The sequence below is a fragment of the Amycolatopsis dendrobii genome (genome assembly GCF_014145675.1).
GTDB classification, from domain to species: Bacteria; Actinomycetota; Actinomycetes; order Mycobacteriales; family Pseudonocardiaceae; genus Amycolatopsis; species Amycolatopsis dendrobii.
The window spans coordinates 391270-503881 of record NZ_JACGZW010000009.1 but is presented as its reverse complement, the minus strand read 5'-3'; the positions used below and the strand labels follow the sequence as shown (position 1 = coordinate 503881).

Annotated in this window: 113 protein-coding genes, 4 tRNA genes and 1 pseudogene; 47 read left to right on the top strand and 71 right to left on the bottom strand. The window is 68.3% G+C overall.

Annotated elements, in window-relative coordinates; genetic code table 11:
• Positions 1-199 precede the first annotated feature (199 nt).
• From H4281_RS28220 to purU, 5 genes and pseudogenes are all read left to right on the top strand, one after another.
• On the top strand, positions 200-700 hold the full coding sequence (locus H4281_RS28220; protein ID WP_182893915.1) for a DUF2505 domain-containing protein: 501 nt from the start codon (positions 200-202) through the stop codon (positions 698-700).
• Positions 679-1479 carry a class I SAM-dependent methyltransferase gene (locus H4281_RS28215; protein WP_182893914.1) on the top strand — a complete coding sequence of 267 codons (801 nt, stop codon included), beginning with the start codon at positions 679-681 and terminating at the stop codon, positions 1477-1479. The genes H4281_RS28220 and H4281_RS28215 overlap by 22 nt, the downstream gene beginning before the upstream one ends.
• 69 nt (positions 1480-1548) lie before the next feature.
• Positions 1549-2346 (top strand): DedA family protein, encoded by a 798-nt coding sequence (locus tag H4281_RS28210; RefSeq protein WP_312872187.1) that lies wholly within the window; start codon positions 1549-1551, stop codon positions 2344-2346.
• Positions 2243-2854 (top strand): annotated as a pseudogene (locus tag H4281_RS28205) (maleylpyruvate isomerase family mycothiol-dependent enzyme); the annotation flags it as partial. The gene H4281_RS28210 and the pseudogene H4281_RS28205, both read left to right, overlap by 104 nt.
• A gap of 45 nt (positions 2855-2899) precedes the next feature.
• Complete coding sequence (gene purU, locus H4281_RS28200; RefSeq protein ID WP_182893946.1) at positions 2900-3751, top strand: formyltetrahydrofolate deformylase; 852 nt, start codon at positions 2900-2902, stop codon at positions 3749-3751.
• A 99-nt stretch (positions 3752-3850) separates the two neighbouring features.
• Here the strand turns inward: purU and H4281_RS28195 are convergent, their stop codons facing one another.
• Positions 3851-4897: an NAD(P)-dependent alcohol dehydrogenase gene (locus H4281_RS28195; RefSeq protein WP_182893912.1), complete on the bottom strand. Its 1047-nt coding sequence runs from the start codon at positions 4895-4897 to the stop codon at positions 3851-3853.
• 121 nt (positions 4898-5018) lie between these two features.
• Here H4281_RS28195 and H4281_RS28190 point away from each other — a divergent pair, with 121 nt between their 5' ends.
• Complete coding sequence (locus H4281_RS28190; protein ID WP_182893945.1) at positions 5019-5636, top strand: TetR/AcrR family transcriptional regulator; 618 nt, start codon at positions 5019-5021, stop codon at positions 5634-5636.
• Here the strand turns inward: H4281_RS28190 and H4281_RS28185 are convergent.
• Positions 5617-6561, bottom strand: a complete 945-nt coding sequence (locus H4281_RS28185) for a helix-turn-helix transcriptional regulator (protein WP_182893911.1) — start codon at positions 6559-6561, stop codon at positions 5617-5619. The genes H4281_RS28190 and H4281_RS28185 overlap by 20 nt on opposite strands.
• A gap of 62 nt (positions 6562-6623) precedes the next feature.
• On the opposite strand from H4281_RS28185, the gene H4281_RS28180 reads away from it, so the two are divergent.
• From H4281_RS28180 to H4281_RS28170, 3 genes are read left to right on the top strand one after another with little or no spacing between them, the layout of a single operon-like run.
• On the top strand, positions 6624-7016 hold the full coding sequence (locus tag H4281_RS28180) for a RidA family protein (RefSeq protein ID WP_182893910.1): 393 nt from the start codon (positions 6624-6626) through the stop codon (positions 7014-7016).
• Positions 7013-7417 (top strand): SRPBCC domain-containing protein, encoded by a 405-nt coding sequence (locus H4281_RS28175; RefSeq protein ID WP_182893909.1) that lies wholly within the window; start codon positions 7013-7015, stop codon positions 7415-7417. The genes H4281_RS28180 and H4281_RS28175 overlap by 4 nt, the downstream gene beginning before the upstream one ends.
• A 54-nt stretch (positions 7418-7471) precedes the next feature.
• Positions 7472-8131: a haloacid dehalogenase type II gene (locus H4281_RS28170; RefSeq protein ID WP_182893908.1), complete on the top strand. Its 660-nt coding sequence runs from the start codon at positions 7472-7474 to the stop codon at positions 8129-8131.
• Here the strand turns inward: H4281_RS28170 and H4281_RS28165 are convergent.
• From H4281_RS28165 to H4281_RS28155, 3 genes are all read right to left on the bottom strand, one after another.
• Complete coding sequence (locus H4281_RS28165) at positions 8121-9146, bottom strand: NADP-dependent oxidoreductase (RefSeq protein WP_182893907.1); 1026 nt, start codon at positions 9144-9146, stop codon at positions 8121-8123. The genes H4281_RS28170 and H4281_RS28165 overlap by 11 nt on opposite strands.
• A gap of 113 nt (positions 9147-9259) precedes the next feature.
• The gene (locus H4281_RS28160; RefSeq protein WP_182893906.1) at positions 9260-9694 is read right to left on the bottom strand and encodes an SRPBCC family protein; all 435 of its coding nucleotides are present in this window, start codon (positions 9692-9694) and stop codon (positions 9260-9262) included.
• Between the two features lie 94 nt (positions 9695-9788).
• The gene (locus tag H4281_RS28155) at positions 9789-10706 is read right to left on the bottom strand and encodes an ABC transporter substrate-binding protein (protein WP_182893905.1); all 918 of its coding nucleotides are present in this window, start codon (positions 10704-10706) and stop codon (positions 9789-9791) included.
• 140 nt (positions 10707-10846) lie between these two features.
• Here H4281_RS28155 and H4281_RS28150 point away from each other — a divergent pair, with 140 nt between their 5' ends.
• On the top strand, positions 10847-11539 hold the full coding sequence (locus tag H4281_RS28150; protein ID WP_182893904.1) for an ABC transporter permease: 693 nt from the start codon (positions 10847-10849) through the stop codon (positions 11537-11539).
• Positions 11536-12249, top strand: a complete 714-nt coding sequence (locus tag H4281_RS28145; RefSeq protein ID WP_182893903.1) for an ABC transporter permease — start codon at positions 11536-11538, stop codon at positions 12247-12249. Before H4281_RS28150 ends, H4281_RS28145 begins: the two co-directional genes overlap by 4 nt.
• Before the next feature lie 4 nt (positions 12250-12253).
• Here H4281_RS28145 and H4281_RS28140 read toward each other — a convergent pair whose 3' ends face one another.
• The 5 genes from H4281_RS28140 to H4281_RS28120 form a co-directional block, all read right to left on the bottom strand.
• Positions 12254-13564 carry an aromatic amino acid lyase gene (locus H4281_RS28140; RefSeq protein WP_246412389.1) on the bottom strand — a complete coding sequence of 437 codons (1311 nt, stop codon included), beginning with the start codon at positions 13562-13564 and terminating at the stop codon, positions 12254-12256.
• Between the two features lie 73 nt (positions 13565-13637).
• Positions 13638-14183 (bottom strand): YbaK/EbsC family protein, encoded by a 546-nt coding sequence (locus H4281_RS28135; protein WP_182893901.1) that lies wholly within the window; start codon positions 14181-14183, stop codon positions 13638-13640.
• Positions 14184-14214: 31 nt separating this feature from the next.
• Complete coding sequence (locus tag H4281_RS28130; protein ID WP_182893900.1) at positions 14215-14514, bottom strand: DUF2516 family protein; 300 nt, start codon at positions 14512-14514, stop codon at positions 14215-14217.
• 755 nt (positions 14515-15269) lie between these two features.
• On the bottom strand, positions 15270-15953 hold the full coding sequence (locus tag H4281_RS28125; RefSeq protein ID WP_182893899.1) for a hypothetical protein: 684 nt from the start codon (positions 15951-15953) through the stop codon (positions 15270-15272).
• Entirely contained in the window at positions 15950-16348 is a 399-nt protein-coding gene (locus tag H4281_RS28120; protein WP_043836265.1) for a helix-turn-helix domain-containing protein, read from the bottom strand. Before H4281_RS28120 ends, H4281_RS28125 begins: the two co-directional genes overlap by 4 nt.
• A gap of 140 nt (positions 16349-16488) precedes the next feature.
• Here H4281_RS28120 and tgmC point away from each other — a divergent pair, with 140 nt between their 5' ends.
• On the top strand, positions 16489-17628 hold the full coding sequence (tgmC, locus tag H4281_RS28115) for an ATP-grasp peptide maturase system methyltransferase (protein WP_182893898.1): 1140 nt from the start codon (positions 16489-16491) through the stop codon (positions 17626-17628).
• Between the two features lie 393 nt (positions 17629-18021).
• Here the strand turns inward: tgmC and H4281_RS28105 are convergent, their stop codons facing one another.
• The 3 genes from H4281_RS28105 to H4281_RS28095 are packed head-to-tail and all read right to left on the bottom strand — an operon-like array spanning position 18022 to position 19432.
• Entirely contained in the window at positions 18022-18663 is a 642-nt protein-coding gene (locus tag H4281_RS28105; RefSeq protein ID WP_182893897.1) for an AAA family ATPase, read from the bottom strand.
• Between the two features lies 1 nt (position 18664).
• On the bottom strand, positions 18665-19030 hold the full coding sequence (locus H4281_RS28100) for a TFIIB-type zinc ribbon-containing protein (RefSeq protein ID WP_182893896.1): 366 nt from the start codon (positions 19028-19030) through the stop codon (positions 18665-18667).
• Positions 19031-19063: 33 nt separating this feature from the next.
• Positions 19064-19432 (bottom strand): VOC family protein, encoded by a 369-nt coding sequence (locus H4281_RS28095; protein ID WP_182893895.1) that lies wholly within the window; start codon positions 19430-19432, stop codon positions 19064-19066.
• Between the two features lie 94 nt (positions 19433-19526).
• Here H4281_RS28095 and H4281_RS28090 point away from each other — a divergent pair, with 94 nt between their 5' ends.
• Entirely contained in the window at positions 19527-19994 is a 468-nt protein-coding gene (locus H4281_RS28090; protein ID WP_182893894.1) for a CGNR zinc finger domain-containing protein, read from the top strand.
• A gap of 789 nt (positions 19995-20783) precedes the next feature.
• On the opposite strand, the gene H4281_RS28085 is transcribed toward H4281_RS28090, so the two are convergent.
• Entirely contained in the window at positions 20784-22082 is a 1299-nt protein-coding gene (locus tag H4281_RS28085; RefSeq protein WP_182893893.1) for a DUF445 domain-containing protein, read from the bottom strand.
• Positions 22083-22111: 29 nt separating this feature from the next.
• On the opposite strand from H4281_RS28085, the gene H4281_RS28080 reads away from it, so the two are divergent.
• Both H4281_RS28080 and H4281_RS28075 read left to right on the top strand, forming a co-directional pair.
• Entirely contained in the window at positions 22112-23278 is a 1167-nt protein-coding gene (locus H4281_RS28080; RefSeq protein WP_182893892.1) for a pyridoxal phosphate-dependent aminotransferase, read from the top strand.
• Positions 23279-23594: 316 nt separating this feature from the next.
• Complete coding sequence (locus tag H4281_RS28075; RefSeq protein ID WP_182893891.1) at positions 23595-25208, top strand: hypothetical protein; 1614 nt, start codon at positions 23595-23597, stop codon at positions 25206-25208.
• A gap of 436 nt (positions 25209-25644) precedes the next feature.
• Here the strand turns inward: H4281_RS28075 and yczR are convergent, their stop codons facing one another.
• Positions 25645-27084, bottom strand: a complete 1440-nt coding sequence (gene yczR, locus H4281_RS28070) for a MocR-like transcription factor YczR (RefSeq protein WP_182893890.1) — start codon at positions 27082-27084, stop codon at positions 25645-25647.
• A 61-nt stretch (positions 27085-27145) separates the two neighbouring features.
• Here yczR and yczE point away from each other — a divergent pair, with 61 nt between their 5' ends.
• The gene (yczE, locus tag H4281_RS28065; protein ID WP_182893889.1) at positions 27146-27787 is read left to right on the top strand and encodes a membrane protein YczE; all 642 of its coding nucleotides are present in this window, start codon (positions 27146-27148) and stop codon (positions 27785-27787) included.
• Here yczE and H4281_RS28060 read toward each other — a convergent pair.
• Entirely contained in the window at positions 27784-28317 is a 534-nt protein-coding gene (locus tag H4281_RS28060) for a Clp protease N-terminal domain-containing protein (protein ID WP_182893888.1), read from the bottom strand. The genes yczE and H4281_RS28060 overlap by 4 nt on opposite strands.
• Complete coding sequence (locus H4281_RS28055; protein WP_009071860.1) at positions 28317-28526, bottom strand: hypothetical protein; 210 nt, start codon at positions 28524-28526, stop codon at positions 28317-28319. The genes H4281_RS28060 and H4281_RS28055 overlap by 1 nt, the downstream gene beginning before the upstream one ends.
• Positions 28527-29097: 571 nt before the next feature.
• Between H4281_RS28055 and H4281_RS28050 the strand changes: the two genes are divergently transcribed.
• Together H4281_RS28050 and H4281_RS28045 are read left to right on the top strand one after the other, a co-directional pair.
• On the top strand, positions 29098-29862 hold the full coding sequence (locus H4281_RS28050; protein WP_182893887.1) for a protein phosphatase 2C domain-containing protein: 765 nt from the start codon (positions 29098-29100) through the stop codon (positions 29860-29862).
• Positions 29863-29921: 59 nt separating this feature from the next.
• Positions 29922-30605 (top strand): DUF998 domain-containing protein, encoded by a 684-nt coding sequence (locus H4281_RS28045; protein ID WP_182893886.1) that lies wholly within the window; start codon positions 29922-29924, stop codon positions 30603-30605.
• On the opposite strand, the gene H4281_RS28040 is transcribed toward H4281_RS28045, so the two are convergent.
• Together H4281_RS28040 and H4281_RS28035 are read right to left on the bottom strand one after the other, a co-directional pair.
• Positions 30583-31611, bottom strand: coding sequence for a D-cysteine desulfhydrase family protein (locus H4281_RS28040; RefSeq protein ID WP_182893885.1), 1029 nt, complete (start codon positions 31609-31611; stop codon positions 30583-30585). The genes H4281_RS28045 and H4281_RS28040 overlap by 23 nt on opposite strands.
• A 48-nt stretch (positions 31612-31659) precedes the next feature.
• Entirely contained in the window at positions 31660-32265 is a 606-nt protein-coding gene (locus tag H4281_RS28035) for a DinB family protein (protein WP_182893884.1), read from the bottom strand.
• 90 nt (positions 32266-32355) lie between these two features.
• On the opposite strand from H4281_RS28035, the gene H4281_RS28030 reads away from it, so the two are divergent.
• From H4281_RS28030 to H4281_RS28020, 3 genes are read left to right on the top strand one after another with little or no spacing between them, the layout of a single operon-like run.
• Complete coding sequence (locus H4281_RS28030) at positions 32356-33732, top strand: amidase (RefSeq protein ID WP_182893883.1); 1377 nt, start codon at positions 32356-32358, stop codon at positions 33730-33732.
• Positions 33699-34277, top strand: coding sequence for a TetR/AcrR family transcriptional regulator (locus H4281_RS28025; RefSeq protein WP_067594867.1), 579 nt, complete (start codon positions 33699-33701; stop codon positions 34275-34277). The genes H4281_RS28030 and H4281_RS28025 overlap by 34 nt, the downstream gene beginning before the upstream one ends.
• Complete coding sequence (locus tag H4281_RS28020; protein WP_220507878.1) at positions 34261-35130, top strand: oxygenase MpaB family protein; 870 nt, start codon at positions 34261-34263, stop codon at positions 35128-35130. The genes H4281_RS28025 and H4281_RS28020 overlap by 17 nt, the downstream gene beginning before the upstream one ends.
• Here H4281_RS28020 and H4281_RS28015 read toward each other — a convergent pair.
• Positions 35106-35642, bottom strand: coding sequence for a CGNR zinc finger domain-containing protein (locus H4281_RS28015; protein ID WP_182893882.1), 537 nt, complete (start codon positions 35640-35642; stop codon positions 35106-35108). The genes H4281_RS28020 and H4281_RS28015 overlap by 25 nt on opposite strands.
• 54 nt (positions 35643-35696) lie before the next feature.
• Here H4281_RS28015 and H4281_RS28010 point away from each other — a divergent pair, with 54 nt between their 5' ends.
• Positions 35697-36554, top strand: coding sequence for an alpha/beta fold hydrolase (locus tag H4281_RS28010; protein ID WP_182893881.1), 858 nt, complete (start codon positions 35697-35699; stop codon positions 36552-36554).
• On the opposite strand, the gene H4281_RS28005 is transcribed toward H4281_RS28010, so the two are convergent.
• On the bottom strand, positions 36513-37952 hold the full coding sequence (locus H4281_RS28005) for an amidase (protein WP_182893880.1): 1440 nt from the start codon (positions 37950-37952) through the stop codon (positions 36513-36515). The two genes, H4281_RS28010 and H4281_RS28005, sit on opposite strands and share 42 nt — an antisense overlap.
• Before the next feature lie 169 nt (positions 37953-38121).
• A complete protein-coding gene (locus H4281_RS28000; RefSeq protein WP_037712143.1) occupies positions 38122-38382 on the bottom strand; it encodes a DUF397 domain-containing protein in 261 nt (86 codons plus the stop codon).
• 481 nt (positions 38383-38863) lie between these two features.
• On the opposite strand from H4281_RS28000, the gene H4281_RS27995 reads away from it, so the two are divergent.
• On the top strand, positions 38864-39100 hold the full coding sequence (locus tag H4281_RS27995) for a hypothetical protein (RefSeq protein WP_182893879.1): 237 nt from the start codon (positions 38864-38866) through the stop codon (positions 39098-39100).
• A gap of 236 nt (positions 39101-39336) precedes the next feature.
• Here the strand turns inward: H4281_RS27995 and H4281_RS27990 are convergent, their stop codons facing one another.
• Positions 39337-40185, bottom strand: a complete 849-nt coding sequence (locus H4281_RS27990; RefSeq protein ID WP_182893878.1) for an SAM-dependent methyltransferase — start codon at positions 40183-40185, stop codon at positions 39337-39339.
• A gap of 119 nt (positions 40186-40304) precedes the next feature.
• On the opposite strand from H4281_RS27990, the gene H4281_RS46330 reads away from it, so the two are divergent.
• Positions 40305-41459, top strand: coding sequence for a glycosyltransferase (locus H4281_RS46330; protein ID WP_182893877.1), 1155 nt, complete (start codon positions 40305-40307; stop codon positions 41457-41459).
• Here the strand turns inward: H4281_RS46330 and H4281_RS27980 are convergent.
• Positions 41419-42273: a helix-turn-helix domain-containing protein gene (locus H4281_RS27980; protein ID WP_093571970.1), complete on the bottom strand. Its 855-nt coding sequence runs from the start codon at positions 42271-42273 to the stop codon at positions 41419-41421. The genes H4281_RS46330 and H4281_RS27980 overlap by 41 nt on opposite strands.
• 283 nt (positions 42274-42556) lie before the next feature.
• On the opposite strand from H4281_RS27980, the gene H4281_RS27975 reads away from it, so the two are divergent.
• Positions 42557-43474, top strand: coding sequence for an MBL fold metallo-hydrolase (locus H4281_RS27975; RefSeq protein WP_182893876.1), 918 nt, complete (start codon positions 42557-42559; stop codon positions 43472-43474).
• A 56-nt stretch (positions 43475-43530) separates the two neighbouring features.
• Positions 43531-44967 (top strand): NADP-dependent phosphogluconate dehydrogenase, encoded by a 1437-nt coding sequence (gene gnd, locus H4281_RS27970; protein ID WP_182893875.1) that lies wholly within the window; start codon positions 43531-43533, stop codon positions 44965-44967.
• Positions 44968-45064: 97 nt separating this feature from the next.
• Here the strand turns inward: gnd and H4281_RS27965 are convergent, their stop codons facing one another.
• The 6 genes from H4281_RS27965 to H4281_RS27945 form a co-directional block, all read right to left on the bottom strand.
• Complete coding sequence (locus H4281_RS27965; RefSeq protein ID WP_182893874.1) at positions 45065-45787, bottom strand: Clp protease N-terminal domain-containing protein; 723 nt, start codon at positions 45785-45787, stop codon at positions 45065-45067.
• 60 nt (positions 45788-45847) lie between these two features.
• Entirely contained in the window at positions 45848-47413 is a 1566-nt protein-coding gene (locus H4281_RS27960; RefSeq protein ID WP_312872190.1) for an ATP-binding protein, read from the bottom strand.
• Positions 47413-47565, bottom strand: a complete 153-nt coding sequence (locus H4281_RS45740) for a hypothetical protein (RefSeq protein WP_246412352.1) — start codon at positions 47563-47565, stop codon at positions 47413-47415. Before H4281_RS45740 ends, H4281_RS27960 begins: the two co-directional genes overlap by 1 nt.
• 25 nt (positions 47566-47590) lie before the next feature.
• The gene (locus tag H4281_RS27955) at positions 47591-48763 is read right to left on the bottom strand and encodes a 4-hydroxybenzoate 3-monooxygenase (RefSeq protein WP_182893873.1); all 1173 of its coding nucleotides are present in this window, start codon (positions 48761-48763) and stop codon (positions 47591-47593) included.
• Between the two features lie 12 nt (positions 48764-48775).
• Positions 48776-49999, bottom strand: coding sequence for an NAD(P)/FAD-dependent oxidoreductase (locus H4281_RS27950; protein ID WP_182893872.1), 1224 nt, complete (start codon positions 49997-49999; stop codon positions 48776-48778).
• A gap of 67 nt (positions 50000-50066) precedes the next feature.
• Complete coding sequence (locus H4281_RS27945; protein WP_182893871.1) at positions 50067-51146, bottom strand: erythromycin esterase family protein; 1080 nt, start codon at positions 51144-51146, stop codon at positions 50067-50069.
• 89 nt (positions 51147-51235) lie between these two features.
• On the opposite strand from H4281_RS27945, the gene H4281_RS27940 reads away from it, so the two are divergent.
• Positions 51236-51907 (top strand): MerR family transcriptional regulator, encoded by a 672-nt coding sequence (locus tag H4281_RS27940; RefSeq protein ID WP_182893870.1) that lies wholly within the window; start codon positions 51236-51238, stop codon positions 51905-51907.
• Here the strand turns inward: H4281_RS27940 and H4281_RS27935 are convergent, their stop codons facing one another.
• Together H4281_RS27935 and H4281_RS27930 are read right to left on the bottom strand one after the other, a co-directional pair.
• Positions 51908-52216: an NIPSNAP family protein gene (locus H4281_RS27935; RefSeq protein WP_101436231.1), complete on the bottom strand. Its 309-nt coding sequence runs from the start codon at positions 52214-52216 to the stop codon at positions 51908-51910.
• Positions 52213-53334 carry a 5-methyltetrahydropteroyltriglutamate--homocysteine S-methyltransferase gene (locus H4281_RS27930; RefSeq protein ID WP_182893869.1) on the bottom strand — a complete coding sequence of 374 codons (1122 nt, stop codon included), beginning with the start codon at positions 53332-53334 and terminating at the stop codon, positions 52213-52215. The genes H4281_RS27935 and H4281_RS27930 overlap by 4 nt, the downstream gene beginning before the upstream one ends.
• 73 nt (positions 53335-53407) lie before the next feature.
• Between H4281_RS27930 and H4281_RS27925 the strand changes: the two genes are divergently transcribed.
• Entirely contained in the window at positions 53408-54748 is a 1341-nt protein-coding gene (locus H4281_RS27925) for a nucleobase:cation symporter-2 family protein (RefSeq protein ID WP_182893868.1), read from the top strand.
• Here the strand turns inward: H4281_RS27925 and H4281_RS27920 are convergent.
• Positions 54705-55274 (bottom strand): TetR-like C-terminal domain-containing protein, encoded by a 570-nt coding sequence (locus H4281_RS27920; RefSeq protein ID WP_182893867.1) that lies wholly within the window; start codon positions 55272-55274, stop codon positions 54705-54707. The genes H4281_RS27925 and H4281_RS27920 overlap by 44 nt on opposite strands.
• Before the next feature lie 90 nt (positions 55275-55364).
• Here H4281_RS27920 and H4281_RS27915 point away from each other — a divergent pair, with 90 nt between their 5' ends.
• Complete coding sequence (locus H4281_RS27915; protein ID WP_182893866.1) at positions 55365-55805, top strand: pyridoxamine 5'-phosphate oxidase family protein; 441 nt, start codon at positions 55365-55367, stop codon at positions 55803-55805.
• 222 nt (positions 55806-56027) lie between these two features.
• The gene (locus H4281_RS27910; protein ID WP_182893865.1) at positions 56028-57446 is read left to right on the top strand and encodes a pyridoxal phosphate-dependent decarboxylase family protein; all 1419 of its coding nucleotides are present in this window, start codon (positions 56028-56030) and stop codon (positions 57444-57446) included.
• 269 nt (positions 57447-57715) lie between these two features.
• Here the strand turns inward: H4281_RS27910 and H4281_RS27905 are convergent, their stop codons facing one another.
• Together H4281_RS27905 and H4281_RS27900 are read right to left on the bottom strand one after the other, a co-directional pair.
• Positions 57716-59650 (bottom strand): APC family permease, encoded by a 1935-nt coding sequence (locus H4281_RS27905; RefSeq protein ID WP_182893864.1) that lies wholly within the window; start codon positions 59648-59650, stop codon positions 57716-57718.
• A gap of 50 nt (positions 59651-59700) precedes the next feature.
• A complete protein-coding gene (locus H4281_RS27900) occupies positions 59701-60240 on the bottom strand; it encodes a hypothetical protein (RefSeq protein ID WP_182893863.1) in 540 nt (179 codons plus the stop codon).
• Positions 60241-60490: 250 nt separating this feature from the next.
• Here H4281_RS27900 and H4281_RS27895 point away from each other — a divergent pair, with 250 nt between their 5' ends.
• Positions 60491-61333: a rhomboid-like protein gene (locus H4281_RS27895; RefSeq protein ID WP_220507877.1), complete on the top strand. Its 843-nt coding sequence runs from the start codon at positions 60491-60493 to the stop codon at positions 61331-61333.
• A gap of 117 nt (positions 61334-61450) precedes the next feature.
• Positions 61451-64156 carry a sensor domain-containing protein gene (locus H4281_RS27890; protein WP_182893861.1) on the top strand — a complete coding sequence of 902 codons (2706 nt, stop codon included), beginning with the start codon at positions 61451-61453 and terminating at the stop codon, positions 64154-64156.
• Here the strand turns inward: H4281_RS27890 and H4281_RS27885 are convergent.
• Positions 64150-64950: an arylamine N-acetyltransferase family protein gene (locus H4281_RS27885; protein WP_182893860.1), complete on the bottom strand. Its 801-nt coding sequence runs from the start codon at positions 64948-64950 to the stop codon at positions 64150-64152. The genes H4281_RS27890 and H4281_RS27885 overlap by 7 nt on opposite strands.
• Before the next feature lie 155 nt (positions 64951-65105).
• On the opposite strand from H4281_RS27885, the gene H4281_RS27880 reads away from it, so the two are divergent.
• Positions 65106-65939, top strand: coding sequence for a serine protease (locus H4281_RS27880; RefSeq protein ID WP_182893859.1), 834 nt, complete (start codon positions 65106-65108; stop codon positions 65937-65939).
• 75 nt (positions 65940-66014) lie between these two features.
• Here H4281_RS27880 and H4281_RS27875 read toward each other — a convergent pair whose 3' ends face one another.
• From H4281_RS27875 to H4281_RS27855, 5 genes are all read right to left on the bottom strand, one after another.
• On the bottom strand, positions 66015-67754 hold the full coding sequence (locus tag H4281_RS27875) for a glycoside hydrolase family 9 protein (RefSeq protein ID WP_246412351.1): 1740 nt from the start codon (positions 67752-67754) through the stop codon (positions 66015-66017).
• A 250-nt stretch (positions 67755-68004) separates the two neighbouring features.
• Positions 68005-68078 (bottom strand) — tRNA-Phe (locus tag H4281_RS27870).
• A 31-nt stretch (positions 68079-68109) separates the two neighbouring features.
• Positions 68110-68183: transfer RNA gene (locus tag H4281_RS27865), tRNA-Asp, on the bottom strand.
• Positions 68184-68197: 14 nt separating this feature from the next.
• Positions 68198-68270: transfer RNA gene (locus tag H4281_RS27860), tRNA-Glu, on the bottom strand.
• 381 nt (positions 68271-68651) lie between these two features.
• The gene (locus H4281_RS27855) at positions 68652-68903 is read right to left on the bottom strand and encodes a hypothetical protein (RefSeq protein ID WP_182893857.1); all 252 of its coding nucleotides are present in this window, start codon (positions 68901-68903) and stop codon (positions 68652-68654) included.
• A 451-nt stretch (positions 68904-69354) separates the two neighbouring features.
• Between H4281_RS27855 and H4281_RS27850 the strand changes: the two genes are divergently transcribed.
• Positions 69355-69774: a hypothetical protein gene (locus H4281_RS27850; RefSeq protein ID WP_037807455.1), complete on the top strand. Its 420-nt coding sequence runs from the start codon at positions 69355-69357 to the stop codon at positions 69772-69774.
• Positions 69775-70464: 690 nt separating this feature from the next.
• On the opposite strand, the gene H4281_RS27845 is transcribed toward H4281_RS27850, so the two are convergent.
• Entirely contained in the window at positions 70465-70668 is a 204-nt protein-coding gene (locus tag H4281_RS27845; protein WP_003097368.1) for a cold-shock protein, read from the bottom strand.
• Between the two features lie 458 nt (positions 70669-71126).
• On the opposite strand from H4281_RS27845, the gene H4281_RS27840 reads away from it, so the two are divergent.
• From H4281_RS27840 to H4281_RS27825, 4 genes are all read left to right on the top strand, one after another.
• Positions 71127-72335, top strand: coding sequence for a L,D-transpeptidase (locus tag H4281_RS27840; protein ID WP_182893856.1), 1209 nt, complete (start codon positions 71127-71129; stop codon positions 72333-72335).
• A 171-nt stretch (positions 72336-72506) separates the two neighbouring features.
• Positions 72507-72809 carry a hypothetical protein gene (locus H4281_RS27835; RefSeq protein ID WP_182893855.1) on the top strand — a complete coding sequence of 101 codons (303 nt, stop codon included), beginning with the start codon at positions 72507-72509 and terminating at the stop codon, positions 72807-72809.
• A 7-nt stretch (positions 72810-72816) separates the two neighbouring features.
• Entirely contained in the window at positions 72817-73362 is a 546-nt protein-coding gene (locus H4281_RS27830) for a SigE family RNA polymerase sigma factor (protein ID WP_037807444.1), read from the top strand.
• Between the two features lie 5 nt (positions 73363-73367).
• Positions 73368-73865, top strand: coding sequence for a hypothetical protein (locus tag H4281_RS27825; protein WP_182893854.1), 498 nt, complete (start codon positions 73368-73370; stop codon positions 73863-73865).
• A gap of 351 nt (positions 73866-74216) precedes the next feature.
• Here H4281_RS27825 and H4281_RS27820 read toward each other — a convergent pair whose 3' ends face one another.
• Positions 74217-75575, bottom strand: a complete 1359-nt coding sequence (locus tag H4281_RS27820; RefSeq protein WP_182893853.1) for an MFS transporter — start codon at positions 75573-75575, stop codon at positions 74217-74219.
• A gap of 204 nt (positions 75576-75779) precedes the next feature.
• On the opposite strand from H4281_RS27820, the gene H4281_RS27815 reads away from it, so the two are divergent.
• Positions 75780-76358 (top strand): PaaI family thioesterase, encoded by a 579-nt coding sequence (locus H4281_RS27815; protein ID WP_182893852.1) that lies wholly within the window; start codon positions 75780-75782, stop codon positions 76356-76358.
• Positions 76359-76809: 451 nt separating this feature from the next.
• Here the strand turns inward: H4281_RS27815 and H4281_RS27810 are convergent, their stop codons facing one another.
• The 8 genes from H4281_RS27810 to H4281_RS27775 form a co-directional block, all read right to left on the bottom strand.
• Positions 76810-79275 (bottom strand): tetratricopeptide repeat protein, encoded by a 2466-nt coding sequence (locus H4281_RS27810; protein WP_182893943.1) that lies wholly within the window; start codon positions 79273-79275, stop codon positions 76810-76812.
• A 692-nt stretch (positions 79276-79967) separates the two neighbouring features.
• Positions 79968-80936 (bottom strand): glutamate ABC transporter substrate-binding protein, encoded by a 969-nt coding sequence (locus H4281_RS27805; protein WP_512698999.1) that lies wholly within the window; start codon positions 80934-80936, stop codon positions 79968-79970.
• A complete protein-coding gene (locus H4281_RS27800) occupies positions 80933-82321 on the bottom strand; it encodes a GlnX family signal transduction membrane protein (protein ID WP_182893851.1) in 1389 nt (462 codons plus the stop codon). Before H4281_RS27800 ends, H4281_RS27805 begins: the two co-directional genes overlap by 4 nt.
• A gap of 91 nt (positions 82322-82412) precedes the next feature.
• Complete coding sequence (locus H4281_RS27795; RefSeq protein ID WP_182893850.1) at positions 82413-83468, bottom strand: ATP-NAD kinase family protein; 1056 nt, start codon at positions 83466-83468, stop codon at positions 82413-82415.
• A 142-nt stretch (positions 83469-83610) separates the two neighbouring features.
• Positions 83611-83832, bottom strand: a complete 222-nt coding sequence (locus H4281_RS27790) for a heavy-metal-associated domain-containing protein (protein WP_009071751.1) — start codon at positions 83830-83832, stop codon at positions 83611-83613.
• A 182-nt stretch (positions 83833-84014) separates the two neighbouring features.
• The gene (locus tag H4281_RS27785; protein WP_037365521.1) at positions 84015-84218 is read right to left on the bottom strand and encodes a cold-shock protein; all 204 of its coding nucleotides are present in this window, start codon (positions 84216-84218) and stop codon (positions 84015-84017) included.
• A 211-nt stretch (positions 84219-84429) separates the two neighbouring features.
• Complete coding sequence (locus tag H4281_RS27780) at positions 84430-84771, bottom strand: hypothetical protein (RefSeq protein ID WP_037807433.1); 342 nt, start codon at positions 84769-84771, stop codon at positions 84430-84432.
• Between the two features lie 231 nt (positions 84772-85002).
• Entirely contained in the window at positions 85003-86646 is a 1644-nt protein-coding gene (locus H4281_RS27775; protein WP_182893849.1) for a thiamine pyrophosphate-binding protein, read from the bottom strand.
• 124 nt (positions 86647-86770) lie between these two features.
• Between H4281_RS27775 and H4281_RS27770 the strand changes: the two genes are divergently transcribed.
• Together H4281_RS27770 and H4281_RS27765 are read left to right on the top strand one after the other, a co-directional pair.
• On the top strand, positions 86771-88051 hold the full coding sequence (locus H4281_RS27770; RefSeq protein WP_182893848.1) for a hydroxyacid-oxoacid transhydrogenase: 1281 nt from the start codon (positions 86771-86773) through the stop codon (positions 88049-88051).
• Entirely contained in the window at positions 88045-88452 is a 408-nt protein-coding gene (locus tag H4281_RS27765) for an acyl-CoA thioesterase (protein WP_182893847.1), read from the top strand. Before H4281_RS27770 ends, H4281_RS27765 begins: the two co-directional genes overlap by 7 nt.
• Here the strand turns inward: H4281_RS27765 and H4281_RS27760 are convergent, their stop codons facing one another.
• Positions 88453-89406 (bottom strand): helix-turn-helix transcriptional regulator, encoded by a 954-nt coding sequence (locus H4281_RS27760; RefSeq protein ID WP_182893846.1) that lies wholly within the window; start codon positions 89404-89406, stop codon positions 88453-88455. It abuts the gene before it with no gap.
• Positions 89407-89452: 46 nt separating this feature from the next.
• Here H4281_RS27760 and H4281_RS27755 point away from each other — a divergent pair, with 46 nt between their 5' ends.
• Together H4281_RS27755 and H4281_RS27750 are read left to right on the top strand one after the other, a co-directional pair.
• On the top strand, positions 89453-90541 hold the full coding sequence (locus H4281_RS27755; RefSeq protein ID WP_182893845.1) for an epoxide hydrolase family protein: 1089 nt from the start codon (positions 89453-89455) through the stop codon (positions 90539-90541).
• A 60-nt stretch (positions 90542-90601) separates the two neighbouring features.
• A tRNA-Lys gene (locus H4281_RS27750) sits at positions 90602-90677 on the top strand.
• Positions 90678-90718: 41 nt separating this feature from the next.
• On the opposite strand, the gene H4281_RS27745 is transcribed toward H4281_RS27750, so the two are convergent.
• From H4281_RS27745 to H4281_RS27710, 8 genes are all read right to left on the bottom strand, one after another.
• Positions 90719-91912, bottom strand: a complete 1194-nt coding sequence (locus H4281_RS27745) for a site-specific integrase (protein WP_182893844.1) — start codon at positions 91910-91912, stop codon at positions 90719-90721.
• Positions 91912-92109 (bottom strand): helix-turn-helix transcriptional regulator, encoded by a 198-nt coding sequence (locus tag H4281_RS27740; RefSeq protein WP_182893843.1) that lies wholly within the window; start codon positions 92107-92109, stop codon positions 91912-91914. The genes H4281_RS27745 and H4281_RS27740 overlap by 1 nt, the downstream gene beginning before the upstream one ends.
• A gap of 18 nt (positions 92110-92127) precedes the next feature.
• On the bottom strand, positions 92128-93720 hold the full coding sequence (locus H4281_RS27735; RefSeq protein ID WP_182893842.1) for a replication initiator: 1593 nt from the start codon (positions 93718-93720) through the stop codon (positions 92128-92130).
• A complete protein-coding gene (locus H4281_RS27730) occupies positions 93720-94106 on the bottom strand; it encodes a hypothetical protein (protein ID WP_182893841.1) in 387 nt (128 codons plus the stop codon). Before H4281_RS27730 ends, H4281_RS27735 begins: the two co-directional genes overlap by 1 nt.
• Positions 94103-95659 carry an FtsK/SpoIIIE domain-containing protein gene (locus H4281_RS27725; protein WP_182893840.1) on the bottom strand — a complete coding sequence of 519 codons (1557 nt, stop codon included), beginning with the start codon at positions 95657-95659 and terminating at the stop codon, positions 94103-94105. The genes H4281_RS27730 and H4281_RS27725 overlap by 4 nt, the downstream gene beginning before the upstream one ends.
• A gap of 320 nt (positions 95660-95979) precedes the next feature.
• Entirely contained in the window at positions 95980-96933 is a 954-nt protein-coding gene (locus H4281_RS27720) for a Scr1 family TA system antitoxin-like transcriptional regulator (protein WP_182893839.1), read from the bottom strand.
• Between the two features lie 53 nt (positions 96934-96986).
• Positions 96987-97445, bottom strand: coding sequence for a hypothetical protein (locus H4281_RS27715; protein ID WP_182893838.1), 459 nt, complete (start codon positions 97443-97445; stop codon positions 96987-96989).
• Positions 97446-97470: 25 nt separating this feature from the next.
• On the bottom strand, positions 97471-97701 hold the full coding sequence (locus tag H4281_RS27710; RefSeq protein ID WP_067587137.1) for a hypothetical protein: 231 nt from the start codon (positions 97699-97701) through the stop codon (positions 97471-97473).
• A 248-nt stretch (positions 97702-97949) separates the two neighbouring features.
• Here H4281_RS27710 and H4281_RS27705 point away from each other — a divergent pair, with 248 nt between their 5' ends.
• Positions 97950-98693 (top strand): DUF5919 domain-containing protein, encoded by a 744-nt coding sequence (locus H4281_RS27705; protein WP_182893837.1) that lies wholly within the window; start codon positions 97950-97952, stop codon positions 98691-98693.
• A gap of 10 nt (positions 98694-98703) precedes the next feature.
• Positions 98704-99174 carry an NUDIX hydrolase gene (locus H4281_RS27700; protein ID WP_182893836.1) on the top strand — a complete coding sequence of 157 codons (471 nt, stop codon included), beginning with the start codon at positions 98704-98706 and terminating at the stop codon, positions 99172-99174.
• A gap of 603 nt (positions 99175-99777) precedes the next feature.
• Here H4281_RS27700 and H4281_RS46610 read toward each other — a convergent pair.
• The 5 genes from H4281_RS46610 to H4281_RS27675 all read right to left on the bottom strand — a co-directional run bounded on the left by H4281_RS46610 (position 99778) and on the right by H4281_RS27675 (position 105352).
• Positions 99778-101103 (bottom strand): AAA family ATPase, encoded by a 1326-nt coding sequence (locus H4281_RS46610; protein ID WP_182893835.1) that lies wholly within the window; start codon positions 101101-101103, stop codon positions 99778-99780.
• A gap of 834 nt (positions 101104-101937) precedes the next feature.
• Complete coding sequence (locus H4281_RS27690) at positions 101938-102669, bottom strand: FadR/GntR family transcriptional regulator (RefSeq protein WP_182893834.1); 732 nt, start codon at positions 102667-102669, stop codon at positions 101938-101940.
• 67 nt (positions 102670-102736) lie between these two features.
• On the bottom strand, positions 102737-103462 hold the full coding sequence (locus H4281_RS27685; protein ID WP_182893833.1) for an alpha/beta fold hydrolase: 726 nt from the start codon (positions 103460-103462) through the stop codon (positions 102737-102739).
• 10 nt (positions 103463-103472) lie between these two features.
• The gene (locus tag H4281_RS27680; protein WP_182893832.1) at positions 103473-104252 is read right to left on the bottom strand and encodes an enoyl-CoA hydratase/isomerase family protein; all 780 of its coding nucleotides are present in this window, start codon (positions 104250-104252) and stop codon (positions 103473-103475) included.
• Positions 104249-105352 carry an ABC transporter substrate-binding protein gene (locus H4281_RS27675; protein WP_182893831.1) on the bottom strand — a complete coding sequence of 368 codons (1104 nt, stop codon included), beginning with the start codon at positions 105350-105352 and terminating at the stop codon, positions 104249-104251. Before H4281_RS27675 ends, H4281_RS27680 begins: the two co-directional genes overlap by 4 nt.
• Before the next feature lie 98 nt (positions 105353-105450).
• Between H4281_RS27675 and H4281_RS27670 the strand changes: the two genes are divergently transcribed.
• On the top strand, positions 105451-107001 hold the full coding sequence (locus H4281_RS27670) for an AMP-binding protein (protein ID WP_182893830.1): 1551 nt from the start codon (positions 105451-105453) through the stop codon (positions 106999-107001).
• Positions 107002-107042: 41 nt separating this feature from the next.
• Here the strand turns inward: H4281_RS27670 and H4281_RS27665 are convergent, their stop codons facing one another.
• Positions 107043-108377: an MFS transporter gene (locus H4281_RS27665; protein ID WP_182893829.1), complete on the bottom strand. Its 1335-nt coding sequence runs from the start codon at positions 108375-108377 to the stop codon at positions 107043-107045.
• 10 nt (positions 108378-108387) lie between these two features.
• Complete coding sequence (locus tag H4281_RS27660; RefSeq protein ID WP_182893828.1) at positions 108388-108843, bottom strand: SRPBCC domain-containing protein; 456 nt, start codon at positions 108841-108843, stop codon at positions 108388-108390.
• 90 nt (positions 108844-108933) lie between these two features.
• Between H4281_RS27660 and H4281_RS27655 the strand changes: the two genes are divergently transcribed.
• Positions 108934-109239, top strand: a complete 306-nt coding sequence (locus H4281_RS27655; protein WP_182893827.1) for a DUF1330 domain-containing protein — start codon at positions 108934-108936, stop codon at positions 109237-109239.
• A 15-nt stretch (positions 109240-109254) separates the two neighbouring features.
• On the opposite strand, the gene H4281_RS27650 is transcribed toward H4281_RS27655, so the two are convergent.
• The 4 genes from H4281_RS27650 to H4281_RS27635 form a co-directional block, all read right to left on the bottom strand.
• Complete coding sequence (locus tag H4281_RS27650; RefSeq protein WP_182893826.1) at positions 109255-110118, bottom strand: SAM-dependent methyltransferase; 864 nt, start codon at positions 110116-110118, stop codon at positions 109255-109257.
• A gap of 98 nt (positions 110119-110216) precedes the next feature.
• Complete coding sequence (locus tag H4281_RS27645; protein WP_182893825.1) at positions 110217-110951, bottom strand: hypothetical protein; 735 nt, start codon at positions 110949-110951, stop codon at positions 110217-110219.
• Between the two features lie 228 nt (positions 110952-111179).
• A complete protein-coding gene (locus H4281_RS27640; protein WP_246412350.1) occupies positions 111180-112103 on the bottom strand; it encodes a helix-turn-helix transcriptional regulator in 924 nt (307 codons plus the stop codon).
• Positions 112104-112190: 87 nt separating this feature from the next.
• Positions 112191-112577, bottom strand: coding sequence for an STAS domain-containing protein (locus tag H4281_RS27635; RefSeq protein ID WP_182893823.1), 387 nt, complete (start codon positions 112575-112577; stop codon positions 112191-112193).
• Positions 112578-112612 lie beyond the last annotated feature (35 nt).

The window sequence follows — 112612 nt, the reverse complement described above, 5'->3', positions numbered from 1 at the left end:
CCCCCGATACGAAGCCTCCCTGCGGGCGGCGGGTGCTTGTCAAGGCATCTTTCCCGCCTTGACAAGCACCCGCCGCCCGTCAGCACAATCAACCTTCGGGGTGCCCCACGCAACCCAAGATCGGGCCGATGTCGCCACCAGGCGACGAGCCGAGAACTCCGGCACACCCACCCCCACCCACCCCGGTACTGTCCGTTTCATGGGATCCCGGATCGAACACCGCGGCGAGTTCGACGGCTCACTGGCGGACGTCTTCGCCGCAGTGGCCGGAGAGGAAGCACTCCGTGCCCGCCTCGAAGCGCTGGGCGGCGACGACGCCAAACTCCTCGCCTACACCGCCGAAGGCGACTCCGTCCGCTACGAGCTCCAGCACGGCATCAAGGCGGCCAAGCTCCCCCAAGCCGTCCGCGCCCTGCACAAGGGCGACATCATCGTCAATCGCGCCCAGACGTGGAAGCGGTCCGGCGACGAGTACACCGGCCGGTCCGACGTCAGCGTCGGCGGCGTACCCGGTGAGATCGGCGCTTCGACCTACCTCGCCCTGAAGGAAAGCAAGGTCCTCCTCCGCACCACCGGCGAGGTCGTCGTCCGCATCCCTCTCTTCGGCGGCCGGATCGAGGAGTTCGTCTCCGAGCAGGTGGTCAACCTGCTGCGGCACGAGGACGAGTTCACCGCGCAGTGGCTGGCCGAGCGCGCCTGACCCCGGTGGGGGCCCCGACCAGGGGCACCACCAATCCCAACCGGCTGCGCCGGGTCGACCGCTGGCTCGCGAGCGACCCGGCTGTCACGCGGCTGCTGCGGCGCGGCGAAAGTCCTCTTGTCGTCGATCTCGGCTACGGAGCGTCGCCGGTCACGACGGTGGAACTGGCCCGCTGGCTCGCGCGCGTGCGGCCGGACGTCCGGGTGCTCGGGCTCGAACTCGACCCGGAGCGCGTCGCCGCCGCCCTGCCCGCCGCTGATCCGCCCCGGCTGGATTTCCGGCGCGGCGGTTTCGAACTGGCCGGGACGCGGCCGGTCCTGGTGCGCGCGTTCAACGTGCTCCGCCAGTACGCCGAGGACGAGGTCCCTGGCGCGTGGCAGCTGATGCTCGACGCGATGCCGCCGGACGGTCTGCTCGTGGAGGGCACCTGCGACGAGATCGGCAGGCTGGTCACATGGGTCGTGGTCGGGGCCGACGGTCCGCGCACGCTGACCCTGTCGCTGCGCCTCGCCGAACTCGACCGTCCGTCCACAGTGGCCGAACGGCTGCCGAAGATCCTCATCCACCGCAACGTTCCCGGCGAACGCGTGCACGCCCTCATGTCCACTTTGGACGAATGCTGGGCGGCAGCGGCACCGCACCGTTCCTTCGGCGTGCGCGCCCGCTGGACCACCACCGTCGCCATGCTCGCCGACCGCGGCTGGCCGGTCTTCGGCAATCCGGACCGGCGCAGGCTCGGCGAGCTGACCGTGGCCTGGGAGAGCGTCGCGCCGCGCTGAACCCACCTGTTCACCACCCGCACCCCGCTGGGTCATCCCTTGGTGACCTTCAGTGCTGACGATGAGCGGGTGGAACTGCTGGAACACGTCACCGAACTGATCCGGGGCACGCTCGGCTCGCCCTGGCTGTGGGTGCTCGTGTTCGCGATCGCCGGACTGGACGCGCTGCTCCCGTTCATGCCGAGCGAGACGACCGTGGTGACCGTCGCCGTCCTGATCGGACCGGACCTGGGCAGGCTCGCGCTGCTGGTCGTCGTGTCCGCCGCCGGGGCGTGGGCGGGCGACTGTCTCGGCTACGCGGTCGGCCGCGCCGCCGGGCCGCGCGCCGTCGCCTGGCTGCAGCGCGGACCGTCCGGACGGCAACGCTACGAATGGGCCCGCGACCAGGTCCGCAGGCAAGCTCCGCTGCTGATCATCGCCGCGCGTTACCTGCCCGGCGGCCGCGTCGCGAGCGCGCTGGCCAACGGCAGTCTCGGCTACCCGCTGCGCCGGTTCGTGCCGCTCGACGCCGTGGGCGCGGCACTGTGGTCGGTGTACAGCGCGCTGATCGGGCTCGCCGGCGGGGCCGCGTTCGCCGACCGTCCGGTGTACGGCCTGCTGCTGTCGTTCCTGCTCGGGCTGCTGCTGGTCGTGCTCATCGAATTCGGCCGACGGGTACGCGTGCGCAGGCTACGGTCAGTGCATGGACGCGCCACGTCTGCTGGAAGCGATCGACATCCACGCCGACCGGATCAAAGCCGCGACGCTCGCCGCAGGTCCGGCCGCGCCCGTCCGCAACTGTCCGGAATGGACAGTGCAGGACCTGGTGACACACCTGACGACGGTGCTCTCGTACACGGTCGCTGCGATCACCGACCGGAAAGCTGAGCCACCGGCCGCGGTCACCTGGGAAGACTCGCTCGGCTGCTGGGACGGCGAACGGATGGCCGTCCGCGAAGCCCTGCGCCGTCCGGCGGACACCCCGCTGCGCTCGCCGTTCCCGCACGGCGGCCCGGTCACCGTCGGGGATTGGACGCGCCGGCTCGCGCACGAGTTCGCCATCCACCGGCTCGACGCGGAAAGCGCCCTGCCGACGCCGCCGGTCACCCGGTACCGCTCGGAATTCGCCGAGGACGGCATCGACGAGTTCCTCGCCTTCCTGACCCCGCGCCGCGCCCAGCCGAGCGGCCGCGAGGGGATCGTCCAGGTCAGCACCGACACGCGGACGTGGACCGTGCTGCTGCACGCCGACCAGCCGCCGACGCTGGGCGAAGGCATCCCGGACCTCACGCTCGCCGGACCCGCTGACGACGTCTACCGCGCGTTGTGGGGCCGCCCGAACCACGCCGAGAACGTCGGCGACGCCACCCTTCTGGAGCCCCTCGCAGCGCCCTGACCAGCGGGCGGCGAGAATGGACGGGTGTCAGATCCCCAGCGTTACGTGCTCACCTTCGGCTGTCCCGACCGCACCGGCATCATCGCCCGCATCTCGGGCTTCCTCGCCGACCACGGCGGAATGATCGTCGAGGCGGCGTATCACACCGATCCCGACTCGGGCTGGTTCTTCACCCGCCAGGTCGTCCGCGCCGATTCGCTGCCGTTCGACGCGGAGGGATTGCGCGAGCGGTTCGGCGAGGTCGCGAACGAACTGTCGGCGGAGTCGAGCTGGCAGGTGCGCGACACCGGCGAGCGCCCGCGCGCGGTGGTGCTGGTGTCGAAGGCCGGGCACTGCCTCTACGACCTGCTCGGCCGGGTCGCCTCCGGTGAGCTGGACGTCGACATCGCCGCGGTGATCGGCAACCACGATTCGCTCGCGGACATCACGCGCGCGCACGGGATCCCGTTCCACCACGTGCCGTTCCCGGCGGGCGACCCGGACGGCAAAGCAGCCGCGTTCGCCAAGGTCCGCGAACTGGTCGACGCGCACGACCCGCACGCGATCGTGCTCGCGCGGTTCATGCAGGTGCTGCCCGCGGAACTGTGCGCGGCGTGGACCGGGCGCGCGCTGAACATCCACCACAGCTTCCTGCCGTCGTTCATCGGTGCGAAGCCGTATCACCAGGCGCACACACGCGGCGTGAAGCTCGTCGGCGCGACCTGCCACTACGTCACCGCGGACCTGGACGCCGGGCCGATCATCGAACAGGACGTGATCCGGGTCGACCACGGCGATTCGGTGCAGGACCTGGTGCGCAAGGGCCGGGACATCGAGAAGGTGACGCTCGCGCGCGGGCTGCGCTGGCACCTTGAGGGGCGCGTCCTGGTGCACGGCAACCGCACAATGGTGCTCTGACGCGCCCCAATGTGGCATTGGGTGCGTTGAGCGCAACCAATGCCACATTGGGTGCGTCACATGCACCCAATGTGGCATTGGGGCGCGGTCGGCGAGGGGTCAGCCGATCGTCGAGGTGTCGATCACGAAGCGGTACCGCACGTCGCTGTTCTCGACCCGCGCGTACGCCTCGTTCACCTGGTCCGCGCTGATCGTCTCGATCTCCGCGCCGACGCCGTGCTCGGCGCAGAAGTCCAGCATCTCCTGGGTTTCCGCGATGCCGCCGATCATCGAACCGGCCAGCACGCGGTTGCCGCCGAGCAGGGAGAACACGTTGTACTCCAACGGTTCCCCGGGCGCGCCGACGTTCACCATCGCGCCGCCGACGCGCAGCAGGCTGAGGTAAGCGTCCACCGGCAGCTTCGCCGACACGGTGTTGAGGATGACGTCGAACCGGCCGGCGAGCGTCTCGAAGGTCGACTCGTCGCTGGTCGCGTAGTAGTCCTTCGCGCCGAGCCGAAGCCCGTCTTCCTGCTTCTTCAGGCTCTGGCTGAGCACGGTGACTTCCGCGCCCATCGCGACGGCCAGCTTGACCGCCATGTGCCCGAGCCCGCCGAGCCCGACGACGGCGACCTTCTTGCCCGGTCCCGCGCCCCACCGGCGCAGCGGCGAGTACGTGGTGATGCCCGCGCACAGCAGCGGCGCGGCGACGTCGAGGGAAATGCCTTCCGGGATGCGGCAGACGAAGGCGTCCTTCACGACGATCTGCTGGCTGTAGCCGCCGTAGGTGTTCTCGCCGTCGAAACCGACCCCGTTGTACGTCTGCACGTTGCCCTTGACGCAGAACTGCTCGGATCCGGCGCGGCAGTACTCGCACTCGCCGCAGGAATCGACCATGCAGCCGACTCCGACCCGGTCGCCGACCTGGTACTTCGTGACGTCCGAGCCGACCGCGGCGACGACGCCGGCGATCTCGTGGCCCGGCACCATCGGGAAGATCGCGGTTCCCCAGTCCTGGTGGACCTGGTGCAGGTCGCTGTGGCAGATGCCCGCGTAGGCGATGTCGATCAGCACGTCGTCCGGCCGCAGGTCGCGGCGCTCGATCGTCGTCGGGGCGAGCGGTCCGCCCGGCGCCGCGGCGGCGATGGCGGAGGTGGTCGTGGTCATGAAGCCCTCCTGGGTGTCCCGTCCGGTCCGGGACGAATTCGATGTAAGAACCCTCTTACATAGACTAGCGTGGGCCTCGGCTTATTCCTCGGTGCGACGACGATCGGGTGTGACACACGGCATGGCGGCGCAGTACCACCACCGCAATCTGCGCGCCGAGCTCGTGCGCGTCTCGCTCGACCTGATCGCGGAAAACGGGGTCACTGGCTTCTCGGTCGCCGAAGCCGCCCGACGGGCGAAGGTCTCCGCCGCCGCGCCGTACCGGCACTTCCCGGATCGCGCGGCGTTGCTGGCCGCGGTCGGGACGGTCGCGGCGCGCCAGCTTCGCGAACTCGCCGAGGAAGCAGCCGCCGCCGAGACGGACGACGGTGCCGCGCTGGCTGCCGTCGCCGCCGCGCACACCAAGTACCTGATGGAAACCCGGATCGGGCTGCATGTCTTCTTCGCCGCCGAACTCGCCGACGCGCAATACGTCGAGTTGCACGAGGCCCGCCGCGAGCTGATCGACGCGTCGCTGCTGCGTTGCCTCACGATCGCGCCGGACCCGCCGATCGCGCTGGAACTGATGGAGCAACTCCACACCCAGGCCTACGGCTACGGCGATTTCTACCTCAACGGCGTCTACCAATGGCTTGGCTATCCGACGGAGCAGGTCGTCGCCAAGTCCCGGCGGGCGGCGCGGATCGTGATCGAGGCTTATCGCGCGGGGACTCCGGCGATCAGTCCGGCGGAGTGGTGACGTAGCGGGCGGCCAGCCAGGAACCGAAGGCGTGCAAGCGATCGATGAGCACGGACGGTTCCAGGACGTCGAAATCCACGTCCAGGTAAGCCAGCCAGCGCGCGGCCCAGTCGAGATCGTCGGTGCCGAACCGGAGTTCGCACTCGTCGCCGTCCTCGACGACCGTGGCGACGCTCGGGTCAACGAGTTCCCGGACCAGGTCAGCGGACGTGTGCACCTGGACCCGGACGCGATACCGCCAGCCCGTGTCCGTGATCAGATCGGCCACAGTGGACGGTGGTTCCGGCGCGGGCAGCTTGATCCCGAGCGGCTGGACCGCCTCGATCCGGTCCACCGCGAAGGTTTTCCATTCACTGGTTCCACGCGGGCAAGCGACGAGGTACCACTGCCGCCGGACCGTGATGAGCCGATAGGGCTGCACATCAACGGGCTTCGCCGACGGAGCAGCCAAGGCGCGATGCCGGATCCGGACCGCCTCACCAGCCCGGCAAGCCAACGCGAGCGGCACCAGAATGTCGCGTGCTGCTTGCCGGAAGGGCTTGCCCGGCAACGATTCCACCTCCGCGAGCGCGGATAGCCGGGCCTGCCAGCGGGTTGGCACCACCTGGGTCAGCTTGGCCAGCGCCGTCACGGTGGCGGTTTCCAGTCCGTCTACCGCCACCGCCGTCTGCAGGCCGAGGGAAACCGCCGCGACCTCGTCGGCGTCCAGCAGCAGCGGCGGCATCGCGGTGCCGTGCGCGAGCCGATAGCCGCCGACCCGGCCCGGTTCGCCGTCGATGCGGTACCCGAGTTCGCGCAGCTGAGCGATGTCGCGCCGCGTCGTGCGCTCGGTGACGCCGAGCCGGGCCGCGAGGTCGGTGGCCGAGATGCCGGGACGCGCCTGCAGCAACGCCAGCGTCTCCAGGCGACGGCTCGTGGTGGTCATGGTCTCGATTCTCGCGCGAAACTAGGACAGTATCCGACCGGGTATCTGGTCATACTCGTTTCATGACTCAGCTGCTCCGCCCTGAAGGGCTCGTCCAGTCCCCCGCCTTCGCCCAGGTCGCCGTGGTCCCGCCGGGCGCGACGACGCTCTACGTCGGCGGCCAGAACGCGGTCGACGCGAACGGCGCGCTCGTCGGCGGATCCGACGTCGCCGCGCAGGTCGAGCGGGTGATGGCCAACCTGAAGACGGCGCTGGCCGCAGGCGGCGCGACCGTCCAGGATGTGGTGATGCTGAACATCCTGCTGGTCGCGGACGTCGAGCTCGCCAAGGCTTATCCGGCCGCCGCCGCGGCGCTGGCGGGAGCGACGCCGCCGGTGACCGTCCAGCGCGTGGCCGGGCTGGCCGTGCCGGGCGCGCTCGTCGAGGTCAGCGCGATCGCGGCGGTGGCCAAGTGAGCGTCGGAAAGACCAAGGACGCGGGCTGGCAGATCGGCGTCTCGAAAACGGTCGGCCGCTCCGCCGAGGACGTCTGGGATTTCATCACCTCCGCGGCGGGCGTGGCGATCTGGCTCGGCGAGGGTGTCACCGTCCAACCCGAACCCGGCGTCGGATACGAGACCGCCGACGGAATCCGCGGCGAGACGCGCAGTTTCCGCGAAATGGACCGGATCCGGCTCACCTGGCAGCCGGCCGGCTGGGCGCACGAAACGACCCTGCAACTCGCCGTGCGCGCCAGCGGCCCGGACAAAACAATGCTGCGCATTCACCAGGAACGGCTGGCCGATGCCGCCGAACGGGAGCAGCAGCGCCGCCATTGGCAGGGAGTTCTCGCCGAATTGATCACCGCGCTTGCCTAGCCCGCGGCTGACGGAGGACCCTGGTACGCAAGCGGTTCACCGGCAGGAGGCGCGATGCTGTGCGTGTTCGACGTCAACGAGACACTGCTCGACCTGACTGCGCTCGACCCGCTGTTCACCAAATTCACCGGAGATCCGCAAGCGCGGCAGGAATGGTTCACGCTCGCGATCCACACCGTGCTCACGGTGACCGCGGCAGGCCAGTACCGCGATTTCGCGCAGATCGCCGGGGAAGCCGCGGCCGCCGTGTGCGCACGGCACGGTCATGAACTGACCGACGCCGAACTGGTGAAGGTCGGCGACGGCCTGCGTGCCCTGCCCGCGCACGCCGACGTCGCACCCGGCCTGGACCGTTTGCGCCAGGCCGGGCACCAGGTAGTCGCGCTCACGAACTCGCCGCTCGCGACCGCCGAAGCACAGCTGCAGAACGCTGGCCTGGCAACGAAATTCGACCGGATCTTCTCCGCGCAGCAAGTCAGCAGGCTCAAGCCCGCACCGGAGCCGTACCTCCAGGTGCTGCGCGCCTTCGGCGTCGAGCCCGGCCAGGCGGTGATGGTCGCCGCGCACGGCTGGGACATCGCCGGGGCCCAAGCAGCAGGACTCCGGACCGCGCTGCTCGCGCGCCCCGGAGTCCATCCGCTGCCCGGCCTGCCCGCCGCGACCTACACCGCGGCGACCATGCCCGAACTGGCTGACGCGATCGTCAGGAGCTGAGGCTCACCAGCATCTTTCCGGTGTTCGCCCCGCTGAGCAGACCGAGGAAGGCATCCGGTGCGTTGCGGATACCGTCCACAAAGGTCTCGGAGTACTTGATCTCGCCGGACGCGACGAGCGGCGCGACCTCGGCCACGAACTCCTGCATCAGGTGCCAGTGGTCGAGCACGAGCAGGCCGCGCATGGTGATCCGCTTCGCGATGAGCTGCACCAGATTGCGCGGAGCAGGGGTCGGCTCGGTGGCGTTGTACTGCGAGATCATCCCGCAGATGGCGATCCGGCCGTGCAGGTTCATCGACGCGATCGCGGCTTCCAGGTGCTCGCCGCCGACGTTGTCGAAGTAGACGTCGATGCCCTCGGGCGCGGCCGCGGCGAGTTGCTCGGCGACCGGTCCGTCCTTGTAGTTGAAGGCGGCGTCGAAGCCGAGCTCCTCGGTGAGGTAGCGGACCTTCTCCGCCGAACCCGCGCTGCCGATCACCCGCTTGGCGCCCTTGAGCCGGGCCAGCTGCCCGACGAGCGAGCCGACCGCACCGGCCGCGCCGGAGACGAAAACCGTGTCGCCCGGCTTGAATTCCGCGCTCACCAGCAGTCCGGCGTACGCGGTCAGGCCCGGCATCCCGAGCACGCCGAGGTAGGTCGAGAGCGGCGCGACGGAATCGTCCACTTTGACCGCTCGCTTGGCGTCGAGCACCGCGTGCGTACGCCAGCCCGCCTGGTGCAGCACGTGGTCACCGACCGCGAACTCGTCCACAGTGGACTCGATGACCTCGCCGACCGCGCCGCCCTGCATGGCCTCGCCGACCACGAACGGCGGCGAGTAGGACTTCACGTCGTTCATCCGGCCGCGCATCGCCGGGTCGACGCTCATCACCAGGTTGCGCACCAGGATCTGCCCGGGACCTGGCTTCGGCACCTCGGTCTCGACGATGTCGAAATTGTCCATGGTCGGGACGCCGTGCGGACGGGCCGCGAGCCGGATCTCGGTCGCCTTGGCGGGCGTTGCGGGTGCGTTCACCGTCGAACTCCGTTTCGTTCAAGCTGGACTGAAGCGGGGCGCGCGCCCCGTCTACCCGGCCAACGGAGAAACCGGGGCGCGCATTCCGATTGTCCCCGGAGCTGTGGCAAGCGCTACACGATCTCCGCGAGCTTGCCGAGCACGCCGTCGTAGATCCTCTTCAACCCGCCGGGCGCGAAGGTCTTCTCGAAGAAGCCGCCGATGCCGCCCGCGCCGTCCCAGCTGGTCTCGATGCGGACGAGCGAACGCTCGCCGGAGGCGGTGACGGTCCAGGTGGTGACCATGCTGGAGTTCGCGTCGGTCTCGACGAAGGTGCCCGGCGACGGCTCGGTCACCGTGGCCGCGACGTCGCGCACGCGCTTGGACGTGGCCTGCAGCTTCCAGCTGGCCTTCGTGCCGGCGCCGACGCCGCCCTCGCTGACCTCGTAGTCGCGGTAGTGCTCGGTGAGCAGCTTCGGCCGGGTCTCGGCGTAGTCCGCGACCAGCTCACGCACGCGTTCCACCGGCGCGTCGATCGTGCGCTCCGCGGTGGCCGTGACCTTGCCCATGTCGTTTCCTCCTCAGGGGTTCGCCGAGGTCACCTTCGCACATGGGGTTGTGAGTGGCGATGCCGGTTCTAACCGGCATCGCCACTCACGACACTCAGCTGAGGCCCTGCTGCTTCAGCCAGTCCTTGGCCACGTCGGCGGCGGGCTCGCCGTCCGCGTCGACCCGCTTGTTCAGCTCGCGCATGCCGTCCGTGGTGAGCTTCGCGCTGACCGCGTTGACGACGGCCGCGAAGTCCGCGCCGCGCTCGTCGAGCACCTTCTTGTTCACCGCGGGCACCACGTTCTCGGTGGGCACGATGGTGAGGTCGTCCTTGAGCGCGACGTACTGCGAGTCGCCGACCAGCGGGCTGACCGAGTCGACTGGGATCACCGTGACCGCGCCGGAGTTGAGCTGCTGCACGCGCGGCCCGGCCTCCTGCACTGTCTGGAAGGTGGCGTTCGTCAGCTTGTAGACATCCTTGAAGCCCTTAAAGCACGGCAGCCGCTTCTCGCACTCCGGCGGACCGGCCATGACGACCTTGTCGAGCTTCTTCAGGTCGCTGATCGAGGAGATGCCCTTCGACTTCGCGAGGTCGGCCTTCACGATGTAGGTGTTCTTGTCCTCGGCGGCCGCGTAGTTCAGCAGCCCGACGCCCTCAGGCGCGAAAAGCTTCTCCAGCTGTTCGTGCTCGGCCTTGGCGTCCTTGGTCGCTTCCTTGCCGAAGCCGGTCGTGATCGCCGCGCCCTGGTACTCCGGCAGGAACTGCAGTTCTCCGGATTTGAGCGACGGGTAGACCAGCTCCCGCGAGCCGAGGTTCAGCTTCCGGGTGACCGGATAGCCCTTGGCCTCCAGCGCGCCCGCGTAGATCTCGGCAAGGATCTGGCTGTCGGTGAAGTTGAACGAGGCGACGACGATCGGAGCGCCGCCCTTGCTCGGCGCGGCCGGCTGGTCGCTTCCCCCACCGCACGCGGTCAAGCCGAGCGCGGCCGTCGCCACCAGCGCGGCCACTCGGATGTTCCGGGTCCAGCGCACGTGTCCCCACACTCCTCAGTTCACTCGTTAGTGGGAATGGACCCTAACCGCGACCCCCGACAGAAACCACTGGTTAGGAATCCTCGCCACGGAATCTCACGAGCCGGAATATTGTCGCTCGATCGGGGTAAGGTCGCGCCGTGCACGCGTCCGTGACCCCGCTGCTGGCCGACAGCAGCCGTCCCCTCTTCGAATGGCGGTGGGTCGAACGCAACGCCGACGCGATTCTGCAGCGGCTCGGCGAGCACATCGCCCTCACCGCGACCGCGCTCGGCGTCGGCCTCGTGCTTTCGCTCGCGCTCGCCACGCTGTGCCTGCGCTACCGCTGGTTCTATCCGTTCGTGATCGGCACGGCGGGCGCCCTCTACGTGATCCCGAGCCTGGGCGCGTTCGCGCTGCTGGTTCCGCTGCTCGGGTTCTCCTTCGCCACCTCGGTCATCCCGCTGGCGACGTACACGCTGCTGATCCTGATCCGCAACATCGTGACCGGCGTGCAGCAGGTGCCGACCGAGGTGCGTGAAGCGGCGATCGGGATGGGCTTCACACCGCGGCGGCTGCTGTGGCAGGTCGAACTGCCGCTCGCGCTGCCGGTGGTGATCGCCGGGCTGCGCGTGGCCGCGGTGACGACGATCGGCCTGGTCACCGTCACGTCGCTGCTCGGCATGGGCGGGCTCGGCTACTTCATCCGGGCAGGCATTCAGACGACGATCCCGAATCCGAGCCCGATCATCGTCGGCGTCGTGCTGTCGATCGCGCTGGCGGTGCTCGTCGATTTGCTGCTGTGGCTGAGCGAACGCGCGCTGGCCCCGTGGTCGCGGAGGGCGCTTCGATGAGTTTTTTCGAGCAGCTGAGCCACTGGCTCGCCGACCCGAACCGCTGGAGCTGGACCGATCCGGCCGGGATTCCGTTCCGGACCGTGCAGCATCTGTGGTTTTCCGCGCTGGCGCTGGTGCTCTCGATCCTCCTGACCGTCCCGCTCGCGCTGTGGCTCGGGCATTACCGGCGCGGCCAGTTCCTGGCGAGCAGCGCGGTGAACATCGGCCGCGCGATCCCGAGTTTCGGGCTGATCATCCTGTTCTGGTTCCTGGCCAGCAGGTGGGGCGCGAACACAGACTTCTGGCCGCTGCTGCTCGCGCTCGTCGCACTGGCGCTGCCGCCGCTGTTCACCAACACCTACGCGGGCGTGGTGCAGGTGGAACAGGACGTCGTCGACGCGGCGCGCGGCACCGGGTATCGCGAATGGCAGATCATGCTGCGCGTGGAACTGCCGCTGTCGTCGCCGGTGATCGTGGCCGCCGCGCGAGTGGCGTTCCTGCAACTGATCGCGACGGTCGCGATCGGCGCGATCGTCAACGACGGCGGCGGTCTCGGCCGCTACATCGTGGACGGTTTCGCCCTCGGCGAGCAGGGCCACGGCGAAATCTTCGGCGGCGGTCTGGCGGTGGTGATCCTGGCACTGGTGTGCGAGGGGCTGTTCGCGCTGCTGACGAAGCTGGCTACGCCTCGCGGGTTGGCGCTTCAACAGGCACGTCGGGACTCGTGAGTGTTCATGCCGGTTCTAACCGGCATGAACTCTCACGACACACCGCGGCCAGCCGGTCGATCTCCGGCCCCAGCGACCGGTCGACCACCACCGGCTCAACTCTCTCCGCGAGCCAGGCGTATGCGTCGGCCAGCCTCGGCGCGCCTTCTGCTTTGCGCAGATACCGAGCCTGCCGCCCAGCGATCAGCTCGCACGCGGTGATCGCGAAGAAGCGTTCGATGACTGTCTCCAGCTCGGCTCCGGCCTTGCTGGCAAACGCTTGCACATCCTCCTGACCAGCGGAAGTATCCAGCGACCCGAGCGTCGCCGGTGCGGCCAGCCGTCGCATCGCGTGCAGCTCGCCGGCCGCGCGTTTGTGCAACGGCGTAAGCCCGGCCTGCGGCCCCGGATCCACCGCAAGCTGCGGCGGCAAACCGCTGAACTGCGGGTCGAGGAGGCGGTGAAGGCGTTGTACCGACACCTCTGCCGCGTGGACGAGGGCGGCCTTGACCGCGTCCATCCTCAGCCCGAGCGCGGCGGCGTGATAGCCGGTTGCCGGGACGAACTCGCCGTTTACGAAGGCCGGTGAGTCCGCGGGAGTTTCCCAGGACTCTCGCAAGGTTTCCCGTAGCTCCTCGACAGTCCGGCCGACGTATTCGAGTACTTTCGGCCCGACTCGCACCGAGATCGGTGCCTGCACGACTCCCTTTTTCGCGGCGGCCCCTTCGATGAGCTTCTCGACGCGGGTGCCGCGGTAGATCGCTTGTGGCGCGCCAAGAACGTCCACGGTGATCGCCGCGCAGACCGTCTGCCATTCGAGCAGCCGACGCAGTCTCTCGCCGCACACCCACGCGTACGCCTCGGCCAGCGGCGAACCTTGAATCAGGCTCGCCCCTTCCTTCGGCCCGAGCACGAACGGACGCACCCCGCGCCGGTCCAGCGCTTCCGCCGCCGGGACTTCGGCGCCGTCCTCGATGACCGTGCCGAGTCCGACGAAGGTCTGGAACGCGTGCGCCAGCGGGATGATCTCGCCCGCGCTGCCGAGACTGTCGCGCGGGACGGCGGGGAGGAACCCGTCGTTGAGCCGGTCCGCGAGGAAGGTGACCAGCTCGGGACTGACCGCCGCGTCGCCCCGGAGAAACCCGCGCAGCCGCATGCGCAGCAACGCCCGAGTCAACTCCGGCGACAACCACGGCTTCCCCCCGACGGCCCGGCCGACCAGCAGATTGCGCTGGTGATCGGCCTGCTGCCCGGCGGTGAGCCGCGTTCCGGCGAGCCGTCCCATGCCGGTGTTGACGCCGTAGACCGGGCGGTCCTCGTCCAGCGCGGCCAGCATTGCTTCACGCTGCCGCCTAAGCGCTTCGAGGGCAGCCGGGCTGACTTCGACTGGTTCGTCCACTATGGACAGTTCAGCGCGCGAGCCCGTCGATGACCTCGGCGTTCGGCAGCCCCGCGAGCGCCGCACCGGAGATCAGGAGCTTGCTGCCGCGGATCCCGCTGCCGATCACCAGCTCCGGCGCGTCCGCGACGGCCTGGTCGATGAGGATCGGCCAGTCCGCGGGCAGCCCGACGGGCGTGATGCCGCCGTACTCCATGCCGGTGAGCGAAACGGCCTCGTCCATCGGAGCGAACGACGCCTTGCGCACATCGAGACGGCGCTTGATGACGCCGTTGACGTCGGCGCGGGTGGTCGCGAGCACGAGGGCCGCGGCGAACCGGACCTCGCCGGCCCGCTTGCCGGCGACCACAACGCAGTTCGCGGAGGCGGTCAACGGCGAGCCGTACGCCTCGCAGAACGCGGCGGTGTCGGCGAGCTCCGGATCGATCTCGGTGACGCCGAGCTCGTCCGGCGCGGGCATCGCGGCAAGCGCCTTGGCGACGGGTTCGGCAAGCAGGTCAGTACGGGTCGGCGCGGGAACGACGGTGAGGCTTCCGGCGATAGTCCAGGTGGTCACGGGCCCGAATGTAATCCGCCCGCCGCTCCGGTCACCAGTTGCGGTGGCCCCGCTGAACCTCGATGAGCTTCGGCCGCACGTCGACGATGTAGACGAGCGCCGCCGCCATCGCGGGAACCCAGAAGATGAACCCGACGCCGTTCCCCTGAAGCGGGAACAGCACCAGCGCGATCGTGGCCCCGCCGGTGATCAGCATCCAGATCGGCTTGGTCTTGCGATCGGCCGCCGAGTACGCGTCGGCTCGCTGGAGCAGCGCGTGAACGAAGGCGAAGAGCCCGACCAAGGCGCTGCCCCAGTGGATGACCCAGAGGATCCAATCGGCAACCAGCACGCAGCCAGCTTACGGCAAACCGCCCACGCCGCCCGCTCCCCCGAAACCCGGCACGGCGCTGTGACTGCTGGTCAGGCTCGGGTTGGCCAGGTTTGGCCGCAGTGAGCCGCAGGGAGCGAGCTTGGGGTGACAACGGTCACTCCGGCTCGGCTGTCTCGGCTTAGGCCGGACCCAGGCTGCTGCCGTGAGCCTAGGTCGGACCCAGCTCGTCGCCCGTGAATCTCGGTCCGGCCCAGCTCGCCGCTGGGAGCCTAGGTCGAGCCTAACGAAGCTCGCCCGAGTTAGGTTCGACCCAACATCGACTTCGCCGCGACACCCGCCGCCGCACACGACGGCCGGACCAACCGGCTCTCCGAACCGCTCACGGGAGCGGCGGCACCGTCCCCTGACTCAGCGGCACGCCGCCCAGTCCGCTATGCAGCAGCCCGGCACCACCGCCCCCGACACGGCAGACACCGCCCCGCCGAAACGCCCCAATCACAGCCGCACCCCGCACTCCCCCGGCACCGCCCGCCATGCAGCACGGCGGCACGACCCCCAACACAGCGAGACCGCCGCCAACCCCATGACCCGGCAGCACCCCGAAACATCCCCAACACAGCACACGGCGGCCGGGCCCATTTCTCGGCCCGGCCGCCGTGCGACCCCTCGATCTTCAATTCTCGCCCTCGGCGACCCGGCGCAAACCGTTCCGCCCCAACGGTTCCAGGTGCCTAAGCACCCGAACCGCAGTCACTGCGACAGCGACTCCGCCGTCACTTCTCCGTCTTCGGCGCGGCCGGCTTCTTCGCGTTCGCCGTCGTGCTGGTCGTCGTGCGACGGGCCGGGGTGGCGGTCTTCGGCGCGGTGCGGTTCGCGGCCTTGCGGGCCACCGAACGGGTCTCGTGCGCGACGTTCTCGCCGATTTCCTCAACCGCGTCCGCGGTCTCGCCTGCCACCTCGGTCACCTTGCGGGCGGCCTTCTCACCAGCGGAACGGGTGCGCTTGGTGACCTTCGCCAGCACGCCGTCGACGCGCTCGCGGGTCTCCTCGGTCAGGCCGTCGACGCGCTCCTGCGCGGCGGTCAGCGCGTCGTCCAGCTGCTCAAGGGCCTTCTTGACCTGCGGCTGCGCGGCGATCTTGTCCCACGCCTGCTCGCCGGACTCGGCCAGCTTGTTGTACAGCTTCAGCGCGGCCTCGGTGTACTCGTCGATGGCCTTGCGCAGTTCGGCCGGGTCGAGCTTCTCGCGGAGGCTCTCGACGTCGGTCGGCAGCTCCTCGAGGCCCTTGCGGGCGGCCTCAGTGTTCTTGGTGACGTTGGCGCGGGCCTTGGCGACCGCGTCGGTCACGGCCTGGCTGGCCAGGTTGCCCGCGCCGAGCGCGGCGAGCAGCGGGGTGCGGACCTGGTCGAGCGCAGTGTTGACAGCCTTGCGGACGTCCTCGGTCTTGGGCGTGGTCATGCCGACTCCTCAGTGGTCTCTTGGGTGGTCTTCGGTGCGGTGGTGCTCGCGGCGGCGTTTTCGCGCCGGAAGGACTCGTAGACGTCGAGCAGGACCTGCTTCTGCCGTTCGGTCAGCTCGGCGTCGGCGCGGATCGCGTCGCCGACCGGGCCGCCGGTCGGCAGGTCGAGAATCCCGGCCTGCACGTACAACGCTTCGGCCGAGATCCGCAGCCCTTTGGCGATCTGCTGGAGGATCTCCGCGCTGGGTTTGCGGACCCCGCGCTCGATCTGGCTCAGGTACGGATTGGACACTCCGGCGAGTTTCGACAGCTGGCGCAGCGAAATCTTCGCGGAACTGCGCTGCTGGCGGATGTACTCGCCGATGTCGGAGGCGATGTCCGCGACCTTGTCCATGGGGCGCTGTGCTCCGCCGGGTTCTGTCATCCGGTCACCTCCTCGCGACCTACTCGACAGTACGCTCGCGTGCTAGCTATTGCAAGCACCCTGCTTGCAACCATCGGGTGTGGTTCCGCTCACCCCGTTACCCTGGGCTTATGCGGGCACAACGGTTGCGTCGACGCCTGGTCCGGCACCTCGTCGAAGAGGACGTGCTGCACGACGAGGCCTGGATCGACGCCTTCGCGACCGTCCCCCGGCACGCGTTCCTGCCGCGCTTTTTCGTGCCATCGGGCAACGGCTGGGCGGCGGTCGACCGCGGCGATCCGGACTGGCTGGACCGCGTCTATTCACGCGACGTCCTGGTCACCCAGCTCGACGACGACCCGTCGCTCTGGGACCGCGCCCGCGCCCGCGGTCCGGTCCCCGGAGTGCCGACCAGTTCGTCCAGCATGCCCGCGATCATGGCGATCATGCTGGAAGAACTCCTGGTCCGCGACGGTGATCGAGTACTGGAGATCGGCACCGGAACCGGCTACAACGCGGGTTTGCTGTGCCACCGCTGCGGTTCCGGCCAAGTGTCCACAGTGGATATCGATCCGGCCATCGCGGCCGCCGCGCAGGAACGCCTCGCCTCCTGCGGCTACGCCCCCGCGTGCGCTACCGGCGACGGCGCACTCGGCTTCCCGGCCGGAGTGCTCTTCGACCGGGTCCTGTGCACCGCATCGGTCTCCCGCATTCCCCTTGCCTGGCTTGATCAAACACTCCCTGGCGGGCACATCGTCACCACCCTCAACCGCCCGCTCGGCGGCGGGCTCGTCCGCCTCACCGCAGGCGAAGGCGCGACCGCCGAGGGCCAGGTCCTGGCCCGCGACGGCCGCTTCATGCCCCTGCGCGCGCATCGCCTGCCACCACTCGCCGACGTGCCGCCCGCTACTGATGCGCAATGGCGGTCAACGGAACTGTCGATGACAGATGTGCTTAAACCACAACGACATTTCGAGTTCTTCGCGTCGCTGGAGCTACCGGAGGTGCGCCCCGTGCACGTCGACCCGAGCGGCGCCTTCGCACTGTCCCATCAGGACGGTTCCTGGGCCCGCACCCGTCGCACGGAATCCGGTTTCGAGGTAGCGCAAGGAGGTCCGCGCGCGTTATGGGATATCGCCGAGGACGCGCACCGTCGCTGGGAATCGCTCGGACGTCCCAGCCGGTCGCGCTTCGGTCTCACGGTCACCAGCGACGAACAGACCTTCTGGTTGGACGAGCCACAATCCGAGAATCGCTGGCCGTGCGGCTGATCAACCCGCCAGCTCGCGAAGCAGCCCTCCAGATCACGTTCGCCTGCCCGCGTTTGCGCGCCCCGCGCCAATCCACCGCGAATCAGCGCTTCCGCGGCGGGACGCGTGAACTGTCCCGCCCAAGCGTCGTGTTCCCGCTGAAATCCCGTGGCCAGATCATCCGGAACGACAGCTTGTTTCACCGCGGCGATCACTCCTACCGGCAACGCGGCGATGTTGCGCGCCAGCCGATCGACCACTTCTTCGAGTTCGTCAGCAGATCGTGCGGCGAGTGCTGCCGACGTCTCCTGCCGGAGTCGAGTACTCCCTTACCCCGCTTGGCGAATCCCAGCGGCATTACGACGAACGGCTCCGCGCGGAAGAATCGTGAAGGTTCGCTGGGTCGAACCCAGCTCACACACCGATTCCTGGGTCCGACCCAATTCTGGCCCGAACCCACTTCTCTACCGCGGTCACGACATCGTCGAGCGGAGCCTCCGTCGTGTCGATGCACTCGACCTGCCCACGTATCCACAGGTTGAACTCGAGCATCTCCTCGATCCGCGGCTCGTCCCATTCCCGCCACGCCGGCCGGGCGCGCAATCGCCGCCGGAGGGTCTCGTTGTCCGCGACCAGCGCCAGGTAGTGCACCCCCGAGAAGAAAACGCGCTCTGGCAACGGTTCCAGCTCCTGCGGCGCGACCGTCCCGCACAGCACGACCGGCCGTCCGTTCTGGTGCAACATCGCCGCCATCCGCAGCCAAGCCCCGCGGAACGCCGGATTCCCCGGGACGTCGTCGCGCAACGCGCCGGTCCACAGCACGTCCTGCTCCAGCACAACGGCCTCTCCTGCCAACCGCTGCGCCAGCTTCGGCCCGACCGTCGATTTGCCGCCCGCGCTCGGCCCGGTCAACGCGAACAACGGCAGCCGCCGAAACGGCCACCGGTGTCCGCACTCCGCGCACCACAAGAGGTTCCCGTCGGCCTGTGGACAACTCGCACGGTCGCCACAGGCCGGACAAATCCGCAGGTCGAGCGCTACCGGATCGGTGGACAACTCAGTCGAAGAGGTTCTCGAGGAAGCTGCGCTTGCGGCGTCCGCCGTACGGCCGCGGCGAATCCCCGTAGCCATCGCGGTACGGCCGCGGCGAGTCCGCGTGCCCGCCTCGGTACGGGCGCGGCGAATCCGAATGCCCTCCCCGATACGGCCGGGGCGAATCCGAGTACCCGCCTTGGTAAGGGCGCGGCGAATCTGGCCGGCCGTACGGCGGTGGCTGCTGCCGGTAGAAAGCGCTCTCCGCACCGGCGATCTGCTCCAGCTCGCCGCGGTCGAGGAAGATTCCGCGGCAGCCGTCGCACTGCTCGATGTGGACGCCGTTCTTGTCGACCGTGCGCATCATGTTCTGACACTTCGGACAAATCACCCCGCCGACCCTACGCGGATTCGGCGCGCCGTGTCAGCAGGCGCAGAGGCAGAACGGGTGGCCGGCCGGATCGGCGTACACGCGGAAGGTCTCCGGCGAATCGTCGAGCAACTTCGCGCCCAGCCCGAGAATGCGCTGGTGAGCGGCCTCGAGATCGGGGACGTCAAGGTCGAGATGCGCCTGCTGCGGCGTGTCCTGCGACGGCCATTCGGGCGCGCGGTAACCCGCCACCCGCTGGAATTCGAGCCGGACGCCGCCGCGCGGGTCGACGAGCGTGGCCCAGTGGTTGTCCGGAGCGATCTCGGGTTCGTCCCACTCAAGAAGGGAGCGATAGAAGCCGGCGAGTGCCCCTGGGTCCGGACAGTCGAACGCAACGCCGCCGAAAGTCGGAATCGCACCCATGTTTTGCCCATCCTCTCCTCGTCGCATAACCAGTAAAGCGATTATGTCGGTTAGGGAGCCAGGTCGCAACCGATATCGCCCGTACACTGGGCAGGTGCACACCGACGCTTCCCTGGTGGTCGCCTTTCTCAACACCGTCGACATCGAACGGGGCGACGACCTGCTGGACGATCCGGAGCTCTGGCGGCAGTGGGCCGCGGACCACGACGTGTCACCGAACGATCCCGCCGAAGCCCGCGTCGTAAGGAACAGCCTGCGCGCCGCCGTCGGCGATCCGCGGCTGCCCGCGACCACGCTGGACGTCCCGCTCCGCTTCGCCCTCACCGAATCCGGCCCGACGTTGCTCGCCCCGGACGCCGTCGCCGCGACCCTCGCCGCGGCCACCCGCCTCGCCATCCGGGGCGACTGGGTCCGCTTGAAGATCTGCCCCGCCGACGACTGCCTGTGGGCCTTTTTCGACGAATCCCGCAACCGCTCCCGCACCTGGTGCTCGATGCGCGTCTGCGGAAACCGCGAAAAGGCCCGCTCCTGGCGCGCCCGCACGGCGGCTGTGCACAACTGACCCCCTGTGGACAACTTGTCCACACACACCACATGTGCACGTGCAGATGCCCCGGATCCCCACAAGTTGTGGACAGCGATTAGGCCATCACCGTGAATTCCTGTGGATAACCCCGGGGATAACTCAGCTTCCTGTGGACAACTGGTTTGAGCACCCCGCGGCTGTGGTATAGGACGGCGCGCATACGGCCGACCACCCGCCGCAGCCGGTCGATGCCGGGGAAACCACGGTCGGCGCGGCGGCAGAGGCGCCGGGATACCAGCGCGTTCGAGCCGCGTCCTGCGGTAGTCGCGGTCAAGGTTCGGCGGTGGTCACGGGCCAGCAACCGGGCCCGGCCCTACTGGAGAATTCCGCTTAACCACAGCGAAATCCCGACTCGGCTGCCAGTCCGGGTCCGGTGGCCATTCCGAACCGCGCCGACCGGACCAGCACAGCCGGCCCCGGCGACCACGCCATTCCGAACCGCGCCAACTGGGCCAGTTCAGCCAGCCGCGCCATCCCGAGTCGCACCGGCTGGACCAGCTCAGCCAATGGCCGAGCGACAACAAGCCGCCCGGAACCTCACCGGCCGGGCCAACGCTGCCAACCGGCAACTACTTAATCCCGAGCCCCGACGGCCAGCGCACCCAAGCACGAGTGGCATGCGCCATCCCGAACCGGCGCCGGTCGGGCCAGCTCAACCAACCACCAACGGCAACCACCGGCCGCAATCAGGCGAATCCCCGCCCCGGACGACCTTCGCAACCCCGGCCGCCCTCACACACCCGGCCCCGCGACAGGCCAAACCCCTCAGAACAGCAACTGCGCCACCGCGTAAATCACCAGCCCAGCCAGCGCACCCACCACGGTCCCGTTGATCCGGATGAACTGCAGATCCCGCCCGACCTGCAGTTCGATCTTCCGCGACGTCTCCTCGGCGTCCCATCGCTCCACCGTGTCCGTGATGATCGTGGTGATCTCGCGGGAGTAGTGGGTCACCAGGTAGACCGCCGCGCCCTCGACCCAGCCGTCTACCTTCGAGGTCATCGACGGGTCGTCCACCAGGCGTTTGCCAAGCGATTCCAGTCCGCCGCGGACGCGTTGGCGCAGTTCGCTCGACGGGTCCTCCGCGGCGTTCAGCAGCATCTCCTTGGCCGTCGCCCACGCGCTGCCGATCAGCTTCTGCACTTCGCCGTGGTTCACGATCTGGCCCTTGACCTGCTCGGCCCGCTCCATGGTCTTCGGATCGGTCTGCAGGTCTTGCGCGAACTCGCCGAGGAACTTGTCCAGCGCCAGGCGCATCGGGTGGTTGACGTCGGTCTTGACCGCCCACGCGAACGTCAGGACCTCGCCGTACACCTTGTCCGCCAGCATTTCGTCGACGAACTTCGGCGACCAGCTCGGCGCGCGGTCCGAGACCACGCGCAGCATCGTCTGGTGGTTGTCCCGGACCCACTCGTAAGCCCGGTCGCACATCAGATCCACCAGCTTGTGGTGCGCGCCGTCCTCGAAAACGCCCGCCAGGATCTTGCCGAGCGGCGGGCCCCACGGCTTGTCGATCACGCGCTTGACCACGGCCTGCTCCATGATCGCCTGCACGTCCTCGTCGCGAAGCACCGTGACCGCGCCGCGTACGACGGTCGCCAGCTCCGACGTCACGCGCTCCGCGTTGTCGCGCTGCGAGAGCCAGGCGCCGAGCCTGCTCGCGACCTCGACGCGGCGGAGCTTGTCGCGGATGACGTCCGGCGACAGGAAGTTCGACCCGACGAACTCGCCGAGGCTGTTGCCGAGCGCGTCCTTCTTGTTCGGGATGATCGCGGTGTGCGGGATCCGCAGCCCGAGCGGATGCCGGAACAGCGCCGTCACCGCGAACCAGTCCGCGAGCGCGCCGACCATGCCCGCCTCGGCCGCGGCGCGCACGTAGCCGACCCAGCCCGCCCAGCCCGCCGACTCCGCCCAACTCGTCAGCAGGAACACGATCGTCGCGCCGAGCAGGAAGGACAGCGCGACCAGCTTCATCTTGCGCAGGCCGCGCCGTTTCGCCTCTTCGCCGGCGGTGCCGCCGGGCGGATCCGAGGGCGTGACCTTGGCAGGGGTGAGTTGCTCCACCCCGCCATTGTCCGTGAGGATGCGTTCTCGTGCGTGAACCAGCTCTCGTCCCCCGCCTCCGCCCGTTCACCTCGACGGTCTTCGCGGAGATGACCGCGCTCGCCGTCCGGCACGACGCGGTCAACCTCGGCCAGGGCTTCCCGGACACCGACGGGCCCGCCGGAATGCTCGAAACGGCGAAGAATTCGCTGTTCGGCGGCGACAACCAGTACCCGCCGGGACCGGGCCGTCCGGAGCTGCGCGCCGCGATCGGCAGGCACCGCCAGCGGTATGGAGCCAGCTACGACCCGGACACGGAGATCCTGGTCACCGCGGGTGCGACCGAGGCCATCGCGGCGTCGCTGATCGCGCTGACCGAGGCTGGCGACGAGGTGATCGTGGTCGAGCCGTACTACGACTCCTACGCCGCCGCGGTCGCGATGGCGGGCGCGCGGCGACGCGTCATCGGGCTGGTCGAAACCGGGAACGGACAGCTCGAACTCGACCTCGACGCCCTCCGCGACGCGATCAACCCGAAAACCCGCGCGGTGCTGCTGAATTCGCCGCACAACCCCACGGGCACGGTGTTTTCGCGCGGGCAACTGGAGGAAGTCGCGCGGCTGTGCGTCGAGCACGACCTCATCGCGGTCACCGACGAGGTCTACGAACACCTCGTCTTCGACGGTGCCGAGCACCTGCCGCTCGCGTCGTTCCCCGGGATGCGCGAGCGGACCGTCGCGATTTCGAGCGCGGGCAAAACCTTCAACTGCACCGGCTGGAAGATCGGCTGGATCTGCTCGACGCCGGAGCTGGTGGCCGCGGTGAAGGCGGCGAAGCAGTTCATCACGTTCGTCTCCGGCGGACCGCTGCAGCCGGCCGTCGCGTACGCGCTCGACAACGAGCTTGAGTGGGTCGAAAACCTGCGCGTGAGCCTGCAAGAGAAGCGAGATCGGCTTTCCGCCGGTCTCGCCGATGCGGGATTCGCAGTTCGGCCGAGCGCGGGGACGTACTTCGTGACGGCTGACGTTCGTCCGCTCGGTTTCGAGGACGCCGCCGAGCTCGCTTGGACGTTGCCGGAACGCGCCGGAGTCGCCGCGGTACCCGTCAAGGTGTTCACGGATCACCCGGACGAGTGGAAACATTTGCTGAGGTTCGCGTTCTGCAAGCGCAACGAGGTGATCGACGAAGCTGTCGAACGCCTGCGGAAACTCGTCTGACGACTGCCGTCCGATCCCGGTTTGTCCCTGCGGGAATGGAGATACCGAGAGTGTCGCGGTGGCCGAAACATCGGGTCAACGCCCGAATTCGCGCCGCGGACGGGCCGCCCGGATGGCCGCATCTGCCCCGGTTGAAGCGACGCAGGGTGATCGACTAGGGCGGATCGGACACCAGAGCCGGTGCGGACGTTCCGCCTTACGGGGTGGATCGAGCGCGGGAGAGATGAAACACTCGCGTCCGGTGCTAGAAAGAGGGCAGCCCCGGGGGACCTGCGACCTGGCCGGAAGACAGCCCCAGCAAGATCAGTCTCGTGCGGTGGCACGAGCTTCAGGCGCGGACGGTGGTGGTGGCGTGACCGGCATGGCGAATCCGCGCGGCCTCGCACATCCCGTGACGTCCGGCTCCAGTCCACTCGGGACCGCGGGTTCCGCGCTACTCGGAATGGCCGACCGCGCCGCGAACCGCGCCGAGCGGAACTCCTCTTTCGCGCGCGCGGGCGCGCGCCGGCGGCCGCGCGCCTGGGCGGCTCCAATCGCCCGGCCGGCCGCCCGGATCGCCGTCGCGGGCGGGCTCACCCTGGCCGGATGGCTGCTCGGGGCCGCGTTGTCGCAGGCGAACGCGGCGACGGACGACCACGCCGACCGCCCCGCCGCTTCGGCGCACGACACCGACCCGGAGCACCGATACGCCGGAACGGCCACGTCCGGCACCCTCACCTGGGCCATGCCCGGAGCGGCGACCAGCGCGAAGCGCGCCGCGCTCCACCGGTTCCAGGTCTCCGCCGACGACTACCGGCCGGACGTGAGCTTCCGTCCGGCCACGGTGCCCGGAAACGACCCGGGCCACCACACCAGCATCGCGGTGACGCGGCCCGCGACCAAGATCACCAAGCCCGCCAAGGCAAAAGTCCCGGGCAAAGCGAAGCACCACGCACCGGCGAGCGACCCCGCGCCCGCAGCGACCACGCAGCCTGGCCTGGTCGGCAGCACGGGCGGCGAGCCCGGTCAAAGTTCGCCCAGCAGCACCAATCCCGAATCCCAGCCCGGCCTGCTCAGCGGCACGAGCAACGCACCCAGCCAAGGCTCGCCCAACAGCAATCCCGAACGCGAGCCTGGACTGCTCAGCAGCGTCGGCAACGCGCCCAGCCAGGATTCGCCCAACAGCACCAATCCCGAGCCCCAGTCCGGTTTGCTCAGCAGCATCAGCAGCGCGCCCAGCCAGGATTCGTCCGACAGCACCACTCCCAGCAGCGAGCCTCGCCAAGGTCTCCTCGGCGGTCTTCTCGGCGGTTCCGGCCGCGATTCCGGCCCGGGCCTCCTGGGCGGGCTCCTCGGCAGCCCCGAATCCGGCCAGCCAGGGCTCCTCGACGGCATCCTCGGAACCGTTGACGACACCGTCGGCACGACCCTGCACACCACAGTCACCTCGGTCGACACGGTGATCGACACCGCGCCGGTCCGGGTCGTCGAGCCGCCGGTCCACCCGGTCGAACCCGCACCGGTCGCCAGCGGCTCGGTCAGCGCATCCGTCCCGGCGACCAAGCTGGCGAAAGAGCCTGAAGCGCCGGTTGTCGTGAAGGTCAGCAAGCAGGCGCCCGTCGCACACGCCGCCGCGCCCGCCCGCGTCCTCACCGCGCAGCCCGCCGCCAAGCAGGAGACCCTGCCCGCGTCGCCGGTCGAGGAACGCAGCCAGGCCGGAGGCGGCAGCAGCGGCGGCGGCGAAGGCCTTCCCGCGGCTCCGGCCGCTCCTGCCGCGCCCGCGTCGACTGTCTCACCGGGACACGACGGGCACGGCGGTCTGCGCCAGCTGTTCGCGCTGTCCGGCGACGGCGACACCGTCACTCAGCTCAAGCTCATCGGCGTCAGCCGCGACCACGAGGTCGACGGCGCCGGCAGGGACGCCGCCCTGCCGACCACCTCCCCGGACTGACCGCTCGACCGGTTACCCGGGGAGAGCTCCGTCCACTCAAGATCAACTTCTTGATCGCGCGCGCCCGTTCGCTGCGCCGGGCTCACCCCTTCGCACTAGTGCCACTTCGATCCAGGGGCTGAACCATGACCGCACTTCCCGACCGGCCGACCGCGCCCGGCCGGATCGGGTCCTGGTCCCGGCGCCGCGCTGCCCCCGCGGCGCCGGGACCCACCACGGGCGTGCTCCGGAGGCTTTCGCTCACCGCGCCGAGCGAAAGCCTGCGCCAACCGAAGCTCGCCTGAACCGAGGGCGCTTCCCGGCACTTCGAGGGGCTGTGCCGGGAAGCGCCTCGGACGATCGGCCGGTGCGCCGGACAGGTGACCGCCACCCTCCCTGGAGTGGCTGGATCCCATCCGGTGCACCGGCTGTTCACTTTTTCCGAGAGAAAACCGCGCTAGGTCACCGAAATCCGTTCCGCCGGCACGTCCGCGCAGCCGCGCACCGAGGCCGCCGCCGCGCTTACGCGCCGCACCGCTTCCGGCAACTGCTCGCGCGGCAGCCCGAACGGCAGCCGCAGCCAGCGTTCCAACCCGCCGTGCACCCCGAACCGCGACCCCGGCGCGATTTGCACCCCGTGGTTCGCCGCCGACACCGCCAGCCGGGTGCTCATCGGTTCCGGCAGCCGGCACCACAGCGACAGTCCGCCGGACGGCACCTGGAATGTCCACTCTGGACAGTACTTGCGCAGTGCCGCGACCGTGATGTCCCGCTGCTCCCGGAATTCCGCCCGGCGCCGGGCGAGCACCTGGTAGCCCTCCGGTTCGAGCAGCGCCGCCAGCACGAGCTGGTCGAACACCGGCGCGCCGAGGTCGACCGCGAACCGCGACGACTGCAGCCGGTCCAGCAGATCGGTCGACGCCCGGATCCAGCCCAGCCGCAACCCGCCCCACTGCGATTTCGCCGCCGATCCGACGCTCAGCACCAGATCCCCGCCGAACGCGGCCAGCGGCGGCGGACCGTCCACCGGATCGCCCTCGTAGTCCAGTTCCACCAACGATTCGTCGACCACCACCGGCGTCCGCGACCGGGCGAGCAGTCCGCCGAGCCGTTCCCTGCCCGCCGCGTCGAGGCGCAAGCCGGTCGGATTCTGGAAGTCCACCACGAGGTACCCGAACCGCGGCGCGGCCTGGCGCAGCGCGGCCTCGATCCCCGGCAAGTCCCAGCCGTGCACCGGGTCGAGCGCGACCGGCACCGGCAACGCATGCGTCGCGCGGACGGCGTCGATGGCGTTCGGATACGTCGGCTGCTCAAGCAGGACCCGGTCGCCGGGCCCGCTCAGCATCCGCAGGCAGAGCACGAACGCGGAGTACGCGCCGGAGGTCACCAGCACCTGGTCCGGCGACGTCGGCAGGCCACGCGCGGTGTAGCGCTCGGCGATCCGCTCGCGCAGCCGAGGAAGTCCGCCGGTGAGGTAGCCGTTTCCGCTGACGTACTCGACCAGATCACGCCGTGCGGTGTCGAACGCGGCCATCAGCCCAGGCACAGCGGGCGGCGCGGCCCGCGCGAGGTCGAGGAGGTCGTCGCGAACCGCCTCGGCCTCGTCGCGGTTGCCCACGCCAGCCACCCACGACCCGGCTCCGCGACGGCTGGCGACGAGACCGTCCGCGCGGAGCCGGTCGAGCGCCGCCCCGATCAGCGTGCGGCTGACGCCGAGCGCGTCGGCGAGTTCGCGCTCGGCGGGCAGCCGGGTGCCGATCGGCAACTGCCCGTCGAGCACGTGCAACTCGACCGCCGCGGCGAGGTCGGTCGCACCCTGCCGGGAGCCACGCTGCCGCCATTCGCCTAGCAATATGGCCAATCGCCGTCCCGAGATGCGGCCGCCCAGAGGTTCCATAAGGCCAATTATCGCGCATTGGCCATGGCATACCAGGCCAGTTGGCGCCAATAGTGGAGAAGTGGCAGTTACCGACCTCAGTCCCCTCAGCCTTCGCCGAGCCCCTGCGCGCCGGGGCGTCCAGTTGCTCGCCGGCCTCGCGCTCTACGGCGCGAGCATGGCCATGCTCACCCGCGCCCGCCTCGGCCTCGACCCGTGGGACGTGCTGAACGACGGCCTGACCAAGATCACCGGGCTGACATTCGGCACGATCAGCGCCGTCGTGGCGGTGTTCGTCCTGCTGCTGTGGATCCCGCTGCGGCAGCGCCCCGGCATCGGCACCGTCGCGAACATCGCGGTGATCGCAGTGGCGGTCGACGCCGTGCGCGCCGTGCTACCCGACCAGCACGTGCTCGTGTGGCAGATCCTGATGCTGGTGGGCGGCGTAGTCCTGAACGCCGTCGCGACCGCGGTGTACGTCGGCACCCGCCTCGGCCCCGGCCCCCGCGACGGCCTGATGACCGGCCTGCACGCCCGGACCGGCTGGTCCGTCCGCCTGGTCCGGACCGGCATCGAGGTACTCGTCCTGGCCGCGGGCTGGCTGCTCGGCGGCGCGGTCGGCGTCGGAACCGTGCTGTACGCCCTCAGCATCGGCCCGCTGACCCAGGCCCTGCTCCCCCTGGTCACTTGGCGCACCCGGGCGTACGAGCAAGAACAGCATTAGCGCTTGCCGACGGCCTGCCGGACCGCCGGATAGTCGATCCCGCGCGCCGCGAGGAAATCAGCGACCGGACCGCGCTGCTTCACGAGCGCGAGCAGCAAATGCTCCTGTCCCAGGTGTTTGTCGCCAAGCTCATGCGCCTCCCGCACGCTTGCCTGCAACGCGTTCTTCGCGTCCTCGGTGAACGGCAAGTGATTCCGCCGCGTGGGCCGGCTCGCCTGAGCGAGCGCGCCCGGCCCATGCGTCTGCTCGACCCGTTCGACAATCTGATCAACATCGATGCCGAACTCAGTGAGCGCTTCGGCATCGGCGTCGCTGATCCCGCCGCGTCGGCGCACCCGGGCAAGCTCAGCGAAGACGTCCTCGCGCGACACCCCGAGGTTCCGCAGCAACCGCACGGCCTCGCCGTTCTCGATCCGCGCCAGCCCAGCGAAAACCGCCTGCGCGGAAATCTCGCGAGCCCCCGCCTCATGCGCCGCGGCCTGCGCCTCGACCACCGCTCTCCGGGCGTCATGGGTGAACTTCTCGAACATCAATGCCTCCCGTACTTCTTGTGGACGGCCTGCCGGCTGACCCCCAACTCGGCCGCGATGTCCTGCCAAGACCAGCCGTGCATCCGCGCACTGCGCACCTGCACCGCCTCCAACTGCTCAAGCAACCGCCTTAGCGCCGCCACCGCCCGAAGCCCCACCCGGGGATCCCGGTCACCGGCGCGAGCGGCCAAATCCGTCGCTTCCGTCATGATGTCAATCTAGGTTGACATGCCGCCCCTGTCAACCCGAGTTGACACCCCAGTCCTCGAGTGGCCCCTTCACTGCTTTCGCGTGCGCGAGGGCCACCCTTCCCTCAGGATTCCCCTCACGCCCTCCTCCGCCCACTGCCGGGATGCCCCCCCCCAATGCCACATTGGGTGCGTTCCACGCACCGAACGCCACATTGGGTGCATCCCACGCACCGAACGCCACATTGGGTGCATCCCACGCACCCAACGCCACATTGGGTGCATCCCACGCACCGAACGCCACATTGGGTGCATCCCACGCACCCAACGCCACATTGGGGCGCAAGCCCCAGCCACCGCGAACCGCGCCGGTGCACCCAACCAACGAGGCACCCAGCCCTTCCCCCAACCCCGATACGAAGCCTCCCTGCGGGCGGCGGGTGCTTGTCAAGGCATCTTTCCCGCCTTGACAAGCACCCGCCGCCCGTCAGCACAATCAAACTTCGGGGTGCCCCACGCAACCCAAGATCGGGCCGATGTCGCCGCCAGGCGACGAGCCCCCGCCCAACACAACCCGAGCTACAGTCACCAAGTGCCCGAGATCTCGACCGCCGAGCGAGCCGGAGTCGGTTCCGACGGCCACCCCCGCCCTACCGAAGACCACGTCGCCCTCCTGGACCAAGCCATCCTGGTCCTCGACGGAGCCACCTCCCCGAGCCCGGACCTCCCCCCGGGCGGCTGGTACGCCCACCTCCTCCGCGACCAACTGGCCCAAGAACTACGCACAGCCCCCCACCAAGACCTCAGCGACGCCCTGGCGACCGCGATCGCCGCAGTAGCCAAAAACAACGCCCTAACGCCAGGAAACTCCCCCTCCAGCACCGTCTCCATCCTCCGCTGGAGCGACCAGGAAATCGAAGCACTGGTCCTGGCCGACAGCCCCATCGTCGCTTTTGGACACTTCGGCGCCGACGTAGTGTCCGATGACCGCCTGATCTCCCTGCGCAACAACGGCCTCCTGCAAACCGGCAAGGACGTCCGCCGCCGGCGCAACGCCGAAGACGGCTTCTGGGTAGCCGAAGCCGACCCCTCCGCGGCCCGCAAAGCAGTCCGCCGCAGCTGGCCCCGCAAGGACGTCAACGCCGTCCTCATCGCTACCGACGGCGTCGCGATCGGAGTCGACGAGTACGGCATCTTCACCTGGCCGGAAGTCCTGCAGCTAGCCAAAAACAAAGGCCCCGAAGCAGTACTGGACGCAGTGCGCGCCGCGGAGAACGACGACCCGCACGCCGTCCGCTGGCCGCGCGCCAAACGGCACGACGACCAGGTGCTCGTCCTCGCCGACTTCGCGGGGTAGGGGCTGAATCAGGGGTTTTCCCTGATCACGAAACGCCGCGGAGCGGCCAATCTGGCTACATGGGGTACTCACGAGGCGTCCGGGGATGGCGCCTGACCGCGCTCGCTGCGATCGCCTGGGGGCTGTTCACGATCACGGTGCTGCACATCATCAGCTCGCACGACCCGATCTACGACACGCTTTCGAGCTACACGATCACCGACCGCGGGGAGGGCATGCTCGGGGCGAGCGTGCTGTCGGTGGCCGTCGGATCGCTCGCGGTGCTCGGCGCGCTGATCGCCGGCGGCGTGCCGATGACGTTCAGCACCAAGGCTTTGCTCATGCTGTGGGCGCTCGGGTTGGCGGTCGCCGCGGTTTTTCCGGCCAGTTACCCGCAAAGCCCGAATCCGCTCAGCGGCGACATCCACCTGTACTCGTGCCTGATCGCGTTCGCGAGCCTGCCCGGCGCGGCGATCACGATGCTGGAACCGTTGCGCGGCACGGCGGAGCGCGTGTTCGTGGTGCGCTGGCTGAAGTTCGGGCTCGCCGCGGTCGGGCTGTTCGCGGTGAGTTTCCTGTTCGTCCGCCTCGACGAAGCCGGGGTGCAGCCGTTCCATGTGCTCACCGAGGTGCTGCCGGTGGGCGCGACGCAGCGGCTCACGCTGATCGCGAATGTCGCCCTGTTGCTGGTCCTGCTCCGGATCGCGGTGCGGACCGAAACCGCTCGTGCCGCGGTGCTCGTTACTTCCGCGCCTCGGCCATGAATTCGGGCGCGTAACCGAATAATCCGGGCAGCCCGCCGGTGTGCAGGAACACGACGGTCTCCTCGGGCGAATACCGGCCCGCCGCCGCCCATTCCACCAGGGCGGCGGCGGCTTTTCCGGTGTAGACCGGGTCGAGCACCACGCCTTCCGTGCGGCCGAACAACCGGATCGCTTCCCAGGTCCCCGACGCCGGGATGCCGTAGCCCTCGCCGATCGTCGTGTCGTTGAGCCACACGTGCTCCAGCTTCGGTGGTTCGATCCCAAGCAACTCCGCGGCCCCGGCGGTGAGCTGGGACAAGTTGTCCACAGCCTCGTTCAGCGGGTGGCTGACGCAGGCGATGTCCAGGTCGAGCGAACCGAGCGACTCCGTACCGAGTGCCAGTCCGGCCGCCGTTGCCCCGCTGGCGTGCGGGCCGACGATCCGGGCCTGGTCCAGGCCCAGCTCCACCAGCTGGACAGCCAGCTCGCGAGTGGCATCCACATAGCCAAGAACGCCGAGCGGGTCGGACCCACCGACTGGGACCGTCCTAACGCTCCGGCCCTCGTCCGCTGCTTCGGCGAGCAGCCGTTCGTACGTCGCGGCTGCTTCCGCGTCGGACGCGCAGATGTGCACCCGCGCGCCGAAGAGCAGGTCGAGCGGGACGTTGCCGGACCGCTCGTACGCGTCGCCGGAGCGCGGCACCTCAGCGATCAGCACCAGTTCGCAGCGCAAGCCAAGCCGGGCGCACGCCGCGGCGGTCTGCCGGCCGTGGTTGGTCTGCAGCGCACCGAAGGTGATCACCGTGTCGACGCCGTCGGCGAGCGCCGCGCCGAGGTGGAAGTCGAGTTTGCGCAGCTTGTTGCCGCCGACGCCGAGCGGATGGACGTCGTCGCGCTTGAGCAGCAGCCGGGGGATGCCGAGCGCTTCGCCGAGCCGCGGAGCCGGGACCAGCGGCGTCGGTCCGTGGTGGAGACCGGCGCGCGGAAAGGCGTCGAAGGCGGGGAACCGGGCGAAGTCGAACGTCATCGATCCTCCGTGCGCTGGCCGGGCTGGTGACGTGCAGTTTAGGTGGCTTTATCCAGCCGTGGCCGGGTCCGCGGCCTTGGCTGCCCGTTCGATTTCGGCTCGCCGGGCCTGCCAGAACGCCGCGTCCCGACCGATTTTGGCCATGGCATCCGCGTCCATCTCGACCGTGCCGTCCAGCTGCTCGCGCAGGATGTCGGCGTGCCCGGCGTGCCGGCTGGTCTCGGTCAGCAGGTGGACGAGGACGTTGAACAACAGCACGTCCGGCCGCGGCCACCACGGCACGTGGCCGGGCGAGTCGATGGCGAGAGCGGCGATGGTCGCGTCGGAGTGTTCGCAGACGCGCTGGTAGCGGCTGGTGATCTCCTCGCGGCTTTCGTACTCGGTCGCCCACAGGTCGCGGCCGCGCTGTTCGAGGTCGTCCCACCGCGGAACCGGCTCGGGACACGGACGTCCGAAAACCTCGCCGAAGTACCGGGCCTCGGCGACCGCCAGGTGCTTGACCAGGCCGAGCAGGTTGGTTCCGGTCGAGGTCAGCGGGCGGCGAATCGCGTACTCGGACAATCCGTCGAGTTTGCGGAGCATCGTCTGCCGGACCTCTTTCAGGTCGCTGTGCAGGTACTCCTTCGCGAAGTCATCGATCACGACTACGAGCATGCCCGAACTTCGCGGCCGAGGTCAGGGGTGCTTTCCCGGCTCGCGCCATGCTACGTTCGTTCGAGCGAACGAGAGGACGGGGAGCCGCTGATGCCTTCCGCGACGACAGAGTTCACGCCCCTTGCCGCCCAGGCCGCCGCGCTCGAAGCAGGCGAAATCACGGCCGTGGAGCTGACCGAACTCGCGCTCAAGCGGGCGCACGCGAGCCAGCCCGTGCTCAACGCGTTCCGTGTGCTGCGCGACGAAGCCGCGCTCGCCGAGGCCGCCGACGCTGATCAGCGCCGCGCCGACGGTGATCGCGCGCCATTGCTCGGGGTGCCAGTCGCGATCAAGGACGACGTGGACATCGTCGGCCTGCCCACCGCGTTCGGCTGCCCCGGCGAGTTCCCGGCGGCGACGGAGGACGCGCCCGCGGTCGCGAAGCTCAAGCAGGCCGGCGCGGTCATCATCGGCAAAACCAACACGCCTGAGCTGGGCCAATGGCCGTTCACCGAGGGAACCGCCTTCGGCGCGACGCGCAACCCGTGGCAGCCCGGGCACACGCCGGGCGGGTCGTCCGGCGGATCCGCCGCGGCGGTGGCGGCCGGGATCGTGGCCGCCGCGCTCGGGTCGGACGGCGCGGGTTCGGTGCGCATCCCGGCTGCGTGGACCGGGCTGGTGGGCATCAAAACCCAGCGCGGCCGGATCCCGACCGGCAGCGAACTCTTCCACGGCCTCACCGTGCTCGGCCCGCTCGCCCGGACTGTCGCCGACGCGGCGACCCTGCTCGACGTCACCGCGGGCGCCGGCACCTCGTTCCAGGCCGCCGCCCAACGCGAACCAGGACGGCTGCGGATCGGCCTTTCCACCCGGATTCCCTTCACCGCCACCAAAACCAGGCTCGACCCAGTCGTCGAGTCGGCGGTGCGGGAAACCGCCGAGACGCTCGCCGGGCTGGGGCATGAAATCGTTCCGGTCGAACCTGGATACGGCCTGATCGGCCTCACCTTCCTGCCCCGCTCGCTCACCGGCGTGCGGGATTGGGCCCGGCGCGTGCCGGAGCCGTCCGCGCTCGATCCGCGCACTCGCAGCAACGCCCAGCAAGGCGGCCTGCTCGCCGGGCCCGCGCTGAAACTCGCCCGCGCGCTCGAACCCGTGCTGCGCCGCCGGATCGGCGGGATGTTCGGCGACATCGACGTCCTGCTCACGCCGACCACTGCCACCCCGCCGCCCCCGATCGGTTCCTTCGACGGGCTTTCCGGCTGGCAGACCGACCAGTCGATGATCGCCGCGTGCCCGTACGCTTGGCCGTGGAACGTGCTGGGCTGGCCCGGGGTGAACGTGCCCGCCGGGCTGACCGCGGACGGGTTGCCGCTCGGCGCCCAGCTGCTCGGCCCGTCGCATTCCGAGGAGCGGCTGATTTCCGTTGCCGCGCAACTGGAAGAGGAGCTGCGATGGCCGGACCGACGTCCCGAGCCGGGGTGGTGACCACTCGCGACGCGATCCTTCGCGCGACCCTGAAAGTGGTCGGCGAACAGGGCGTCGGCGGGCTCACCAACCGGCGCATCGTCGCCGCGGCCGGGGTTTCGCTCGGCACACTGACTTATCACTTCCCGAGCCAGACCGAACTGCTGCGCGAGGCGATGCTGCTGTTCGCCGAGGAGGAAACGGCGAAACTGGCGGGGATCGTCGAGGCGTACCGGGAACAGGGCTTGAGCCTCGAACAAGCGGCGACCGTCGTGGAGCACGTGATCAAGCAGCTGCCGTTCGGCACGGACGAACTCGCGCCGCACGAGCTGTACCTGCAAGCCGCGCGCGACCCCGGATTGCACGAAGCGTCCGCGAAATGCTTTGCCGCGTATGACGAATTGGCCATCACGATCCTCACCGCACTCGGCCTGCCGGATCCGGAACGGGTGGCCGGTCCGGTGGTCGCGCTGATCGCCGGGCTGCAGTTGCGTCGGCTCGCGACTGGCACGGACGTTCCGGCCGCCGAACCGTTGATGATGCTGTTGCATGGTGCGCGAGGCTGACGTGGCCCCGCCGGTCGTCCGCGGTACCGCGGCTTGGCGCTATTTCGGCGACTTCCGCGACGCGCTGCTCGCGGGACAAGTGCTCGTACTGCAGGTCGCGCATCCGATCGTCGCGGCCGGGGTGCGGGATCATTCGGACTACCGCGAAGACCCGTGGACCCGGTTGATGCGCACCGTCGCTTCGCTGTCGATTTACGTTTACGGCGGGACAAAGGGCGCTCAAGTCGAGGCCGAACGGTTGCGGAACCTGCACCGCTCATTCACCGGCACCGCCGATGGCCGTCGATACAGCGCGCTCGATCCCGGCGCGTACGCGTGGGTGCACGCGACGCTGGTAATGGCTCCCGTTGACGCACAACGGTTCTTCGGCCGCCCACTGTCTGCTTCGGAGCTTGACGAGTACTACGCGCAGATGTGCGGCATCGGCCGGATCCTCGGTGTGCGCGAGCGCGATCTGCCGCCGACCTGGCCGGATTTCGAGCGGTACTACCGGGAGACGATCGCCGGGTTCGGTCCGAACGAGACGATCAGCACGCTGTTCGAGACCATCGACACGGTGCGTAAACCGTTCTCCCGCATGTCCGATCGGCGGTGGTCGAGACTCCAAAAAGGATACTCAAGCGCACAGATGTTCCTGATCCGCGCGACACTGCCACCAGAGCTGCGCGCCCTACTCGGTCTGCAATGGACGGAGGAGGACGCACGCGAGTTTTCCCGATTCTGCCGCGTGACCAGAATTCTCGGCACCTTGGTACCGCCGCCGCTGCGGACCGTCCTCATGAGATCGGTCGGCAAGCTGAACGTGTGGCTGCGCGCGCACCCGTGGGCTTACCGGTTCTTCGTCCGCTCGTAATGCGCTCGGGCCTTCGCCCGGTTCCCGCAGCGGGACATCGAGCACCACTGGCGCGTCCGCCGAGGCGATGTGTCGACAAACCGCAGGCCACAGTCGTCTGCCGAGCAGATGCGGATGTCTTCTACCCCGGTAGCGAGGTCGACGGCGTCAGCGGCCAGCACGGCGAACGCCGTCGCTACCGGGTCCGCCGGAGGGGGCACTTCCCGCCGCAGCACACCGTCCTTCACCAGCAGCCGGTCCGGTGCCGGGGCGGCCGCGAGCGCGTCGTTGACCAGCCGGACGTCGGCGGCCAGCGGTTTGTCGGTCAGCAGCCGGTTCACCGCCTCGCGCAGGCCCTTCGCAGCAGCCAACTGGGCAGCGGTCACCCGTAAGCGGCCGAATCCGGCCAGGTCAAGCCATTCCGCCAGTGCGTCCGGGCCCGTCAGCAGCTCGATGCCCTCGGGGAGATGCCGGGAGCGCAGCGTGTTCACCAGGTGCAGACACGGCCGTCCAGCGTCGAACACCCAATCCATGCCACTCATTCTAACCATTGAAACCGGTGAGAACGCGCGCTACCGTCTAACCCCATGAGCCGGTTAGAAGAAGCCATGGCCCAAGCAGGCGACCTGCGCATGCACTACCTCCGCGGTGGTGACGGTCCACCGCTGTTCCTCCTGCACGGCTGGCCGCAGACGTCGCACTGCTGGCATCGCGTCGCCGGGCCGCTGGCCGAGACATACACCGTGATCGCCCCTGACCTGCGCGGATACGGGCGCACCGACAAGCCCCGCACCGGCTACGACAAGCGCACGATGGCCGCCGACATCGCGAAGCTGGCCGAGCAGCTCGGATTCGACCGGGTCGCAGTCGCGGGGCACGACCGCGGCGGGCGGGTCGCGCATCGGTGGGCGCTCGACCGTCCGGACCAGGTCGAACGGCTGGCCGTACTGGACATCGCGCCGACCCGGGAGATGTGGCGTCGCCTCGACAAAGACCTCGCGAAGGCCTACTGGCACTGGCTTTTCCATCTTCAGCCGGACCTGCCGGAACTGCTGGCGGGCCAGAACATCGCCGCCTACCTCGGATACTTCTTCGAGCACTGGACCTTCCAACGCCACGGGCTGCCCGCCGAGGACGTCGCCGAGTACGTGCGCGCCTTCGAAGCACCCGGCGCGCTCCGAGCCGGCTTCGACGACTACCGCGCTTCCTTTCCGGACGACGCCGAACTAGACGACGCCGACTACGCCGCCGGGAAGCGCCTCACCCAGCCAGTACTGGCGATGTGGGGCAAGGCCGGACTGCTCGGCAGCCTTCCCACGCTCGACATCTGGCGCGACTACGCGGACAACGTGACCGGCATCGGCCTCGAAGACTGCGGACACTTCCTCCCCGAGGAACAACCCTCACAAGTCGTGGCGCATCTGCGGAAATTCCTGTCCAGCTAACGGAATCCGCACGAACCCGGCACCCACCGTCTGCTCGATCGCCGCGCCGACGCGGAACGCCGTGCCGTCGTCGTACTTGCCCGCGACGACCTGAACCCCGGTCGGCACGCCATTGCTTGCCCAGCCGGACGGGACGGCGAGCACCGGATGTGCACTGCCGACGTTGAACGCCGGGGTGAGCGAAGCGTCCGAGAAGTGTTCCAGCGCAACACCATCGACCACGACCTGCTCGGCAAGGTAATCCTCGCCAGCAGCGAAAGCAGTCGCACCGAGGGTCGGCACGATGAGTGCGTCGAAGCGCTCGAAGACGGCGTCGAGGCGCTCGCGAATCGCCGCTTCGACGGCGCGGCCGGTTTCCGCGTCCACAATGTTCTCGACGCCTTTGCGCGCGAAAGCCTGGCAGTACGGGGTAATGACACCCGGGTTCTGCCGGTCCAGCTCCAAGACCTCGGCGGCCAAACCCGTCCCGAAATGCGCCCACAAGGCCTGTTTGACCATGTCGAGCGTCCAGTCGAGCTCGATCTCGGTCACCGCCGCACCGGCAGACGCCAGCGCGTGCGCGACAGCGCGGGTGTTGGCGGCGACTTCCGCGGCCACCGGGAAATCGCCCGGCATCGGACAGCACGCGACGCGGAGCCCACGCACGTCGCCCAGCTCAATCCGCGCCGCGGGAAGCCTCGAGTGCGGGTCACGGGGATCTTCGCCCGCCATGACGTTCTGCAGGAGCGCGCAATCGGCAACGGTCCGGGCCATCGGGCCATGGTGGTAATAAGTATCCAATCCGGCGGGCGGCAAGACCGGGTTGCGCCCATGCGGCGGTTTGAAGCCCACGACGCCGGTGAAGGACGCGGGCGCGCGAAGCGAACCGCCGATGTCCGATCCGGTGGCGAGGAAGGCAGTTCCAGCCGCGAGCGCCGCCCCCGAACCGCCGGACGAGCCGCCCGCCGCGGTCTCGAGGTGCCACGGATTGCGCGTGGTTCCCCAGCGCCGCGTGTGGGACAGCGGCATGCAGCAGAACTCGGACGTCGTCGTGCGAGCGTGCAGGATCCCGCCGGCCGCCTGGATCCGGCTGAGTCCGATCGCGGTCTCCCCCGCCGCCTGGGGCGGGCGCAAGAGGGTCCCGTCAGTGACGGGATGCCCGGCCAGGGGCTGTTCTTCCTTCGCCGCGACAGGCAGCCCTTCGAGCGGCCTCGGCTGACCGCCGGACGCGTACTCCTTCTCCGCGACGGCCGCTGCCCGCAGCGCCTGCTCGAACATCTGCTCGGCGAACGCGTTGACGTCCGGCTCGACCCGCTCCGCCCGCTCCACGACCGCGCGCATCAACTCCACCGGCGACAGCTGCCGGGTCCGGAAGAGGCGCAGTGCTTCGCCGGCCGAGAGGTAGTGGAGTGGGGTCATGGCGCGCTCCGTGGGGTCGGGCCGCTCAACCTACTCAGCCGGCGACCCTCGCCAAACCGACATTGAGCCCACAATGCCCGGCACCCACGGTGACCAGAGCCCATCCACACACCACTCGATCGAGTGACTGTTTGCGAATTGCTCTCAGTCGAGACCTCGTCGTGGTGGACTACTCGCTCGGCGGCAGGTCGAACTGACCAGCCTTGACCGCGACGAGGAAGGCGTCCCACTCGCCACGGTCGAACACCAGCACCGGGCTCGCGGCGAGCTTCGTGTCGCGCACGCCGATCAGGCCGGGACGGGAGAGGTTGACCTCGACACAGTTCCCGCCGTTGGGCTCGCTCGCGAACGACTTCGCCCAGGCTGCGGCCGCGAACAGCGACTCAGCCGTGTCCGGGTCGTAATCCTGGGGCGACGGATAATCCGCCATGGGTCGTCCACCTCCGAGCCTTGTGCAGGGCGTGCGTTCTGATGCACGTCCCCGGCTTCTTTGCGTCACTACGGAGCAAACCGCAGGGCCAAGCGGGTGATCAACTCGACCCGATCTCGACATGAAGATTATTCCAGGAGTAGGATTAATCGCAGCGATCGGGGCGTCAGTGGTGGGTGAATGCCTTGCGACATTCAGCCCAACACCGGCAGCACCGGCCCGGGCACCCGGCCCGGGCGGCGGAACAGCCGCGAGATATCGGGAGGAGTGCGGATGCGAGCCGACCCGGGCGGACCGGCGAGCCCCTCCGCCAGCCTCGCCGGAATCGGCACTGGTCCAGGTGCTGCGACGACCCTGCGGAGACGCCGCAACGGAGCGGTTTCCCTGGTGCCCGGCGTTGACCCGCCGAGCACGAACCACCCCGATCCGGCCGGCGCCGACCCGCGCCGGTTCCCGTTATCCGAACTGGGGGTGTGATCCCATGGCCGTCCGGCTCACCACGCTTTTCCGCCGTGAGGACGAACACACTCGCGGCCGGCGTGGGATCAATCACGAATTGCGCAACCGGTTCGGGTTCAGCCTGATCCAGGCCCCGCTGCGCAGCCCGATGGTTGTGGACACCGAGATCGAAGTACCGGCTCCGCGCCAAGCGGACACCGTCCACTCCACCCGCCACCGTCGCGAGACACGAGTACCGATTCTCCACGGGCTCGGCTGAGCCGAAACCCGCATCGTCCACGCTCCCCGGAATTCCTTGCCCGGGGAGCGTTTTCGTATCCGGAACCATCCGGGACCCAGTGCCGCACGCAGGTCCAGACCACTACCTCCGGTCTAGACCATGCCGCGCACGATCGGGTGCCGCATCGGCGCGACAGAGGCACCCGATGTGGCTTCGTTCCCGGCGAAGGCATCGTGCGCCCGCAGCTCACAGCGAAGCGAGCGGGAACAGCAGCGTCAGGGCTTGCGGCCCAGAGCGCAAATCCCGCCGCTGAACGAAGGATCGTCCGCCATCCGCGCGCCCGCCGTCGTGTCGCCCGCCTCCGGATGCCAGTCCGACACCCACGAGATGCCCGGCTCCACCAGTTCCAGCCCGGAGAAGAACTCGCCGAACTCCGCGCGCGAGCGGTAGTGGAACGGCGTGCTCGACTGCTGGTACTGCTTGTGGATCGCGTCGCGGCGTTCGCCGTCGTTCGTCGGCACGCCGTCGTCGGTCAGGTGCGAGGACAGGAAGTACGAGCCGGACGGCAGCAGCGACAGGTACTTCTGCACGATCTCCAGCGCAGGCTCGTCGCGGCCGATGAAGTACAGCACTCCGACCATGATCAGCCCGATCGGGCGCTTCGGGTCGAGTACGCCGGTGTCGAGCGCGCGCGGCCAGACGTCGGCCGGGTTGCGCAGGTCGCCCTGCAGCACCGCGTGGCGGTCGGCGACGCCCTCGCGTTCCAGCAGGATCTGCGAATGCGCGACGGCCACCGGCTCGTTGTCGACATAGACACAGCGCGCGTTCGGGTTCACCGACGTGGCGATCTCGTGCACGTTGCCGACCGTGGGCACGCCGGAGCCGATGTCGAGGAACTGGTCGACGCCCTGTTCGGCCATGTACCGCACGCCGCGGCCGAGGAACTCGCGGCCCGCCCTGGCGATGGTCTTGATCATCGGAAAGGTCTGGACCGCCCGTTCGCCGAACTCGCGGTCGATCGCCCAGTTCGCGGTGCCGCCGAGGAACCAGTCGTAAATCCGCGCCGCGTTCGGCCGATCGAGGTCGACGCCCTCCGGGGCTTCCGGATCCGGTGCCTGAGTCATCAGCTTCCCCTTCCGTGCGGGTACCAGTGTGCCCACTCGCCGCGGCCGCGCGCCGCCGCCCCCGGCAACCGCCCGAAAATGCCACGACTGAAGTACATCCGGCCACTAGGTTGCGGTGGATGCGCATTCTTTTCTCGTTCGTCGGCGGTCGCGGTCACTGGGATCCGATGGCACCGGTCGCGCGGGCGCTTGCCGCGCGCGGCCACACCGTAGCCGTCGCGGGCGGCGGTTCGCACGTGCCCGCGCTCGCCAAAGCCGGATTCGCGACCTTCGCGGTCAACAAGCCACGCGAAGCCGAGGTGACGCGTCAGCCGATGCCGCCGGTCGATCCGGCGCGCGACGACTGGGAAATCCGGGAGCTGTTCGCCCGCCGCGCGACGCGCGAACACGTGCCGGTGCTGCTGGAGCTGGCTCGGGAATGGCGGCCGGACCTGATCGTCCGGGACGAGGTGGATTTCTCCGGCGCGATCGCCGCCGAGGCGCTGGGATTGCCGTGCGCCACCGTCCTGGTGCTCGCTGCGGGAACTTTGCTGCGCAAGGAACTCCTCGCCGAACCGCTCGCTGAGGCCCGCGCCGCGCACGGTCTGCCGGACGACCCGGAGCTCGAAATGCTGACCCGCGGCCAGGTGCTTTCGCCGCTCCCGCCGTCCTTCCGCGACCCCAGTTCGCCGCTGCCGCCCGGCACTTTCTCGTTCCGCCAAGGAGATCCGGTCGCGCCCCGGCAGCCCGCCGGAAAGCCGCGCGTGTACTTCACGCTCGGCACCAACTTCAACCTCGAGTCCGGCGACCTCATCGAGCGCACCCTCGCCGGGCTGGGCCAGTTGGACGCCGAGGTGACCGCCACCGTCGGCACCCAGATCGACCCCGCCGAGTTCGGACCGCAACCGGCGCACGTCCGGGTGGAACGGTTCGTCCCGCAGGCCGAACTGTTGCCGCGCCTCGATTTGATGATCTCGCACGCCGGGTCCGGCAGCGTGATCGGCGCGCTCTCGCACGGGCTGCCGTCGCTGCTCTTCCCGATGGGCGCCGACCAGCCCGGCAACGCCCGGCGCTGCACCGCGCTGAACGTCGGCCGCGCACTCGACCCGGAAACGTCCACTCCGGACGAAATCGGCCAAGCCGCCGCGGAGATGCTCGCCGATCCCGGCTACCGCGAGGCCGCGCGACGCGTACAGACGGAGATCAACGCCCTGCCCGCCGCCGAAGCCACCGTGCCCGTGCTCGAAGCACTGGTCACATCATCTGCGAACGGTAGCTTTCCGCCAGCTCCTTGAGGAACTGCCGCGTCTCGCCCCGCTCCAAGGCAGCGCCGCGCAGCCGGTCCCACGAGTCCACGAAGATGTTGAAGTCCTTCACGTCGTCGAGGTACAGCCCGCCCGCGGAGTGTTCGATGTAGACGAAGTCGCGGGTGCGGTCCGGGAACCGCATGATCGTGAAGTCGTTGGGCACCGCGGCGAGCTTCGCGCCGAACGGCAGCACGTGCACGTAGACGCGCGGGTGCCGGTCGAGCGCGAGCAGGTGCTCCACCTGGTCCAGCATCACCGCGGGCGCGAAACCGCCGGGCGCGCGGCGCAGCGCGCCCTCGCTGATGATGAACCGGTAGTACGGCGGCTGCTGCTGGTCGAACACCGCCTTGCGGTCGAGCCGGTTGCGCACCAGCGACGTGACGTCGGTGGCTCCCGCCTCGGTGAACTGCTTGAGCATGTAGTGCTCGGACTGCAGCGGCCCCGGCACCCGCTCGCCGTGCCAGGTAAGGATCTCCGCGGCGGCGGGCTCGAGGTCGGTGAAGGTGCGGAACCAGTGCGGCACCACCGACCGGTAGCCCGACCAATGGCCGCGCTGCCCGGCCGCGGCCCGGGCCAGGTTCATCAGAGTGTCGGCTTCTTCGCCGTTGATCCCGAACGCGTTCAGCATGGTCCGCACATCTCCGAGCTTGACCCCCACCGCACCGGACTCGATCTTGTTGACCTTGCCCTGGGTGCAGCCGAGTACCTCGGCGACTTGCTGCTGCGTCATCTTCGCGGCGTTTCGAGCATGCCTGAGCTCATTGCCGAGCTGCTTGCGGCGCGAGGTGACGGTGCTCGCCATCTCCCCTTGCTCTCCTGGACCACTACTGCCGACGGACTCTCCGCCGGACCGCGAACTACGAACCACCCAGGCCACTGCGACCCAACGGAGTTCGATGATGACACCCGGCAGCGTTTCAGGAAATGCGCGAGAACGCCAGTCACCCGGCATGTCACCCTGCCGGAGCAGTGGATTCCGGGCGCCCCGGACATCTCGGCTACTCCATTCGGACTAAGAGGAGACTTCCGGGCACAGCTGAGCCGCGAACACCCCGCACCGGCGGCCCTGGCGGCATAGTGTCGGCGTGATCGATCGATCCCCCGGCGCGGCGAGCGTCAAACAGCTGGCAGACGGCGCGTTCGGCTACGTCCAGCCCGACGGTTCCTGGTTCATCAACAATTGCGGCTTCGTCGACGCCGACGGGCACGCTGTGCTTATCGACACATGCGCGACCGAACGGCGGACGCGCGCCCTGCTTTCGGCCGTCGGCGACACCGCCGGCCCGGTCACGACGCTCGTCAACACGCATCACCACGGCGACCACACCAACGGCAACTATCTGGTCGGCGGCGCCACCGTCGTCGGCCACCGCAAGACCCGCGAGACGCTGCTGGCCGACGGAATCCAGCGGTATGAGGGCGTCTTCACCGACAGCGAGTGGGGCAACCTCGAACTGCGCGTGCCCGACCTGGTCTTCGACGACACGGTCACCATCTACGCCGGGCAGACCCGGATCGACCTCATCCATCCCGGGCACGCCGCGCACACCACCAACGACGTCCTGGTCTGGCTTCCCGAACAGCGGCTGCTGTACTCCGGCGACCTGGTGTTCAACGGCGGGAGCCCGTTCGCGCTGATGGGGTCGGTGGCGGGCTGGCGGGCCGCGCTGAACGTGATCCGCGAACTCGATCCGGCGGTCATCCTGCCCGGCCACGGTCCGGTGTGCGGCCTCGAAGCGGTGGACGCGGTCGACGACTACCTCGAACTCGTCCAGCGCGCGGCGGAGACCGGCAAGGCGGCCGGACGCTCGCCGCTGGAACAGGCGAAGGCGACCGACCTCGGCCGGTTCGCCGAGTTGACCGAGCAGGAGCGGCTCGCCGGGAACCTGCACCGGGCGTACGCCGAACTCGACGGCGAAGGGTGGGGTGCGCCACTCGATCTGGTGGCTCCGCTGAAGGACATGCTGGCCTGGAACGGGGGCCCGATCCGCTGCTTCTCGTGAGCACCGGTTTTGTGGCTAGGCTCGGAATCCGGCAGAGGTTTTCGGAAAGGTTTCGGATGAGCAAGAAGGCGAGCATCGGGGTTACCGGCCTCGCGGTCATGGGCCGCAACCTGGCGCGGAACCTGGCCCGGCACGGGCACACCGTCGCCCTGCACAACCGCTCCGAGGAGCGGACGCGCTCGCTCGTCGAGCAGTTCGGCGACGAGGGCGACTTCATCCCGGCGTACTCCGCGCAGGAGTTCGTCGACGCGCTGGAGCGGCCGCGGCAGATCGTGATCATGGTGAAGGCGGGCGGCCCGACCGACGCCGTCATCGAGGAGTTCGCGCCGCTGCTGGAGCCGGGCGACGTGATCGTGGACGCGGGCAACGCGCACTTCGCGGACACTCGCCGCCGCGAGCAGGCGCTGCGCGAACGCGGCCTGCACTTCGTCGGCACCGGCGTGTCCGGCGGCGAGGAAGGCGCGCTGCACGGGCCGAGCATCATGCCCGGCGGGTCGAAGGAGTCCTACGAGTCGCTCGGGCCGCTGTTCGAGGACATCTCGGCGAAGGTCGACGGCGAACCGTGCTGCACGCACGTCGGCGCCGACGGGGCCGGGCATTTCGTCAAAATGGTGCACAACGGCATCGAGTACGCCGACATGCAGCTGATCGCCGAGTCGTTCGACCTGCTGCGCGGCGCGGCGGGCTACTCCCCGGCGGAGATCGCCGACGTGTTCGGCACCTGGAACACCGGGCGGCTCGACTCGTACTTGATCGAGATCACCGCCCAGGTGCTCAAGCACGTCGATGGCGCGTCCGGCAAGCCGTTCGTCGACGTCGTCGAGGACGCGGCGGAGCAGAAGGGCACCGGCCGCTGGACCGTGCAGATCGGGCTCGACCTCGGCGTGCCGATCAGCGGCATCGCGGAAGCCGTGTTCGCACGGTCGCTCTCCGGGTCCACGGGCTTGCGTTCGGCCGCACGCGGCCTGGGCGGCCCGGCGCGCATGCCGCTGACCGGGTCCGCGCTGGAGACCTTCGCGGACGACGTCGAGCAGGCGCTGTACGCGTCGAAGGTCGTCGCGTATGCGCAGGGCTTCAACCAGATCCAGGCCGGTGCCGCGGAGTACAACTGGGACATCGACCTCGGCCGCGTCGCCTCGATCTGGCGCGGCGGCTGCATCATCCGGGCGAAGTTCCTGAACGACATCACGTCCGCCTACGCCGCGGAACCGGGCCTCCCGACGCTCCTCACGTCCGGCGGCTTCCGGGCGGCGGTGGAAAACGCGCAGGACTCGTGGCGTTCGGTCATCTCGACGGCGGTCCGCCTCGGCATTCCGACGCCCGGCTTCTCGACCGCACTGGCGTACTACGACGGCCTGCGCGCGGACCGGTTGCCGGCCGCGCTGGTGCAGGGACAACGCGACTTCTTCGGCGCGCACACCTACCGGCGGGTCGACCGTCCCGGCTCGTTCCACACGCTGTGGGCCGGGGACCAGTCCGAGGTCGAAGCCTGATTTTCTCTTGCTGAAGACGGGCTCTCCCCTTTGTCCTCGGGGAGAGCCCGTCTCTATATCAGGGTCAAGATGAACAGCACCGCGAGCGCGATGGCGATCATTTTTGCAAGGTGCTGAGAATTTCCGCGAGGTATTCCTTGATCTTCGTTTCGGACTTTTCCTTGTCGACCCCCAGTGCGGCGAGGACTTCGTAGCCCGCGCCCTCGCCCTGTTCCAGCAAGGCGAGGAGAATGTGCTCGGTGCCGATGTAGTTGTGCCCGAGCCGCAGCCCCTCGCGCAGGGTGAGTTCGAGAGTCTTCTTGCCCGCGGGCGCGAACGGCACCTTCTCGGGAGCCTCGTCGACTGGCTCCGGCAGCCTCGCTTCGGCCGCTTCCTTGACCGCTTCGAGGGTGATCCCTTGAGCGACAATCGCGCCCGCCGCCAGCGCGTCCGGCTCGGAGAGCAGGCCGAGCAGCAGGTGCACGGTGTCGATTTCGGGGCTCTTGCCGTCGATGGCCGCCTGCTGAGCCGCGACGATGACGTGCCGCGCCCGGTCGGTGTAGCGGCCGAACATCCGTTGTATTCCGCCGGACGAATCGTCGGTCTTCGGAACGAATCTCTTCTGGGCGGCCTGTTTGGACACGCCCATGCTGGCCCCGATGTCGGTCCAGGAGGCCCCGCTGCGCCGGGCCTGGTCGACGAAGTGGCCGATCAGGTGGTCAGCGACGTCGCCGAGGTGCTGGCCGACGTACACGGCGTCGGTGAGCTGGGCGAGGGCGTCTTTTTCGTTGTTGGCCTTGATGGCGCTGATGAGGTCGTCGAGCTTCACTGAGTCGGTCATGTCGTCAACTGTAGGTTGACGATTGGATTGCGTCAACCTTGGGTTGACCAGGTGTGTGGGTTATTCGCCGAGCATGACCTTGCCGGTGCGCCGGTAGCGCGCGTTCGGGCTGCGCGGGGACTCGCCGATCAGCTCGACCAGCTCCTCGTCTCGAAGCACGCGCAACCATCGGGACACCGTCTTGTCCGGCATGTCCAGCAGCACCGCCAGTTCGGCCCGAGCCAGTTCGGCAGAGCCCAAGGCATCCAGCACCTCTCGCCGCCGGTCCCGCCTGCCGCTCGACCGAAGACCGGTGCCGGCCGAAGCGACGAGTTCGTAGCGCGCCCACCGTCGGCTTCCGGTCTGCCGCAGCAGGCCGCGCGCCACCAGGTCGCCGAGTTCGGCAGTCGCGCGCCGCGAGTCCACCCCGGTCGCATTGCGGTAGGAATGGTTGTCCAGGACGTCTCCGGCTTTGCTCATGGCCGGCCCGAGGCACTGGCTGTCGGTGAGCCCGTATTCCCCCAGCGCTCGAATCCAGGCGACAACCTCGTCGCTGATCAACGCGTGATTCGGAAAATCGACCCGGAAAAAGGAGATCTTGTCGACGAACCGCGGCGGACTCAGCGAGGCGTCCCGCAACGCCATGAGCATCGTGCGGATTCCCGAGCCGCGGTTCTCGCACACGGTGCGCGCCGTGCCCGGCAGCGGCACGTCCTCGAGCAGCTTGAGCAAAGTGGCGTTCCGCGCCGAAGAAACACCTTCCTCCCCCAAGGTGTCTTCGGTAACCGGCCCGTATAGGCCGCCGGGATTACGAATGACGAGCCGGTCCGGGTACATCTCGATCTGCACCTGGGCACCACGAGATTCTGGCGAATAGTCGCGATGGGCCAACGCATTGACCACGGCCTCGCGCAGCGCTGGTTCTGGGTACTCCCAGCTGTCGATGCGCCCGGCGCCGCGCACCGTCGCCCGGCGTGACATGTTCGCCCGAAGCACAGCCAGCGCGTCGCGGACCATCGTGGGGATCGCCCCTTCGAGAACCCGGTTGTCGAGGAATCTGTCTCCAGTGCGGAGGTCTGCCCCTTCCAGCGTCGGGTAGTGCACGAAGGAAATCATCAGCTGAGGAAAGAAGTGCTGCGGATAGCGCCCGAGTGCCAGCAACCCCGCGACAGTCACCCGGTCATCGACGAGAACCTTGACCCTGCGCAGAACATCCTCTCGCGAAAGGTCCGCGAACGCGTAGGGCCGCTGCTGTTTAAGCCGCCCGACGAACGTCGAGACGAGTTCGGAGTCCAAGTCGGCAAGACTTGCTTCAGAAACCGGCTCCTCGTCGTCTCGCGGCTGACCCCGGGTGGCCACCATGAGATGGACCTCGTACCCGCTGAGCCGCCGGTCCCCGTCCCAGACCCGGACGTAGCTGCCCTGCGCCATTCCGAGCCGCTTGGCGAAACAGGGCCTGCTGCGGCTGTCGAGCGCGGGGACCTCGGCCACGACGAGGTCAGCACCCTCGAAACGATGCGTCCTGATCAAGGGCCGCAGCGGCGGCTCCATCTCGTCGGCGCAGACCGCGGACAGGTCGGCAGTCATTTTCGCCGGGTCGCGCACGCCGTTCGCGCTGAACCCCGAGGCCTCGTCGAGCCCGAGAATCAGCGCTCCACTACGCGTATTGGCGAACGCGGAGACCGTGTGCGAACCGATTCAGGCAGGCGGTCCTCGGCGCGCTTGGCTTCGACGTCGGCATCGTCGCCACCGAGTCGACGAAGGTTCCCGACGATGTCGGCCAGTTCGTCGTCCAGCATCCCGCCCCCGCTTATCGCTACGCACTCAGGCGAACGGCAACCCCACGTAGTTCTCCGCCAAACTGGCAGCCGCCGCCCTAGACGAAGCCGTGTACCGCAACTGCGACAGCTGCAACCGCTGGGCAAACGCATCCGCCCCCGGGTCCACGTGCAGCATCGTCGTCATGAACCACGAGAAGTGCTCCGCCCGCCACACCCGGCGCAGGCAAGTGTCCGAATAGGACTCCGCCAGCGACGGATCCCCCTGCAGCAAAGCCACCAAAGCCCGCGACAGCACCACGACGTCCGCGACCGCCAGGTTCATTCCCTTGGCCCCGGTCGGCGGCACGATGTGCGCCGCGTCGCCCGCCAGGAACAACCGGCCGTGGCGCATGGGTTCGGTGACGAAGCTCCGCATCGGCGTGATGCCCTTGTCCAGGATCGGCCCCTCTTGCAGGGTGAACTCCCCGTCGACCGCCAGGCGCGTCGACAGTTCCGTCCAGATCCGGTCATCCGACCAGGCAGCCAGATCTTCCGTCGGGGCAACCTGGAGGTACAACCGCGTGACATCCGGGGAACGCATGCTGTGCAAGGCGAAGCCCCGCGGATGATGGGTGTAGATCAGCTCCTCATGCGACGGCGGCGTCCGCGCCAGCACCCCGAGCCAAGCAAAGGGGTACTCCCGTTCGAAGGTCGCCAGCACACCGTCCGGAATGGACGGACGCGAGACGCCGTGGAAACCGTCGCAGCCTGCCACGGCGTCGCATTCCAGGGTTTGCAGGGCACCAGAGGAATCGCGGTAGCGCACCACGGGGCGCGAAGTGTCCAATGCGGACAGAGCGACTTCCGAAACCTCGAAGTGCAGCGGCAGGTCCGCGGCCTCGTGCGCATCCACGAGGTCTTTCACAATCTCCTGCTGCCCGTACACCGTGATCGCCTTGCCGGTCAGCTCGGTGAGCGCGATGCGGTGGTCGGCACCGTCGAATCGAAGCGAGAACCCCTCGTGCGGCAAGCCTTCCGCGGCCAACCGGCCGCCGAGGCCGATCTCCGTGAGCAGGTCGACCGTCGGTTGTTCGCAGACCCCGGCGCGCACGCGTTGCCGCACGTACTCGCGGTCGCGGGCTTCGAGCACAACAGCCTCGACACCCGCTTGGTGCAGCAGATACGACAGCAGCAACCCGGCCGGGCCGGCACCGATCACGGCGACCTGCGTGCGCAACGGAACCTCCGATCAAGCCGCGGTGCGCGACTTCAGGTGTGCTTTCAGATCAAACGAGCTGGCTTCCAGATCCGCGTACGCCGGATGCGGTTCCGCCGCGAAAAGCCGGCGCGCGGCGATGTGGTCCGGCGCGCGGTTGACCGATTCGACGGCGATCAGCACGTCGTCGCGGAAGGACAACACCGAGAACTTCCCGGCAGACCGGTCACCAGTGACCACAGTCCGGTCGGCGGCGTCGAGGATGCCCGCGATCTGCAGTTTCGCACCGGTCTGGTCGGTCCAGAACCACGGCAGGCTGTCGTAGCGCGCCGGTTCCCCGGCGATCGCCGCGGCCACCGAACGGGCCTGGTCGACGGCGTTCTGCACGGATTCCAACCGGGTCGCGGCGCCGGCCTGGACGCACGGGAAGCACGCGCAGTCGCCGATCGCGAAAATCTTCGGGTCCTCGGTGCGCAAGTGTTCGTCCACGACCACGCCGTTGCGCACTTCAAGACCAGCCGCCTCGGCCAGCGTCGTCTCCGGCAACACGCCGACCGCGACGACCACGAGGTCCGCGGGCAGCCGTCGTCCGTCGGAGAGCTCAACCGACTCCACGCGACCGGACCCGTGCAGTGCGGTGACCCCGGCGCCCAGCAGCAGCGTGTGCCCAGCCGCCCGGTGATGGTCGGCGAAAAACTCCGAGATCTCCGGCGACGCGACCCGCGCCAGCAGCCGGTCCTGCGCCTCCACCACGGTGACCGGACGGCCGGCGTGCGAGGCGAACTCCAGCCCGATGAACCCGCCGCCGATCACCACGACGTCGCCCGCCGCTTCGAGCGAGGTCCGCAGCCGGTCGGCGTCCTCGCGGGTGCGCAGCATCAGGACGCCTTCGAGGTCGGCACCGGGCACCGGCAGCGCACGGTTGCGCGCGCCAGTGGCCAGCACCACATGGTCGTACCCCAGCTCCGTACCGTCCTCGAGCCGGACTTTCGCCGCGTCCCGGTCGATCGCGGCGACCCGGCCGCGGACCAGCTCGATGTCCTTCTCGGCGAAGTAGTCCTCCGGCCGCAGCACCAGCTGCTCGGCGCCCGCGCTGCCCGCCAGGTACGCCTTCGACAGCGGCGGCCGCTGATACGGCACCCCCGGCTCGTCCCCGATCAGAACCACGCGGCCGGCGAACCCCTTGTCCCGCAAGGACGCCGCGGCCTGGAAGCCGCTTTGCCCGCTGCCCACGACGAGAACGGTCTCGGTGCTCATCTCGCTCCTCCCGACATCCCGGGCTCCATCTGAGCACACCTCGGCCAAGATCGTCGAGGAGCAGCGGTCACACCCGGTGCAGGAACGCGATCGCGTCCGCCGCCTCGACCGCGTCGAACGGGAGATACCCGCGTCCGTCGCCGGTCCGCGCGGGCAGTCCGGGGTCGATTCCGGCGGTTTCGACCAGTTCACGGTCCTGGACCGTCGCGGCGAGATACGCCTGCAGCGTCCCCGGTGCGGGTGCCGCTACCCCATCGGACGAGCCGAAATCGGTGGCAATGAACACATACCGGTCACCAAGCCGGTGCGCGACCTGCGCGCCCGCGCTCCACCACCGCGCACCCATCATCGAGGCCGCACGCCGCTGAAGATGCTGGTTGTGCGCGGAGACGAAGGCACCCGGCAACGCGAGCAGGTTGTCCGCCATCATCGCATCGCGCTGCGCCCCTAGCCGACCCATCCGTTCCGGCGCCGTGTCGGCCATCAGCGAGTGGTAGCGACAGAGCCCGACCGCGGTCCGGGCGAGCAGATCGCCACCCTCGGGCAACGCCGGGCGGGCCCGTTCGAAGTGGCCCGCGAGGTCGTCGGCGACTAACCGCAGCTCACGTGCGTCCGGACTGTCCCCTTTGGACTGAGAACCGTCCCACATCGCCGCTTCGTCCGCCCAAGCCGCGTCGTCGCCGGCCAGCCGCTCGATGGTCGCGACGTCGTGCGGCACGTCGTCAAGGTGCTCGGACAAGAAGCCGTGCAGTTCGGCGAGCACCGCGCGCGGGCTGGGTGCGCTCGCCATCTCCAGCGGGGCGTCGAAGCCGTGGAAGCGGACCTGGTCTTCGAGCGCGCGACCGGCGTTGTGGTCGCGCAGCCACTCGACCAGCGCACGGTTCGACGGGAACGCTCCGAAGCCATGGCTGAACCCGGTGGCCAGCACCTTGTCGAGGTCGCCTTCGCCGGTGGTCACGTAGCGGTCGACCAACCGTCCGGCCAGGCAGTCGCTCTCCAGCGCGATCGAGCGATAGCCGTGTTCGAGGACGAGGTGCTGGAAGATTTCGTTGCGGAACAACGGGAACGCCTCGGTCCAGTGCGTGGGCTCGCCGAGTCCGAGCAGGGTCGGCGAACGGTGGGCGAGGAAGTCGTCGAAGGTCTTCATTGCTTTGACCGTATCGTTGAACTCTCTATTGGCACTTTGCCGCGAACCACCTGGTTGAATAGCGGATAAACCCTCAAATCGGAGGTGACATGCGTCCGAAGGACCTAGCCCGCGAGCACGGCTTGTCGACCCAGGCCGTCCGCAACTACGAGGAGGACGGCATCCTCCCGCCCTCCGAACGCGGACCGCAGGGCTACCGGACGTACACCGAACACCACGCGCAAGCGTTGCGCGCCTTCCTCGCCCTGCGCCCCGGCTTCGGCCACGCCCGCGCGGCAGCGATCCTCCGCGCGGTCAACGAGCGTTCGGAAGACACCGCGTTCCAGCTGATCGACGAGGGGCACGCCGAACTGCTGCGCGACCGCGGCACCCTCACCGAGGTCGAGCACGCCCTGCGCAACCTGACCCAAGAACCGGACGTACGCCAGACCGTGCCGTCGATCGGCGCGCTCGCGCACCAGCTGTCCGTGCACCCCGCCACGCTGCGCAAATGGGAGGCCGCCGGGATCCTCCAGCCGGAGCGAGACCACGCCGGAAACCGCCGCTACCCGCCGGCCGTGGTCCGCGACGCCCGCCTCGCCCATCAACTACGCCGCGGCGGCTACCCGCTGGCCCGCATCGCGGCAGTACTGGAACAGGTCCGGCACGCGGGCGGGGTCGCGCCGCTGGAAGAAGCCTTGCGCACCTGGCGTTCCCGGCTCACCGCCCGGGCGCACGCGATGCTGGACGGATCCGCCCAGCTGTCGCGCTACCTCGCGTGATCATTCCGGCAGCAGCGGCCGCATGAACGTCCGCCGGTACCGGATCACGCACCCGCTCTCGTCTCGGATCCGATCCGCCGCCACGAACTCCGGGTCCACTCCGAACAGGGTCCGGTACCGCTCGTAGGCGGCCAGGCTTTCGAAGCTGAACAACGCCCTCGCCTCGTCGCTGGCCCCTTCTGCGGGCAGGAAATACCCGTGGTGCACGCCGCCCTCGCGGCGCACCAGGCGCATCCATTCGGCGGCGAAGCGTTCGAAGTCCGCGATCTTCTCCGGGTCGATCACGTAGTCGACAACGCAGGTGATCACGAGCGGCCCCAGACCCTCTCCGCCGTCGACACGATCAGCTCCAGCTTCCGCAGCTGCTCAGTGGCGGTCAGGTCGTTTCCCTCCTCAGTGGACGAGAACCCGCATTGCGGCGACAAGCACAGCTGGTCCACGTCCACGTACCGCGACGCCTCCTCGATCCGCCGCACCAGCGCGTCCGGGTCTTCCAGCTCCGGCCGTTTGCTGGTCACGAGCCCGAGCACGACCCGCTTTCCCTTCGGCACGAACCGCAACGGCTCGAACCCGCCGGAGCGCTCGTCGTCGTACTCCAGGAAGAACCCGTCCACCGCCAGTTCGCCGAACAGCGCCTCGGCGACGAACTCGTAGCTCCCGGACGCCACCCACGAGGAGCGGAAATTGCCGCGGCACAGGTGCGTCGTCACGGTCAGGTCGTCCGGTTTCCCGGCGAGCGCGGCGTTGATCGTCGAGATGTTGCGCAGGTGCATGGTGTCCGGGTCGCTGCCCATGCGCGCGACGAGTTCGCGCTGCTTCGGGTCGTTGAGATACGCCAGGCTCGTGTCGTCCAGCTGCAGATACGTGCAGCCCAGCGCACTCATCGCGCGCAACTGCTCCGCGTACGCCGCGCTGAGGTCGGCGAAGAACTCGTCCAGTTCCGGGTACACGGTTTCGCTCACCGCCGCCCGGCCGCCGCGGTAATAGACCATGCTCGGCGACGGGATGGTCAGCTTCGGCGTGATGCCCGGGTCGGTGTGCGCCTTCAGGAACTCGAAGTGGTCGGCGAAGATCGGTTCGTCGAGGCGCACCTTGCCGTCGACCTGCAGCCCCGGCGGGCTGAACTCCAGGTCACCGGCCAGATTGTGGAATTTCACGTGCAGCCGCTCGTCGCTGCGCGAGACGCCGCCGAGCGCGTAGATGAAGTCCATGTGCCACGAGGACCGGCGGAACTCGCCGTCGGTCGCCGATTCGAGCCCGGCCGCCTTCTGCATCTTCACGACGTCGCGGATCGCGTCGTCCTCGACGGCTCGCAGTTGTTCGGCGGAGATCTCCCCCGCCGCGTGGTCGCGCCGCGCTTCGCGCAGCACCGCCGGCCGCAGCAGGCTCCCTACATGATCGGCACGGAACGGAGGTCGTGCAGTCATGCTGGCATGGTCACACACAAACCGGCGGTATGTGCAGCGATAATCCGGCGGGACCACACAGAAGGAGCCGCTCATGACCAACGCCGCGCACCCGGTCGACCGGGGCCTTCCCGCCGGACGGCTGCTTCTGCTCGGACTGCAGCACATGGCGATCATGTACACCGGCTGTATCGCCGTGCCGCTGGTCATCGGCAGCGCGCTGCACCTGGACAACGCGTCGATCGCGCTGCTGGTGAACGCCGACCTGTTCGTCGCCGGACTGGCCACTTTGGTCCAGTCGGTCGGCATCGGGCGGCTGTTCGGCGTCCGGCTTCCGGTCGTCGCGGGCGCGACGTTCACCGTGGTCAACCCGATGATCCTGATCGCCGCGCAGTACGGGATCACCGCGGTGTACGGCGCGATGATCGCCTCCGGCGTGTTCGGGCTGCTGATCGCCCGGCCGTTCGCCGCGCTGATCCGGTTCTTCCCGCCGCTGGTGTCCGGGACGCTGCTGCTGGTCATCGGGATCTCGCTGCTCGGCCCCGGCACGGCGATGATCGGCGGCCACGACACCGGCGACCCGTCTTACGGCGATCCGGCGAACCTCGGACTGGCGTTCGGCGTGATCGCGCTGGTGGTGCTGTTCACCCGGGTGCTGCGCGGGTTCCTCGGCCAGATCGGCCCGCTGGTCGCGCTGATCGCCGGCGTCCTGATCGCGATTCCGCTCGGCCGCACGCACTTCTCCGGCGTCGGCGACGCGAGCTGGTTCGGGCTGGCCTCGCCATTCCACTTCGGAGCACCGACGTTCCCGGTCGCCGCCGTGGTGTCGATGTGCGTGGTGATGCTGGTGTCGTTCACCGAAACGACCGCTGACCTGATCGCGGTCGGCGAGATCACCGGCCGCCCGGTCACTCCTGCCGACCTCTCGCGCGGCCTGGCGACCGACGGGCTGTCCGCGATCTTCGGCGGATTCATGAACTCCTTCCCGGACACCGCGTTCGCGCAGAACGTCGGGCTGGTGCAGATGACCGGCGTGCGCAGCCGCTGGGTGGTCGCGACGACCGGCGGCATGCTCGTCGTGATGGGCCTGGTGCCGAAGATCGGCGCGTTCATCGCCGCGATCCCGGAACCGGTCGTCGGCGGCGTCGCGGTGGTGATGTTCGCGATGGTCGGGGTCGTCGGCGTGCAGACGCTCAAGAAGGTCGACTTCTCCGGCAACCACAACGCTTTCGTGGTCTCAGTCGCCCTCGGCGTCGGACTGCTCCCCGCGTTCGGCCTCGACCGGTTCGGCAACTCGGTGTTCTTCCAGCATTTCCCCGCCTGGCTGCGGACGATCTGCGGCAGCCCGATCACCGTCGCCGCGGTGCTGGCCTTCGTGCTGAACCTGCTGTTCAACCACCTTGGCCGGAAGCGGGAGGAAGACCTGCTGCCGTAAGCAGCCGATCCGCGAGCTTCACGCCGAGGCCCGGCTCGATCGGCCTGCTCAGCAGCACCCGCAGGTACATCGGAGCGAGCACGTAATCCAGCAGGTCCTGAAGGTTCGGCGCGGGCTCTCCCCGGCTCGCGGCTGCCGTCAGCATCTGCTCCAGGTCTTCCCCGCGCGACAGCAGACGCTCGATCGGATCGGCGCTGGTCCCGATGAACGTGATCAACGCCCGGACCAGCACCGCGCCATCTGGATCAGCGAGCGCGCGCTCGACCGCTGTCGCCCACTGCTCGACGTCGCCGCGCAGCGACCCCGTGTCCGGCACCGGCGACGTCAGGCTCAACCGCGCGACCGCGGCGTCGAGCAGCACACTCGCGCAGCTGCCCCAACGACGGTAAACGCTGGTCGGATTGACCCCAGCCCGCTCAGCGATCTGCGGGACCCCCGCGGTCGTCTCCCCCTCCGCGAGCAGCTCGATCACCGCACGGTGCACCGCTTCGCGCACCCGCGCGCTGCGTCCGCCCGGCCGAGTCACCCCACCATTCTAAAGCAAAGAGGTTGGCCTTAACGGCCGGAGTGCGCGTACGCTAAAGGCAAATCGATTGGCCTTAAGGAGCCCTCTGAGATGGTCAGCAAGATCCCGCCCGCCGAGCGCGAAGCCCTGCTCGCCGAACCGATCATCAGCGTCCTGAGCGTGACCGCCGAGCCCGGTCGCGCACCGCTCACCACCCCGATCTGGCACCAGTACACGCCCGGCGGCGAGGTCACCGTCCTCACCTCGCCGGGTGCCCGCAAAACGAAACTGATCGAAGCCGCCGGCCGCTTCTCGCTGTGTGTGCAAGACCCGAAGACCATCCGCTACGCGACCGTGGAAGGCCCGGTCACCGGCATCCGCGCGGTCACCGACGAAGACCGGATCGCGATGGCGCGCCGATACCTGCCCGAGGAAGCGGCGATCGCCTATGTCAAAGCCACTCCGCAGCAGAGCGAGAACATCGTGATCTCGATGCGCCCGGAACGCTGGAACACCGCGGACTTCAGCGACCTGACCGACGAACTCTCCTGACCCTTCCCCGGTCGGCTCCGCCCTCTTCCGGATCGCGGAGCCGACCGAACCCTTTGTCCCCCAACCCTTTCCCCGGTACCGCCGTTCGGCCGCAGACCATGATCGTGTCCGGCCGCCCTCGGTTCTCCGGCCGTTCGGGGTCTTCTTTCCCGCCCCTATTCGCACGCCATCACAATCATGGCAGCTTGTGCCCCGAAAAGACCTTCGGACAGAAGAGGGCGCATGGACGGATCTTCCCTCATTCTCAATTCCGCCGAACGGACCAGAGCGGCCGAACTTCTGGCCCGGTTCACCGACGGATACGAAAATTCACTCACCAGTCGCCCGATCGCCCCAGACGCGGACCGGGAAACCCTGACCAAACTGCTGACGGAACCATTCCCGGAAGAAGGCCTTGGCGTAGAAGCGTTCTTCGCCGACGTCGTAGACCGCATCGTGCCCTACACCACCACGATCGCACACCCGAGGTTCCTCGCCTACGTACAAGGCCCGTCCAACGGCATCGGCGCATACGCGGAAGCGATCGCCGCGGTGTTGAACCAGAACTGCAACCTGTGGCAAATCTCCCCAGCCGCCAACGTGATCGAACGCTCCGTCATGGACTGGCTAGCCAGCCTCTTCGCCCTAGGCCCGGCCTCCGGAGGCATCCTCACCAGCGGCGGTTCCGGAGCCACGAAGGACGCGATCACCACCGCCATCGCCGACCGCAGACCGGACTTCCGCGAACGCGGCCTCCAAGAAAACCGCGCCCCCCTAGTGCTTTACACCTCCGACGAAGCACACCGCAGCGTTGTCAAAGCCGCCGCCCTGCTGGGAATCGGCTTGGACAACGTTCGCACAATCCCCACCGACGCCCATTTCCAACTACGCGTCGACCTGTTGGCCCGAGCGATCGCCGAAGACCGCGCCGCCGGAAAAGAACCATTCTGCGTAGTAGCCACCGCAGGCACCGTCACCACCGGCTCGATAGACCCTATTACCCCCATCGCAGACCTCTGCGAAAAAGAAAACCTCTGGCTACACGTAGACGGCGCATACGGCGCCCTTTTCATCCTGGCCGATTCACCCCGCGACGCCCTGCTCCCGCTGTCCCGAGCAGACTCCGTCACCCTGGACCCGCACAAGCTGCTGTTCGCCCCGCTGGAAGCGGGAGCCCTGCTGGTCAAGGACATGGCAAAACTACGCGCCGCCTTCGCCTTCTCCAAGTCGTCGTCCTACCTCACCGCGATCGACGACGCCCACCTACTCGACTACATGGATCACGGACCGCAACTTTCCCGCAGCTTCAAGGCTTTGAAGGTCTGGGCCGCCCTGCGCACCTTCGGCGTAGGCGCCTTCCGAACAGTCACCGAACGCTGCCTTACCCTGGCCGCCCGCCTAGGCACACACATCTCCGCCGCTCCCGGCCTTGAGCTGATGAACCCAGTCACGCTCACCGCCGTCTGCATCCGAATGCCCGGCCGCAACGCCGAAGCACACGCAAACCTTCTCGCCAGACTCCACGAAGAAGGCACCGCGATGCTGGGCCCAGCCAAAGTCAACGGACACCCCTGCGTCCGCGCCTGCGTCACCAACCACCGCACGACAGAAGCAGACATCGACCTACTGGCCAACCGCCTAACCGCCCTAGCCGCACTCTGACCCGTTCCGTGAGGGCCACCCTCATTGACTCTGATTCCCTCAAGGAGCCCTTCACAGACCGCCGCCCAACGCCCGCCCGCCGACCGCCCGGATGCACCCCGCCCGCCGCACGCACCCACACACCCAAGCCGCGCGACAAACCGCAGCCGACGCACCCAACCACCGAGGCACCCAGCCCTCCCCCAACCCCGATACAAAGCCGCCCTGCGGTTCGGGGGTGCCCCACGCAACCCAAGACCGGGCCGATGTCGCCACCAGGCGACGAGCAGTCACCCCACATGCACCAACGGCCGCAGATGCGGATCCGGCTCCGCCCGCCGCAACACCTCCCGGGTAACCGGCGGCACATCCCCATCCCCCGAAAACAAATACCGAACCAAAAACTTAAACGGATTCCCCTCAGTCCAAGCAAAGTAAATATGCGGCCGCATCCCAGTCTCATCCCGCAGATGCAACAACACCGCAGCAATAGCATTAGCGATAGACGGACTCTTCATCCGCAAAATCCGATACCCGGCCCGCTTCTCCCCATGCACCCGCAAGGTCGTCTCAAAATCGGACGCATCCGAAATAGTAACCTCAAGAAAGAACAACGCGCTGTCCCGAGGAATATGATTGTCCTCCCGGGCCTCCTGCTCCTTCTCCCGATACTCCTCCGCGTCCCGGGCATCCGGCTCATTGGCGATGATCCGAACCGCCCCGGACCGCACCGCCTTGTCCACGATCCGCTGGGCCGCCGCGTCGAACTCGACCTTCTCGACCCGCAGCTCCAACGACCGGGTAGCCCGGGAGATCAACGAGGTCACCACGATCGCCCCGATGAAGAACCCCGCGATCTTCACCCCCTCGGGCCGCTCCACGATGTTCGCGACTGTCGTGTACAAGAACACCAGCGTGATCACCAGATAAGCCCAGAACGCCCGTTGCTTGAGCCGTCGGGCAGACAAGGCGACCGCGACCGAGGCCGACGAGATCAGCACCAGCACACCAGTCGCATACGCTCCGCCTTGCGCCTCAACGTCAGCGTCAAAGATCAGCGTGATCACGAACGCGATGACCGAAACCACGATCACCAACGGCCGCGTAGCCCGAGCCCAATCCGGAGCCATCCCGTACCGCGGCAAATACCGAGGCACGATATTCAGCAACCCGGCCATCGCCGACGCCCCGGCAAACCACAGGATCGCGATCGTGCTGACGTCGTACACCGTGCCGAAGCCGTCGCCGAGATAGCTGTGCGCCAGGTAGGCCAGCGCACGCCCGCTGGCCTTGCCGCCAGCCTGGAACTCCTGCTGCGGAATCAACACCGCAGTAGCGAAACTCGACGTAATCAAGAACGCGCTCATGATCAGCGCCGCAGTAAGCAGCAACCGCCTTGTGTTCCGGATCCGTCCGACCGGATCCGCCTCCGTGTCCCCGCTGGCCCCGCGGACCAGCGGCATCACCGAAACCCCAGTCTCAAACCCGGACAACCCCAGCGCCAGCTTCGGAAACACCACCAACGCCACCCCCACCATCAACCAAGGGTTGGGATGCTCGCTGATCAACAGGTTCTGCCAGTCCACAATCAACTGCGGCGCCCCGAAAACATGTGCCAACGCGGTAACCACCACCACGACGTTCAGCGCGAGATAGACCCCGACGAGCACCACCGCGACCCCGATCGCCTCGGCGAACCCCTTGAGAAACACCGCCCCCAGCAACGCGATGAGCACCAACGTGATCCAGACCTGCCCGCCATGCAGCGCAGCCGGGACAAACGGATTCTCGATAACGTGCGCGGTCGCGTCGGCCGCGGACAGCGTGACCGTGATGACGAAGTCCGTGGCAGCGAATCCGAGCAACGCCAGCACCAGCAACTTGCCGCCCCACCGGGACAGCAACTTCTCCAGCATCGCGATCGATCCCTGGCCGTGCGGGCTTTCCCGCGCGACCCGGCGGTAAATCGGCAGCGCGCCGGCGAGCGTCAGCACCACCAGCACCACAGTGGCCAGCGGCGACAGCACTCCGGCCGCGAGCGCGGCGATGCCCGGCTGATATCCCAGGGTGGAGAAGTAGTCGACACCGGTGAGGCACATGACCTTCCACCACGGCTGTTCGGCCTTTTTGGTCTCCCGTTTGCCACCGGTCATCTGCTGGGCGCGCTTGTGCTCGCCTTCGAGAAGCCAGGCGCGCAGCTTTGTATTCGGCACGCGGCCGATCATGCCGAGTTCCGCCGGAGCGCGCGTGCCGCGCTCAGCGGGCGCTCAGGGTTCTAAAGGCAAATGATGTTCAGGACGCACGGCGGCTCGTGGCTGCTCGGCGACGACGGCTGGCTGGAGCTCGACGGCCCCGACGTGCTCGACGACGACGGTGCCGGTCCAGTCGGCCCGGTCGGGCCGGTGGTTTCCGGCTGCTCGCTCGACGACGGACGCGGCGGAGCGGAATCAGCCGGGTGTTCCGAGGTGCTGTGCTCGCCGAACGGATTGACGTTCGCCCGGCTGGAAGGCGCGTCCCCGACGCCGGCAGTGCCCTCTTCGGTCTCCTCGCCGGTGGGCGTCGGCGGGTTCGTCTCGTCGACGCCGCCTGCGCCGCCGGTGCGGTCCGGCATCTCGATCACGCGCATCTCGGTGATCCGAGCGGCCCCGTCGTTCGCCGTGGTCCCGTACGAGACGAGCATGGCCGCCGCGCCGCAGCCGACGATCACCGCGAGCATCACCGAAACCATGCGCCACCGGGACCGGGACGGCGGCGGAATCCGTCGTTCGTGTCCTTCGCGCACCAACAGCTCGGCGACCGAAACCTCGTCGTTCACCAGCGAGACCTTTCACCAGGAGTGGCCTATTCCTACCGGATGCGGCCACCGAACGGGTGACAAAGAGCGAAACCTTCTACCCAGAGTGCTCACTCTAGCGGGTGTGAATCACAGCGCATTCACAGCTGCGCTTAGCCAAAATCCCAGCATGCCCAGCCACTCTGGACGCATGTCGCTGCGCGAGCCGGACCCGGCGCCCCGCCCGGCACGCAGTGCTGCCACCACGGGAACCCCCCGGAAGTGGCGATCCTTGAGCTGGCTGTGCACCCCGGCTTCGGACCCGACGGCGCCGATCCTCGAACCGGCCGCGAGCACGGCCACGACCCAGGCAGGCGGAACCCCTTTGGCCGACGTCCTCGGCTCCCCGGCGGCAACGGCCGTGCTGACGGAGGACGACCTCGTCCAGCCGACGCCAAGGCCCGCCTTCCTGGCCGCCGTCCCCGTGAGCTGGCGGCCGAAGCGGGCCTGGCTGAACCTCGTCCCGAGCCCGCGGTCCACGCCGTTCACCTTCGGCTACCTCGTCCTGCTCCTCGGCACCTCGCTGCTCATCCGGTTCGGCAGTTCGAAGCTCACCGGCAAACTCCTCGCGGTCTCCAGCACCGACGCGCACAACATGGCGCGCCACCCCCTCACCGCACTCCTGACCAGCGCGTTCTGGATCGCTGACGGCGGCTGGCTGCCGTACGCGGTGATCTTCGCGATCGCCGTAGCCCCGTTCGAACGTCGATTCGGCGGGCTCCGGACGGCTCTGGTCTTCTTCAGCGGGCACGTGCTCGCCACGATCGCCACCGAACTGCCGGTCATGGCCCTGATCCACACCGACGTCCTGCCGCATTCCGCGGGCCGCTGGCTCGACATCGGCGTCAGCTACGGCTTCCTCACCACCGCCGGCGTGCTCGTCGCGCTGCTTCGCGGGAGGGCTCGGATCGCCGGGATCGTGGCCCTTGAGCTATTCGTTATCGGCGTCTACGTGACCGACGATCCGGCCAGTCTGGCCTCCGTCGTGACCGTCCTCGGACATGCCTGTGCGGCCCACTTCGGCCTGCTCGTGTGGGGTCCGCGACTGCGCAGCGTGCCCCGCATCGCCCGTTAGCACCCGCCGTCTGCGTCCGGACGAGTGACGCAAGCAGCTCCCCGTGCGGATATACACAGGCTTCACTCGGTGGTGTAATCGACGGGCCATACGCCGACAAGGGGGATCGGAAGCACCATGGAGGCTGACGCCCTGGCCGGTGAACCGGGTGGAATCACCCGGCGCGCCCAGCTCGCGGGCCTGCGGCCGGACGCGGGCGCGGGGGTCCTGTTCTCCCTGCATGCCTCCGAACCGGCGACCCTCACCTGGCTGCCCGGCCTCGACGCGGTGCTCGGCCTCCCCGGCGCGACCGGCAAGGAGCTGTGCGACCGGCTCACCGAGTTGCTCCGCCCGCTCACCGCGAACCTCCGCCGCACCCCGCCCGGCCGCGATTTCGAACTCGAACAGCCGCAGGACGGTCCCGACGGCACCCCGCGCCGCATCCGGCTGCGTGCCCGGACCGTCGGCGAACAGGACCACACGACCGGCCTGCTCGGCGTCGCCTCGGCGGTCGCGGAAACGGCGGAGGAGAAGTCCGACCTCGCGGAACTGTCCGACCGGTACCAGCTGCTGATGGAGCAGAGCCCGGACGCGATCTGCGTGTACTCGGGCGGCGTCGTCACCTACGCCAACCAGGCCGCGCTCGACCTGTTCGCGGCGCGGGCGGCGCACGAGGTCGTCAGCCGCGAGTTCGCGGACTTCGTGGCTGCCGAATCCACGCAGCTGCTCGAGGATCCCAGTGCGGAACCCCGCGAAGCGGTGCTGAAACGGTTGGACGGGAGCAAATTCGTGGCGGAAACCGTTTCGATGCGCACGAGCGACTCGAATCCGCCGTCGTACCAGGTGGTGATCCGCGACAGCACCGTCAAACACGCCGCCGCGGCTGCCGTCCGCGCGCAGGAAGCGCTGGTCACACACGTCAGCGACGCCATCGTCACGATCACCGCCGAGGGCATCGTCACCGGCTGGAACCCGGCCGCCGAGACCGTCTACGGCTGGCCGGCCCCGGAAGCGCTCGGCAGGCGAGTGCACGAGGTGCTCGGCATCGACCCGGAACCGGCGTCGATCCGCGACGGGATCGCCGAGCAAACCCACCGCGGCCGGGACGGCTCGCCGCGGCAGGTCCGGGTGTCCGCGACCGAGACCGTCGACGGCTTCCTCCTGGTCTGCACGGACGAAACCGCACGTCGTCGCGTCGAACAGCACTACGCGACGGTCGTCGCCGCGCTCGACGAGGGCGTGCTGGTGATCGGCCCGACCGGACTCATCCAGTCAGCGAACCCGTCCGCCTGCCGCATCCTCGGCGTCCCCGAAGCGGACCTGCTCGGCGTGCCGTGCACGACGCTCGTGCTGTTCGACGAGGACGGCAACCGGATCCCGGACGACGAGCTGCCGTCCATGCACACGCGCCGCACCGGGGTCACGCACAACGGACTGGTCGTGCGCCTGCGCCGCCCGGACGGCCGCGACGTGTGGGTGTCGCTGACCTCGCGGTTGCTCGATTCGGACGATCCGAAGGGCGTCTCGGTGGTCACGTCCTTCACCGACATCACCGAACGCCGCGCGATCAGCGCCCGGCTGGCCCACGAGGCGACGCACGACCCGCTGACCCGGCTCGCCAACCGCACCCTGGTCCTTGACCGGCTCGACCGCCGCGACAGCGCCGAGGCGGCCGCCGTGCTGTTCCTCGACCTGGACAAGTTCAAGCTGATCAACGATTCCCTCGGCCACCCGGTCGGCGACCAGGTCCTGCGCATCGCGGGCGAACGGCTGCGCCGGGCCACCGGCCCCGACGACGTCGTCGGCAGGCTGGGCGGCGACGAGTTCGTGGTCGTCACGTCCGCGACGACCGGTCCGGCGCAGGTCGGCGTGTTCGCCGCGCACCTGCGGTCGGTGCTGGCGGAACCGGTTTCGGTGCACGGCAGGCAGCTGCATCTGGACGCGAGCATGGGCATCGTGCTCGTGGAGCCGGGCGACCGCCGCAGCGCGGAGGATCTGTTGCGCGACGCGGATGTCGCGATGTACCAAGCGAAAGCCCGCGGCCGCGGCCGGTTCGAGTTCTTCGACGTCGCTCTGCGGAGGCGCATGCAGCGTCGGCTGCGGATGGAACAGGACCTTCGCGACGCTGTCCACAGTGGACAGCTATGGCCCGCTTACCAGCCGGTGGTCGACCTGCGCACCGGCGAAATGGTCGGCGTCGAGGCCTTGCTGCGCTGGACCCATCCGAAACACGGCGCGATCTCGCCCGCGGAATTCATCCCGCTGGCCGAGGAAAGCGAACTGATCAACGTGCTGGGCAAGTACGTCCTGCGCGACACCACGCGCGAACTGGCCGCCCTGCGCTCCGGCCGGGGCCTTGACCTCAGCCTGAAGGTCAACCTCTCGGTCCGGCAGCTGGACGACCCGCACCTGGTGCCCGCGGTCCGCGACGCACTGGCCACCACCGGCCTGCCGCCCGGTTCGCTGACGCTGGAAGTCACCGAAAGCGCCCTCATGCGCGATACGTCGGCGGCCGCGGAAGTGTTGTCCGCCTTGCGTTCCCTCGGCGTTTTGCTGGCCATCGACGACTTCGGCACTGGCTATTCTTCGCTGGCCCAGCTGCGTCGGCTGACGCTGGACACGCTCAAGATCGACCGATCCTTCATCACCGGAATAGCAGACTCCCGCGACGCGGCCGCGATCGTCACGAGCATCATCGCGATGGCGCACGCGGTGGATCTGACGGTGGTGGCGGAAGGCGTCGAGACGGCGGAGGAACTGGCGCTGCTGCGGGAACTTGGCTGCGACCAGGCCCAGGGCTACCACCTGGGCCGGCCGCTGGCCGCCGCGGAGTTGTTTCAGTAGGTCTCGAGCAGTGCCGCCAATTCGTCTTCGGCAAGGAAAACGTCGAGGTCCTCGAGCGTCTTGCCGAGATCGACCGGTTCGATCGTGCGCGTCTCGACCGTGCCGTCCGGGTGGCTTTCCTGGTACTCGCGCCCGAGCAGCCTGCGGAACCGTCCCGGTTCGAGCCGCATCACCACGACCCGCCCGGTGAACGGGGACTTCGGGTGCGTGGACGTGTAGTGGTGGAACACCTGGTAGTCGATCGGGCGGCTGTGCACCAGCGGCAGCACCTCGTGCAGGTCGTCCCAGCCGTCGCCGTCCTGTTTCTGCAGCACCCACCAGCCGTCGCGCAGGGTCATCCGGTGGGTCCACCCGGCTTGGTCCACTTCGGCCCCGTCAATCAACGGCATCGGAGCCAGGATCCCGGCTCCGAAGCCGACGTCCACGAGAAACTGTTGCCCCTCAACGGTAATCACGAGCGTCATGTGCGTATACGGCCCGCTCTTCCGCGGCTGGACCCGCGCGACCGTGCGCTGGACCTGGTAACCCAGCTGCTCCGCGACGGCCGCGAACAACCCGGCCTGCTCGTAGCAGTACCCGCCCCGCCGCCGCCCGACGAGCTTCTCGCTGACGACCTCCAGTTCGATCCCGCGATGCCGGCCGATCACCACGTCGACGTTCTCGAACGGGATCGCCTCGACGTGCGCCCGCGCCAACCGCTCCAGCGCCGCGACGGACGGTTCCTCCCGGCGCTGCCCTACGCGCGCTAGGTAGGCGTCGACGTCTGCTGCCTCGATGTTCCATTCCCCAGCCATGCGGCCAGTCTGCAACCTCTAGCTAGCTCTAGGTCAATAGTCACCCAGGGTCACAACGGTTGTGACTGGCACCACTCTCTGGTGTGATGTACCGGCGATGCCTACCAGTCAGTAGCACACGTCCGAGTGAGTGCTGGCTTTTCGAAGGGAGCCCGATGAAGACCCCTCGACCACTGGCCCGAGCCAGTGCGGTGACGGCACTGGCCACCGCCGCCGCGTTGCTGCCCGCGACTGCTTGGGCCGCGACCCCGAGCTGGGCCCCCGTGGACACCGCCGCCGTGCACCCCGGGGTGCAGACGCACACCAACGGTGCGCAATGCACCTCGAACTTCGTGTACAGCAACGGAACCGACGTCTTCCTCGGACAGGCCGCGCACTGCTCCGGCACCGGCGGTTCGACCGAAACGAACGGCTGCTCCGCCGGTTCGCTCCCGATCGGCACCCCAGTCGAGATCACCGGGGCGAGCAAGCCGGGAACGCTCGTCTACAACTCGTGGCTGACCATGCAATCCCGCCACGAAGCGGACGCGAACACCTGCCAGTACAACGACCTCGCCCTCGTGAAGGTCGACCCCGCGGACGTGTCGAAGGTCAACCCGAGCCTGCCGTTCTGGGGCGGGCCGACCGGAGTGAACACGACCGGCACGAAACAACTGGGCACCGTGCTCAGCTACGGCAATTCGGAGTTGCGCGGCGGAATCACCCAGTTGTCCCCCAAACAGGGCACCAGCCTGGGCGACACCGGCGGCGGCTGGAGCCACACGGTGCTCACGGTGACCCCCGGCATCCCCGGCGACTCCGGCAGCGGCTTCCTCGACCGCGACGGCAATGCGCTCGGAGTGCTGAGCACGCTGAACCTGCTGCCACAGCCGGGTACGAACGGGGTTGGGGATCTTTCGCGGGAGCTGGCGTACGCGAACGCGCACGGCGGGTTGGGGACTGTTCAGCTTGTCCCGGGGACTGCCAAGTTCCGGGGGCCGTTGATCTAGCTTCGGCCTTGCGGTTACCGGCGTGCCCGGCACGATTCACCTCGTGCCGGGCACGATCCGGTTCAGTGGCCTAGTTCAATCCCCTGCCGCGACCGCGTACAGGTACCACGTCGAGTGGGGCAGCCACTGTTCATCCCATCGCCAGTCGTCGTCCTTGCCGGTGACCACGTAGCCGCGGTCCCAGGCGATTCCGCTGCCGTCCTCGTTCAAGCCGGTGATGCCGTTGACGATCCCGCCCGCTGTCGGCAGGAACTGCCACGAACCGAGCCAGCTGTACTGCGGGTTGGCGTGACCGCTGCCGTCCAGCATGCACACGCCGTACGGGTTGCTGCCGCAGATCCAGTTCAGCTGATCAGCCGCGTACGACCGCAGGCGCGCCGCGAACTCGCCGGAAAACCGCGGCGCGGCAAGGCGAGCGGCGGTCGCCAGCGAAGCGATCCGCGCGTTCTCTCCCTGCCACCACTGGTCTTTGACTCGCGGAGTGACGTTGTGCGGGAAGAAGAATGAGCTATACCTCTTACCCTCCCCATCTTGCACAAGATTCCGCGCATACCCAAACGGGTTAGGCACCTCGGCGGTCACGGTGAGTTCGAACTCCAGCGACCGCCGCACCACCTTCAACGCTTCGGAAACCGTTGCGGTGTCGGCAATATCGGCGTACGCGAGGAGACTGATCACCGGGAGGCCCGCGTCCGAGGGATGGAAGTACGGCCGGTCGCCGTCGTCGGCGCGCCAGTAATCTCGGTAAGACTTCCAGGAAACCAAGCGCTGCAACAGATTGTGCGCCCGGCGATCCGCGGCTTCGCGGTACACCGGCTTCTTGGTCACCTGGTACAACTCGACCGCCGCCAGCAACGCACCGTAGTCGTCCTGGATGTTTTCCTTGCCGTCATTGGTCATCTCGACGTTGTGCTGCTCCAGGAATTCGAACGCGGCTTCGGCCGTCGCCAGATACTCCTCGTGCGCGTAGTCGCCCGACGCGTCCAACGTGGTCGCCGCGGCCAGCGCCGCGATCGCGACCCCGCCGCCTTCGCGGTAATTCACCTGGACGGGTTCGCCGTCGCTGTTCGCCAGGACGTACCGCAGCTTCGGATCCTTCGGCGGTCCGGGCTGGATCACCGAGGTGACGAAGGTGCCGCCGTCAAGTTTGACCCGGCGCAGGTAGTCGGCGCCGTACAGCGCTTCGTCGGCCAGCCAGGTCCGCAATTGGGTGAAGTTGCTGTCGCCGCGCGCGGTGAGCCGCTGGTACGCCTTGGCCAACACCCAGGCGGTGAGCGGGATCTGGAGAGTGTTGAAGTAGCTGCGGTCCGACAGCTGCGTGAAGTGCTTGCCGAAGTCGCCGGTCGCGTCGTACCAGGCACCGTGCGCGTCCATGACCTGCGTGCCCTTGGGGCCGATCGGCGCTTGCCGATCCTGGCGATCGAACCGGTCCGAGCTGCGGGTGCCCTTGAAGTAGTGCACGACGTGGGAGAGCGTGTAGCGCTCAAGCACCAGCTGATCGACGCGAAACGGCTGCGACCGCCCGTCCGCGGCGAGCAGGACGTACTCGCCTTCGGTCTTCAGTGCGGAGAAGTCCGCGGTCCAGTAATGCCGGTCGTCCCACCCCGGAACCTGAGCCGCCGGTCGCGGGCTCCCGGTGAAGACGACCTTTCCGGTGGCGACGTCCGCGACGGTGAACCTCGGAATCGCTCGCGGGGACTCGGTCGCGAGCACCGCCCGCTTGGGCGCGCCGGGTGCGTAGCCGACGTTGTTCGCGTAAACCGCCACCCCGGACCGCACCTCGACGGCCTCGGCCTCAGCTCCGAACGGAGTCATCGCCCCCACTGCCCCGACCCCCACCGCCGCCGACCCGGCAAGAAAACTCCGACGTCCCACATCTCCCGGCATCCTCGACCTCCAGTGGTCCAGACCTTTGAGATGTTATTGAGGCTAAGTAGCGATCCTGAGGTTTGGCAAGACTGCTTCCGAATGGCAGCGCCACCGTTCGACGGTGACCCGCCGGCGGATCGAGGCGACGAAAAAGCCCCCATCCGCTCGGATGGGGGCTGCTTCACCAAATTCGCTGTGGCCAGGGCCGGGGTCGAACCGGCGACCTTCCGCTTTTCAGGCGGACGCTCGTACCAACTGAGCTACCTGGCCGGGAACGCCGGCTAGGAGCCGAACGATCTTGCGACCCTGACGGGACTCGAACCCGCGACCTTCGCCGTGACAGGGCGACGCGCTAACCAACTGCGCCACAGGGCCTTACTGGTACTGCGTACTCCCAACGGGATTCGAACCCGCGTTGCCGCCTTGAAAGGGCGGAGTCCTAGGCCACTGAACGATGGGAGCCCGATCGGTTTCGGTGGACCGACCGACCGCGCTCTCAGGTGTTCCCCTGGGAGCGATTACAAGCATAGGGCACGTTCCAAGGGGTTTGCACGGGGGGTTCGTTAAGCGATCGACGAGCCTCCGACCTGCGGTAACGCCAGCGCCAGCGACCCAGCCACGCCGCTTCCCGCCGATCGGCCGCTTCGAACCGGAGCCGGACGATCGGTGTGCGCCACGCCACTCTACGCCGGGAGACGGGCACGCACGCCGGAACTCCGGGGCTTCCCGACCAGCGAGACACGAGTTCGGGCAGTTCTTCACCAGGCAAGCCCTCAGGCGCGCCGGCAGCCGAACCTCGGCAGGCCCGGACCCGCGGCAGCCCGCGAACCCAGCGCCAATGCCTCAGCGCTGCACAGGTGCCTGACCGTCGTCACCCGGACTCAGCCCGAGCATCTCCAGCAACTGCGCGCAGTCCTCCACGTCGAGCGCGCCGGCCGCGACGGCGAGGCGGGCTCGGCGGACCTGGTCGTCGGAGACCCGTTGCCCTTCCGACGACGCGCGCTGCGCCGGCACGCCGCCGGACAGTGACGTGCTACCCCCGTCGGCACCTTCGTACCGAAGGAGGAACTGACGAACTTCGACCGATCCGCTCATGGCCCCTCCATGCGGTTCGCAACAACTGGCCGCGAGGCTAACCAGCGGCGAGCAGCACCGGCAGCCCCCCGGAGAGTGAACCTGTGAACACTCTCCGAAGCTTCCCTGGTAACGCATTCCAAGATCGCGCAGAACGATTTCTCCCGGCTTCCCCTCGCCGATCCCCGGAACTCGTGCAACAATCGGTGTTGCTGACACACCCCCGGTCAGCGCCTGTGGAGATCCCCTCCGACCCCCGCGTTCCTCCCCCTGGCGCGGGGGTCTCTCCATTTCTGCACACCGGCGCTGACCTGCGGATCTACTCTCCGTACCACTGATCAACAGACAGTCGCGAAATGCGTTTACCGACTGGGCTGAACAGGTGATCGAATTAGGCTTGCCGAGCACGGAAATGCGTGTGTCGTGGCTCACAGTGGTTTCTTTGCCGAGACCCAACCGTTATCGTGACCGCGTGCCTCTTCCCTCCCTCGGCCGCCTCAGCAGCCGCACGAATCTCAAAGCCGTCTCGAGCGGGCGGCATCGCAATGCCGCCAAAGCCGCCGGCGACGAAGTCGTCGAGGACAAGGAGCTCACCAGCTACCTCGCCGCGCTCGCCCCGGACTCCGACCCGGAGAGCACCGGAACCGGCAGCCGCTTCGGCGACGCGCAGGTCTACCAGCTGCGCATGAACCTCATCGCCAGCCAGCAGCTCAAGGACATCGCCGTCGCCAGGAACCTGACCCCGCAGGCACTGGCGCAGGAATGGATCCTGGAGCGCCTCTCGTGGGAGGGCCAGGCCGCCTCCGCCCAGGAGCGCCGCCACTCCGACGCGATGACCGACGAGTTCCACTTCCCGGCGGAGACGTTCGAACAGCCCCTCGTCGGACGCTGATCCCCGCCCCCCGAACGAAAACCCCCGGCTTCCCCCGACGGCCGGGGGTTTTCCCTTTTCCAGGGTCGCCGGACGACCGGGGTCCCGATGAGTGGGACGGTCCAGGATTCCGCTGCCGCCGGGCGCGAAACGGACGGCTCGGCGGATAGTCGCGGCCCGCGCGCAGCGGGCGGCGAGACGAGGCCGGGAGTCAGCAGTGGCACGACCGTCACTGCCGCGAGGCAGCAAGGCGACGTACGCGGCGGCATCGGGCAGGTGCGACGCAGCACAGCGCAGGCGGGTCGTGAGTGGCGATCGCGGCAAGAACCGTGATCGCCGCGCACGAGGCTCCGGCTCACCCGCCACAGCAGCCGACGCCACTCGATCGGGTCGAACCACGCGCGCCCACCCACAGTCGAGCAACCATCCGATCCGGCGTCGCCCGTACGTGCCGGAGCCATCGGCGAAAACCCGCCGAAACCGGCCCGCAACCGCGACCCGGAGCCGGGCAGTCCCAACCACCCCGTCCGGCCCCGGTCAAGCCGCGGCGCAGCCCGCCCCGGCCCCTGCCGGACCCAACCCGCCCGGATCAACCCGCGGTAACCGTCGCTCCAAACATTCCCCACAACGGAACCCGCAATGAAAAAAGGCCCCGACGGGAAATCCCGTCGGGGCCCTTCTTTCAGGCCTGAGAAAACGCGCGGGCCTGACTCAGATCGCGCGGACCTTCTGGGCCTGCGGGCCCTTCTGCCCCTGGCCGACCTCGAACTCCACTCGCTGGTTCTCCTCGAGGGTGCGGAAGCCGCGTCCCTCGATCTCCGAGTAGTGCACGAAAACGTCGCCTTCGCCGCCGTCCTGCGCGATGAAGCCGAAGCCCTTCTCCGCGTTGAACCACTTCACAGTGCCTTGCGCCACCGCTGTACTCCTCGTAACAGATCCGCTTCGAATGCCACCGAAGCGGCACCCAGGCCGTCCCGGGCGGTTCCAACGAGACGAGCGAAGAGCTTTTCGGCCCCACGGCTCGCGTCAGAAGTTCCGCGAGTGTGAAGCCACGAACACGCAAAACGACGGCCTGGTCAGCAGCCTACCGGGATCTCACCAAATCTGAACCCCGTTGATCGCAAGGATCGGTTCCGACGTGCGCGCATCACCGGAACGTCGTATCGCCGCCTACGCACCGCTGTCGGGCCCCGCGGCTACTCTGATCCAGTACACCCAGCGCACTTCGGGGATACACAGTGCGCGGTCGGTCGAGCCGGTTCCGTAATGGTCACTCGGTGCAGTGTGATGCTGGTCACCCCGTTTCCGGTGAACGTGAAGCCGTCTCGGGACGTCTGGGTGTTCGGGGTACCAAGGGGAGATTGGGGATCGGTGTGACAATCCGACACTTCGCACGCCGCCGGGCCGGCGTCGCGGTGCTGGGCTTGATCGCCGCGCTGACGCTCGGGGCGTGCAGCAGCGGCGGTTCGAGCGTGAACGCGGGCGGGACCGCGGGCGGCGGGCCTACCGAGGCGCCTGCCACGCCGGTGAAACCGGCGGCCGTGGCGCTCACGCCCGCTTCCGGCGCGGGCGACGTCGCGCCGGGCGAACCGGCGAAGGTGACCGTCGCGAACGGCACCATCGGAGCCGTCACGCTCACGAACGCCGACGGCAAACAGGTGCAGGGACAGCAGTCCCCGGACAAGAAGAGCTGGAGCAGCACCGAAGACCTCGGCTACGGCAAGACCTACACCTGGTCCGGGCAGGCCACCGGCGAGGACGGCAAGCAGGTCCAGATCGCCGGCTCGTTCACCACGGTCAAACCGCGCCGCCAGATGCAGGGCAGTCTGAACGTCGGCGACGGCCAGACCTACGGCATCGCGATGCCGATCGCGCTCACGTTCCCGAGCGCGGTCAAGGACAAGGCATCCGTCGAGCGCGCGCTGTCGGTGGAGACCACGCCGAAGACCGAGGGCGCGTGGGCGTGGCTCAACGGCGACACTTCGGTGCACTGGCGGCCGAAGGAGTACTTCAAGCCGAACACGAAGGTCGTCGTCTCGGCCAACATCTACGGCGTTTCGATGGGCGACGGCGTCTACGGCAAGCAGGACGTCTCCGCGAGCTTCACCATCGGCCGCTCGCAGATCGTCAAGGGCAACACCCAGGAACACACCATGCAGGTCATCCGCGACGGACAGCAGGTCATGGACTTCCCGGTGAGCTACGGCCTCGATTCCGACCCTGGCCGCGTCACGCACAGCGGCACGCACGTGGTCATGTCGAAGCACTCGACGTACTCGATGAGCAACCCGCGCTACAACTACACCGACGTGAACGTGCCGTGGGCGGTCCGGATCTCCAACAACGGCGAGTTCATCCACGGTCTCGCGGGGTCGATCTGGGCGCAGGGCAAGAAGAACATCTCGCACGGCTGCCTCAACCTGTCGCCGGCGAACGCGAAGATCTACTTCGACAGCGTCCTTCCCGGCGACCCGGTGGAGATCTCCGGCAGCACCCAGCAGCTGGGCGCGAAGGACGGCGACTACAGCGACTGGACCTACGACTGGGCGTCGTGGACCAAACTGTCGGCGCTCGCCGCCTGACCGCGAACCGAACAAGCGCCAACCAGACGGCCGGGAGCTCTCGAACGCTCCCGGCCGTTCGCCTGTCCCGGCGGGAAAAAGAAAAAACCCGATGCAACCCCGGCGAACTCCGACCGCATGACTAGAGCAGAGAAGCGCCACCCGGCGCTCGCCTGAACCAGGAGGAAACTCGTGCGTGTTCGCTTCGCTCTCGCCATCGGTTCGCTGCTGCTCGCCGGAGGCGCGCTGACCGGCGGCGCGGTCGCTTTCGCCGCGGACGCACCGCCGGCGGCGCAGCCGGCCCCGACGCAGACCGCCCCGGCCGAGCGGCCCACCGCCGCGCCCGCCCCGGCGCCCACTGACCGGCAGACCACCGCCGCCCCGGCCGCGCCGAAGGTCGCCGCGCCGGGTCAGCCCGCGAAGTCCAAGCGCGTCCCGACCGCCGTGCCCGCCGGCCCGACCGGCGACCTGCACCTGCCCTCGGTCTGGGGCTGATCGCCCGGTGCCCTCCCGCTCCCGTCCGGCGTCCGGGCAGAGCTCGCCGTGGGACGGCGAGTTCGCCCGGTACTTCGGCGAGCGCGCGCACAGCCTGCGGTCCACGGCCTACCTGCTTTGCGGGGACTGGCACCGGGCCGAGGATCTCGCACAGGCGGCGCTGCTCAAGCTGTACCTCGCCTGGCCGCGGCTGGCCCGGCACGACGCGCTCGACGCCTACGCGCGCAAAATCGTGCTGCGCACTTTCCTCGCGGAGAACCGCCGCAGCCGCTGGAAACGGGAGCGGCTCACCGACGCACCACCCGACGTCCCGGCTCCTGCCGCCGAGACTGAGCACGACCAGCTGATCCAGCAGGCACTCGCCGCGTTGGCCCCGCGCCAGCGCGCGGTGCTGGTGCTGCGGTACTTCGAGGACCTGTCCGTCGAGGAGACCGCCGCGGCGCTCGGCTGCCGGACCGGCACGGTGAAAAGCCAGGCCGCGCGCGGGCTGGCCACCCTGCGGACCCGGCTGGGCCCGCATTTCGAGGCACTGCCCGTTCCTGGAGGGAGGTGAACGAGATGGTCTCCGAAGACGACGAGAACACTGAGGCCGTGCGCGCCTTGTTCGCGCAGGCGCCGGACGGCCCGCCCATGCGGGTCGACGCCGCCGACGTGATCGTCCGCGGTGCCGCCATCCGCCGGAAGCGCAAGCGCTGGGCGGTCGCGGGAAGCTCGGCCGCGACAATCGCGGTGCTCGTGGCGGCCGGTCTCGCGGTGGGCAGCCGCGCGACCGAGCAGCCGCCGGTCATGCCCGCCGGGCCGGGGCTCGCCACCGTCTCGCCCGCCCCGTCCAGTCCGGCCGGGCCGATGAAGACTCCGGCGGATCCGGCACCCGGCCCGGCGGTGAGCCCGGGCTCGCCGGACAAGCAACCGCCGACGGAGCCGGCTGCTCAGCGGACGGGAACGGCGCGGCCCGCGCAACCGCCGCGGGCGCATCCGACCACCAGCGAACGGGCGCCCGCATCCATGCGTTCACCTGCGGGAACCGCGTCGTTACCCAGCCCGACCTCCGGCTGAAACGCATTCGCGGCAAGAGTGGCCGACGTCACCAGATCAAGTGGGTTTTCGACGAAATATCCCAGGCTTCCGGGGCGATGTTCTCAGTGGCGGCCGGAGCGGCCGTCGAACCAGTCGCTCAGCCGGCACAGGATTGGCCGGCCCGACAACCTGAGGAGGAAGCACCATGGTGCTCGTTGCACTGATGATCGAAACCGTTGTTGCCGTCGTGGTCGCCGGTGGCCTGGCAGCTTGGGCCCGCAAGCGCTTCGCTCCGCAGGCGGTCGAGGCGACGCAGAACAGCTGACTTTAAACGAAAACCGCCCTCTGTCCTTAATGGACGGAGGGCGGTTTTCTTGTGAGTTCAGACGCTCACTTGCTGGCGCCGGCGAGCTTGCCGCCGGTGTCCGCGGTGTCGATCTCCTCGATCGGCACCCGTGCCGTTTCCGGGATCTTGATGATCGGGACCAGCGCGATGAGGGCCGCGATGATCAAGTAGTACGCCGGCCAGTCCGCGTTGCCGGTGCTGCCGATCAACGCCGTGACGATCACGCCGCAGGTGCCGCCGAACAGCGACGTCGAGATGTTGTAGCCGATCGCGAACGAGCCGTACCGCACGCGCGTCGGGAACATCGCCGGGAACGTCGAGCCGATCACCGCCAGCATCAGCGCCAGCAGGATCGCCACGACCAGGAAACCGACGATCAGCCACAGCAGGCTGCCGCTCTGCATCAGCTTGATGCTGGGCCAGCTCAGCACGATGAATCCGATGGCCGCGGTGAGCAGCAAGGGTTTCCGGCCGATCCGGTCCGACAGCGCGCCCAGCGGGATCAGCAGCGCGAACTGCACGATTTCCACCCCGATGATGATCAGGCTGGACTCGGTGTCGCCGATGTGCAGAGTGTCGGTGAAATACGTCGGCATCGTCGTGAGCAGCATGTAGTCGGCGATGTTCAGCAGCAGCACGATCCCGATCAGGTTCAGGATCATCCGCCAGTTGCGCTGGATGGTCTCCTTGAGCGGAGCCTTCTCCGACTTTTCGCCCGCCGCCTCGAGCCTGCGGAACTCCGGCGTGTCCTCGAGCTTCGACCGCAGGTACAGCCCGATCGCACCGATCGGAAGCGCGATGAAGAACGGAATCCGCCAGCCCCACGAGTCGAACTGCTCGGTCGAGAGCGACAGGTAAGTGATCAGCACGACCGAGTTGCCGAGCACGTAGCCGGCCAGCGTGCCCATCTCCAGGAACGAACCGAAGAAACCGCGCCGTTTCGTCGGCGCGTATTCCGCGATGAACGTCGCCGCACCGCCGTACTCGCCACCGGTGGAGAAGCCCTGAATGAGGCGCAGCAGCAAGATCGCGATCGGCGCCGCGATGCCCATGCTGTAGCCGCCTGAGTACGTCGGCAGCACGCCGACCAGGAAGGTGCAGCCGGACATCAGCAGAATGGTGAGCGCGAGAACCTTCTGCCTGCCGAGCTTGTCCCCCAACGGGCCGAAGAACGCTCCGCCGAACGGTCGTACGATGAAGCCGACTGCCAGCAGGGCAAGCGATTTCAGCACCGCGTTGCCCTCGCCGGGGAAGAACAGTGTCCCGATACTCGTCGCGATCGCGCCCGAGGTGAATACGCCGTAGTCGTACCACTCGGTCGCATTACCCATCGCGGACGCGATCACCGCGCGTTTGACTGTTCTCTGATCGACCTCGGGTTTCCCCGTCTTTGGCTCACTCATCCCGGCGGTGACCTCCTCCTGCACACGTCCCGGTCCATCCGTTGGAGCACATTTCCCCAGTCTTGACCCGTTGAACCAAGCTGGCAGGGTGAGTCGCGAAATTTCTACCGTGCGGAATTTTCCGACTACCCTGCGCTCAGGAAATGCGGCCGCGCCGGTCAGGGCGGGTGCCGGCGGGTCCTTCCGCCGGGTTAACGTCGTCCCATGAGTCCTGTTTCCGGCCCGTGGCCGCCGGTGCCGGTGGAGCCGCCGGAGATCCACCCGAAGGCCCCCGCCCCCGGCACCGAACTAGGCGCCCACTTCGCCGAATGCTTCGGCTGCGGCGACGAGGTGGACGACGGCCTGCACCTGCGCTCAGCCATCGGCGAGGGCTACACGGTGCACTCGAAGTTCACCGTGACCGCCGCACACCAGGGCGCCCCCGGACTCGCCCACGGCGGCCTGCTGGCCTGCGCCTTCGACGAGGCACTCGGCTCGACGGTCGGCAACCTGCTGCACCGCCCCGCGGTGACGGGCAAGCTGGAGACGGACTTCCGCCGCCCGGTGCCGGTCGGCTCGACGCTGTACATCGAGGCCCGCCTGGACGGAGTCGCCGGCCGGAAGATCTACGTGAGCGCGGACGGCCATCTGGACGCCGCGGACGGGCCCGTGGCGGTCAATGCCCGCGCGGTGTTCATCGCGGTGGGCTTCGAGCACTTCAGCACCCACGGCGACCCGCAGGCGCTGGAGAAGCTCGCCGAACAGCACCGGCGCAACAAGCGCGAGTGGGACATCAACCCCTGACCCTCGGCCGATCGGGCAGCCTAGAGCGCGTGAGGGCCACCCGGACAGCCGCAGATTCCCTTCACGCCCCTCCACCGACCGCGCGAGCCCCCTTCACGGGCGTGGATTCCCCAAGGGAGCCCTTCACGCCCCGCCCGCCCGGCACCCGCCGAGATGCGCCCCAATGTGGCATTGGGTGCGTCCCACGCACCGAACGCCACATTGGGTGCGTCACATGCACCCAATGCCACATTGGGGCGCAAGCCCCACCACCAAACCGCAGCCGCTGCACCCAGACCAGCGAGGCACCCAGCCCTCCCCCAACCCCGATACGAAGCCGCCCTGCGGTTCGGGGGTGCTTGTCAAGGCATCTTTCCCGCCTTGACAAGCACCCCCGAACCGTCAGCACAATGGGCCAACGGGGTGCCCCACGCAACCAAGGGCCCGATGTCGCCACCAGGCGACGAGCCGCTCAGGTAAGCGTCCGAGGTCGAATAGCGTTCGCCCGATCCACCAACGCAATCCGGTCACTAGCGTTATCCGTCAACCGAGCCAACGACCGATAACACCGCTCCAGACCAAACCGGACGTCCCGCTCCTCCAGCTCACACCCCAGCACCTTCGCCGAAGTGACCGGCTTAGCCTGCCCAGGCACCTTCAGCCAGTCGTAGGCCGCCTCCAGGACCTCCGCGCTCAGCCGCGTCTGCCGCTCCGCGTCCAGGTTGAGCCGCTGCAACCGCCCAGACGCATCAACCAGATCGCCCTCGGTAACAGTCGGGTGGTCACCGGTGCCGTTGCCCTGCGCGCGAGTCTTGATCTTGATCGCGGCGACCTGCGCGTCCACGTAGTGCGTCGAAGTGGCCGGCACCCCTTCGAGCACCTCAACCGCACTCTCCCGCGCGCCCTGCGCCAGATACACCCGAGCAAGCCCGAACGCCGCACTCACGTAAGTCCGGTCCGTCCGCCAAACCAGCTCGTAGAACCGAGCAGCACCGAAGTAGTCCCCGACGCCCTCGGCACTGACCGCCAACGCCAGCTTCGGCGCGATCTCGCCGGGCAGATCGTCGTAAACCGCGTCGAACGCCACATGCGCCACCCGCGGCCGGCCACCGGCCAGCTCGATCAACCCGCGATACCAGTCAATCCGCCAGTCATGCGGAAACCCGTGGCGGATCGCCAAATACTGCGCCGCCTGCAGCTGCCGCTGCGCCTCCACGAACTCGCCCAGCTCGATCCGGGCACGCACAATCCGCAGCCGCACCTCGATCGACTCACGCGGGGCGGTAGCCAGCGCCTCGATCGCCTCATGCGGATCAAGCGCAGTCGTCGTAGCGAGCACACCGGCAGCCGGGTCGTCCGTGTCGACCTGCGGAATCGGCAGCCCGGCAACCACCTCGGCAGCATCCGGCAGCGGCACCCGCTCGCCCTGCTCCGGCACCACCAGATGGACACCGAAAGTCCGGCTCTCCGGCCCGAACACCGTCGACGCGGCGGGCCGCGGCTGCCCAGTCCCCAGCGCCATGATCTCGCGCAGGACCCCGGTCAGCTGGTCCGCCATGTCGTCGGCAGCGATGAACCGCCGATCCGGATCAGCGTGCGTGGCCCGCTTCAGGAACCGGTAATACGACCCGAAAAGCGCGAACAACGGCACCGCGTCCGGACCGGGCAGCGTGTTCTTGAACTCGCGGGTGTAGCCGGCGAACTCGAAGCTCAGCACGGCCAGCGTCCGGCCGACGGTGTACAGGTCCGAGGACACCGACGCGCCCTGCGACGCCAGCTCGGGCGCGCTGTAGCCGGTGGTGAAGAACAGCGGGCTCTCGTAGTCGTCGATCCGGCGCACCGCGCCGAGGTCGATCAGCTTGAGCTGCTCGCGGGTCTGGATGACGTTGTCCGGCTTGAGGTCGCAGTAGAGCAGGCCCTGGCCGTGCAGGTAGCCGAGCGCGGGCAGGATCTCCAGGCCGTACGCGATGACCTGGCCGATCGGCAGCGGCTCCGGCCGGTTGCTTTCCCGGTGGTGCTGCAGCGCGAGCTGGCGCAGCGATTGGCCGCCGACGTACTCCATGACGATGTAGCCGACGGTGTTGCCGGTCTGCGCGTCCGGATGCTGCACGAAGTTGTGGATCTTGACGATGTTCGGGTGCTCGACCTCGGCGAGGAACCGCTGCTCGTTCGCCGCGGCGGCCATCGCGGTGGAGTCGCCGGTGTCGATCAGGCCCTTCAGCACGACCCAGCGGTCGGACACGTTGTGGTCCTTGGCCAGGTAGATCCAGCCGAGACCGCCGTAGGCGAGCGCGCCGAGCACCTCGTACTGGCCGCCGACGACCTCGTGCGCCTTCAGCTTCGCGACGAACGAGAACGGCGTGCCGCACTTCTCGCAGGTGCCCTCGGGCTCACCCGGCTGGCCGTCCTTGCCGCGGCCGACCTTCGCGCTGCAGTTGCCGCAGAACCGCTTGTCCTCGGCCACGACCGGGTTCGCCAGCACCGCGGTCGACGGATCACGGTACGGCACCGGCGGCACGTCGATGAGCCCCGCGCCGAGCCGTCCGCGCCGGGAGCGGCGGGTGCCGCGCGAGCCGGTGCGCCGGGAGGTGCCGGGGAACGAACCCGTGCCGGTGCCGGTACCGGTGCCTTGCGAGCCCTGCGAACCGTGGGTGCCGGTGCCGTGTCCCTCACTGCCTCCGGAGGGCAGGACGCTGTCCGTGCCGTGGTCGGGCAGCGGGCCGCCGTCGGCGGGGGCCACCCGCGGGGTCGGCGGCATGATGCTCTGGGTGTGCGGCGTCGGGCTGGCCAGCACGCTGGTCGGCATCGGCGCGGCCGGGTCGACCGGGGCGACCGGCTGGTTCGACTGCGGCAGGATCACCGGCGCGAGGTCGCCCGGCGGACGCGTGGGGGCGTCGCCGCCGTCAGCCGGGGGCTTGCCCTGTGCGGCGGCGCCCATCGGGATCGGACCGGAGTTCGGACCGGTGGCACGGTTCTCCGGCGGACGCGACGGGCGGTTCCCCTGCGCCTGCTGCGGACGGTTCGGCGGGACCGGCCGCTGTCCGGTGCGCGATTGCGGCGGATGCGGCTGGCCCTGCGACGGCGGCGCGGGCTGCGCCGGGTACGGCTGGCCTTGCGCCGGCGGCTGGCCCGGTGGCTGTCCCTGCGGACGGCCTTGCGGCGGCATCGGCTGGCCGCCGCGCGGAGCCGGACGGCCCTGCGTCCTCGGCTGCTGCCCAGCCTGCCCCGGCTGCGCGGGCTGGCCTGACGGTGCGGACTGCCCGGGCTGCGCGGCCTGGCCTGGCTGACCGCCCCGCTGCGCCTGCCCGGACTGAGCACCCTGCGGGCGCTGCACCGGAGCGTTGATCAACGTCTCGGCGTCCGGATCGGCCTGCGGGTTCAGCCGCCCGGACACCGATGGTTCCGGGGTGTCCCAGCGCACTGGCGGCGGCGGGGTCCACGAAGCGTCGGCCGCCTCGCCCCGCCCGGACGGCTGGTCCGCGGCCTTCGCCTCGTCGCCGTCCCCCTCCGGTGCTGCGTGCCGAGGACGGCGCGCCTCCTCCGACACAACTACCTCCCGAGCTCCCCGCGGCAAACCTGCCGCTCAAAAAGTACAACTCGCGCCGCGCTGGCGCCGCGAGACCGGCCAGGTCACCCGTATTGCGGGGACGGCGGGTTCGCCGGTCCCAGCCGGGCGCCGACCCAGTTCTGGTAACTGCTCGCCCAGGTGCCGTCGCCGCGGATCTTGTCCAGCACCGCGTTCACGAAGCGGACCAGGTCCTCCTCGTCCTTCGGGATCCCGACGCCGTAATTCTCCTGCGTCATCGGATCGCCCGCGACCTTCACCGTCGGGTCCTGCGCGGCCATGCCCGCCAGGATCGTGTCGTCGGTGGACACCGCGTCGACCTGGCCCTGCTGCAGCATCACCAGGCAGTCCGACCAGTTCGGCACCGACACCGCGACCGGTTTGGCCGGGTCGGTGGCGATCTTCGCGAGCGAGGTCGACTTCGCCGCCGCGCACACGCGCTTCCCGGCGAGGTCGGACAGCGACTGCGCGTTCGACGACTTCGGCACCAGGATCTTCTGCCCGGCCACGTAGTACACCGACGAGAACTGCACCTGCTTCCGGCGGGCGCAGGTGATGCTGTAGGTCCGGACCACCACGTCGACCTGGTGGTCCTTCAGCACGTTCTCCCGCTGCGACGACGTGATCGCCCGGTACTGCACGCGGCCGTCGGAACTGCCGAAAATCGCCTTGGCGATCTCGTTGACCAGGTCGATGTCGAAGCCCTCGAGCTTGCCGGTCTTCGGGTTCCGGAAGCCGAACAGATAGGTCGTCTGGTCGACGCCCGCGACGAGCTTCCCGCGTTGCTTGATCTTCTGCAGGCTCGGCCCGGAGGTGTCCAGACCATTCGGCGCGAGGCTGGCCAGCGGGTTGCAGCTGGTGTCGGAATCGCCGCCGGCCGCGGCGTCCGGGCCGCCGACACCCGCCGGGGCGGGCCAGGCCGCGTCTGTGACCGGCGCGGCCTCCATCGGCTGGTCCGCCGTCCCGCAGGCGGCGGCGAGAACCGCGACCACCGCGAGCACGGCAGTCCGGACGAAGTGCCGCGACCGGATCACCGGTACTCCCTCAGTCTCTCTCGCACGCCGACTGTGATGCCGCCCGCCGCGAGCACCGCCAGCACTCCGACGCCCGCCGCGAGCGCGGTGAGCGCGTTGTCGCCGGATCTGGTGCTGTCGAGGAATTCCTGGCGGCAGACGTCGATCGCGGCCTGGAGGTTCGTGTCGAGCCGGGCGAACGCGGCGGCGGCGCTGTTCGGGCTCACACTCGTCGCGAAGTCGACCGCTTCCTGGTACTGGCCGCCGTCGTCGAGGCGGCGGACCTGAAGGTGGGCCAGCGACCATTCGCGCGCGGCCTGTTCCGCCGCTTCGATCTTCTTCTCGCCCGCGGTGCCGGAGGCGAGGCCGCGCGCGTCACCGAGCAGACCGCCCTTGCCGTCGGCTCCGACGAGCTTCTCGGCCAGCTTGATGAACTGCTGCTCGTACGCGCCGCCGTCACCGCGCGCGACCAGCGTCAGGGTTTCGTCCGCGCGGGCCTGCAGCGCGTAGATCCGGGCGCGCACCAGGATGTCGACCTGCGACGTGCCGTCGGTGCGTCCAGTCGCGACGAGGCTGCCCTGCACGACGAGCGCGACCGCGCCCCACAGCAGCGACAGCACGATGCAGCCGGTGGCCACCAGCAGCCCGATGTTCAGCACCCGATTCGTCCGCCGGGTCAAGTAGATCTGCGCGGCCACGAGCGCCGCGAGGAGCGCGACGACCAGCGCGACCGCCACCCACGGCACGTCGCTGCTGCTGTCCTGCTCGTCGGTGAGCTTCTGCGTGTGCGCCTTGTAGAGCTCGTCCGCTGCGGGCAGGATCGTCGTGCGCATCAGCTGCGAGGCCTCGCGCAAATACGAAGCGCCGGACGGGAAACCCTGCCGGTTGTTCGCGCGCGCGGTCTCGACGATCCCGGTGTAGACCGGGACCTTCTGGTTCAGGATGTCCACCTGGTGGGCAGCGGTGCCGACGTCAGTGGTGTCGGACGCCGCGCGGGCGAGCGCGGATCCCGCTTCGGCGATGTCCTGCTCGTACCGCTTCCGCAGCGCGGGCGGTTCCGTGCCGACGGAAAGAAAAGCGCTCGCCGCGGTCGCGTCCGCGTCCGACAACGAGCGGAACACCTGCTGCGCGGCCGCCGCGAGAGGTTCGCGGTGGTCGATCAGGCCGTTGATGGTGTTGTCCTTGTCCTTCACCGACAACACGCCCACGAGCCCGGCCACCAGCGAAAGCAACACCAGCGCGACCGCGATCAGCGAAAGCTTGCCGGGCGTGGTGGTCGTGGATCTGACGACCGCGCGCACCGCCTGCCCGGGCAGATCCAGCAGCCCGGCGATTCCGCTGCGGCCCCGAAATTTCTCCGGTGGGGGCTCGGCAGTCGTTTCCGGCCGCGTCGCAGTGCTGCTCATCCCCGATCCTCCCCGTGTGCCACTCGCAGAAGGTAGCCGGTCGGGCAAGTCGCAGCGAACGACACCCGGAAGGTGTCACCTGCACGTGATCTCAGCCAGCGCACCGACCGTGGCTTCGGCCTTTCTCGCCGGTTCCGCTCGTAGCGGTACTGCGTAGCAACCCCTGGGTTGCCGCTTCGGCCATTGCCGCGCGTACGTCGACGCACCACGGGCCGTCGGCGCGCAGTTCGACGTACGCGCCTTCGCCGTTCTTCAGCTCCAGCTCGCGTTCTCCGTCTACCGCGATAACGCCGCCACCTGCGGCAAGGTCCACGCGTACGCCCGGACGCAGCACTCCCCAACCGCGTACGCCGACTGGACGCACCACACCAGGCGCGATCGCGGCGTGCACCACGTACGCGGAACTGTCGACCGGACCAAGCTGAAGCGCCACACCGTCCGCGCTGGAACGAGAGCTCGGACACAGCTGTCCGGCAATGCTCGACAGGCCAATGCCGTCCGGCTCGGCGAAGGTGCAGTACAGCTCAGTGAGCGCGGTGGGATCCCAGAGCGCCTTTGCGCCGACGTGCTTGTTCATCGAGACCGCGACGTCCACCAGCGCGATCTCGCGACGGTTCTTGGTGACGACTTCCAGCATGCTGACCCGCTGGGTGACGAGGTCGGCGTCGACCTGGCCGCTCGCGACCATCCCGGCGGCGAGCCCGGCCACCGTGGCCTCTCCGGCCTGCGGAAACGCGTTGTTGGTGCCAGTCGGCAACGCGAGCAGCGGCACGTCGCCACACGCCTTCGCGGCGACGCGGGCCGTGCCGTCGCCGCCGAGGCACACGATCACGCCGGCCCCGGCCTCGACCATCCGGCGCACCGCGTTGATGGTGTCTTGTGCGGTGCCGGTGAGCGTGTCCTCGTCGCAGAACTCCACCTGGGGCAGCGGGTCGCGGCCGAGGTCGCGCAGCACGGCGGCGGAGATGCCGCCGAGGTCAGTGGACAACAGCGCACGCTCGACGCCGGTCACCGCGAACGCCGACAGCAGCCGGCGCACCAGGTTGGCCTTCTCCTCGACCGGGACGGCCGACGCCTGCGTGACGAGTCTTCGGATGTCCTGACCGGACGCCGGGTTCGCCACTATCCCCGCAACGACTTCCCCCATCGAGCATCCCCTCAGTCCACTCCGCCAGGGGACCAGCACACGCGTCCGGCCGCGCGGAGGAAAGGGTTGCACGGACGTTGCATCGGCCGTGCCTCCACGCCGGCCAGAGCCTACCCTGGGTTCTCGCGCGGCTACCCGTCGTTCAAACGAGAGACGCAAGCCCTTCGTAGGTGTATCCGGCTTCTTCGACCGCGGCGCGGACGGCGGTCTCGTCGAGGGCTTCGGCGCTGCGGACCGTCACGTGCCCGGTTTCGACGTCGACCGTCACGTTCTCGACCCCGGGCACCTCGGTCAGTTCCTCGGTGACCGACTGCGCGCAGTGGCCGCAGGACATGCCGGTGACGAGGTAGGTGTTTTCGCTCATGCCAGCGAGCCTACGAGCACCCGGAGGGTCCACGATCGGGTGATCCACAATGGCCGGTCCGGCATAAAAAGCATTGTCCGGCAAGACAATCCGCATCGTGAGACGGACGCGCCGGGGCAGAGACGAAAGAAGCCACCACCCCCGCAACCGGGAGTGGTGGCGACTTAGCGATTAGACGTAGGTCAGATCACGCTGACCGACGTGGCCTGCGGGCCCTTCTGGCCCTGGCCGATCTCGAACTGCACGCGAGCGTTCTCCTCGAGGGTACGGAAACCGTTGCCCTGGATCTCGCTGTAGTGCACGAAGACGTCGCCGCCGCCGTTGTCGGGAGTGATGAAGCCGAACCCCTTCTCGGAGTTGAACCACTTCACGGTGCCCTCAGTCATCTAAACAATCTCCATACATAACACCAAAACAGGAAGCCGACCGACGTCCTGGGCCCAGACACGGGCGAGATGTGTTCCTCGACGAGGAGACCCACGCCCGCTGAGTTCTGCGAGCGTGCTTTACCACGAACACAAAAATCGAGACCATCGAAAGTAAAGCACAGCGGAGCGGGCCCGGACAAGCCGACTCACCCCAGTTCGCGAGGCCGGGTCACTCCCCGCTGGCGTGGCGGAGCGGCGCACCGAACGGCGACCGCCAGTCGGCGCCCTGATCAGGCGCGACCACGGCTACGTCGTGAGCCTCCGCACTGGCGCTGAACAGCACCGGAACCACTCCGGACCGGGTCTGGGCAGGCACCTCGACGGCCTGGCCCTGTTCCGGCTCCTCGCGCACTACCGACACCAGCGCACCGGCCCGCGCGGACCGGGCCCGGCCGCGAGCCGTCGCCGCGGCGGTACGGGATTTCCCGTCCTTTTCGTCGGCCATGACGAACTCCCCTCGTTCCTTCCCCGCGGCAAGCGGGGCGATGACCGCGATGGTGCCATCCGGCACCGACAAAATCCGGCCGAAACCGGTTGTCCCCACCCCTGAAACGCGCCGAACGGCCGCGAACCGAGCCGGGGAACGTGTCCACCCGGGAATTTCCCCAACCGAACGCCTGCCGAACCTCGCCGGGCGAACCGGGTCCGGATGCCGAACCCCGGGAACAAAGTCAGGTTACCTGAGCCGACCCCCGTCAGCTACCGAACATTCCCGGCGTTTCCTTGTGTTCTCAGGAAGATTTCAGGTCCCGGACGGACGCGGGGCTCCGAGAAGCGTGCTCAGCCGCACGTCGGGGGTCACGACGTCCGGGTCCGTCCGGACGTCGATCACGCACGGCCGCTGCCGGACGAGCGCGCTCGCGATGATCGGTTCGAGCCGCTCGCGATCGTCCACCGTGTACCCAGCCGCGCCGAGCCCGCGCGCCCACGACGCGAAGTCAGTCAGCGGGATGGTCACTCCGGACAGCCGTCCGTGCGTACGCGCCTGATGCATCGCGAGCGGACCGTGCAAGCCGTTCTGGAACACGACCACCATCACGGGCGCGCGGTAACGCACAGCAGTCTCGATCTCTTGCCCTGTCATGAGCGTGCCCGCGTCGCCGACCATCGCGACCACAGCGCGCCGCGGTTCGGCGAGCTTGGCCGCTACAGCCGCAGGCACCGCGTACCCCATCGCGGCGTTGCTCGGACCGAGTTGGCTGCGCGGAGCGGTGAAGCACCAGTAGCGGTGCATGAACTGCGCGAAGTTGCCAGCGTCACTGGTGACGATGGTGTCCTCGGGCGCGAGCTTTCGCAGCGCGCGCACAACGTCGACCGGATGTACGCGCGTGTTGTTGCTTGTGTTCGGCGGTGTCATGAAGGTGTGTACGGCAGCGTTCGCGGCCGACGCTCTGCGCGTACGCGGCGAAGCGATCGCGCGCAGCTCCTTCAGGAACGGCTCGACCTCAGTGTCCACACGGAACGTCAGGCCGCGACGGCGCTGTTCGTCGATGCCAGTGCCGACAAGGACAAGCGTCTGCTGCGGAGTCGGATAGCGGAACCCCTGCGTCGTGACTTCGTCGAGTTGAGTGCCGAGCGCGAGCACGAGGTCGGCTCGTTCGAGCGCGTCCAGCTGGCGCGCGGGGATGCCGAGGCCGAGATGTCCGGCGTAGCGCGCGTGGTTCTCCGGGAACGCGTCCTGGCGGCGGAAAGCGTTGTACACCGGCAGCGCCAGCTCGTCGGCCACTGCGATCAGCTCGTCCCGCGCCGACCGCGCGCGCCCGCCGACGATGACCACCGGATAGCGCGCTTCGTCCACCAGCCCGGCTACCGCTTCCGCCGAACGGCCCAGAGTTCCGGTGGCGGGCGGGCGAACCTTCGCCACCGGTTTGGCCGAGTCGTAGGGGACGCCCCACGCGTCGCTCGGCACGCCGATCACGACCGGGCCCGGCCGTCCTTCGCGGCATCGCGCGAGACCTTCGGCGAGCAGATGCGGCACATCGTCGGGGTCGTCGGCGCGGACGACCCATTTGGCGATCGATTCGAACATCCCGGTCGAATCGGACGCCGGGACCTCGCCGGTGAGCACCGGGTCGAGCGCGGGGGTTTCGAGCAGCACCACCATCGGCGTCTCGTCCTGATACGCCGTCTGCACGCCCATGACCAGCGCGGCGGCGCTCGGACCGCGGCTGGAGAGCAGCACCGCGGGGCGTTCGGTGAGCTTGCCCTCGGCCTCGGCCATGAAGGCGGCGCCCGAATCGTGGCGGGCCGAAACGAGCGTCACATCGCGCTCGCGGCGCAGCGCGTCGAGCAATTCCAGGAACGACTCGCCGACGACCGCGTACACCCGGCGAACCCGGGCCTCGTTCAAGACGCGTACGGCCGTTTGCGCGACGGTGGTTCCCACTTGGTATCTAATGAGGAGAGCTTAGGGCGGCACCGTGAACCGGCGTCAAGTGATCTTGAACAACTCGCCGCGGGATTGTGCCAATTGCCGGATAGGGCTGCCCACCAGTTGGGAGGACGCCGTCGTGACATCCGCCGAACATGAGACTGTTTTCACTTATGGGGCCCCGGCGCTCAAATACGGAACCGGGGCGAGCGACGAGATCGGATACGATCTTGCCCAGTTCGGCGCCCGTCGCGTCCTCGTGGTGACCGACCCGGTCGTCGCGGCGACCGGATGGCCGGAGCGGATCGCCGAGGGCATCCGCGGCTACGGGATCGCGGCCGAAACCTTCGACGGCGTGCACGTCGAGCCCACCGACGTCAGCATGCAGAAGGCGGTGGACTTCGCCCGCGGCACCGGTCCGTACGACGCGTTCGTGGCGGTCGGCGGCGGATCCAGCATCGACACCGCGAAGGCCGCCAACCTGCTGACCAGCAACGACGGCGAACTGATGGACTACGTCAACGCGCCAGTCGGCGGCGGCCGCGCGCCGGCGAATCCGCTGAAGCCGCTGGTGGCGGTGCCGACGACGACCGGAACCGGGTCCGAAAGCACCACGGTCTGCGTGCTGGACGTGCTGTCGCTGCGGGTGAAGAGCGGGATCAGCCACCTGCGGCTGCGTCCGACGCTCGCGGTCGTGGACCCGCGGCTCACGGTCAGCCAGCCCGCCGGGGTCACCGCGGCGAGCGGGATGGACATCCTGTGCCACGCCGCGGAGAGCTACACCGCCAAGCCCTACACCGAGTTCGGCCGCAAACGGCCCGAGGAGCGGGTGCCGTACTGCGGGGCGAACCCGCTCGCGGACATGTTCGCGGAGAAGTCGCTGCAACTGCTGTCGTGGGCACTGCCCGCCGCGGTGCGCAACGGCGAGGACATGGCCGCGCGCGAGGCGATGGCGCTGGCCGCGACGTTCGCCGGACTCGGCTTCGGCAACGCCGGCGTGCACATCCCGCACGCCAACGCGTACCCGATCGCCGGGCAGGTGCGGGATTTCCACCCCGACGGCTATCCCGGCGAGGAGGCGATGGTGCCGCACGGCATGGCCGTCTCGCTCACCGCGCCCGCCGCGTTCCGGTTCACCTTCGCCGCGAACCCGGAACGCCACCAGCGCGTCGCCCGGCTGCTGGCCCCGGATTTCGAATGGTCCGGCGACTTCGCCGACCACCTGCCCGCCGTGCTGACCATGCTGATGCGCGAGATCGGCCTGCCCGCCGGCATCGGCGCGGTCGGCTACCGTGAATCCGATGTGGACTCTCTTGTCGAGGGGACCCTGAAGCAGCAACGATTGCTGGCCACCGCGCCGCGCACACCGTCCGAAGAGGACCTGTCGGGCATTCTGCGTGATTCGGTGCAGCTGTGGTGAGCTATCCGCACTGGCAGACGGTTCCGTTGCGCTGGAAGGACAACGACGTCTACGGCCACGTGAACAACGTGGTGCATTACTCGCTGATGGACACCGTCATCAACACCTGGTTGATCGAGCGGGGCGGACTTGACATCGAGTCTGGGCCGGTGATCGGGCTGTGCGTGGAATCGCGTTGCGCTTACCACGCTTCGGTTTCGTTCCCGGACACGCTGCGGATCGGCTTGCGGGTGGCGCACCTCGGGCGGTCGAGCGTGCGGTACGAGATCGGGATGTACACGGCGTCGGAGATCTTGGTAGCGGAAGGCCATTTCGTGCACGTGTTCGTGGACCGCGAGTCGCGGCGGCCAGTGGAAGTGACCGGGAAGCTGCGGGAATCGCTCGCGGAACTGGCGGTGTGATCACGCCGGACCGGCCGCGCGCAACGCCCGGCCGCCGAGTTCGCGCAGGTGCTCCGCCAGCTCCGGCGGTTCGTGCACCTCGAACTCGCGGCCGAGGCCGGTCAGCCGGAACGCCAGCCACTCCAGGGTGTCGGCCGGGCTGACGACGCGGCAGGTTCGCTCGTCCACCGCGGTCACTTCGCTTGCCGCGCCCCAAATCCGAGCCACCTCGTCCGCCGGCGCGTGCACGGTGACCACCGCGCGATGCGTCGGACGGGACGTGTGCAGCTTCTTGGTCACGTACTCCGCCGGATCCTTGGCAGGCAGGTCTCGCGCTGCGAACCGGGTCCCGATGGCCTGTGGTTTCTCTATGCGATCGACGCGGAAGACCCGCCAGTCGTCGCGGTCGCCGTCGAACGCCAGCAGGTACCAGCGACGGCCGGACGACACCAGATGATGCGGCTCGACCAGCCTTTTCGTCGCCGTGCCGTCGTTGGCGAGATAGCCGAACCGCAGCCGCTCGCGGTTGGCGATCGCCGTGGCCAGCAGCGTGAGCGCTTCCGGATTCACGCGCGGCCCGTCGTTCAGCGGCAACGGCACCGTCGCACTGCTCACCACGCTCACCCGCCGCCGCAGCCGAGACGGCAAGACCCTCTCCAGCTTCGCGAGCGCCCGCACCGACGCCTCGTCGATCCCGGTCACCGCGTGCCCAGACGCCATCCGCAACCCGACCGCGATCGCGACCGCTTCCTCGTCATCCAGCAGCAACGGCGGCATCGCACTGCCCGCGACCAGGCGATATCCGCCTTCCGCACCCATCGTCGCCTCGACCGGATACCCGAGTTCCCGCAGCCGCTCGATGTCCCGGCGAACCGTGCGGCCCTCGACGCCAAGCCGCTCCGCCAGCTCGCTGCCCGGCCACTGCCTCGGCGTCTGCAACAGGGACAGCAACCACAACAACCGTGCCGCACTCATGATCTAGGACCATATCTGACCTATATGGTGTCTAACGTCCTCTGTCATGAACATTCGCCCGTTCCGCATCGACATCTCCGACGCCGCCATCGCCGACCTGCGCGCCCGGCTCACGCAAACCCGCTGGCCGTCCCCGCTGCCCGGCGACGGCTGGGAACGCGGCGTCCCGGTCGACTGGCTGCGCGAGGTCGCGTCCTACTGGGCGACCGGCTATGACTGGCGCGCCCACGAGGCCAGGTTGAACGAATTCCCGCAGTTCCACACCGAAATCGACGGCGTAGACCTGCACTTCCTGCACATCCCGTCCGCCGCGCCGGACGCCACGCCCCTGTTGCTGACGCACGGCTGGCCGAACTCCTTCGTCGAGTTCGCGGACCTGATCGAGCACCTTGCAGACTTCCACGTCGTCGCCCCTTCGCTGCCCGGTTTCGGCTTCTCCTCCGCCCCCGGCCCGGGCTGGGACGCCTCCCGGGTGGCCCGCGCGTGGGCCGAATTGATGCGCCGCCTGAACTACCGCGACTACGTCGTCCAAGGCGGCGATTACGGCGCATACGTGGCCCCCGAAGTCGCCCGGGTCGGTCCGGTGCTGGGCGTCTACCTCACCGCTGGCCTGGGGATTCCCACTGACGCCGACCTGCCCGACCTCGATTCGGCCGAACGGGCCGCGTTCGCCGAGATGATGTCCCAAGACTGGATGAACGGCGTCGACCACCACGCCCTCCTGCGCACCGCGCCGCAGACGTTCGCCTACGGCTGGAACGACTCCCCCGTGGCCGCGCTGGCGTGGATGGCGCAGAAGTTCCACGAGTTCAACGCCGGCGGGCGAGGGCTGGACGAGATGCTGGACGCGTTCCTGACGAACCTGAGCGTGTACTGGTTCACGGAGACCTTCGGGACTTCGTCGTGGTCGTTCTACTCAAGTGCCGGGTTCGCCTGGCCGCGGGGACAGAAAGAGGCGCCGACCGGGGTGTACAGCGGGGTGCCGGGGATCCGTCGGCTGGCTGAGCGGGAGTCGGAGATCGTCCACTGGCCTGTCGACAATCCGGCCGGGCACCACTTCATCGCGATGGACCAGCCGGAGGCTTATGCCGCGGACCTCGTTCGGTTCACGTCTCGACTCCGCTCGCCGCGGTGAGGCCGGGGTGGGTACCCACCCCGGCGAGGGGCCGGGTACCGCCCGCTAGACTGAGCGCGCGGGCCGTTAGCTCAATTGGTAGAGCTGCGGACTTTTAATCCGTAGGTTCTGGGTTCGAGCCCCAGGCGGCCCACCAAACTCCCAGGTCAGCGGCTATCCGGTTGCGACCGAGCAAGATCAGCTCCCCGGTTTATCCCCGGTTTTGGGCTGGGACGGATTATCCAGCAGCCCTTCCAGGGCCAGCGCCGTGACCGGATCGACGGCCTTCCGCTCCAGGTAGTTGTCCTGCGTCATCGACACCCGCGAGTGGCCGAGGTGGTCCGCGATCAACCGGGTCGGGATGCCCGCGTCGTCCATCGCGGTCGCCGTCGTCTTCCGGAAGTTGTGCGACGTCAGCCAGATGAAGTCATCGCCACCGCGGATCTCCCGGATGACCCGCAGGACGTTGTTCGGGTCCCGGAGCCCGCCGACCGTGCTGGCGAACACCGGACTCGCCAGCGACCGGCCGTCTTTCCGCGCCTCAGCCCACCGCCGCTTCAACAGCGCCAACGCCCACGACGGCAACGGAAGCGCACGCAGGCTGGACTCCGTTTTCGGCCGAGGCTTCCGAAGCAGCCCTTCGCCCTTGACCCGGACCACCGTGTGCGTGACATCGACCGTCCCCGCCACGAAGTCGATGTCCTCCCAATACGTCGCCAACGCCTCGCCGACCCGGACACCCGCCGCCATCATGAAGCGCGACAGATCCGGCAGGTCCCAGCGCCGCGCCTTCTCGTTGGCCTCGACCCGAGCCAGCCACTTCGTACGCTCTTCCGCGTCCAGAGCGCGCGGCTTCTTCTTGCTCTTCGGGATACGTCGGGTGTCCCGCGTCGGATTGCTGTCGACCGCGTCGTACCGCGCGGCGAGGCCGAGCATCCCTGACAACGCCGTCCTCGCGGTCTTGGCCGTCGATGGCCCGATCGTCGACTGGAGAGCGCCGAGAAACCGGTCCAGCCGCATCACCGTCGCCTCACGCACCCGCAACTCCCCCACGCCCGGCTTCACGTGGCGCGTCAGAATGGACTCGTACGTCGTGGCCGTCGTCGGCGATTTGGTGCCCTCTCTGACGTCCTTGCGGATCTGCTCCATCCACACGTCGGCGAGATCCTTCAACTTGGTTTCCCGGGTGATCTCGCCCGTGGTCGACCCGGTCCAGTCCTTGAATGTGTCCCGAAGCCGTTGCGCTGCTTTGCCTTTCGTCTTCCCCGACCGCTCGACCTCACGCGTCTTGCCGTCGAAGTCGCGGAAGAGAGCACGCGCGCGGTAGCCGGTCGGAATTGCCGAATAGCGGATCTCGCCGTACGTCCCTATCTCCAGCTGCGGGCGAGGCATCAGGCGACCTCGTCCGAGAGCTTGTCGACCCACGAACTGACGTCCTGCGGCCGATAACGGATGTACTTGCCGACCCTCCGACCGGCAGGGCCGTAACCCTTTGTCCGCCACTGGTACAGCGTCGAGACCGGGACGCCGAGGAACTCCGAGACATCCTCAACCGTCCACAAGCGACTGAATTGCACGTAGTTGTCCATCAGTTTCCCCCTTCCCGATCAAGCCGCGAGTTGAGTTGCCGAAGTTTCCGGCGGACTGGCGGCGAGTAAGGCGCGGTCGTATTCGGCTTTCCAGGCGATGCGTTCGGCGATCGCGTGCATCACCAGATGCGGCCGAGGTGGCACGTGCGGGTCGGCGGCGTCGACCTTGCGCCAGACGAGCCGGGCCGGGTCCGGTTGCGGTTTCTCGATCCCGACTGCGGCCAGGGCGTCCATCACGAACGCCTTGCGGTCGGCCTTGTGGTCCACCAGGGTCTTGCCCGACCACTTCCGCGACACCAGCACCCGCCGCCCCGGCAGGCCGAGGGTGGTCCGCCGGTGCGCCCGGCCCTTGCAGTGCCCTGGGGTGGTCTTTCCGTTGGCTCCCTTGGGCTGGATGCCGTAGAGCAGCCACACCGAGCACCGGGGCGAACAGGGCGTGACGGCCAGTTCAGCGTGGAGCCGGTCGTGGTGATCGGCCAGCGCCGGGGTGTCCGCCTCGACCACTTCGCCCGTGGACTTGGTCAGGTACTTCGTGAGGTAGCCGATGTGGCGGCCGGCGTCTTCCGTCCCGCCGAGGATTCCCTTGGAGTGGACCTGGCGGCCGAAGGTCACCACGTGTGCGGGTTCCTCGACCTGCTCTACGGCGTCGTCCCAGGACATCAGGGGTTGGCGGGTGTCGGGGTCGACAAATCCCCGCTCCGGACCGTCCCAGCTCGGGAGCCGGTCGGTGTAGACAATCTCGTCATGCCGGGGCCACCAGACCTGGTGATACGTCGCCTCGGTGACCTGCCGGATGACCTCGTGCGGCACCGACCCCCGGATCGCGGCGTGCAGGTGTGGCGCGGTCCGTTTCTGCGGCTCGACGGTCGCGAAGTACTGCACGTCCCAGCCGACGACCCGGCGCAGGTTCTGCCACCACCGATCCACCAGCGCCGAGAAATGCACCGCGTCCCGCGCCGCCCGCCGGTAGTCATAGACGGCCGGGTTGACCGGGGAGCCGTCACCGCGGACCGGCCCGTAGGTGTCGCAGGTCAGGGTGACGAACATCGACGGCCGGAACCGCCCCGCGTACTCCCGGCCCACCGTGGTCTTGGCGACCTTGCGCCGGGGCAGGTTCGGCGCGTCCTGCCGCCGCTTCGTCGACCGCTTCACCGCCTTCCTGGTCGGCAGGTCTATGGAGGGCAGACGGCCCCGGACGCCGAGTTGCCGAAGTTCTTCGTCCACGCCACGGATCTCGTCCCGCAGTTCCTCCGCTTCCGCCGGGTCGGTATCGGCGACCTCGCGATAGGTGGCGACGAGATCAGCCCGGTAGGCCAACAGCTCCGTCTGGTCCTCAGTCGGCTCGTCCGCCGCGAGGTCGGGTTCTTCGGTCAGGTGCCAGCCTTCGCGGCACTGGACTTGCCGCAGCGCCTTGGCTTTCCGCGCACACGGCAGGCAGACGGATTCCACTGTGGACCCGCAGGGCACCGGGACGTAGCGCAGTTCGCCGGTGTCCTGGTCGCCGACTTCCATCGTGAACGGCCGCACGCACACCCCGTGCTTCTCCGCCGTCGCCCGGATCACGTCGTCGGCCAGCGGCATCCGCATCCGTTCCGCTCGCGTCTCGCCCATCAGGCCGCCGCCTCCCCTCGCGACGCCCAACCCCGCAGCACGTGCACCGGCATCGGCTGCTTGTCACCGGCCGGGAGGTCCGGGAAGACGCTCGGGTCGAAGAGCACCGCGCCGTAGACGCGCACCGGGATTCCGCACGGCGTCCGGCCGACGATCCCGATGTGCACCCAGCCGCCCCCAGCGATCCGCCACAGCGTCGCGGAGACGTCGTCGAGGGTGTTGGCCCAGGTCAACAGCGCCCGCGCGACCTCGGCCAGGCCGTCGACGTCCAGTTGCACCGTGATCGGCCGCGACCACGCGGAGACGTCCAGGGACGCGACCGGCGGGAGCTGGTGCAGGTCGAGGTGATCGCGGATGGTGTCGAGGAAGATCATGAGCCGGTTCATGCGGCCCTCCTTTCCTCGCAGTGGTCGAGGTGGTGGGTGCCGCCGTTGGTGACGTAGTGCTCCAGGGCCTTCACCGTGTCGTCCGACACCCAGCCCGCACGGACCCGCAGCGGTTCACGGATGCCTTCGCCCCACACGTAACCGGTGCCGGGCATGGTCTCCGGGATGCGGTTGGCCCAGGCTCCGCGTTCGTACGCGCCGTCGCCGAGCACCATCCCGACGTGGGTTTTGGAGGTGACGCGCAGGCAGACGCGGCGGGTGAACAGCTCCCGCACCGGAACCGTGTCCTTGGTCGGCTCTTGGACGTAGCCGCGGACCGACACCCCCAACGCCCGTCCCTGAGTGTTGAGGACCGCGACGTGCTCCACGATCGCCTCACGGGTCTTGCGATCGGTATAGCGGGTCAACGCGCCGATCTCGTCGAACTCCAGCAGCTCCAACGGAAACTCTTGCGAGAGCGGCACGTCCCGGGTGTTCCCCGCGAACATGCGCTTGCGGTGTTCCAGTTCGTCCCGCAGGTTCTCCAGGAGTTCGAGGGTGTCCTTGCCGGAGACGGCGTAGCGGGCGAAGATTCCGCGCCCGTAGGCCAGTTCCATGCCTTTCGGGTCCACACCGGACACCCGCACCAGGCCGGAGCGGATCGCCGAGGCAGCCGAGACGAGCGGGGACCACATGACCGAGTTCTTCCCGGCACCGCTGGCACCGGCGACGAGGATGTGCGCGCCCGCGCCGGTCAGCGGCAGCCGCCACGGCGTCCCGTACTCGGTGGTTCCCGCGTACACCGCGCACAGGTTCACCCGAGCCGGTTCCAGACCGGGCAGCGATTCGGATTTCACGGGGGTGATGAGCAGGTCGCGGCGCATGAAGTCCAGCGACACCACATCCGGCGCGATCTCGCGCACCTGCACCCGCGACACCTTCCGCGCCGTCGCCAGCGCCCGCGCCGCGTCGTCGAAATCCTCCGGCTTCTGCCCGGGCACCAGGCGGACGCGGACCTCGTCCCACGACGCCCCCGACCGCACCCGCACCAACGCGGGCACCGCAACCCCGGACGTCTGCCGCGCCTGCGTGATGGCCTGGCGTTTGCGCCGACGCGACACCAGGTTTACGGTCACGTCCACCGGGATCGCTTCGTCGCGGACCGTGAGGCCGCAGGCGTGCAGCCAGTCCGGCAGTTTCCGCCCGTAGACGGCCCAGCGCAGCCACCACGCCCGCAGCCACCGACCGCACCACCGGTCAAACCCGACCACATCGAGCTGATGCCAGACCACCGCGATCAGCGCCAGTGTGACGACCACGACCGCCAGGGACAGCCAGCCCCACCACCGCCACCACGCCGCCAGGGCGACAAGCGTCAGGCACGTGCGCCAGCGGGTGACGATCTGCCGGGCTAGCCAGCCGACCGACCGCAGCACCGTCCAGAACGCGAAACCCAGAAACGCCAACGCTGCCAGCGTTTCCACAATGGACGCCAACGCACGCCCCAGCTTCGCCAGCACCCACAACACCACCGCGACACCCGCGCCGACAGCGATCAACACGGCCGCGTTCATCGACGCTCACCGCCCTCAGCCGCGGTGAGGTCAAGCGGCAGCATTCCTTGACATGCCGCGCACTTCGTTTCACCCCGAACGAGACGCGTGAACTTTTTGCATGCGGCGCAACGCATCCGGGTGACCCCCGTTGACGCACACCGTCCAGAACCGGTTATCTTCGTCATTGTTCACTTCCCAGTGGACAGCGCAGAACCGGTGAAGGTTGGTAGCCAGAGGCCGGTTCTGCGTTTATACGGAACAATTCCAAGCGCATCAGGGCGCGTTGAACACAGCACACGTCGCCGTGCGCTTTTTTCGGTACTCGCTTGGTTTTCCGGCTAGTCGGCGTTCGATTCGCCGGTGGATTCGTCGGTGTTCGACTCGTCGGTGGTCGGTTGCTCGCCGGTCAGGAGCTGAGTCAGCCCGGCGTCAGTCGCCCGCCGCTGCGCTTTCACCTCTTTCAGCAGCTGGTCCACCACCACCGACAGGCGTGCCAGCGACTCCACCGGGGACAACGCCGCCTCCTCAAGCCGCTCGATCGTTCCCGCGTACGGGGCCGCTTCCTTGCCGACCAGGAACACCCCGGCACCGTGGTGCGGGCAGTACACGACATCCGAGGTGTCCTTCATCGTGTAGCGACTGAACGCGCCCTGCGTCACGACCTGACTCGGAGCCAGCCGGATCGTCACCGCCCGCGAGATCCCGATCAGATCCTTGAGAAACCGCATCTGCCGCAACATCACCTCGGCATCCCCGAAATGGTTCCGCAGCGCCTCCGACCCGACGAACATCCGCGCGGGAATCGCGCCCGCGCCGAACACGATCCGGTTGCGGTCCAACCGGTTCTCCACCACCTGATCCAGCCTGTCCTTGTCCCGCAAATCCGGGCCGAACACCAGCCGCGCGTAGTCCGGGACCTGCAGCAGATCCGGCACCAGCAGCGGAGCCCACACCGTCACCGACGTCGCGACCCGCTCATGCGCGATCAACGTCGTGTAATGCGCCGGGTCCGCCTGCGACCCCGCCGAGAACCAGCTCGGCCCCGACACACCCCGCGCCAACAGCATGATCCAGGCTTTGCGCTCTCCGGTCACCCCGAGCGCGCCCAGCACACCCGACACCTCCACCGGCGTCGGCACCCGCTGCCCAAGCTCCCAGTTCGACAACAACGCCGGGTTCACCCCGATCCGCCGCCCCAGCTCCCGCAACCCGAACCGCGCCTCGATCCGCGCATCCCGCAACGCAGCACCCAGGCCACGTGCCCGCGGGCTCGCCATATCCGTGCCACGCATCAACCACACCTCCGACCCGGGATCGTGCCTGTCTGCAAAACGAGAACACCCATCTACGCCGCCTTGCCCTCACCCGACGCTGACGACGTCCCCGCCGACCGCGACGACGTCTTGCCCGAAGCAGCCTTGAACCCCGTCGCCCGAAAGACGTACGTCTGATACTTGAACTCGCCCTGCCCGCCGACACGCGGCTCCGCCGTCAACCCGTCCAGTTCCACCGGCCGCATCCCCGGCAACGCCTCCGCCGTCGTCGGCACCGGCTGCACGTCCGCCAGGAACGTCACCTCGAACGACGCACGCTTCGCCTTCGTCTCGCCCGGGTCCGTGACCGCAGCCCTCCATTGGCGCTTGCCGGTCACCTCATCCACCCGCTGACGCACCGGACGCCCCGCAGCACGGTCCTCCCGCGACTGAAACTCGTTGTCCGGAATAACTTCCCCCACCATCACAAGCCCCTGCGGGAACGCCTCGTCGAAGTCGATCGCGAACCGGTGTCCCTTTTCGATAGCCATAACTGCTAGCTCCCAGTGTTCTGTGTCAGTCAGTCGTGTCCGGCGTTTCGCCGCCGTGGTTCGTCCGTGTCGCTGCGCTCAGTGCTGTCTCTGCTTCGTGAAGTTGCTTGCCCAGAACCGCGATCGCGTCGGAGTCGACGAGAAGGACCACGGGGAACGCCTTGCCGAAGCGGATCTCCGCCCGGTTCGCGTACGTCAGCGCGCGGACGCGGATCGGCAGGTCTGCCGTCACGTGGATCTGGACCGTGTCGCGCATGTCGCCCGCGCCTAAACCACGCGCTTGCGAGACACCTGCGCGGCCGGACCGCTCGACCCGCCGCCGAGGGCCGAGGCCGTGCTTGCAGTCGTCATGTCTGCCTCCTTGGGGCGCTGCCACCGAGCGAGTCTCGGCAACGTGCCACCCAATCTCCGGCAAAAGACGGGACATGATCACCACGTGGCGGGACATCTTGGGACGTCCCTGGTACGGTCGAAGACGTCCCTAAAAGTCCCAAGGGGGTGCGAATGCCGAACGAACGGCTGCGTGACGCGCTGCTGCGCAACGGGCTCACGCTGGAACAGGTGGCCAAGGCGCTCAGCGTCGACCAGAAGACGGTAGAGCGATGGATCACCAAAGGCCGCACCCCGTACCCGAAGCACCGACACAAGATCGCCGCGATGGCGCGCGAATCGGAGACCTACCTGTGGCCGGACTCCGTCGCACCAGAACGCCGCGCCGAGACCGCCGCCGCCGAGGTCGTGAGCGTGTTCCCACATCGCAACGCCATCCCCGTCGAACTGTGGGACCGACTGATCAACGACGCTTCACAGACCGTGGAGATCCTGGTCCACGCGGCCCTGTTCCTGGTCGAGCGCCCGCGGTTCATCAAGGACCTCGCAGCCAAGGCCGCAGCCGGCGCGAAGATCCGACTGGCCTTCGGCGATCCGGACGGCAACAGCGTCGCCCTTCGCGGAGAAGAAGAACAGCTCGGCGACGGGACGCTCCCCGCGCGTGTTCGCAACGCGCTGGCGTTCTACCGGCCGCTCGTCGGCGTCGAAGGAGTCGAGATGCGGTTCCACAACACGACGCTCTACAACTCCATCTTCCGCTTCGACGACGAGATGATCATCAACACGCACGTCTACGGGTTCCAGGGCGCGCACGCGCCGTCGCTCCACCTGCGTAGGCTCTCCGCCGGGGACCTGTTCGAGACCTACTCGGAGAGCTTCGAGACCGTCTGGAACCTCGCCAAGCCCGCCACCATCTAGGAGGCACGACATGGCACGCGTCGACTACTACAACGACCCGAACGCACCCAAAGCCAACAGCATCGCCGTCGCGGTGTCCGCCTTCATCCAGGACGACGAGGGGCGGATTCTGATGATCCGCCGGACGGACAATGACCTGTACGCCATTCCGGGCGGACAGTTGGAACTCGGTGAAACGCTTGCCCAGGCAGCCGTACGCGAGGTCCGCGAGGAAACCGGCATCGAATGCGAAGTCACCGGCGTGATCGGCCTCTACTCCAACCCTCGCCATGTCATCGCCTACGACGACGGTGAAATAAGGCAGGAATTCTCCATATGCTTTTTCGCAAACTTTTCCAGCGGAACTCTGACAACTAGCAACGAAAGCAAAGAGGTTCAGTGGATACATCCACACGATCTTCAGAACCTGAACATCCACCCCTCCATACGGCTTCGATTGGATCATGCGCTCAACCGTGCAAATCTTCCTTACTTCACTTAGCCTGACCAACCTCACTTCAACGGGCCGCTATTAGAATCGATAAGTTAGCCCACCTCAACTACTGCCAGTTCCTCAAACTCGACCATCACCTATGAAATACCTCAATGGTCAACACATCCCGGCTGGCACCACCGGAACCCAGCCATCGACGACACTCAACACAATCACTAATAGGGTTAAACCACTGCACCCTTCCAATTCGCGCATAATGTTCTAGAACATTTCTCAGCAAGCTCCGTTGCTTGTCATCCAACGACATCACCGCTGCGCCATGCAGTATCGCGGCATCCAGAAGATGCGCATCCTTAAGTAGTGAATCACGCCCTTGACTCTTCGGAACCTTCCCCAAAGCCCTTCTGTAGTCCGACACGCGCCGATCTTTTTCATGACGAGATCGCCCTCTCGAAATCATCCAGGCGAGCCAGCTTCTCATGTATCGACTTGCATGATTCTCCCATTCGACCAAGAGAGCATCGGTCATCAGTACCCCTACCGGGCCAGACTTTAGAGTGTTTACAATTTCTCCGGCTCCTGCCGCAATATCGGATACTGGGTCGCCGACTGCGCCAGCGACGCAAGCATCTACAATCACATGCACGCTTATCATCTAATCGACCTCTGTACCGCTTGGACGTACCTCCAGTCGGAATCCTCCAAAACTTCGTCAAAGTCGATAGGCCAATCACCAAACCGCCCCAGGTTATCCAACTCGGCTTTTGATATCCGACTGAAACCAGTATCGCTATCGCGCGAGAACCAGTTAAGGCCCACATCCGAACTCGAAATCTTGCCGTTCGCAATTGCCGTCTGAACTGATCGGAGAACTAGGGAGCTATGAGTCTCCGCTACTACAATAACCCCGCGGCAAGCCGCATCAACCAGCAGTTCCCCCATCCCCACCTGCGCGCGAGGGTGGAGATGGATTTCCGGCTGCTCGACATATACAACCTGACCGGGCCGTGCCGCATGGAGTGCAACCAATACCGGAAGAGTTTGACTTACCCCGAAGCCGACATCGGCAATATTTACTAGATCCTGAGCACCCCCTGCTTGCGCATGCGGGAGACGCCCAACCCTCAATTCTACGCTCGCGTCATTGATCTTGCGCGCCTCCACTTTCCATGTCAACCCTAGCTTCTCCAGATCACTGGAAAGATGACGCAACTTCTCCCGCCCGGACGACCCCTTCGATTGCCAGTGAGCAATTACACTAGCAATGTAGTTTTCCATAGTCCCCGGAAATGAATCATCAACAGCAGAGCTCGCATATGTCCTCAACGGATTTCCCCGAAGACCTGGAACGTGAATCAACGACGTCAGGAAGTTTTGATACCGCTTGCTGATCGTCGATCCACCGATCGCGACTTGACCAACTCCTCGGTTTTGCTTCGTACGAAGCACGGGATCAATGAAGCATCGATCTCGACTTGCGCCAAATTCGAACCTCATTCTTGAATCAGAGTTTAAATTTTCTATCATCCCGAGAAACGGATGGTCGACAATCTTGAGGAGCGACTCCACCGCTGACGGCCTGCTACCCTCGTGGATGGCAGCAGATTTTCCATTCTTAGATATCGATGTTGAAACAATTTGCATTCCGCTTTCAACAGTCCACCGGTATCGATTTTCTACAGATTCCTTGCCAAATCCGATCCCAATCGACATCTCGCTTGCCAAACTGTCCCGTGTTCGGCCCCTGCTCAGAGTTTGCGCCCAGTCGGTCAACTGTACATTCGGGCCATAGGGCATGAGAGCACCCGGGTCAAATGACGCCTCCGCTGTCTGCTTAAGTATCAGAAATGGCTGCATGAAGCTGGACTTACCAGAGCTATTCGCTCCCGCAATCAAGGTAAGGGGAGACAACTCCATCTTTGTCCGGCCATTAATTGCCTTGTATCCAGAAACGGACAGCGAAGTTCGCTTTTCCACTTGGCCACGCGGCAAGCTCTTACCCATATTACTCACAACTAATTAACCACCGTCTCACTAGAGTTAGCGCGCTATTGGCGAATCGTATACCGGTAGGCTGCCGAACTTGGCTCTATAGGATCAAGGGCGCGCCGCCGGGCGGCGCGCCCGCTGCGGTCCGTAGCCCCTCGCCTGGGCGGCCGCCGCGATCCCGGCACGGCGGGCTCCCGCTCCGCTCCGCCCACCGGCCGGGCCGCGCGGCCGCCAGCGGTGCCGGACCCCAGCGCCGCCCGACAGCAGCACGCGTGACCCTCGTGCCAGAACCGGACAACCCACCCATGCGCAAACAGTCGCCGACCATCCTGGACCTGTTACGCACACGCATCGCCTGAGGCCACCCCGAAGCCTGATCGTGACAACGGTCGGTAGCACCGCGTCAAGGCGGGAAAGCGTGCCTTGACCCGGCCCTACCGACCGCGTGTGAGCTTCATATCGGGGTTGGGGGAAGTGTGGGCGGGTAAGATGCGGGCTGAGCGGGCGAGCGTCAGGCACCGTCAGAGAGCATGATCAACTCCCCGGTTTTCCCCCGGAAAACGATCGCGAACGACGAGAATCAGCGACCGAGCATGATCAGCCGCAGAGCGCGCTCGTGCAGGTGAGGACCGACATCGGCAGATGACGAGAAATAGCCGCTGACCTGGTCTTTGTCTCCGTAGGTTCTGGGTTCGAGCCCCAGGCGGCCCACCAAACTCCCACTACCTTGACCAACCCAAGCACCACAGCAAGCTCCAGGTGCGCCGCCGCGGCAGGCCCAATGGTCAAGCACCAACCCTGCATCCCAGAAGAGGGCGCGGCCTAGCTCGCCGCCTCGTCGTAAAACGCCGTATGCCGACGGACCTGCTCAGCCGCCGCATCGGCATCGCGGTCCCGCAAGGCTTTGACCAAGGCGCGGTGCGATTTCTGCGCCGAGGAAGCCAGCTTTGGCCAGGTGGCTGGGGCCAGCTCGCGTTTCACCAGGTGTTCGGTGACCGCGTCGCGCATCGAGCCCATCAGGTGCGCCAGTAGCGGGTTGCCGCTGGCGAGGGCGACGGCTACGTGGAATTTGCCGTCCAGGGCGAGGTACGTGTCGCTGTCCGAGACGGCGGCGTCCATTTGGTCCAGCAGTGCCTCGAGCCGGGCAAGTTGTTCGTCGGTGCGTTCGGTCGCCGCGACGCGTGCTGCTTCCTCTTCCAGCAGGTGGCGGGTGTGCAGCACGTCCTCGAGATCGAAATGCCCGAGAGCCATGTACAGCCGCATCAACCGGGAGATGGTGGGGCCGAGGTGGTCGCTGATCCTCGTGCCGCCGGACGCGCCGATGCCGGTGCGCACGGTGATGATGTCGAGTGCGTCCAGTACCCGGAGTGCTTCTCGCAGCGAGGGGCGGCTGACTTGCAGCGATTCGCTGAGCGCTCGTTCGCTCGGCAGCCGGTCGCCTGCTTGCAGCTTGCCGTCGTAGATGAGCTGTTCCAGCTGGTCCAGCACGCTTTCGAAGAGGCGCTGCTTTCCGACGGGAGCGAACAGTTCGCCTTCGTTCGCCGAGTCGGTCACGTCGGGGGTCCTTCCGCGGGCGGTGCTTGAACCGCCAGACTACTTGGCCAGACCAGCTGACCGCAGCTCAGTCCCGGCCCGCCTCGACGATCTTTTCGGCCAGCAGCTTCGGCCGGGTGTACATCACTTCGTGGCCGCCGGGCATTTGCACGAGCCGGAAGTATCCGAGCCGGTTGGACATTCGCGGATGCCAGCCCCATTCGCCTTGCAGCAGGCCGTTGTCCTCGGTGGCGTTGAGGTAGCTCTTCGGGATCGGCAGCTCGGCGAACTTGCTGAGGTCCACCGGCTCGGTGAACGGACGGAACGGTTGCGGGCGCAGGCGGTCGTAGACCTCGCGGGCCAGTTCGAGGGTCGCGTCGCCCATGAAACCGTCGCGCCAGATCTCGAAGGGCAGCAGCACGGTGCCGTCGCCGCGGTCCGCTGCGTTCGCGTGCAATGCCGGCGGGAAGAACGGCGGGACGTTGTCCAGGACTGTTTGGCCGTCGAGCAGCACGAACGCGCTCTGGAAGACGAGTCTGCGCACGCGGTCGGGCAGGGCCTCGGCGATTTTCGCGATCAGCACGCCGCCCCAGCTGTGCCCGAGGAGCACGAAATCGCGCAGGTCCCGGTCCAGGATGTAGTCGATGATCGGCCGGCACGCGTCGTCGGTGCTGACGTCGGGCGAGTCGCCGGGACGCAGGCCGCCAGCGGTCGGCGTGTGCACCTCGTGGCCCAGCGTCTCCAGTTCGGGCCGCACGCGGTCCCAGCTTTCGCCGTACTGCCAGGCTCCGTGGACGAGGACATAGGTGGTCATGGCGCTCTCCTCAGCGTCCGGTGTAGCGCGGTTTGCGTTTCTCGGCGAAGGCGGTGAGCCCTTCTTGCAGGTCCGCGGTGTGCAGGTGGGCGTACATCGCGACACGTTCGGCGCGCAGGCCTGCCTCCATCGACTGGTCGGCGGCCTCGTCGATCAGGTGCTTGGCCCCGGCGAGCACGAGCGGGCTCTTCTCCGCGACGAGTTCGGCGAGTTCCTGCGCTCGCTTGTCGAGCGAGTCGTCGTCGACGACCTCGTTGACCAGACCCCAGGAGAGGAAGTACTCGGCAGGGAAGAGCTGCCCGGTGAACGCGAGGTATTTCGCGCGGGCGGGCCCGACGGCGCGGGCGAGCCGCACCGCTCCCCCGGCGCCGGGCAGCAGGCCGAAGTTCGCGTGGGCGTCGCCGATGCGGACGCTGCTCGCCGCGATCACCAGGTCGCAGGCCATCGCGATCTCGAGCCCGCCGGCCGCTGTCACGCCGTTGAGCGCGGCGATCACCGGCTTCTCGATGCGCGGGAGGTGCTCCAGCGTCGCCGCGGCCTGCCGAAGGAATTCGTGGACGGTGTCCTGGCGCTCCGGGTTGAACGAGTTCAGGTCGCCGCCAGCGCAGAAGGCGCGTCCCGTACCGGTGATCACCAGCACTCGGACCTCGGGATCGTTCTCGAACCGGGTGAGCGCGTCGTCGAACTCGGCGACGAGTTCGGCGTTGAGCGCGTTGAGTGCTTCGGGCCGGTTCAGCCGGATCCAGCCGACCGGTCCGTCGACGCGAGTCAGCACAACCTGTTCGGTCACTGCGGGGTCTCCCTCGTTTGCCGGGTCGCGGTCAGCTCGTCGCGGCACCACGGGGTGGGGACGAACCGGCCGCCGTCGACCACGGTGACCGCGACGTGCCGTGCGGTCAGTCCGTGGTGGTCGGTCGCGGTGTAGCGGTATTCGCCTTGCGGCGTAATGACTTCGACTGCTTCGAGCGCGTCGCGCACTTGGCTCGGGTCCGCGCTGCCCGCCGCGGCTACTGCGGCCGCGAGCAGCTTCACCGCGGTGTAACCGTCCACTGTGTACAGAGACGGCGCGTATCCGTGCCGTGCTTCGAAAGCGTTCGCCAGCGCCACGGCCGCGTCGCGTACCGGCGACTCCGGCAGGTCTCGCGCCACGACACCCAGCGACGCCGCCGCGACGACCCCTTCGGCGGCTGGACCGGCGAGGTCCAGGAAACGCCGGTCGGAATTGCCATGGCTCATCAGCAATGGAAGGTCGCGCGGACGCTGCCGGACCAGCTCGACGGCTGGTGGGCCGGTCACCCAGGCCATCACGGCTTGTGCGCCGCTGCCGCGCACCCGCTCGAACAACGCGGCGAATTCCGTTGTGCCCATGGGGAATCGCTCGATGTGCGTCCACTCGACACCATGGCCGGGCGCGAGGTCGAGATGTTTGCCGAGGCCGGTCCGCGCGAAGACGCTGTTCTCGTCGCCGACGAGGGCGACCTTGGCCAGTCCGTGCGCCCGGCAGTAGCGGAGAAGCTGCTCGGCGACAGCGCTCGCGGTCGGCGGGGTCATGAACGCGAAGGGGCGAACCGGATCGACCTGGCTGTCGGCGGCCCCGGTGGACACATACGGCACTCGCACGGTCTCGGCCGCCGGAATGATCGCCAGGCTCGCATTGGAGAACGACGTGCCCACCACGCCCGCGACCGGAGCTTGCACCACCTCGGCGAAAGCTTTCACCGCGTGCGCGGGGCTGGTCCGGTCGTCGGCGACGACGAGTTCTACCGGTTGCCCGAGCAGTCCCCCGGCGGCGTTGAGTTCGTCGACAGCCAGACGCGCGCCCCGCTCGTTGTCGCATCCGCCCGGATTCGTGCCGGTGCGCGAAACCACCTGACCGAGAACCACCGGCATCCGCGATCTCCCTCACGTCATCGAATACTTCATCAGTTGGTCTGACCAAGTTACCATAGGATGGTTGCATCATGGAACGGCGAAGAAAAGGCGGTCCGATGACTCCCCTGACTGACGTGAACTACAGCGACCTGCTGGTCGAGGCATTGACGCGGTATCCGGACCGGACCGCGTTCGTGGCGGGCGACCGGCGCGTGAGCTACGCCGCGGCGGCCGACGGGGTCGGCCGGATCCTGCGGGTCTTCGCCGAACGCGGGCTGACCGCCGGGGACGGAATAGCCGTGCTCAGCGGCAACACTCCCGAAGTCTGGCTGGTCCAGGCGGCCGCGACCCTGCTCGGGCTGCACTACAGCGGCCTGCACCCGCTCGGCTCGGCCGAGGACCACGCCTACGTGTGCGAGGACGCCGGCGTCGACCTTCTCGTCGTCGACCCCGAGCACGCCGAGGCGGGCGCCGCGATCGTCGAGCGGTCTTCGCGCATCAAGCACACCCTGGTGCTCGGCGAATCGGAGCTCGCCGAAAACCTCCTCACATTGCTCGAAACCGCGCCAGGCACCACCCTGACGCGTCGCGCCGCCGGTCCGGAGGACGTGCCCTGGATCGCTTACACAGGCGGGACGACGGGGCGGCCGAAAGGCGTGAAGCTCCCCGACCGGGCACTCGTGCACACGGTGTCCACGGTCATCGCGTCGCTCGATCTTCCGAGCGTGCCGCGCTATCTCACGGTGGCGCCGTTGTCGCACGCCGGGGTGCTGCCGATCCTGCCGACGCTGCTGCGCGGCGGGACCGTGATCGTGCATCGCGGTTTCGACCCCGAGCACTGGCTGCGGACGGTGCAGGACGAGCGGGTCAACTGGAGTTTCTGCGTGCCGACCATGCTGTACAAGCTGCTCGATTCCGGCCATGCGGCGAAGTTCGACGTCAGTTCGCTCGAAACCTTGATGTACGGCGCTTCCCCGATGTCGCCGTCGCGGATCGCCGAGGCGCACGACGTGCTCGGGCCGGTGCTGCTGCAGGCCTACGGGCAGACCGAATGCGTCTCGTGGGCGACGGTGCTGCGCAAGGACGAGCATGTTCCCGAACTGCTCGACTCGTGCGGGCGAGCGGTGCTGGGCCAGCGCGTGGTGCTGCTCGATGACGAGGACCGGGCGGTGGCGCGCGGCGAGATCGGCGAAATCTGCGTGCGCGGGCGGGGGATCATGAGCGGCTACCACAACCGGCCCCAGGAGACCGAAGCCGCGTTGCGCAACGACTGGCTGCACACCGGCGATCTGGCCGTCCAGGACGACCGCGGGTTCTTCCGTATCGTGGAGCGCAAGAAGGACATGATCATCTCGGGCGGGTTCAACGTGTACTCGCGCGAGATCGAGGACGTGATCGCCGAGGATCCGGCTGTCGCCGCCGTCGCGGTGATCGGGGTGCCGCACGAGCGGTGGGGCGAGGCGGTCACCGCGGTGGTCGTTCCCCGTCCGGGATCCACTGTGGACGGTCCGGCGATCACGGAGAAGGTGCGCCAGCGCAAGGGGAAGCACCAGGCGCCGAAGTCGGTGGAGGTCGTCGCCGAGCTGCCGATGACCGCCATCGGAAAGGTCGACAAGAAGAAGCTGCGCGAGAGCTACTGGGACGGCACGGCCCGGCAGGTGCACTGACACCGGTGCGGGCGGCGGGATTTCCCGCCGCCCGCACGGATTCATTCGGTGAGATTCTCGAGCACTTCGCCGCGGGTCTCCCGGCCGAACAGGAGCACGACAGCGGCCGCGACGAGGAAACATAGCGCCAGCACCAGAAAAGTGCCGGTGAAGCCCCATGCGACCAGCACCGCGGGCACGACGAGCGGGCCGATCACCGAGCCGATTCGCCCGGCCGCGGACGCCGTGCCGGCACCGGTGGCGCGAGCGCCGGTCGAGAACAGTTCAGGCGTGTAGGCGTTGACCCCGGCGGTCATGGCGGCGAGGAAGACGTTCATCACGCAGCCGGCGACGAGCGCCCACGTCGAGCTCGAGGCCAGGCCGTACCAGAGCGCGGCCGCCGAGGTCAGCACGGCGGCTCCCGCGTAGACCGGCCGTCTGCCGAGGCGTTCGAGCAGGTAACAGGCGATCAACGTGCCGGGAATGCCCCACGCCAGCATGAACATCGTGGTGCCGATGGACTTCGCGACGCTCGCGCCGTGATCGACGAGGAGCTTGGCGATCCAGATGTTGATGCCGTACTGCGCCAGCAACTGGAAGAACCACATCGCCCACGCGGTCGCCGTGCGTCTGCGCTGCGCGCCGGTGAACAGGTCGCGCAGCGGCCCGTGGGCAGTGGGAGTTTTGAGCTCGACCGTCGCCGGCGGTGTCCCCGCCGGAGCGAGGGCTTCGAACCGGGCCAAGGTCGCGCGTGCATGGTCGATCCGGCCGCGCGCGACTTGCCAGCGAACCGACTCCGGTACGCCGCGGCGCACGACGAAGGCGAACATCGACAGCACGAACATCAGCACGAAGGCCAACCGCCAGTCGAGCACCAGTGTCGCGCCGCCAGCGATCAGGAAGGAGAGCACCACGAGGATCTGTGCCGAGCCGAGGTACGCGCCGCGCCGGCGGGCCGGCAGGTACTCCGAGATCAGCGCGACCGCGCAGGGCAGTTCGGCTCCCATCCCGATCCCGGTCAGGAACCGGCACGCCAGCAGGGATTCGTAGTTGAAGGCGAACGCGGTGAGCAGGCTCGCGAACCCCCACAACAGCATGCTCATGGTGAAGATCGGCCGTCGCCCGAAGCGGTCGGACAGCCAGCCCGCGCCTGCCGAACCGATGGCCATGCCGACGAATGCCAGGCTGGCCACGCTTCCGGTCTGCAGTGCGCTCAGGTGGAACTCGGCGCTGATCGGCGCGAGCACGAAGGTCAGGATCGCCACGTCGGCGGCGTCGACGAGGTAAGCGGTGGCCACGATGGCCACGATTCGCTTGTGCAGCTTGGTGAACGGCAGTCCTTCGAGGCGGGCGACCAGTGCCGCGCCGTCGGTTCTGCCGGTGGTGGAGGGGCGCATGGCAAGCTCCTTAGTTCGCGGCGAGAAGTGCGTCCATGCGGTCGTAGGAGGCCTTCAACCGGCCCATGCCCTCTTCGGCGACGCGGTCGCGCAGCTCGCGCGAGGCGAACTCGCACAGCAGCGTGACGGCGGTGCCCGCCCCGCTCTCGTCGAACAGGATCGTGATCAGGCTGTCCCCACCAGGCCAGCCTTTGGTGTAGCTGAACTTCCGCGGCGGCTCGATCTCGCGGTACTCGCCGCCGAACACGACCTCCGTGCCGTCCGGCCCCCGTTGCCCGAACCGCCACCGCCCGCCGGGCCGCAGATCGATCTCGGTGATGTGGTTGTCGTGCCCCTCGACGCCCCACCACCGGCTCACCTGCTCCGGTTCATGGTGGGCGGCCCACACCGCGGCCCGCGGCGCGCCGACCTCCCTGGTGACGACGATCGTCGTCTCCCCGCGCTTGCTGATCACAGCGTCACCCATGCTGGCTCCTTTGTCAGCTGGTCACTTGGTTTGACCAAGTATCCATCTCACGGCTACCGTGTCAACGACTCTTCGAAGGGAGCTCGACCCATGTCGGCCTACTGGGTGGCCCGTGCCACCGTCCGCGATCCCGAACCCATGACCGAGTACTCCGCGATCGTCGCCCGGCTGCGCGACCGCTACGGCTTCGAGCCGCTGTCCCGGGGAGTACGAGTGGAGCAACTCGAGGGCGAGCGACAGTTCCAGCAGCATTTCCTGCACCGCTTCCCCTCGATGGAGGCGGCACTGGCGATGTACAACTCAGCGGAGTACCAGCGCGCGGCCGAGTTCCGCCGCGCCGCGTGCGGCGACTGCGAACTAGTGCTCCTCGACGGCGGGGATTCCGTCGCCGGATAACGCGGGAACCCCGGGTCAGCGCGTCGCGGAGACGGAGCGTTCGATCTCCGAGACGGGCAGATCCCGTCCGGCAGGGCGGAGATACCGGGTGGCGAATTCCTCTGGCCCGGCTTGTTCTCGCTCGTGCCAGCCGTACTCGGCGAGGAAGGCGCCGACGCGGTCAGGGGCCATGCCGAAGCGCCAGAGTTGCCGTTTCTCCACGAACTCGCCGTAGGCGGCCTCGGCACCGTAAAGCGCGGTGCCGTCGAGGAAGTCTTTGCGGACATAGGTGAACACCAGATGGCTGCCCGCGGCTGCGGTGGCGAGGAAGTCGAATGTGCGGCGGACGCCGCCCTCGGTGAGGTACTGGGTGACCGCCTCCCAGATGAAGAAAGTCCGCCGGGCGGGGTAGCCGTGCCGCGCAAGGGTGTCCGCGAGGCTCTGGGTTTCGAAGTCGACCGGCACCAGGGTCACATTGGCGGGGACGCGGCCGAGCGCCTTGGTGAGGGCGGCCCGTTTGCGGTCGATGTTGACGGGCAGATCGACCTCGTAGACCGGGATCTTCGCGAGGGCGTGCAGACGGCAGGCGCGCGTGTCGAAGCCCGCGCCGAGGATGACCACTGCCTCGATCCCGCCGTCGTCGAGGGCTGCGCGGAGGACATCGTCGACATAGCGTTTGCGGCACAGCATGCTTGCCCACAGGCCGGGGATCTTCTTCTCGGTCGCGGCGATCATCGCTCGCCGGATCGGCCGGTATCTCGTCAGCGCGACGGCGAATCGCCCGCCGGCGGGCAGGAGCCGACGCGCCAACGGATCCTCGATCAAGGGCCGGGCTTCATGCTGGTCGGCGGCGACGATGACCATCGGCCCGAACGCGGTCCGGTCGGCTCCAGTGCTCATCAGGCGGCCTCAGGCAGGCTAGAAGATTCCTTTGTGGACGGACGGCGGCCAGGCTTCCCCGCGCACCACAGCCCACGATACGGGGTGCGGTGTCCCGCTCACCACGTTGAGTAAGAGAAAACGGTCGTCTCCAGGTGCACATGCATGTTCGGTCCGGGTCGAACCCGAGTCGGCGAACCCTGGCAGCCGCGCTGCGGATACAGGAAGTAGCCGTATGGGGAACCGTTGACCAGCGTCTGGAAACCGGGATCGCCCGGGACGACTGTGACGCAGGTGACCGGGTCCCCGGTCTGCGGAAAGTCGTACCGCGCGCTGACCGTTTCCAGCCCCCGGTAGAAACACAGCGCGTCGTCCGCACAGCGAGGCCCGTTGATGACCCGAGGCGGCCGAGGCACGATCATGTGCGAGGCCCTCGCCGGGCCAGTCGTCGGCGGGGCCGAGGTGGGCTGCGCCGTGGCCGACGAGACCGGTGCCGCCGAGGACGGGGGCGGCGGGCTTGGCGTCGGCGCGGGTGAACTGGACGACGTCGGCGGCAGCGGGGCAGCCTGCGCGATCGGCGACGCGGCCGGCTGTTCGTCCGCCGACCGCAGCCACCCCGCCCTGCTGATCGCCAGCCCCGCCCCAGCGGACGACAAGACGATCAGCACAGCCACGGCGGCCAGCAGTCCACGACGCGGCTTCCGCTTCCGCAGCGGGCACGGCGGCGTGGAGATCCGCAGGGAGCGGATGTCTCGTGCTTGCACCACGTGCCCGCTCGCGGAGCCGGAGACCGTGTTCGCGGCGGAGCCGCCGGGATCCGCCTCGTCAGCCCGGCCAGAATCAGGATCGCCCATGGTCACCACTCCCCTTGGAACCATTCGGACTCTTTCATTGCGCCAATCGGCGCAATCTAGTGACCCAAGGCTACCGCTTGATCATTATCGGTTTCCGGCAGGTTCGCCGGTCGGACTCGGTGCTATTTGCCGGAATGCCAATACGGCTGGCGGTCCGCATTCGGGTTTCCGGTCCGGAACAGGGTTTTCCGTATGCGCCCCATGGGCTTTTGGTTCCGCACTACTCGTTCAGGCCGAGAAACCGGTGTCCTGGAGAGCCTGGGAAGGAAGCTCCCCATACGCCGCCCGATAATGCGCAGTAAACGCACTGGGCCGCGTATACCCCCACCGCGCCGCGACTTGCGTAACAGTCGTCTCCCCCAGCGTGGCAGCCCTCAGCTCAGCCCGAGCATGGTCAAGGCGCACGCGCCGCAGATAGGCCATCGGCGTCGTATCAAGGTGCCGTCGAAACGCCAACTGCACCGCCCGCGCCGAGACGCCAGCTGCCTGCGCCAGTTCAGTGGCCGTGAGATCGCGCTCGGGATTGGCTTCGATGAACGCCACCGCGCGGCGCAGCGCTCGGGGATGCGCGTCGAGATCGGTCCCGGCACGTTCGTCCAGCGCAGTCGTGGGAAAAGCCGCGAGCACAGCAGCGGCGAGGTGCTGAGTAGCGGTGCTGACCAACAGCGGATGCTCGGCGATGTCGGGAGCGGCGAGGACCTGATCCCGCACGTAAGTGATGGCCCCACGAAGGTGCTGAGCGACGGCCGCGGACAGTGGGTTGTGGTCCAGCAGTTCTACGGGCTTTTCGACACCGGCGACGCGGGCCAGCACGTCAGGGTCGAGCATGGTGATGATGTAGCGCGCCCGGCAGATCCGGCCGGAGTACGGGCGGTCCGGCGGGGCGAAGGAGAACAGGTCTCCGGGGCCGAAGTCGGCCGGGTGGGGCCATCCGGCGGCCTGGTGGTCTTCAATGGTTCCGGTTTCGATGTCGCAGAGGCAGATCCGGCCCAGCGGACTGACGTCGTAGCTCATCTCGAAGTGCAGGTCGAGCTGGTCGGCGCTGACACTATCCGAGGCGACCCGGGTGATGTGGGCTCCCGCGTCGCGGCCGCCGCTGCCGATGCGCATCGGGGCGTAGGACTTGGAGAGGAATTCTTCGGTGCGCTCCAAGTCGTCGCTGTCGAAAACCACGGACATCCGCCGGTTTGTCCTCCGTCCCACGCTGGCAAATGCGGCCCCGCACAGGGCACGCATCGGTTACCCGCGTGGGCCGGGGATCAAACCGCAGGCGTCGTCGATGGTGGTGGCGAGGCGGAGCGTGGCGTCGACCCTGGTGACGCGCAGTGGGCGCAGCACGGCTCGGTTGCCGCCGGTGACCACGATCAGCTTCAGTTCACGGGCGGCCGCGGCGCGGTGGGTATCGAGCATCAGCGACATCCCGACGACGGCCATGAAGTCGAGGCCGGTGCAGTCCAGGACGATGTCACGGCCGGTCCGGAGCTGCTTGTCGAGTACGGCGGCGAGGTCGTCGGCGGTGGCCAGGTCCAGCGCGCCACTCAGCCGCACCAGTACGAGGGAGCCCACAGCTCCGCATCGGATCGCCAGGTCGCCGGGGCGCAGCGACCGTTCGGTCGTTTCAGACATCAGCGGGGTTCTCCCTGTCGTAGGTGTGGCCAACG

What these genes read in the sequence shown, in the direction of transcription:
- H4281_RS28220 (WP_182893915.1), top strand. Translation starts at nt 200, where the DNA reads ATGGGATCCCGGATCGAACACCGCGGCGAGTTCGACGGCTCACTGGCG.
- H4281_RS28195 (WP_182893912.1), bottom strand. Translation starts at nt 4,897, where the DNA reads ATGACCACGACCACCTCCGCCATCGCCGCCGCGGCGCCGGGCGGACCG.
- H4281_RS28190 (WP_182893945.1), top strand. Translation starts at nt 5,019, where the DNA reads ATGGCGGCGCAGTACCACCACCGCAATCTGCGCGCCGAGCTCGTGCGC.
- H4281_RS28185 (WP_182893911.1), bottom strand. Translation starts at nt 6,561, where the DNA reads ATGACCACCACGAGCCGTCGCCTGGAGACGCTGGCGTTGCTGCAGGCG.
- H4281_RS28180 (WP_182893910.1), top strand. Translation starts at nt 6,624, where the DNA reads ATGACTCAGCTGCTCCGCCCTGAAGGGCTCGTCCAGTCCCCCGCCTTC.
- H4281_RS28170 (WP_182893908.1), top strand. Translation starts at nt 7,472, where the DNA reads ATGCTGTGCGTGTTCGACGTCAACGAGACACTGCTCGACCTGACTGCG.
- H4281_RS28160 (WP_182893906.1), bottom strand. Translation starts at nt 9,694, where the DNA reads ATGGGCAAGGTCACGGCCACCGCGGAGCGCACGATCGACGCGCCGGTG.
- H4281_RS28145 (WP_182893903.1), top strand. Translation starts at nt 11,536, where the DNA reads ATGAGTTTTTTCGAGCAGCTGAGCCACTGGCTCGCCGACCCGAACCGC.
- H4281_RS28140 (WP_246412389.1), bottom strand. Translation starts at nt 13,564, where the DNA reads ATGCTGGCCGCGCTGGACGAGGACCGCCCGGTCTACGGCGTCAACACC.
- H4281_RS28125 (WP_182893899.1), bottom strand. Translation starts at nt 15,953, where the DNA reads ATGACCACGCCCAAGACCGAGGACGTCCGCAAGGCTGTCAACACTGCG.
- H4281_RS28120 (WP_043836265.1), bottom strand. Translation starts at nt 16,348, where the DNA reads ATGGACAAGGTCGCGGACATCGCCTCCGACATCGGCGAGTACATCCGC.
- tgmC (WP_182893898.1), top strand. Translation starts at nt 16,489, where the DNA reads ATGCGGGCACAACGGTTGCGTCGACGCCTGGTCCGGCACCTCGTCGAA.
- H4281_RS28095 (WP_182893895.1), bottom strand. Translation starts at nt 19,432, where the DNA reads ATGGGTGCGATTCCGACTTTCGGCGGCGTTGCGTTCGACTGTCCGGAC.
- yczR (WP_182893890.1), bottom strand. Translation starts at nt 27,084, where the DNA reads ATGGAACCTCTGGGCGGCCGCATCTCGGGACGGCGATTGGCCATATTG.
- H4281_RS28060 (WP_182893888.1), bottom strand. Translation starts at nt 28,317, where the DNA reads ATGTTCGAGAAGTTCACCCATGACGCCCGGAGAGCGGTGGTCGAGGCG.
- H4281_RS28055 (WP_009071860.1), bottom strand. Translation starts at nt 28,526, where the DNA reads ATGACGGAAGCGACGGATTTGGCCGCTCGCGCCGGTGACCGGGATCCC.
- H4281_RS28045 (WP_182893886.1), top strand. Translation starts at nt 29,922, where the DNA reads ATGGGGTACTCACGAGGCGTCCGGGGATGGCGCCTGACCGCGCTCGCT.
- H4281_RS28040 (WP_182893885.1), bottom strand. Translation starts at nt 31,611, where the DNA reads ATGACGTTCGACTTCGCCCGGTTCCCCGCCTTCGACGCCTTTCCGCGC.
- H4281_RS28035 (WP_182893884.1), bottom strand. Translation starts at nt 32,265, where the DNA reads ATGCTCGTAGTCGTGATCGATGACTTCGCGAAGGAGTACCTGCACAGC.
- H4281_RS28030 (WP_182893883.1), top strand. Translation starts at nt 32,356, where the DNA reads ATGCCTTCCGCGACGACAGAGTTCACGCCCCTTGCCGCCCAGGCCGCC.
- H4281_RS28025 (WP_067594867.1), top strand. Translation starts at nt 33,699, where the DNA reads ATGGCCGGACCGACGTCCCGAGCCGGGGTGGTGACCACTCGCGACGCG.
- H4281_RS28020 (WP_220507878.1), top strand. Translation starts at nt 34,261, where the DNA reads ATGGTGCGCGAGGCTGACGTGGCCCCGCCGGTCGTCCGCGGTACCGCG.
- H4281_RS28015 (WP_182893882.1), bottom strand. Translation starts at nt 35,642, where the DNA reads ATGGATTGGGTGTTCGACGCTGGACGGCCGTGTCTGCACCTGGTGAAC.
- H4281_RS28010 (WP_182893881.1), top strand. Translation starts at nt 35,697, where the DNA reads ATGAGCCGGTTAGAAGAAGCCATGGCCCAAGCAGGCGACCTGCGCATG.
- H4281_RS28005 (WP_182893880.1), bottom strand. Translation starts at nt 37,952, where the DNA reads ATGACCCCACTCCACTACCTCTCGGCCGGCGAAGCACTGCGCCTCTTC.
- H4281_RS28000 (WP_037712143.1), bottom strand. Translation starts at nt 38,382, where the DNA reads ATGGCGGATTATCCGTCGCCCCAGGATTACGACCCGGACACGGCTGAG.
- H4281_RS27995 (WP_182893879.1), top strand. Translation starts at nt 38,864, where the DNA reads ATGGCCGTCCGGCTCACCACGCTTTTCCGCCGTGAGGACGAACACACT.
- H4281_RS27990 (WP_182893878.1), bottom strand. Translation starts at nt 40,185, where the DNA reads ATGACTCAGGCACCGGATCCGGAAGCCCCGGAGGGCGTCGACCTCGAT.
- H4281_RS46330 (WP_182893877.1), top strand. Translation starts at nt 40,305, where the DNA reads ATGCGCATTCTTTTCTCGTTCGTCGGCGGTCGCGGTCACTGGGATCCG.
- H4281_RS27980 (WP_093571970.1), bottom strand. Translation starts at nt 42,273, where the DNA reads ATGGCGAGCACCGTCACCTCGCGCCGCAAGCAGCTCGGCAATGAGCTC.
- gnd (WP_182893875.1), top strand. Translation starts at nt 43,531, where the DNA reads ATGAGCAAGAAGGCGAGCATCGGGGTTACCGGCCTCGCGGTCATGGGC.
- H4281_RS27965 (WP_182893874.1), bottom strand. Translation starts at nt 45,787, where the DNA reads ATGACCGACTCAGTGAAGCTCGACGACCTCATCAGCGCCATCAAGGCC.
- H4281_RS45740 (WP_246412352.1), bottom strand. Translation starts at nt 47,565, where the DNA reads ATGCTGGACGACGAACTGGCCGACATCGTCGGGAACCTTCGTCGACTC.
- H4281_RS27950 (WP_182893872.1), bottom strand. Translation starts at nt 49,999, where the DNA reads ATGAGCACCGAGACCGTTCTCGTCGTGGGCAGCGGGCAAAGCGGCTTC.
- H4281_RS27945 (WP_182893871.1), bottom strand. Translation starts at nt 51,146, where the DNA reads ATGAAGACCTTCGACGACTTCCTCGCCCACCGTTCGCCGACCCTGCTC.
- H4281_RS27940 (WP_182893870.1), top strand. Translation starts at nt 51,236, where the DNA reads ATGCGTCCGAAGGACCTAGCCCGCGAGCACGGCTTGTCGACCCAGGCC.
- H4281_RS27930 (WP_182893869.1), bottom strand. Translation starts at nt 53,334, where the DNA reads ATGACTGCACGACCTCCGTTCCGTGCCGATCATGTAGGGAGCCTGCTG.
- H4281_RS27925 (WP_182893868.1), top strand. Translation starts at nt 53,408, where the DNA reads ATGACCAACGCCGCGCACCCGGTCGACCGGGGCCTTCCCGCCGGACGG.
- H4281_RS27915 (WP_182893866.1), top strand. Translation starts at nt 55,365, where the DNA reads ATGGTCAGCAAGATCCCGCCCGCCGAGCGCGAAGCCCTGCTCGCCGAA.
- H4281_RS27910 (WP_182893865.1), top strand. Translation starts at nt 56,028, where the DNA reads ATGGACGGATCTTCCCTCATTCTCAATTCCGCCGAACGGACCAGAGCG.
- H4281_RS27905 (WP_182893864.1), bottom strand. Translation starts at nt 59,650, where the DNA reads ATGATCGGCCGCGTGCCGAATACAAAGCTGCGCGCCTGGCTTCTCGAA.
- H4281_RS27890 (WP_182893861.1), top strand. Translation starts at nt 61,451, where the DNA reads ATGGAGGCTGACGCCCTGGCCGGTGAACCGGGTGGAATCACCCGGCGC.
- H4281_RS27885 (WP_182893860.1), bottom strand. Translation starts at nt 64,950, where the DNA reads ATGGCTGGGGAATGGAACATCGAGGCAGCAGACGTCGACGCCTACCTA.
- H4281_RS27880 (WP_182893859.1), top strand. Translation starts at nt 65,106, where the DNA reads ATGAAGACCCCTCGACCACTGGCCCGAGCCAGTGCGGTGACGGCACTG.
- H4281_RS27875 (WP_246412351.1), bottom strand. Translation starts at nt 67,754, where the DNA reads ATGACTCCGTTCGGAGCTGAGGCCGAGGCCGTCGAGGTGCGGTCCGGG.
- H4281_RS27855 (WP_182893857.1), bottom strand. Translation starts at nt 68,903, where the DNA reads ATGAGCGGATCGGTCGAAGTTCGTCAGTTCCTCCTTCGGTACGAAGGT.
- H4281_RS27825 (WP_182893854.1), top strand. Translation starts at nt 73,368, where the DNA reads ATGGTCTCCGAAGACGACGAGAACACTGAGGCCGTGCGCGCCTTGTTC.
- H4281_RS27820 (WP_182893853.1), bottom strand. Translation starts at nt 75,575, where the DNA reads ATGAGTGAGCCAAAGACGGGGAAACCCGAGGTCGATCAGAGAACAGTC.
- H4281_RS27815 (WP_182893852.1), top strand. Translation starts at nt 75,780, where the DNA reads ATGAGTCCTGTTTCCGGCCCGTGGCCGCCGGTGCCGGTGGAGCCGCCG.
- H4281_RS27810 (WP_182893943.1), bottom strand. Translation starts at nt 79,275, where the DNA reads ATGGGCGCCGCCGCACAGGGCAAGCCCCCGGCTGACGGCGGCGACGCC.
- H4281_RS27800 (WP_182893851.1), bottom strand. Translation starts at nt 82,321, where the DNA reads ATGAGCAGCACTGCGACGCGGCCGGAAACGACTGCCGAGCCCCCACCG.
- H4281_RS27795 (WP_182893850.1), bottom strand. Translation starts at nt 83,468, where the DNA reads ATGGGGGAAGTCGTTGCGGGGATAGTGGCGAACCCGGCGTCCGGTCAG.
- H4281_RS27790 (WP_009071751.1), bottom strand. Translation starts at nt 83,832, where the DNA reads ATGAGCGAAAACACCTACCTCGTCACCGGCATGTCCTGCGGCCACTGC.
- H4281_RS27785 (WP_037365521.1), bottom strand. Translation starts at nt 84,218, where the DNA reads ATGACTGAGGGCACCGTGAAGTGGTTCAACTCCGAGAAGGGGTTCGGC.
- H4281_RS27760 (WP_182893846.1), bottom strand. Translation starts at nt 89,406, where the DNA reads ATGAGTGCGGCACGGTTGTTGTGGTTGCTGTCCCTGTTGCAGACGCCG.
- H4281_RS27755 (WP_182893845.1), top strand. Translation starts at nt 89,453, where the DNA reads ATGAACATTCGCCCGTTCCGCATCGACATCTCCGACGCCGCCATCGCC.
- H4281_RS27745 (WP_182893844.1), bottom strand. Translation starts at nt 91,912, where the DNA reads ATGCCTCGCCCGCAGCTGGAGATAGGGACGTACGGCGAGATCCGCTAT.
- H4281_RS27740 (WP_182893843.1), bottom strand. Translation starts at nt 92,109, where the DNA reads ATGGACAACTACGTGCAATTCAGTCGCTTGTGGACGGTTGAGGATGTC.
- H4281_RS27735 (WP_182893842.1), bottom strand. Translation starts at nt 93,720, where the DNA reads ATGGGCGAGACGCGAGCGGAACGGATGCGGATGCCGCTGGCCGACGAC.
- H4281_RS27730 (WP_182893841.1), bottom strand. Translation starts at nt 94,106, where the DNA reads ATGAACCGGCTCATGATCTTCCTCGACACCATCCGCGATCACCTCGAC.
- H4281_RS27725 (WP_182893840.1), bottom strand. Translation starts at nt 95,659, where the DNA reads ATGAACGCGGCCGTGTTGATCGCTGTCGGCGCGGGTGTCGCGGTGGTG.
- H4281_RS27720 (WP_182893839.1), bottom strand. Translation starts at nt 96,933, where the DNA reads ATGCGTGGCACGGATATGGCGAGCCCGCGGGCACGTGGCCTGGGTGCT.
- H4281_RS27715 (WP_182893838.1), bottom strand. Translation starts at nt 97,445, where the DNA reads ATGGCTATCGAAAAGGGACACCGGTTCGCGATCGACTTCGACGAGGCG.
- H4281_RS27710 (WP_067587137.1), bottom strand. Translation starts at nt 97,701, where the DNA reads ATGCGCGACACGGTCCAGATCCACGTGACGGCAGACCTGCCGATCCGC.
- H4281_RS27705 (WP_182893837.1), top strand. Translation starts at nt 97,950, where the DNA reads ATGCCGAACGAACGGCTGCGTGACGCGCTGCTGCGCAACGGGCTCACG.
- H4281_RS27700 (WP_182893836.1), top strand. Translation starts at nt 98,704, where the DNA reads ATGGCACGCGTCGACTACTACAACGACCCGAACGCACCCAAAGCCAAC.
- H4281_RS27685 (WP_182893833.1), bottom strand. Translation starts at nt 103,462, where the DNA reads ATGACCACCTATGTCCTCGTCCACGGAGCCTGGCAGTACGGCGAAAGC.
- H4281_RS27675 (WP_182893831.1), bottom strand. Translation starts at nt 105,352, where the DNA reads ATGCCGGTGGTTCTCGGTCAGGTGGTTTCGCGCACCGGCACGAATCCG.
- H4281_RS27670 (WP_182893830.1), top strand. Translation starts at nt 105,451, where the DNA reads ATGACTCCCCTGACTGACGTGAACTACAGCGACCTGCTGGTCGAGGCA.
- H4281_RS27665 (WP_182893829.1), bottom strand. Translation starts at nt 108,377, where the DNA reads ATGCGCCCCTCCACCACCGGCAGAACCGACGGCGCGGCACTGGTCGCC.
- H4281_RS27660 (WP_182893828.1), bottom strand. Translation starts at nt 108,843, where the DNA reads ATGGGTGACGCTGTGATCAGCAAGCGCGGGGAGACGACGATCGTCGTC.
- H4281_RS27655 (WP_182893827.1), top strand. Translation starts at nt 108,934, where the DNA reads ATGTCGGCCTACTGGGTGGCCCGTGCCACCGTCCGCGATCCCGAACCC.
- H4281_RS27650 (WP_182893826.1), bottom strand. Translation starts at nt 110,118, where the DNA reads ATGAGCACTGGAGCCGACCGGACCGCGTTCGGGCCGATGGTCATCGTC.
- H4281_RS27645 (WP_182893825.1), bottom strand. Translation starts at nt 110,951, where the DNA reads ATGGGCGATCCTGATTCTGGCCGGGCTGACGAGGCGGATCCCGGCGGC.
- H4281_RS27635 (WP_182893823.1), bottom strand. Translation starts at nt 112,577, where the DNA reads ATGTCTGAAACGACCGAACGGTCGCTGCGCCCCGGCGACCTGGCGATC.